Source organism: Nocardioides sp. F233, assembly GCF_057813895.1.
The window spans coordinates 904446-1017920 of record NZ_JBVASH010000002.1 but is presented as its reverse complement, the minus strand read 5'-3'; the positions used below and the strand labels follow the sequence as shown (position 1 = coordinate 1017920).

The window sequence follows — 113475 nt, the reverse complement described above, 5'->3', positions numbered from 1 at the left end:
GCGGCCCCGGGGGTCGCGCTGAGGACCGTGCGCAGGTTGCCGTCACTCCCCCGCAGCGCACTGGTGAGCGTGTTGAGATCGTCGGCGAACCGGCGGATGTTCTCCTTCTGTCCCTGCTGGGTCTTCAGGACCGCCAGGCCGCTGTCGAGCAGCTGGATCGTCTCGTCGGTGTGGGCGTTGGCCTCCGCGATGAACGCCGAACCGCCGTCGAGCAGCTTCTGCAGGTCGTCACCGGTGTCGGTGAACATGGTGCCGAGCTCCTTGACGACCTTCTCCAGGCTGTCCTTGTCGACCGAGTCGACGAAGCGGTTGAGGTCGACCAGCAGGTCGCCCTCGTCGACGGGCAGCGACTTGTCGTCACCGGCGAAGGTCGAGCCGTCCTTGGCGTACGGCCCCTTCTCGTTGGGCGGCTGGAAGTCGAGGTACTGCTCGCCGACGGCCGAGAGGTTGTGCACGAACAGCCGCGAGTCCAGCGGGAGCCGGGTGTTCTCCTCGAGGTCGAGGGTGAGGTCGACGCCCTTCTCGGTCGTGTCCATCTGGGCGACCCGACCGATCTTCACGCCGCGGTAGGTCACCTCGCTGCCCTCGAAGAGGCCGCCGGAGCCGGGCAGGCTCGCGGTGACGGTGATCCCCCGACCGGTGATCCGGTCGACGATGCCGAGGTAGCTCGCCGCGATGTAGGTGATGCCGACAGCGCTCAGGACGACGAACGCCATCAGCCGGATCCGTACGCCCCTGGTCATGCCAGTCCCCCGCCCAGCAGGCTCTCCGTCGATGTCCGGTACGACGATGGTTGCGCCCCGGCACCGGTCAGGCCCTTGAGCAGCCCACCGAGCAGGCCGTTGGGCCCGAGCACGCCGTTCGACCCGCCGAGCAGCCCGCCGAGGTCGAGGTTGGGCAGCGAGGTCAGCAGCTTGCAGACCGGGCTGCCGCTGATCTTGGGGTCCTTGCACTTGGTCTGCAGGTCCTGGAGCAGGTTGACGTCACTGAGCACCTTGAGGCAGGACACGCTGGTGAGGCTGCCGCTCTTGAGGCACTTGGTGACCGAGTCGAGGACCTGGCCCAGGTCGGGCAGCGAGATCTCGGGCAGGCCGAGCGTCTTGTAGAGGTTCTCGAGGTTGAGGTCCGCGCGGATGATCGTGTCGGCGTAGTCGCCCTGCACGATGTTGTTGGCCGCCTGCGGGAACGGGAAGCTCACCAGCAGGTTGAGGCCGGGCGCGAGCTGCTCGTCGGCCTCGGTGAGGCGGCGCAGGACCGGGCTGAGGTCCGCGAGGATCTTCAGCACGTCCTCCTTGCTGGCGTTGATCACGCGGGTGCCGACGACACCGAGCTTGTCGAGGGAGCCGAGCATCGCGACCAGCTCGTCGTGCTGGGCGGCGAGCACGTCGACGGCCGGGCCGACGGCGTCGAGCGCGTCACCGATGGTCTTCTTCTCGGCGTTCAGCGTCGAGGTCAGGTTGTTGAGCGACTCGAGGGCCTGGATGATGTCGAGCTTCTGCTGGTCGATGGTCCCGACCACCGAGTCCAGCGACGACAGCAGGCTGCGCAGCCGGTCCTCGCGCCCGGACATCACCAGGTTGGCCTCCTTGGTGATCGTGCCGAGCTGCGCGACACCGCCTCCGCTGAGCAGGAAGGACAGGGCGCCGAGCACCTCCTCGACCTCCGGGTTGCGGCCGGTCTTGGCGAGCTCGATCTCGTCGCCCTGGCCGAGCCGCCCGGCCGGCGCCTCCTGCTGGGGTGCTTGCAGCGAGACGTACTTCTCGCCCAGCAGGGAGACCTGCCGGATGTCGGCGATCGAGTTGTCGGGCAGCTTCACGTCGTCGCGCACCCGCAGGGTGACCTTGGCGTTCCAGCCCGAGCGCTCGACCTCGGTGACCTCGCCGACGACGACGTCGTCGACCATCACGGGCGAGCGCGGGACCACGTTGAGCACGTCGTGGAAGTACGCCGTGACCTCGAACGCGTCGTCCGCGTCGACCGGGTGACCCGGCAGCGGCAGGTCGTAGGCGCCGCTGAAGTTGCTGCACCCGGTGAGCAGTGCGGTGCCGAGCAGCAGCGCGACCAGGGCGTGCCAGCGGCGGCGGATCGACGGGCGGATCATGCTCACGAGCCACCTCCGAGCAGGTTCTGGACGGAGACGTCGTCACCGGTCGAGTAGGACACGTCGGAGATCGACGGCACCTGGACGCCCTTCTTCGAGGCCGCCTGCTTCGGCAGGTACTGCTTGTAGCCGGGTGGCAGCCACGGGAGCTTGGTGACGATCGGCTCGATGAGCTTCTCGATCAGCTCGCAGGCCGTGTCCTTGAGGACCGGCGGCATCGCCGGGTGCTGCTGGATCAGGCCGCAGATGAAGCCATCGGCGTCCCACACGTTGCCGCCGATGGCGAACCGGGAATTCTGGCTGTCGCTCACGTGGTCGAAGCCCATGGCCAGGTTGCCCATCGCGACCGGCGCCACCTCGACCGCGGTCTGGATGTTCTCCTTCTCCGAGGCGATGGTGCTCATCACCTCGGTGAGCTTCTGGATGTCGGCGACGAAGGCGTCGCGATTGTTCTTGACGAAGCCCTTGACGCTGCCGACCGCCTTCGCCACGGCGGCGACGGCCTTCTGCAGCTCGTCGCTCTCGTCGGCGAGCATCGCCGAGACGCCGGTGAGGTCCTGCATGAAGCCGCGGACCAGCGAGTCGTTCTCGGCGAGCGTGGTGGTGAACTTCGCGAGCTGGGTGACCGACTCGAACAGCGGCCCGGCGCCGTCACCGAAGGTCTGCGCGGCGTCGGCGAGGTCCTGGATCATCTGGTTGCCCTTGGCGCCCTGGCCGCTGAAGGCCTTGTTGCCGGCCTCCAGCAGGTGGTCGAGGGTGCCGTTGGCGTTGACGCCGTTGGGGCCCAGCGCCCGGGTCAGCGCCTGCAGGCTGCCGTAGATGCGGTCCAGCTCGACCGGCACCGCGGTCTCGGGCAGCGCGATGTCGGCACCGTTGGCCATCACGTCGCCGCCCTGGAAGACGGGGGTGAGCTGGACGAAGCGGTCCGCGACCAGCGTCGGCGTGACGATGACGGCCTGGGCCTTCGCCGGGACCTTGTACGACGCGTCGTACTCCATGTCGACCCGGACCGAGTTGCCCTCGGGGGTCACCGCGGTCACCTTGCCGACGTTGACCCCGAGGATCCGCACGTCGGTGCCCTTGTAGACGCTGACGGCACGCGGGAAGTGGGCGGTGACGGTCTTCATCTCGGCCGGCGAGCGGACCAGGTTGACGGTCACGGCGAGCAGGAGCACGACGGCGACGAGCGCGATCACACGCCGGTCGATGCGCTTGAGGACGGTGGACACCATGGCGATCACAGCCCCGTTCCGGGGACGAACTCACCGGTCGGGATCGCGAGGACGTTCGCGGCGTACGCGTCGAACCAGGGCCCGGTGCCGATGATGTTGCTGAGGATGGACACGTAGGGACCGAGTGCGGCGAGGGTCGCCTTGAGCTTGTCCTTCTTGGAGACCAGGAAGCTCACCAGCCCGTCGACCTCCGCGAGCGCGGGGCCGATCTGCTTCTCGTTGTCCTTGACCACGCCGCGCAGCTCCTTGGAGAGGGTGCGGGCGTTGACGAGCAGCGCGTGCACGGCGTCCTTGCGCTTGGTCAGCTCCTGGAAGACGAGGTCGCTGTTCTTCATCAGGTCGACGATGTCGTCGCTGCGGTCGGCGAGGACCTTCGTGACCTCCTTCGAGCTCTCGAACAGGGTCTGGATCTCGGCGTCGCGCGACGCGATGCTCCGCGAGAGCCGGGAGATGCCGTCGAAGGAGGCCTGGATCTCGGGCGCGGACTCGTCGAGGGTGTCGGCCACCGTGTCGAGCGCGGTGGCGAGCTGCTGGGTGTCGATCTCCTCGGTCGTGGTGGTGAGGTCGCCGAAGACACCGACGATGTCGTACGCCGCCTGCGTGCGCTCCATCGGGATGGTGCCGCCCTCGGCGAGCTGTCCCTTGCCGCCGGGGGTGAGGTCGAGGAACTTCTCGCCCAGCAGGTTGAGCACCTCGATGGAGGCGCTGCTCTCCTTGCCGAAGTCGACGTCGCCGTCGATCTCGAACTTCACCTTGACCCGGTCGCCGGCGAGGGTGACCGCGGCGACGCGGCCGACGCGGATGCCGCCGACCTGGACGATGTTGCCCTTGTGGATGCCACTGGCGTCGCTGAACTCGGCGTAGTACGTCGTACCGCGGAAACCGGGGAACTTGCCCAGGTTGAAGGTCGCGGCGGACACGACGGCCAGTACCACGAGGGTGATGACGCCGAGGCGGAGGACGCGGGCGTCGCGGGCGCGCTGCTGCTTGTTCATCGGTCCTGACACCTCGGCGCCTTGGACTTGAAGGAGAAGTTGGTGATGTAGTCCTCGATCTCCTTGAGGATCGGCAGGTCCTTGATGATGGGCAGCCGGATCCGCGCGGAGACACCGCAGACGTAGTACTGGTACCAGGAGCCGTACGTGCCGGTGCGGGTCTGGTCGGTCATCATCTCCGGCATCCGGTTCAGGAGGCTGGCCAGGTTGTCCCGGTTCTCCTTCTTGTTCAGCAGCTTCGCGAGGTCGCGCAGCGCGGCGATGTCCTCCTTGACCAGCGGCCGGCCGCGGCGCAGCAGGTCGGCGACGGCGACGGTGAGATCGGAGATGTTGTCGAGCGAGGAGCCGATCGTGTCGCGGTCCTTGGCGAGGTCGGTCATCCAGTCCTTCAGCGAGACGATGAGCGAGCTCAGCTGCTGGTGCCGGTCGTCGACCGTCTTCAACGTCTGGGTCAGGTTCGTGATCACGTCGCCGACGAGCTGGTCACGGTCGGCGAGGGTCGAGGTCAGCGACGCGGTGTGGTCGAGCAGGCTCTTGACCGTGCCGCCCTCGCCCTGGAGCACCTGGACCAGGTTCATGCTCAGCTCGTTGACCTGGTCGGGCGTGAGCGCCGCGAACAGGGGCTTGAAGCCGTCGAAGAGCACGGTGAGGTCGAGCGCCGGCTCGGTGTTGCGCACCGGGATGGTCGCACCGTCCGACAGGGGCTTCGCCTCGCCGGCGCCGGTGCCCTGCTCGAGGGCCATGTAGCGGTCGCCGACCAGGTTGAGGAAGCGGATCTTGGCCTCGGACGCGGTGGTCATCTTGACGCCGGAGTCGACCTTGAAGGTCACCTTGGCCATCGTGCGGTGGTAGTGCTCGACCTTCTTCACCTCACCGACGTTGACGCCGGCGACCCGGACGTCGTCGCCCTTCTCCAGCATCGTGGCGTTGGTGAAGATCGCCTGGTACTCGTTGCGGTCGCCGAAGCCGACGTTGCCCATGATCACGGCCAGCAGGCCGGTCACGAACACCGACACGATCGTGAAGATGCCGAGCTTGATCGCCGCGGCCCTGGTGGCCGCGTTGCGCTGGTTCCCCCCGGGGTTCATCCGGCTGCCTTCCCTTCCCGGACGACCGGCCCGTAGAGGAGCGTGCCGAGGGACCCGTACGACGACGGGTCGTGGCCGCTCTCACCGGCGAGCATCGCGTTGACGACGCGCTGCTCGGCCTCGCTGCCGGCGTACCCGCTGTCGATGGCGGACGGGCGGCCCAGCAGGCCCTGCAGCGGCAGCGGCGAGAAGCCGCCCTTCTCGTCGATGTCGGAGCCCTGGTCGAGCGGGTGCGCCGGCGCCGGGATGGTGAAGTCCGGCAGGCCCAGGCACCACGGGCCGTGCCCGACCTCGCCGTAGGTCGGCAGGTCGCGCTCGTCGTAGGGCCGGAACTGCGGCTGGAAGAACTCGATGTACTGCTTGACCACGTTGCCCTCGAACGTCTTGGACAGGATCGGCGCGTAGTTGGCGGCACCGCGGATCAGGCACGGGAACTCCGGGGAGTACTCCGCCAGCAGGTCGAGCACGGGCGCGGTGACCTGGCCCATCCGGATCAGGTTCTGCTCGTTGTCGGCCAGGAACGTGGTCGCAGTAGTGGACAGGCCGGTGAGGTCGGAGAAGAAGACGTCGAGGTCCTTGGCCTTCTCGATGACCGTCTTGCTGGTGACGGTGACGTTGTCGAGCACGTCGAGCAGGTCGGGCGCAGCGACGTCGTACGCGTCGGCGACATCGGCCAGCGCGACCAGGTCCTTGCGCAGCGTCGGCAGGTGGTCGTCGATCGCGCCGATGTACTCGCCGAGCTGGTCCATGGTCTCGCCGAGCTTCTCGCCGCGGCCCTCGAGCGCGGTGGCCAGGGCGTGCAGCGTGGCGTTCAGGTCGGCGGGTCGCACCGCCCGCAGCAGCGGGAACAGGTTGGCGAGCACCTGGCTGAGCTCGACGTTGGTCTCGACCCGGTCGGACGGGATGACGTCGCCGTCCTGCAGGTGCCCACTGGCGGCCTCGGGCCGGACCAGCGCGACGAACTTCTGGCCGAACAGGGTCGTCGGCAGGATCCGCACGCTGACGTTGGCGGGGATCTTCTTCGCGGCGTCGTTGTCGATGGCGAGGGTGATCTCGGCCTGCTCGCCGTCCTGGTCGATCTTGTCGACCCGGCCGACGAGGACGCCGTTGATCCGGACGTCGCCGAACTTGGCCAGCTGCAGGCCGGCCCGGTCGGCCTTGACGGTGACGACGGTCGAGCTGTCGAAGGTCTTGTTGTAGATCGCGATCGAGAGCCACACCAGCAGCGCGATCGCGGACAGGAACACGACTCCGGCGACGAGCAGCCGGTTGTGCTCCTTGGCGCTGTCGTGGTGGATGTTGATCAGCATCGCCAGCTCACCCCGTGATCCGGACGGTCGTGGTCGAGCCCCAGATGGCGAAGGTCAGGAAGAAGTCGGCCATCACGATCGTCACGATGCTGGTCCGGATGGCCTTGCCGACGGCCCGGCCGACGCCGGCAGGCCCGCCCGAGGCGGTGTAGCCGTAGTAGCAGTGGATGAGGATGACCGCGACGGCGAGGAAGAGCAGCTTGAAGAACGACCACACCATGTCGATCGGCGGCAGGAACTGCAGGAAGTAGTGGTCGTAGGTGCCGCCCGACTGGCCGTAGATCATGGTGACGATCAGCCGTGGCGAGAGGTACGACGCGCACAGGGCCACGATGTAGAGCGGGATGACCGCGACGAAGGCGGCGATCATCCGGGTCGTGACGAGGAACGGCAGCGACGGGATGCCCATCACCTCGAGCGCGTCGATCTCCTCGGAGATCCGCATCGCGCCCAGGCGGGCGGTGTAGCCGCAGCCCACCGTCGCGGCCAGCGCGATCGAGGACACCAGCGGCGCGACCTCGCGGGTGTTGAAGTAGGCGGAGATGAAGGCGCTGAACTTCGCGACGCCGATCTGGCTCAGCGAGGCGTAGCCCTGGATGCCGACCTCGGTGCCGGCGAAGAACGCCATGAACGCGATCACGCCGACCGAGCCCAGGATCAGGCTCAGGCCGCCCGCGCCGAAGGCGACCTCGGCCAGGGTGTTCAGGATCTCGCGCGGGTAGCGCTTGACCGCCCGCGGCACCCAGGTCAGTGCCTTGACGTAGAACAGGAGCTGGTCGCCGTACCCCTCGAGGGTGGAGCGCCCGCTCTTGTACGTGTTGGTGACGAAGTCCGCGGCAGCCATCACAACCCCACCGGCGGAGCGACCTGGAAGTAGATCGCGGTGATCACGGCGTTGAGGAAGAACAGCGCCATGAAGGCGATGATCACCGACTCGTTGACCGCCCGGCCGACGCCGCTCGGTCCACCACCCGCATTGAGGCCCTTGTAGGCGCCGATGATCGCGGCGAGCCAGCCGAAGATGATCGCCTTGATCATCGCGATGTACAGGTCCGGCAGCGAGGCGAGCGCGGTGAACGACGACAGGAACGCTCCTGCCGACCCGCCCTGCACGATCACGGTGAAGAAGTAGCCGCCACCGATGCCGGTGCCGATCACGATGCCGTTGATCATGAAGGCGACGAACATGGTCGCCACCACCCGGGGCGCGACCAGCCGCTCGAGCGGGTCGATGCCGAGGACCTCCATGGCATCGATCTCCTCCCGGATCTTGCGCGCGCCGAGGTCGGAACAGATCGCCGAGCCGGCGGCGCCGGCGATGATCATGGCCGCCGCCATCGGTGCCGCCTCGCGCACGGTGGCCAGCACCGCTGTCGCACCCGCGAACGACTGGGCGCCGAGCTGGCCGGTCAGGTTGCCGACCTGGAGCGAGATGACCGCACCGAACGGGATCGAGACCATGATCGTCGGCATCAGCGTCACGCTGGTGACGAACCAGGCCTGCTCGAGGAACTCCCGGACCTGGAAGGGCCGGGTGAAGATCCGCTTGGTCACCTCGACGACCATCAGCGCGATCTCGCCAGGGCCACGCACGACCGCCATGGCATTGAAAGCCACGCCCCGACTCCTCTCCCCATATGTTCAAAGCCGGTCCCGCTCCAGGGACTCGGCGATATTAGAACACGTTCTCGTTGTGACCAAGGCGACTTGGCCAGCCCTTGGTCCTTTTTGCTTCCCTGCCTCGCTCAACGCCGTCGTGGTGGCCGGGGTCACGCTGGCCGGTGCCTAGAATCGACGCGTGCAGAGCCCCGTGCCCCGGTCGTCCCGTCCACTGGAAGCCGTCGGCCGTCACCCCTCCGCCGTGCTGCTCACCGCACAGCTGGTGGTCGTGCTGCTGTACCCGTTCCTCGACCAGAACGCCGCCGGCCGGTCGGTGGTGGGCGTCGTGCAGATCGCGATCGTGATCGCCGCCGTCTGGTCGGTACGACGTACCCCGGCCCTCGACTGGGTCGCCGTCGGGCTCGGCGGTCCGGCGGTCGTGCTGACCGTCGCGGAGGCGCTGCACCCGCAGACCGACTGGGTGGTGCTCGCCTCGGCGGGCTTCCACGCGCCGCTCTACTTCTTCACGTCCTACGCGATGATCCGCTACCTGTTCGACGACGACGTGGTGACCCGCGACGAGCTGTTCGCGGTGGGCGCGGCCTTCACGGTGGTCGTGTGGGGCTTCGCCTACGTGTACGCCGCCGGCCAGGTGCTCTGGCCCGGCTCGTTCATCGGCAACAGCAGCCCCGACGGCGCCACCGACCTGCCGTGGTTCGAGCTGCTGTTCCTGTCGTTCACGACGATGACGAACACGGGACTGTCCGACATCGTGCCCGTGCGCGACCACGCCCGCTCGCTGATCATGCTGCAGCAGGTCGCCGGCGTGTTCTACCTCGGCCTGGTGGTCGCCCGGATGGTGTCGCTGACCAAGGCGGAGTCGCGCTGATCCTCTTGCCGGCTCAGAGGTCGACCATCGAGGAGCCGCCGGCGACCTGCTCCCGGGTGGTCAGCGAGCGGATCCGGCGCCGGTAGCGCAGCACCTGGAGCACGCCGACGGTCCACAGGACGTACTGGGTCGCCATGGCCCACCGGAACGCCTCGGGTGTGTAGTCCTGCGCGCCGGGCGTCAGCGCGTCCAGCACCGCGCCGACTGCCAGCACTGCCAGCAGCGCCGAGGTGAAGCCGCCGACATTGATGATCCCGCTGGCGCTGGCCGTGCGGTGGTCGGGGTTGCTCGTGCGGGCGACGTCGAAGCCGATCATCGAGCCCGGGCCGCCGGCGCCGACCACGACGATCAGCAGGACCAGGAGCGGGAGCGGCGCGTCCCCGGGCCAGAGCAGCACCAGCCCCCAGACCGTCGCGAGCGCTCCGACGATGACCAGCGCGGTCGTCGAGCGGTGCCACGGGTGCCGCCCGACCAGCCAGCCGAGCAGCGGGCCGTAGCCCACGGAGGTCGCGACGAGCAGGGAGAGCAGCGCGCTCGCCGTACCGGCGGAGACGTGCTCGGCCGTCACGAGGAACGGGAAGCCCCACAGCAGGCCCATCAGGGTCGTGCTGAACGGCGTCGAGAAGTGCACCCACAGGCCGAGCCGGGTCCCGGGCTGCGCCCAGGACGCGGCCAGGCTGGCCGCGAGGGCCCGGGCCGTCATCGGTACGCCGCGCAGGTGGGCCTGGGTCGGCGTGTCGTGGAGCAGCACCCGCAGCAGGACGAGCACGACCAACCCGGCGAGCGCGCCGCCGAGGTAGGCCCGGGTCCAGCCGAGGTGGCCCAGCGCCCAGGTCATCGGCGCGGCCGCCGCGAGGGCGCCGAGCTGGCCGAGGTTGCCGGTCAGCTGGCTGATCAGCGGCACCTGGCGACGCGGGAACCAGGAGCTGACCAGGCGCAGCACGCAGATGAAGGTCATCGCGTCGCCCGCACCGACCAGGACCCGGGCCCCGAGGGCCAGGGCGTAGCTGTCGGCGAAGGCGAACGCCGCCTGCCCGGTGCTGACCACGGTGATGGCAGTGGTGAGGACGGTCCGCGAGCCGAACCGGTCGACCATCAGCCCGACCGGGATCTGCATGGAGGCGTAGACCAGCAGCTGGAGCACCGTGAACGACGCCAGCTGGGTGGCCGAGATGTCGAAGCGCTCGGTCGCGGCGAGACCGGCGACGGCGAGGCTGCTGCGGTGGAAGACCGCGAGGGCGTAGACGAGGAGGCCGACGATCCACACGGTGTAGCGACGCCCGGGGGTCGACCCAGGCTCGTTGCTCACACCGGCAGGTTAGCGGCTTCCCCTGGCCCAGACCGCCTCCGCGAGGACGTGCGACGGCTCACTCGGGCGCGAACGAGCCAACGCCGCGTGGGCACCGAACTCACCGGTTCGGTTGGGGTGGGCCGCCCGGGCGCCTCCGGCGCCTCCCGTCCCACCCCTCCGCGGCTCGGAGCGAGGGCCCCGCCGTCGGCGCCACCGCCGTACGAACGCGGCATGCCGCTCCCGCGCCGACGGCACCCCGACTTCGCCGCGGAGGGGTGGGCCGTCCGGCGCCGGCGGCGTCCGGCCGGCCGGGCGCGTCGCCGAACCGATGAGTTCGGTGCCGTCAGCCGAGCCCTCCGTGGTCGCCGGTGCTCGCTCGTCGCGAACGCTCAGCCTCGTTCCTCGGCTGGCGTTCGCTCCTCACTTCGTCGCTTCCATCATCTGGCGCAGCTCCTTCTTGAGCTCGCCGATCTCGTCGCGCAGCCGCGCGGCCAGCTCGAACTGCAGCTCGGCCGCCGCCGCCTTCATCTGGTCGGTGAGGTCCTGGATCAGCTGGGCCAGGTCCGAGCTCGGCAGCCCGGCCAGCTCGGCGGCGTGCCCGCCGATGTCGGTCGAGCGCAGCTGGGGCGTGGGCGACCTCTTCGGCTTCACTCCCCCGGCGCGGCCCTTCTGGCCGACGTCGGCCCAGGTCTGCAGCAGCTCCTGGGTGGTCTCGTCCTCGCGGGCGAGCATCTCGGTGATGTCGGCGATCTTCTTGCGCAGCGGCTGCGGGTCGATGCCGTGGGCCTCGTTGTAGGCGACCTGCTTGGCCCGGCGCCGGTTGGTCTCGTCGATGGCCGACTCCATGGACGGGGTGATCCGGTCGGCGTACATGTGGACCTCGCCGGACACGTTGCGTGCCGCACGGCCGATGGTCTGGATGAGCGACTTGTCGGAGCGCAGGAAGCCTTCCTTGTCGGCGTCGAGGATCGACACCAGCGAGACCTCGGGCAGGTCGAGGCCCTCGCGGAGCAGGTTGATCCCGACGAGGACGTCGTAGGCACCCAGCCGCAGGTCGCGGAGCAGCTCGATCCGCTTGAGGGTGTCGACCTCGGAGTGGAGGTAGCGGGTGCGGATGCCGGCGTCGAGCAGGTAGTCGGTGAGGTCCTCGGACATCTTCTTGGTCAACGTCGTGACCAGGACCCGCTCCTGCTTCTCGGCCCGGGTGCGGATCTCGTGGATCAGGTCGTCGATCTGGCCCTTGGTCGGCTTGACCACGACCTCGGGGTCGACCAGGCCGGTCGGGCGGATGATCTGCTCGACGACGTCGCCCTGCACCTTGTCGAGCTCGTAGTTGCCCGGCGTCGCCGACAGGTAGATCGTCTGCCCGATCCGCTCGAGGAACTCCTCCCAGCGCAGCGGCCGGTTGTCCATCGCGCTGGGCAGCCGGAAGCCGTGCTCGACCAGGTTGCGCTTGCGGGACATGTCGCCCTCGTACATGCCGCCGATCTGCGGGACGGCGACGTGGGACTCGTCGACGACGAGCACGAAGTCCTCGGGGAAGTAGTCGAGCAGGGTGTTGGGGGCGGTGCCGCGGTCGCGGCCGTCCATGTGCATGGAGTAGTTCTCGATGCCCGAGCAGGAGCCGACCTGCCGCATCATCTCGATGTCGTACGTCGTGCGCATCCGCAGCCGCTGGGCCTCGAGCATCTTGCCCTGCCGCTCGAACGTCGACAGCTGCTCGCCGAGCTCGGCCTCGATGCCGTTGATCGCCCGCTCCATCCGCTCCGGACCAGCGATGTAGTGGCTCGCCGGGAAGACGTGGAGCTCCTCGTCCTCGGTGAGCACCTCACCGGTCACCGGGTGCAGCGTCATCAGCCGCTCGATCTCGTCGCCGAAGAACTCGATGCGGACCGCGAGCTCCTCGTAGACCGGGAAGATCTCGAGGGTGTCGCCGCGGACCCGGAAGGTTCCGCGGGTGAAGGCGAGGTCGTTGCGGGTGTACTGGATCTCGACCAGCCGGCGCAGCACGGAGTCGCGGTCGTGCTCCTCGCCGACGCGCAGCCGGATCATCCGGTCGACGTACTCCTGCGGGGTGCCGAGGCCGTAGATGCAGGACACGGTCGACACCACGATCACGTCGCGGCGGGTGAGCAGGCTGTTGGTCGCCGAGTGCCGCAGCCGCTCGACCTCCTCGTTGATCGAGGAGTCCTTCTCGATGTAGGTGTCCGTCTGCGGGACGTAGGCCTCGGGCTGGTAGTAGTCGTAGTAGGAGACGAAGTACTCGACCGCGTTGTCGGGGAACAGCTGGCGCAGCTCGTTGGCGAATTGCGCGGCCAGCGTCTTGTTGGGCTGGAGCACGAGCAGCGGCCGCTGCACCTGCTCGGCCACCCACGCCATCGTCGCGGTCTTTCCGGTGCCGGTCGCGCCGAGCAGGACGACGTCCTGGACGCCGTCGTTGAGACGCTTGGTGATCTCGGCGATCGCAGCCGGCTGGTCGCCGGAGGGCTGGTAGTCGGACTGCACGTGGAAGGGCGCGACGCGACGCTCGAGATCGGTGACCGGACGCATGGCTCCAGCGTACGAGGGAGCACCGACATCACCGGCCAGCCGGGTCCGAGGAACGAGGACCCGGCGTGGGGCCGGGGAGGTTGAGCAAGCGCGCGACCGAGCCTGCGAGGTCGCGACCGCGCGTCGAAACCGGGTCGGCGACGTACCAGATCCGCCCGATGCGTCTCGATACGCGCCTCCGCTCGTACCTCGCTACGGCGCTACTCGACGGCCTCTCGGGGAGTCGGGCTGGACCCGCAGCGCGTGCAGCGCGGTGGCGAGCATCGCGTAGTGGCCCACCAGCATGACGATCTCGATCCGCTCACGGTCCTCGAAGCACTCCCCCAGCTCGGCCCACAGGCCGTCCGAGAGGTCCTGGTCGACGAGCAGCTCGTCGCTCGCGCGCAGCAGCAGCCGCTCGCGCTCACTGAGCCCCGGGTGCTCCGCGAGGGCCTCGATCGCTGCGACCTCCTCGCCTGTCAGCCCGGCCCGACGGGCGAGGCGGCGGTGCTGCTCGAGCTCGTACGTCGAGCCGCGGCGGGCCGCGACCCGCACGATGACCAGCTCCGACTCGCGTCGGGACAGTCGGCCACCCGGCATCAGCCGGCCGGCGAAGTGCAGCCAGCCCCAGAACAGCCGGCGGTGCCGGCCCAGGGTCAGGAAGACGGCCGGCGGCTCGGTGCCCTGGACCCGTCCGGCGATCCGGGCGAAGACCGCCACGAACGGTCCCACCTCCCGCCAGCCGCCCGGCGTGATCCGGGCTGCGGTCCGCGGCTCGCTCACGCGGCGTCCGTCCGCCGGGCCTGCTCGACGGCGGGCAGCACCCGGTTGGCGCCGTAGTTGAAGACCCGCATCGCGACGGCGTACCCGGGCGGGAAGTAGCGCTGCAGCCAGTGCACCAGCCGGATGTCGGGCGAGGTGTAGACCCAGTAGCGGTTGCGCAGCGCGCCCTTCCAGATCGCGGTGGCGGCCTGCTCGGGAGAGACCGCGCGCTTCTGGAAGTGGCGGCGGGCGCGGACGAACGCCTTGCTCTGGTCGTCGATGCCGGCGATCCGGATGGTCTCGACCAGCCCGGTGTCGACACCGCCGGGGCAGACCAGGCTGACCCCGATCCGGTGCTTGCGCAGGTCGTAGCGGAGCACCTCGGAGACCCCGCGCAGGCCGAACTTGGTCGCGCTGTAGGCGGCGTGCCACGGCATCGCGATGATGCCCGCGGCCGAGGAGACGTTGACCAACTGCCCGCCACGGCCCGCGTCGATCATCGGCGGCACGAACTCCTCGATGACGTGGATCGGACCCATCAGGTTGACGTCGACCAGCCGCTGCCAGTGCTCGGGCTCGAGGCTGCGGACCGTGCCCCAGATCGCGATGCCGGCGACGTTGAGCACCACGTCCATCGCGCCGGCCTGTGCGGTGACGTGAGCCGCGAGGCGTCGTACCTGCTCGTGGTCGGCGACGTCGGCGACCTCGGCCGTGCCGACCTTCCCGCCGCGCGCGCGGATCGCGTCCGCGACCTCGGCGAGACGCTCGGGCTGGACGTCGGTGAGGTGCAGCACGGCACCGCGGTCGGCGGCCTGCTCGGCGACGGCACGGCCGATGCCGGACGCGGCACCGGTGACCAGGACCTGCTTGCCGGCGAGGTCACGGACGGGAGCACGGAACCACATGGACTTCTCCTGATCGGTTGTCAGCTCGGGAACAGCGACGCCGCGAGGGCGACGAGAGGCGGGTGCAGCCCGGCCAGGGAGGCGGGCTCGTCGAGGGTGATCCGGGTGGTCACCATCTGGATGATCGCGGCGAGCAGGGCCTCGCAGGCGAACCGCTCCTGCGCGGTGCGGGCGGCGAAGACGGCCGCGAGTGCGGTGGCCGCGTCCTGCTGGACCTCGACCCGCCGCCGCATCGCCTCCGGACCGGCGGCGTAGACCTCGACGAGGAAGAGCCGGGCCCGGCCGGGGTCCTCGGCGAGGGCGGCGAGGTAGCGGCCGAGCAGGTCGGAGAACCGGTCCAGCGGCGGGCCGGAGCCCGCTACCCCGGCCGCGAAGCTGGTCCGCAGCGCGTCGGTCGCCCAGGCATACGCCGCGATGAAGCACTCCTGCTTCGAACCGAAGTGCTGGTAGAAGGTCTCGCGCGAGACACCGGCGCGCCTGATGATCTCGGCGACCGGGGTCGCGACGTACCCGCGCTCGGTCATCGCCGCCGCGAGGGCGTGGAACATCCGCTCGCGCTGGTCCGCCGCCACCTCGGCGCGGCTCAGCCCGTGTCGGCCGCGGGGCAGGGTCGCCATGCCCCGGAGAGTTTCACGAACAGCAGTGTTCGTCAATGCCGTATGGCGCTCGCTGCGCTCCCGCATGTCGCGCGCCCTTTGACGCGTGATCTTCCCTCGCTGCGCTCGCTTCCTCGCTAGCGCTCGGTCGCTCGCTCCGCTCAGTCCAGATCACGCGGGGCGCCCGACGACATTCAGCCGAATGACGCTCGCCCGCGCATCACACTCAGCTGAGTCTCGTCGCGCGCGCAGCGAGGGCGATCACAGCAGCGGCCGCAGCGGGGCGAGCACGGCCTCGGTGAACTTGCGGTGCACGTCGCGGGCCTCCCACTCGCCGCTGGTCAGCTCGAGGCAGTTGGACTGGTCGACCTCGAAGATCTCCTCGAGCTCGCGGGCGAAGCCCTCGTCGATGATCTCGACGTTGATCTCGAAGTTGCCGGTCAGGCTGAGCCGGTCGATGTTGGCGGTGCCGACCGTCGCCCAGGTGCCGTCGACGGTGGCGGTCTTCGCGTGCACCATCGCGTCGCGGTAGCGCAGGATCCGCACGCCGGCGTCGAGCAGCTGCGTGAAGTGACCGCGCGAGATCCAGTCCGCCACGATGTGGTTGGACTTGAGCGGCAGCAGCAGGCGTACGTCGACCCCGCGCCGGGCCGCGGCCTTCACCGCGTCGATGAAGTCCTCGTCGGGCAGGAAGTAGGCCTGGGTCATCCACACGTTGCGGCTGGCCCGATTGATCGCCTCGATGTACATCGCGCGGATCGGGAACATCCACTGCCGCGGCACGTTGCGCTGCACCCGGACCCGCGGCTCCCAGGTGGACGCGGTCTCGAGCAGCAGCGGTCGCTCGGAGGTGCGCAGCCGGCGCCGCCGGTTGAGGTTCCAGAAGTCGGCGAAGGCCCGCTTGAGGTCCCACACCGCGGGCCCGGTGATCCGGACGTGGGTGTCGCGCCACTCCGACTCGTAGGCCGAGCCGATGTTGTAGCCGCCGACGAAGCCGACGTTGTCGTCGACCACCAGGATCTTGCGGTGGTCGCGGCCGTAGCGCCGCAGGTCGAAGAACCGCCAGCCGGCGGTGTAGACCGGGTAGCGCAGCACCTTCACGCTCGACGGGAAGCGCTGGAAGGCCGGCGAGACCACGAGGTTCGCGAAGCCGTCGTAGATGCAGTAGACGTCGACGCCCCGCTCGGCAGCCGCGATGAGCGCGCGCTTGAACCGCTCCCCCGTCGCGTCGCCCTTCCAGATGTAGGTCTCGAAGAGGATCTGGCGCTGGGCGCCCTCGATCGCGGCGAGCATGTCGTCGTACAGGTCACGACCGAAGGTGTACGTCGTCACGTCCCCGTCGCCCACCGCGACCGTGCGCGGCTCGGTGGTCGGGAACGGCTTGGGCCGCTTGCCGCGGCGCCGGTACGAGTCGACGAGCGACATCGCGATGGCGACGACGAACGGGATGCCGACCAGGGTCAGCAGGACGCGCCGGAGCACGGTCCTCAGGCCGGCCAGCGAGTCCCCGTCGTCGTGCGCCACGCGCGTCAATCTAGCGACCGTCCGATGCGAGCTACTGCGCGCCCTCTCCACTGTTGGTGCCGCTGAGCAGGTCCAGCCGGTCGACCAGCCACTCGCCCTTGACGAGCTTCATGGTCATGCTGACCCGCTGCTCCTCGATCTTGACGTCGGACTTCTTGTCGTCGGTGATCGCCTGGTCGACGAACGCCAGCACCTCGACCTGGGTGTCGTCCACGACCCGGCCGGCCGCGTCGACGACCTGGCCCTTCGCGGTGACCTTGCCATCGACGATCGCCTTCTGCAGGTCGCCGACGTTGGGCGCCAGCTTGTCCTTGAGCTCGGCGTTGGCGATCTTGTCGACCCAGGCGAAGTCGTGCTCGCCGTCCTTCCAGGAGTACGACGTGATCTCGACCAGGAGCTTCTTGGCGGCATCGAGCGCGGCCTTCTCCGCGTCGTTGCGTGCGGTGAGCTCGTCGACCTTGGCCAGGGCGTCCTTCAGGGCCTTGTCGTCACCGCCCGATCCGCAGCCGCCGGCCAGCAGGCCCACCGCGAGCAGCAGGGCGCACAGCAGGGCCAGCGGACCTCGGTTGCGCAGGTTTCGCTTCGTTCGCACCACGCGGGTCACCGTACCGGGCCGGGCGCGTGGGCCGCGCCACGCTGCAGCGTGGCGAAGGAGGCCGCGCAGCGCCCGTCCTTCTGCAGCGGCCGCCGCTCGGTCTTCTTCGGGTCGAGGCGGGTCGTGCCGTAGTCGCAGCGCGGGTCCATGTCGGGGATCAGCTCGATGCGCAGCTCGCCGTCGCGGACCTTGGACAGCAGCGACTGCAATCCCGGCGAGTAGTTCTGCAGCAGCGCGCGCAGGTGCGGCTCGTAGGAGCGGAACACGTCGGTGAAGCTGACGCCCGTCGACAGGAACCCGGGCAGCACCGCGTCGGCGTCCTTCACCAGCTTGAGCAGCTCGTTGACCTGGCCCGGTCCCCGCTTGAGGAGGTCACGCAGCTCCGGGTCGTAGTTGCGCAGGAATCTCGCGAACTGCTTGGCCGAGGTCGCCAGCTGACGCAGCGAGTCGGCGTTGTCGGTCGCGATGGACAGCACGTTGCCGGAGTTGCTGATGATCCGATCGGTCTCGGGCCACACCTCGTCGAGGGTCTGCAGGATCGCGGTGCCCTGGTCGAGGATCTGGCCGAGGTCGTCACCGGTTCCCTTGAGGCCGGTGCTGAGCTCGCTGAGCACGATCCGCAGCTTCTTGTCGTCGATCTGGCGCAGCACGTTGTTGACCGCGACGACCGTGGAGCTCAGGCTCTTCGGCAGGTCGGTCGACTCCGCGGGCACGACGTCGCCGGTGGCGAGGTACGGGCCCTTGACCTGCCTCGGCTGGAAGTCGAGGTACTGCTCGCCGACCGGTGAGAGGCTCCGCACCTTGGCCAGCGAGTCCTTCGGGATCTCGGTGCCGGTCGTGATCCGGATGGTGGCCTCGACGCCCTTCGCGGTCGGCACGATCGACTTGACCTTGCCCACCTTGATGCCGCGGTAGGTGACGACCGAGCCCTCGAACAGGCCGCCCGTCTGCGCGAGCTGGACCTTGACCTCGACCGGCCGCGACGTGAGCGGCTGGTCGAGGACGGCCCCGAAGATGTACGCGGTCGTCACGATGAGCACGACGATGATGCCCGCGAGGCTCAGGTAGAGCCTGTTGCCCAGCAGCTTCAGCATCTCAGGCCCCCCGTCCGAAGAGGCCACCGAGGAGGCCGTTGAGTCCGAGCGGGTCGGTGTTCGTGGTGCCCGTCCCGCCGCTCGTGCCGCCGGTGGCCGGCGTACCGCCGCTCTTGGCACCGGCCTTGGCGCCGGTCTTGCCACCGCCGAGCAGCGGCAGGTTCGGGATCAGCTTGTCGAGCCCGATCAGGCCGAGCAGGTCGGTCACGATCCCGTTGACGGTCCCGGTCAGCAGGCCGTTGACGTTGAGGTTGTCGACGTGCAGCTCGAGCGCGATGTTGAGGTAGTCGGTCCCGATCACGGCATCGGCCGAGCCGGACGCCTTGATCACGGCCTGCAGCGACTTCTCGAAGGTGCCGTTGTTGGCCGCGAACTCGGCCAGCACCGGCTCGAGCTCGCTGAGCATGGTGAGCAGCTGCTGACGGGTCTTGGTGACCGTGTCGTTGGCCGCACCACTGAACTTCTCGACCTCGGCCAGCAGCTCGGTGAACGCCGGGGTCTTCTCCCGCAGCACCTTCGCCGCCGGACGGATGTCCTTGAGCGCCCGGTTGATGGTCTTCTTGCGCCCGTTGAGCGTGGTCGAGAGCGAGTTCATCGAGGTGAGCACACTGTCGATGGCCTGGGTGGTCGAGTTGGCCTGGGTGAGGAACACCGAGGCCTTGTCGAGCAGCGCCCGGTAGTCGGCCTCGTTGCCGTTGAGCGCGGTGTTGAGCTCCTCGGTCACGGTCTGCAGCTGGTCGAGGCCACCACCGTTGATGAGCAGCGAGGCCTGGGCCAGTGCGTCCTCGACGGACGGCGCCGTCGTGGTGCTCTCCCGCGACAGCACCGCCTTGTCGGCCAGCACGGTGCCGTCGGCCGGGTTGGTCACGTCGACGAAGAGCTCGCCGAGCGGCGTGGTGTACCGCAGTCGCGCCTGGGCACCCTTGCGGACCTCCGCGTCCTTCTTCACCGTGAGCGTGGCGCGGGCGGTGAAGTCGTCGGCCTCGATCGACTTGACCTTGCCCATGTCGACGCCGTTGACCTTGACCGGCGCACCGACGGCGAGGTTGAGCGCGTCGTCGAACTGGGCCTGGATCTCGATGGTGTCGCCGGAGACCCCCGTCCCGGGGATCGGCAGGTCACGCATGGTGGTGCCGCACGCGGACAGCAGGCCCAGGCCCAGCGCCAGCAGCGCGACCAGGGCACTCCGTACGGCGGTCGTGCGCGCCGTCGTCCTCATCGCAGTCATCGTTCCCCTCACGCTCCCGGCTGCGTGCCGTTGATGACGTTGCACAGCGGGCCCAGCAGGCCCTTGCACAGCTGCTGCAGGATGCCGCCCAGCGGGTCGAGGATGAGCGGGTCGATCCGGACCGGGAGCCGGTCGCCCTGGATGAGCTGCAGGTTCTGCAGCGCCAGCGGCATGACCCGCAGGATCTCGGCGAGCTGGTCCTGCTTGCTCAGCAGCGTCGTCATCAGCTTGGTCGAGCCGTCCAGGCTGTCGACGATCGACTGGCGGTTGTCGACGGCGAACTTCGCGACCGTGGTGACCGCCTCGTCCAGCGAGCGCAGCGCCTGCTGGAAGTTGCCGCGCTCGTCGGCGAGCAGCTGGGACGCCTGCGACACCTGCTGGATGAAGGTGCGCGCCGTGTCCTCGTTGCCCGAGATCGTGGTGAGCAGGACGTCGAGCGACTTCAGCGTGGCCGCGATGTCCTCACGGTGGGCGGCGATGCCGTCGACGCCGTTGGCGAGCGAGTGGATGGTCTGGTTGAGCAGCGGGCCGCGGCCCTGCAGGGCCGTGGTGCCGGCATCGATGAACCGCTGGACGGCCTCGGTGGTCTCGGCGTTGCCGCCGATGCCCGTGGCGAAGTCGTTGAGGGACTCCAGCACCTGGTCGAAGTCGACCGGGGTCTGCGTCTTGTCGAGCGCGATCGTCGCGTTGTCGGCGAGCTTCTCGTCGCCCTTGTGGAAGACGGGCGTGAGCTCGACGTAGCGGTCGGTGGCGACCGAGCGGGCCACGACGACGGCGCCTGCGTCGGCAGGCACCGGCTGGTCGGCGTCGACCTCCATCGTGACGAGCACCTTGTCGCCGTCCGGCTTGATCGAGGTGACCTTGCCGACGGTGACGCCGAGGACACCCACGTCGTTGCCCACGAACAGTCCGGCGGAGTCGGCGAAGTACGCCTTGACCGTGATCTTGTCCGATCCGCCGACGACGCCGCACCCGGTGGTGAGCAGGACCGCGAGGGCGGCGACGGCAGCCCCGGCGGCACGCACGGCGCGCCTGGTCTCGAGTGCCCGGGTCATCGCTGGCACGTCCCTTCCAGCTTGCAGGTGGTGTCGTCGGCCGGGATCGCCGGCGCCTTGACGTACAGCGGGAGGTAGGGGCCGCTGCCGGTCGCGTTGGCGACGTACCGGACCGCCGGCGCCATGTTCTCCAAGAGCTTGGTCAGCTGCTTGTCCTGGCCGTTGAGGGTGTCGAGCACGGCCTTGACGTCCTTGAGCGCCGGCTTGAGCTTGCCGTTGGTCGACTTCACGATCGCGGTCAGCGCCTTGGACAGCTCGGTGGTCTCCACGAGCAGCCGGTGGATCGCCTCACGCCGGGCGGTGATCTCGCCGACGACCAGGTTGGTCTGCTTCATCAGCCCGACGATGTCCTGGCTGCTGGCCGAGAGCTGGTCGGTCACCTTGCGGGTCGACGCGAGCAGGTCACCGACCTGGTCGGAGCGCTTCGAGACGACCTCGGAGAGGCGGGCCACGCCCTCGAGCGCCGGCCCGATCTCGTCCTGGCTGGCACCGAGGGTGCCGGCCATCGCGGTGAGCGCCTTGGCGAGCAGCTCGGGGTCGAGCTCGTCGAGGGCGTCGGTGCCCTTCTCGATCACGTCCTGCAGGTTGTAGGGCACCGAGGTCCGTTCGAGCGGGATCTGGTTGCCCGCCAGGCCGCCGGTGCCGTTGGGGTCGACCTCGAGGTAGTGGGTGCCGAGCAGGGTCGCCACCTTGACCGTCGCGGTGGACCGGTCGCCCAGCGAGATGTCCGAGTCGAGGGCGAAGGTCACCTGGACGTGGTCGTCCTGGATCTCGATGCCGGTGACCTTGCCGGAGATGACGCCGTGCACCTGGACGTCCTCGCCCTTGCGGAGGCCGGCGGTGTGCTCGAGCAGCGCGGTGTACCTCTTCGTGCCGAAGGTGCTGACACTGAGGAAGATGACCAGGCCGGCCACCAGGCCGAGGACGACCAGGGTGACGATGCCGACTCGCAGCGGGTTGCGCTCGTTCATGGGCTTCATCGGCACGCCGCCGACCAGGGGCCGTTGTTGCCGACCGGGTTGATGCCCGCGCTGTTCGCCGTCAGCGCCACGGAGAGCGAGCAGACGTAGACGTTGAGCGCGTTCTCGTACGACGTCGCCCGGCCGAGCGACTCGAAGACGGTCGTGAACGCAGGGATCGCTTGCACCAGGCTTCCTCGGGACCTCTCGAACATGTCCGCCACCGTCACCAGGCGGTCGGTCGTCTTGGTCAGCGGCACCTTGACCTCCTTGAGCAGCGAGCTGGTCGCGCCGACGAGCCGGCTGACGCCGTCGATCGAGGCACCGATGGACTTGCGGTCCTCGGCCAGCCCGGTCATCAGCTTGCGCAGCTCGACGACCGTCTTGGAGAGCTCGTCGCCCTGTCCGGCGATGTTGTCGAGCACGGGCTTGAGGTTGGTCATCACCTCGCCGATCACGGTGTCGCGGTCGGCGAGGAAGTTGCTGAGCTGGCCGGTCTGGGCGAGCAGCTGCTCGACCGTGCCGCCCTCACCCTGGAGCACCTTGACCAGGGACGTCGCGAGCTTGTTGACGTCGCCGGGCTGGAGCACCTTGAACAGCGGCCGGAAGCCGTTGAGCAGCCCGGTCAGGTCGAAGCCCGGGTCGGTGCGCGCGATCGGCACCGTGGCGCCGTCCTTGAGCGTGGCACCGCGCTGGGCCCCCTGGATCAGCGAGATGTACCGCTGGCCGAGGAGGTTCTGGTAGCGCATGACCAGCTTGGTCGTGTCGAGCAGCGGCTGCTCCTCGACCAGCTCGACCTTGATCTCGGCACCGTCGGCGGTGGCCTTGATGTGCTTGACCTGGCCGACCCGGACACCGGCCGCCTTGACGTCGTCACCGACGCGCAGGCCACTGACGTCGGCGAACTCCGCCGTGAACGTGTGGGTGCCGCCGGGCACGCCGTTCTGCATGGTGTTGACCAGCAGGAGCAGCATCAGCCCGCTCACCACCGCGAACGCGGTGAACTTGATCGCGATCGAGCGCAGCCCGGTCATCGGCCGTCCCCCCACAGTCGACCGACGCCCGCGGGGTCGGTGCTGCCCGTGCGGTACGCCGGCTGCTGGCCGCTGGTGTAGTACGGAGGCGGCGACAGGCGCAGCGTGCCGTCGGTCCTCACGAAGCCACCGCGGACCGCCTGGGGCAGGTTGGTACCGAGCACGATGTTGACGGCGAGCGCGTCGGTGATGCCGGCCTTGCGGTTGTCGTAGACCGCGTCGAGGAGCACCGCCGAGCCGTTGATGAAGTCCACCAGGTTCTTCTCGTTCTTGTTCAGGAAGGCACCCGACGTCTTCGCCAGGTTGGTGCCGCCGCTGATGAGCGCGGTGATCGCGGCCTCCTGGGTGACGATCGTGTGCAGCGTGACCAGCACGTCGTCGGTCGCGTCGAGCAGGTCAGGCGCGATCTGGTTGACGAGCTGGGTCGTGGACGCGAGCGCCTGGAGGTCGGAACGGACCTGCGGCATCCGCGGGTTGATCCGGTCGAGGTAGTCGTTGAGCGTGCGGACGGTCTGCCCGATCTGGCCACCACGGCCGTCGAGCGCCTCTGCGGCCGAGCCGATGGCCGAGGCGAGCTCGGCGGGGCCGAGCGCCTTGACGAGGCGGTCGATGTCGTCGAGGGCCTGCTGCAGCTCCAGGGTCTCCTGGGTGCTGTCGGCCTGGACCTTGGCGCCGGCCCGGAGCTCACCGGACGGCTTGCCGTGGACCACGAGGTCGACGAACGTCGTACCGAACACCGTGGCGGGAAGGATCCGCGCCACGACGTTGCCGGGGACGACGTCCATGTCCTTCTTCGACATCTCCATGTCGACGGTGACGCCGCCGGACGCGGCGCGGCTGATCTGGGTGACCTTGCCGACGATGACGCCGTTCATCTTGACGTCGGAGCCGGCGCGCAGCGCGCCGCCGGCGTTGGCGACCTCGGCACTGACGTGCGGCTTGGATCCGAACGTGCCGTTGCTGCGCAGGGTGATGAAGGCACCGATGACGGCGATCGCGACGATCGCGATCAGGCCGCGTCGGGCCAGGTGGTTGCGGGAGATCTCTCGTGCCATGTCGTCACCTCACCCGGAGATCCGGAAGCCCGGGTCGCCGCCCCAGAACACCAGGGTGAGGACCATGTCGAGGAGGACGATCGAGACGATGCTGGCCCGGATGCCGGTACCGGTCGCCTCTCCGACCGCCTGCGGACCGCCGCCGACCCGCATGCCGTACCAGCAGTGGATCAGCGCCACGGTCAGCGCGAAGATCAGGATCTTCACGATCGAGAAGACGATGTCCCTGCCCTGGATGAACGTCGAGAAGTAGTGGTCGTACTGACCGGGTGACTGCCCGAACAGGATCACGACCGAGGCCTGCGAGGCGATGTAGCTGCCGATCAGGCCGATCAGGTAGAGCGGCAGGATGGCGACCATGCAGGCGATGACCCGGGTGGTGCAGACGTAGCGCACGGCGCTGACCGCCATCACCTCGAGGGCGTCGATCTCCTCGTGGATCTTCATCGAGCCGATCTGGGCGGTGAACCGGCAGCCGACCTGGGCGCCGAGCGCCAGGGCGGCGATGAGCGGCGCCAGCTCACGGGTGTTGACGCTCGCGGAGATGAAGCCGGTCAACGGCGCCAGGCCGACGATCTCGAGGCCGTTGAAGCCCTCGATGCCGATCGACGTACCGGCCGCGACGGAGAGCAGGATCATCACGCCGACCGTGCCGCCACCGACGAGGAGGGCACCGCTGCCCCAGGCGATGTCCTTGATCTGGCGCAGCACCTCCTTGGGGTAGAGGGCGATCGTCGCGGGGATCTCGCGGAAGACCTTGCCGGAGAAGCTCACGAACGAGCCGAGCAGCGCGAGCGTGCTCATCACCGAGTCGGCAGCGCCGACGAGCGCGTCGGAGAACCGGGCTCCGACGCCGCGACCGAGCTGGACCCCGGACATCAGGCACCTCCGGGGAAGAGCATCACGTACGCCTGGGTCAGGCCGACGTTGATCACCGCGAGCATGATCACGCTGAGCACGACGGCCTGGTTGACGGCGTCGGCCACGGCCTTCGGGCCGCCGTGGGCGCTGAGTCCCTTGTGGGCGCACACGATGATCGCGACGAACCCGAACAGCAGGCCCTTGAACTCCGCGAGGATCAGGTCGCCCGGCTGGGCGAGCCCGACGAACGAGTCGAGGTAGGTGCCCGAGGAGATCTGGCCGCCGCCGACGACGATCACGAACGCCGTCGTCATGGCGGTCATCGCGACGATGATCGTCAGCAGGACCGAGACCAGCAGGGCAGCGAGGATGCGGGGTGCGACCAGGCGCTGGATGGGCGAGATGCCCATGACCTTGAGGGCGTCGATCTCCTCGCGCACGGTGCGGGCACCGAGGTCGGCACACACCGCCGAGCCGACCGCGCCCGCGATCATCAGCGAGGTCACGAGCGGCGCACCCTGCCGGAGCACGCCGATGCCGTTGACCGCACCGATGAACGACTGCGCGCCGATCTGGTTGGCCGCCGCACCGATCTGCACGGAGGTGATCACGCCGAACGGGATCGCCACCAGGATCGTGGGCAGCAGCGACACCCGGGTCATGAACCAGCACTGCAGCAGGAACTCGGACCACGAGAACCTGCGCGCGACGATGTCGGAGAACCCCCACTGGATGGACTCCACAGCGAGCTTGACCAGCTCCCCCGTGGTGACCACCCCGGCCCTGAACCGACCGGTCATGTTGTCGAGGATGGAACGTCCCCCGGCGACCACGGCGCTCATCCGGGCAACCGCCTCTCGTGCATAAACACCCCTGCCTGTCTCACCGGTGGAACCGGTCGCAGACAGCCCCCCGTGACTGCCTGTTGCTCGGTGTAACACTTATCACGCAAATTGGTCACGGCTCCTGAGGTGATCACGTGGCGCCATTCGTGGACCACGGCGGGGACGGTGCAGCCCGGCGGCCGCCACGAGGAACGGGACCCGACCCCGATGGCCCTGCCAGGGGCGGAGGTACCGGGCCAGCTCGGCGTCGTCGAACAGCTGTCCCTCCAACGCCCAACCCACGTCCTTGGCGACGTGGTAGTCGCCGTACGAGACCGCATCGGGGTCGCCGAGCGCACGCTGGCGGACCTCGGCGGCGGTCCACACCCCGATGCCGGGCAGCGCCCGCAGCCGCGCCTCGGCCTGCTCCCCCGGCAGGCCGGCGGCCCGCTCCAGGGCTTCGGCGTGCCGGGCGGCGGTCACCACCGCTCGGCTGCGGGCGGGGTCGATGTGCAGGCGCAGCCACTCCCAGGACGGGACCTGGCGCAGCGCCGCGGCGTCGGGCTGGACCATCAGCCCGAGCGCGGAGCCAGGTCCGGGCGCGAGGGTGCCGTGGCGTCGTACGAGAGCGCGGAAGCCGGCGAAGGCCTCCTGGCCGGTGACCTTCTGCTCGATGATCGCGGGCACCAGCGCCTCCATGACCAGTCCGGTGCGGCCCAGCCGGAGGTGCGGGTGGTGGCGCCGGGCCTCCTCGAGCACCGGGTGGCGCGGCTCGAAGCCGGCCCAGTCGTCGAGGTCGCCGAGCAGCGCGGGGAGCTGGGCGATCGCCCAGGCGGCGCCCGGCCCCCAGGCCTGCGCGGTGATCGCCCCGGTCGCGTCCTGCTCGGTGACGGCGAGGGTCGCCACGCCGTCCGGCGTACGGGAGGCCCGCCAGTGCCGACCTGCGAGCGCCAGCCGGTGGGTCGGGTCACCGCCGCCGTGGCGCTGCTGGCGCAGCAACGCGCCGACCGGAACGGGACGACCCGGGAGCCACACGCGCTCCGCGTCCGGGGCGACCGGTTCGTCCGGGGAGGTCACGGGAGCACTGTAGGGCTCGGGCAGGTCGCTGCGCTCCGGGTCGCAAGAGACTAGGCTCTGTCATGCAACAACGAATATCTTTCGTTCGTCACCGACATTCTTCCCCAGGCTCCGGAGGGCAGTTGAGCATCGACACGACCCGCAGTCGCCGGGCCCGCCTCGACCAGGAGGCGGTCCTCCAGGCGGCGGAGGCGCTCGTCGACCGTGACGGGTACGACGCCCTCACGATGACGTCGCTCGCCGCCGAGCTCGAGGCCCGGGTCTCCTCGCTCTACAACCACGTCGCGAACCTCGAGGACCTGCGCGCGCTGATCCAGGTGCGCGCGATGCGGCTGCTCGGCGACCACGTCCGGGGCGCCGCGATGGGGCATGCCGGCGTCGCCGGCCTGCGCGCTCTCAGCCACGCGCTGCGAACCTTCGCCCGCACCCACCCGCAGCGGTACGCCGCCCTCACCCGGCCCCCGATCGACCGCGAGGAGTTCTACGCCGCCGCGCTCGACGCGATCGAGGCGCTCGCGATCATGGGCCGCTCCGCCGGCCTCCCCGACGAGCGGCTGCTGCAGAACGCGATGGCGCTGTTCGCCTGCCTCCATGGCTTCGTGTCCCTCGAGGTCGCCGGCTACTTCGGCGACCTGTCCGGCACCAACGCCGACCTCGACCTCGACGACGTGTACGAGCACGTCATCGACGGGGCCGTCACCGCCGCCTCCCTGGACGCCACGCGCTAAGCCTCGATCCGTGGACGGCCCGCCTACTACGCGACACCAGAGCGGCACGCTGGCCGCGTTGCGGACGCTCGATGGGCGGACAAGCACGACTTCGCGCCCGCGCCTTGCCATCGCACCCCTCTGGCGTCGCTCGCTACGGCGCCCGTCCACGGATCGAGGCTGATCCCATGCTGCTCCGCGACCTCGCCGACGTCTCCCGCCAGGTCGCCGCGACGCGCTCGCGCAAGGAGAAGACGCGGCTGATCAGCGCGCTGCTGGCGTCTGCGGCCGCCGAGGAGCGGTCGTTGGTCGCGCACTACCTGAGCGGGCGGCTCCGGCAGCGTCGTACCGGACTCGGGTGGCGGGGTCTCCAGTCCCTGCCCTCCCCCGCGCTCGAGTCGTCGCTGGAGGTGGGCGAGGTGGACGCCGCCTTCGAGGCGATGTCGCTGCTCGCCGGCCCGGGCTCCGTCGGGCTGCGCGCCGCCGCCGTGGCGGACCTGTTCGGCCGCGCCACCGCCGTCGAGCAGGAGTGGCTGCGCGCCGTCGCCGTCGGCGAGGTCCGCCAGGGCGCTCTGGAGGCGGTCGTCACCGAGGCCCTCGCTGCTGCCGCGGACGTGCCGCTCGCCGCGGTGCGGCGGGCGGCGATGCTGGCGGGCGGGTCGACGTACGTCGTCGATGCGGCGTTCCTCGGCGCTGCTGCCCTCGCCGACGTCGGGCTGACCGTCGGCCGCCCGGTGCTCCCGATGCTCGCCTCCTCCGCCCCCGACGTGGCCGCGGCCATCGCCAAGGCCGGCTCCGGCGTCGCCGGCGTGGAGGTCGGCGTCGACGCGAAGCTCGACGGCATCCGGATCCAGGTGCACCGCAACGGCGACGACGTCGTGGTCGCCACCCGCAGCCTCGACGACATCACCCACCGCCTGCCCGAGGTGGTCGCCATCGTCCGCGCCCTGCCCGCCTCGCAGGTCGTGCTGGACGGCGAGGCACTGTGGCTCGCCGCCGACGGCCGCCCGCGGCCCTTCCAGGAGACGGCCTCCCGCACGTCGTCCTCGACGGTCCCCGCCGCGTCGGTCGTGACGCCGTACTTCTTCGACGTGCTGCACCTCGACGGCACCGACCTCATCGACCGCCCCGCCCACGAGCGCTGGCAGGTCCTCGAGGACCTCGTCCCCGCCGCGCACCGGGTCCAACGCTGGATCGGCTCCGACGTCGCCTCGGCAGCGGTCTTCACCGACTCGGTGCTGGCCTCGGGACACGAGGGCGTCGTCGTGAAGTCCCTCGACGCGCCGTACGACGCCGGCCGCCGCGGCTCCGCCTGGGTCAAGGTGAAGCCGGTCCACACCCTCGACCTGGTCGTCCTCGCCGTCGAGCACGGCTCCGGCCGCCGCCGCGGCTGGCTCTCCAACATCCACCTCGGCGCCCGCGACCCGTCCTCGCCCTCTGGCTTCGTGATGCTCGGCAAGACGTTCAAGGGGATGACCGACGAGATGCTGGCCTGGCAGACCTCCCGGTTCCGCGAGCTGGAGGTCGAGGACGACGGCTGGGTGGTCACCGTCCGGCCGGAGCAGGTCGTCGAGATCGCCTTCGACGGGTTGCAGCGCTCGACGCGGTACCCGGGTGGGCTGGCGCTGCGGTTCGCGCGGGTCGTGCGGTACCGGGACGACAAGTCCGCCGACGAGGCGGACACGATCGAGACAGTGCGGGCACTCGCGACTCCCTGAACACCGCGCCATCTCCAGCTGGCGGAGATGTTGCAACACCGAGTTGCACGTCTCGTACACTTCTCCCATGGCGACCAACGCACCAGCCACCGACGGCCGTCGCAAGGCGGCGGCCGCGCGTCGGAAGGCGCGGCAGGCGGAGATCATCGCGGCGACCCGACAGATCTTCGACTCCCGCGGCGTCCGCGAGGTCCAGATCGAGGAGATCGCGAGCGCGGTCGGGATCAACCGGGCGATCGTCTACCGGCACTTCACCGGCAAGGAGGAGCTGTTCGCGCTCACCCTGGTCGGCTACCTCGAGGAGCTGCACGACGTGATGGCGGCGGCCGCGGCGAGCGGGAGCGCGCCGGGCGAGCAGCTGGAGCGGATCGTGGGGGCGTTCGTCGACTACGGCGTCGCGCACCCGGCGTTCGTCGACTGCGCGCAGGCGCTGATGGTGCGGCCCGGCGACGAGCTGCTCGACGAGATCGCGGAGGGGCCGCTGTTCAAGCTCGGGCGCGGGATCACGTCCTGCCTGACCGTCCTGTCCGACACCCTCAGCCACGGCGTCGAGGAGGGCGCGTTCAACCTGAGCGACGACCCGGTGCTCCTCGCCAACGCGCTGTACGCCAGCGGCCTCGGCGCCCTGCAGCTGGCCCGGCTCGGCATCCTCGTCAGTGAGGTCGCGCCGGGCATCCCGACCGTCGGGCAGATCTCGGCGGCGCAGGTGCGCTCCTACATGGTCCGCTCGGCCGTCGCGCTCGTCACCGCCTGACCCCAGCGGTACGACGAACGGCCCGCCCTCCCCAGGGGGAGAACGGGCCGTGTCGACGAGCGAAGGTCGTCAGCGCTCCATGATCGCGACGACGCCCTGGCCGCCGGCCGCGCAGACCGAGATCAGCGCACGCCCGCCGCCGTTGGCCTTGAGCAGCTTGGCCGTGTTGGCCACGATCCGGCCGCCGGTGGCGGAGAACGGGTGACCCGCGGCGAGCGAGGAGCCCTTGACGTTGAGCTTGCTGCGGTCGATCGAGCCCAGCGGCGCGTCGAGGCCGAGGCGCTCCTTGCAGAACACCGGGCTCTCCCACGCAGCGAGGGTCGAGAGCACCTGCGAGGCGAAGGCCTCGTGGATCTCGTAGAAGTCGAAGTCCTGCAGGCTCAGGCCGTTGCGCTCGAGCATCCGCGGCACGGCGTACGCCGGCGCCATCAGCAGGCCCTCGGCACCGTTGACGAAGTCGACGGCGGCGACCTCGGAGTCGACGAAGTACGCGAGCACCTCCAGGCCGTGGGCCTCGGCCCACTCGTCCGAGCCGAGCAGGACGGCGGAGGCGCCGTCGGTCAGCGGGGTCGAGTTGGCGGCGGTCATCGTGGCGGCCTCGCCCTTGCCGAAGACCGGCTTGAGCTTGGCGAGCTTCTCCAGCGAGGAGTCGGCGCGCAGGTTGTTGTCGCGCTCCAGGCCGCGGAACGGCGAGATGAGGTCGTCCTGCCAGCCCTCGTCGTACGACGCCGCGAGGTTGTGGTGGGAGGTGACGGCCAGCTCGTCCTGGGCCTCGCGGGCGATCTGCCACTCGAGGGCGGTCAGCGCCTGGTGCTCGCCCATGGAGAGCTTGGTGCGCGGCTCGCCGTTGGACGGGACCGCGAGGCCGATGTCGCCGGGGCGGATGGTCGCGAGGATCGCGAGGCGGTCCTTGGTGGAGCGCGCGTTGTTGAGCTGGATCAGCTTCTTGCGCAGCTTCTCGGAGATCGCGATGGGAGCGTCGGAGGTGGTGTCGACGCCACCGCCGATGCCGGAGTCGATCTGGCCGAGCTTGATCTTGTTGGCGATGTAGTTGATCGCCTGGAGGCCGGTGCCGCAGGCCTGCTGCAGGTCGATGGCCGGGGTCTCGGGGGCGAGGCGGGTGCTGAGCACCGACTCGCGGACCAGGTTGAAGTCGCGGCTGTGCTTGAGGACGGCGCCACCGGCGACCTCACCCAGACGTTCACCCTCCAGCCCGAAGCGCGCCACGAGGCCGTCGAGAGCAGCGGTCAGCATCTCCTGGTTGGAGGCGGTGGCGTAGGCGCCGTTGGAGCGGGCGAACGGAATACGGTTACCGCCCAGTACGGCGGCCCGGCGAACAGTCTCGGTCATGGATCAATCCTCACGCAGCGGGGCCCTCCGGAGAACCGATTGAGGGCGAGATCACGAAATGTGGACTCAGAGTTACACATCTAGTTACATGGTGTCATGACTGACAAGTACCAGGGCTTCGTGAGCTCCCCGATCGGCAAGCTCCTCGTCAAGAACCTCGGACTGCCGAACCCCACCAAGCTGGACCGCTACAAGGCCGGCGACCCGCTGGTCAGCGGCACCGTCCTCGTGGGCGGCCGCGGCCGCCTCATCGAGTCCCTGCCCGGCCTGCTCGACGTGCTCGGCATCGCCTCCGCGAGCGCGCAGGCCGAGGGCGAGAAGTACAAGGGCCTGGTCTTCGACGCCACCGGCATCACCACGGTCGAGCAGCTCGTCGAGCTGCAGGCGTTCTTCACCCCGGTCATGCGCAGCCTCAAGAGCTGCGCCCGCGTCGTCGTCATCGGTACGCCGCCCGCGCTGGTCGAGGGCAGCGAGGAGATCGCGCAGCGCGCCCTCGAGGGCTTCACCCGCAGCCTCGGCAAGGAGATCGGCAAGGGCGGCACCGTCCAGCTGGTCTACGTGGCCGACGGCTACGAGGACTCGGTCCTGTCCACCCTCGGCTTCCTGCTCAGCCCGAAGTCGGCGTACGTCTCGGGTCAGGTCGTCCGGATCGGCGCCCACGACGAGACCCACGGCTCGGCCCTTGCCGACTGGACCCAGCCGCTCGCCGGCAAGGTCGCCTTCGTGACCGGCGCCAGCCGCGGCATCGGCGAGGAGATCGCCCGGGTGCTGCACCGCGACGGCGCCAAGGTCGTCGGCCTCGACGTCCCGCAGGCCGCCGACGAGCTGGTCAAGGTCATGAACGAGCTCGACGGCGACTGGCTCACCCTCGACATCACCGCGGCCGACGCGCCCCAGCGGATCGCGCACCACCTCAAGGAGAAGCACGGCGGCGTCGACATCGTCGTGCACAACGCGGGCGTGACGATGGACAAGAAGCTCGCCAACCAGACGCCGGAGCGCTTCGGCAAGGTGCTGCAGATCAACCTGGAGGCGCCCGAGCGGATCACCGCCGAGCTGCTCGACCAGAAGGTCGTCAACGCCAACGGCCGGATCATCGGCGTCGCCTCGATCGCGGGCATCGCCGGCAACCTGGGCCAGACCAGCTACGCCGCCTCGAAGGCCGGCGTGATCGGCTTCGTCGACTCCCTGGCCGAGAAGCTCGAGGACGGCGTCACGATCAACGCCGTCGCGCCGGGCTTCATCATCACCCAGATGACCGCCGCCGTGCCGTTCGCGACCCGGGAGGTCGGCCAGCGCCTGAACGCGATGTCGCAGGGCGGGCTGCCGGTCGACGTCGCCGAGACCATCGCCTGGTACGCCTCCCCCGCCTCGACCGCCGTCAACGGCAACGTCGTGCGGGTCTGCGGCCAGATGATGCTGGGTGCCTGAGATGGCCCTCCCCGTGATGCTGAAGGCCGCGCTGCCCGCGGTCCCCGGCGTGAACCAGCTGCCGGGCATCAAGAAGACCGGCGGCGCGCTGCCGGACCTCACCCTGTCGCGCAACGACGTGGTGGTGGAGCGCTCGGCCGTGGAGCGGTACGCCGCCGTGTGCGGCTTCCCGAACCGCGACGTCGCGCCGGTGCCGTACCTGCACATGCTGGCGTTCCCGCTGCACATGCAGCTGATGACCGACGCGAAGTTCCCGTTCCCGGCCATCGGCTCGGTGCACCTGGAGAACACGATCGTGCAGCACCGTCCGGTCGCGATCGGCGAGACCGTGTCGCTCTCGCTGAAGGCCGACAACCTGCGGGCCAGCACCAAGGGCCGCGCCTGGGACATGAACGTCACCGGCACCGTGGGTGACGAGGTCGTGTGGGAGTCGGTGTCGACCTACCTGCGGGTCGGCAAGGGCGACAAGGAGAAGGGCGACCCCGGGATGGCGCTGAACGCCATCACGGCCAAGGGCCCGGTGTGGAGCATCCCGGAGAACATCGGCCGGACGTACGGCGCCGTGTCGGGCGACCGGAACCCGATCCACCTCTACCCGCTGACCGCGAAGGCGCTGGGCTTCCCGCGTCACATCGCGCACGGCATGTGGAGCAAGGCCCGCTGCATCGCGGCGCTGCAGAACCGGCTCCCCGACCAGGTGAAGGTCGAGGTCGCGTTCAAGAAGCCGATCTTCCTGCCCGGCAAGGCGCAGTTCGGCGCCGAGGCCAACGCGGCGGGCTACGACTTCACGCTGGTCAACCCGAAGAACGGTGCGCCCCACCTGCTGGGGCGCACCACCGCCCTGTAGCCCGTCAGTGGTGCGGGCGCGGCGTCACCTGCCGCGCCTGCTCCTCGGGCATCGGCTCGTAGTGCGCGAAGGTGCGGGTGAAGGTGCCCGCACCTCGCGTCGAGGCCCGCAGGTCGACGGCGTAGCGGACCAGCTCGCGCTGCGGGACGTGCGCCCGCACCAGGGTCCGGCCGCCGTCGACGTTCTCGTTGCCGAGCAACCGGGCCCGACGTGCGCTCAGGTCGCTCATCACCGGGCCGACCAGGTCGTCGGGCACCAGGACCGTGACGTCGTCGTACGGCTCCAGCATGGAGACGCCGGACGCCTCGGCCGCCTCCCGCAGCGCCAGCGCCCCGGCGCTCTGGAAGGCCATGTCGGACGAGTCCACGCTGTGCGCCTTGCCGTCGGTCAGCGTGACCCGGAGGTCGACGACCGGGTAGCCGTGGCGCAGGCCGCGCTCCATCTGGGCGCGTACGCCCTTCTCGACGCTGGGGATGTAGTTGCGCGGCACCGCGCCACCCACGACCTTGTCGACGAACTCGAAGCCGCTGCCCTCGGGGAGCGGCTCGATCTCGATGTCGCAGATGGCGTACTGGCCGTGCCCGCCGGACTGCTTGACGTGCCGGCCGTGCCCCTTCGCCGGTCCGGTGACGCACTCGCGCAGCGGGACCAGCAGCTCACGCTGCTCGACGGTGACGCCGTGGCGATCGGCCAGACGTTCCAGTACGACGTCCGCGTGGGACTCCCCCATCACCCAGAGCACCAGCTGGCCCGTGTCGGAGCTGTTCACGACCCGCAGGCTCGGGTCCTCGGCGGCCAGTCGACCGAGCGCGTGGGACAGCTTGTCCTCGTCGGAGCGGGTGGCTGCCTCGATCGCGACCGGCAGCAGCGGGTCGGGCATCGACCAGGGTCGCAGCACCAGCGGCTTGACGACGGCGGAGAGGGTGTCGCCGGTCTCGGCGCGGGACAACCGGGCGACGGTGGCGAGGTCGCCTGCCAGGACCCGCGCGGCCGGTACCTGCGCGGCGCCGAACGGGTGCCCGACCGCACCGATCCGCTCGTCCTCGTCGTGGTCCTCGTGGCCGGCGTCCGCGGCGAAGAACGAGGAGAAGTGGCCGGACACGTGCACCGCGGTGTCCGGTTCGAGGGTGCCGGAGAAGACGCGGACCAGGCTGATCCGGCCGACGTACGGGTCGGCGGCGGTCTTCACCACCTCGGCGACCAGCGGCCCGGTGGGATCGCAGGACACCCGGCCGACGGACGCGCCGGCAGGGGTGAACACCTCGGGCGAGGTGTGCTCCAGCGGTGACGGGAAGCCGTCCACGCACAGGTCGAGCAGCTCGCCGAGCCCGACCCCGGTGGCGGCGCAGGCCGGGACCACCGGGTGGAAGCTGGCCCGGGCGACCGCGGTCTCCAGGTCGGCGACCAGGACGTCGAGGCCGATCTCATCACCGCCGACGTAGCGGTCCATCAGGTCCTCGTCCTCGGACTCCTCGATGATCGCCTCGATCAGCTCGCCGTGCCGCGGGTCGTCAACGCCGCCGGTCAGCAGCCCGGTCAGGCCGTCGGCGCCGGCGAGGTAGACCGGCAGCACCTTGCCGCCGAACGCCTCGCGGGCCTGCGCGACGACCGCGTCGACGTCGGCGCGCGGGTGGTCGAGCTTGGTGACCACGACCGCGCGGGGCATCGCGACCTGGTCGCACTCGCGCCACAGGGTCCGGGTGCCCTCGTCGACCTCCTCGTTGGCCGCGATGACGAACAGCGCGCAGTCGGCGGCACGCAGCCCGGCGCGGAGGTCACCGACGAAGTCGGCGTACCCGGGGGTGTCGACGAGGTTCACCTTCACGCGCCGGTGCACCAGCGGCGCGACCGCCAGCGAGATGGAGCGGCCGTGGCTGCGCTCCGCGTCCTCGGTGTCGCACACCGTCGTGCCGTCGGCCGTGCTGCCCGCCCGGTTGATCGCCCCGGTGTGCAGGAGAAGGGCCTCCACGAGGGAGGTCTTGCCCGAGTGGGAAGGCCCGACCAGGACCACGTTGCGTACCTGGTCGGGCCCGGTTACCGCGAGGTCGTGCTCGCCCCGCCTCTCTGCGCGCTTGTCCGCCATGGGTTCACGTAACTCCTGTGCGGCGACGGGCACAAGGGCCGTGAGGCAGAGAGCGAATGGATTTCGACGCGCCGACGCGGCTTCGTCCCTCAGTCGCGTCACTTGCTCAATCTGCGGACGCCCACGCAGCCCGCTCGTTCCTCGCGGGCTACTGCGTCCTTGGCCGGATCAGGCCTTCCTGGGCGACCGTGGCGACGAGGGTGCCGTCCTGGGTGAAGATCCGGCCCAGGGCGAGGCCGCGGCCGCCGCTGGCCGACGGGGACCACTGGTCGTAGAGCCACCACTCGTCGGCCCGGAACGGCCGGTGGAACCAGATCGTGTGGTCGAGGGAGGCCATCTGAACCTTGTGCGGCCCGTGCTCCGGGTGCGCGGCGAGGGTTGCGCCGAGCAGCGAGACGTCGCTGGCGTAGGTGAACGTCGCGAGGTGCTCCATCGGGTCGTCGCTGAGCCGGCCGTCGACCCGGATCCAGACCTGGGTCTTCGACGGGTGCATCGGGTCCGGCTCCATGCCGTGGGCGGAGTTGCCGAGCCAGCGCACGTCGAGCGCGGCCCACTCCTTGCTCAGACCGTCGTCGGTGCCGCGCTCGGCCATCAGCGCCATCAGGTCCAGGCCGTCCTCGGGCGGCTTGACCTCGGGCATGACGTCCTGGTGCTCGAGGCCGTCCTCGGCACGCTGGAAGTTGAGCGACTGGTAGTAGATCGGGCGGCCGTGCTGACGCGCGAGCACCCGCCGGGTGGCAAAGGACTTGCCGTCGCGGATCCGCTCGACGTCGTAGATGATCGGGATGTTGTAGTCGCCGGGCAGCAGGAAGTACGAGTGCAGCGAGTGCACGTGCATGCCCTCGTCGACCGTCCGGGACGCGGCGATCAGGGCCTGCGCGGCCACCTGGCCGCCGTACACCCGCTGGCGGATCGTCTCCGGCTGCTGGCCGCGGAAGAGGTCCGTGTCGAGCTGCTCGAGGTCGAGCAGGGCGACCAGCTTCTGCGTGGCCTCGCCCATCACCCGCTCGCTCGCCTGGTCGGTCATGACGCGCCTCCGTTGTCCTCGGGCCCCTCGAGGCCGGCCAGGAACTGCTCGAACTGCCGGCCGATCTCCTCGCCGGTCGGCAGCGGCTCGTCCTCGGCCAGCAGGCTGCTGCCCTCCTCCTCGGCGCGCGCGAAGGTGTCGTACTGCTGCTCCAGCGCGGTGACGACGTCCTGGACCTCGTCGTTGGCCGACAGGTAGCGACCGATCTCCTCCTCGCGCTCGTCGGCGGACTCCCGCAGCTCGGAGAGGTCGACGGTGATCCGGGCGGCCAGCTCGACCTGCTCCAGCAGGGACACCGAGGCGCGCGGGTAGTCGAGCTGGGCGAGGTAGTGCGGCACGTGGGCGACGAAGCCCTGCGCGTCGTGGTCCCAGTCGCCGAGCCGGACCTCGAGCAGCGCCTGGGCGCTGCTCGGCACTCGCAGCTCGCCGCGCCACGGGCTGGTGCCGGTGAGCAGGTCAGGGTTGTTGGCGTGGTGGGTGATCGCGATCGGCCGGGTGTGCGGCACCGCCATCGGCACCGAGCCCATCGAGACGACCAGCGCGACGTCGAAGCGCTCGACGACCTCGCGCACGCCGCGGCAGAACGCCTCCCAGCGGATGTCGGGCTCCGGTCCCTGCAGCAGGAGGTACGGCGTACCGCCGGCGTCGCGCAGCATCCGCACCACCAGTCGCGGGGCCTCGTAGCCCTCGTAGTGGTCGCGCGCGAAGGTCATCGGGGGCCGGCGGGCGCGGTAGTCGTGGAGCTGGTCGACGTCGAAGGTCGCGACCACGACGCCGCCGCCGTCGGTCGAGAACGCACCGGCGCGGACCAGGTGGCGCGCGGCGAGCGCACCGGCGTTGCCGGCGTCGAGGAAGCCCTCGAGCGCCACCACGAGCGCGAGGTTCTCGACGCCCTCCAGCTCGGGCACCTCGTCGACGATGTGGACGAGACGGGGCGATGAGGTCACACGGAGAGCCTATTCGGTCGCCCGCGGCTGCTGCAGGCGGCTGTGGCTGCGGCCGTAGGCGACGTAGACGACGAACCCGATCACCATCCACACGCCGAACCGGATCCAGGTGTCGCCGGTCAGGTTGAGCATCAGGTAGAAGCACATCAGCGTCGACACGGCGGCCACGACCGGGGCGGCCGGCGTACGGAAGCCGCGGGGCAGGTCGGGGCGGCTGCGGCGCAGCACCACGACGCCGATGCTGACCAGCATGAACGCGAACAGGGTGCCGATGTTGACCAGGTGGGCCAGCGTGCTGAGGTCGACGAAGCCGGCCATCGCGGCGACGGCGATGCCGGTCACGATCGTGATCCGGTACGGCGTCCCCCAGGTCGGGTGCACCTTGGCGAGCCCGCGCGGGAGCAGTCCGTCACGCGCCATCGCGAAGCCGACCCGGGACTGGCCGAGCATCAGGATCATGGCCACGACGACCAGGCCGATGCAGGCGCCGATCGAGATCAGGTTGGGCATCCAGTCGACGCCGGAGGCCTTGAACGCGTCGGCGAGCGGCGCCGCGCTGTTCGGATCGATGTCCTTGTAGCTGCGCAGGCCGGTGACCACGAGGCTGACCGCGGCGTACAGGACGGTGACGATCGCCAGCGAGGCGAGAATGCCGATGGGGACGTCGCGCTGCGGGTTCTTCGTCTCCTCGGCGGTGGTGGCGACGATGTCGAAGCCGATGAAGGCGAAGAACACGATGGCGGCGCCGGAGATGACGCCGGCGAGTCCGAAGACCGCGGGCTCGAGGCCGAGCAGGCTGGTGATCAGCGGGACGTCGGCGAAGCCGCCGCTCGATGCGGGCGCGGGCTGGGCGTCGGGGATGAACGGGGTCCAGTTGCTCACGTCGATGTGGGCGATGCCGACCACGATCACGGCGGCGACCACGACCAGCTTGAGCGCGACGACGACCTGGTTGAAGCGGCTGGAGAACTTCGTGCCGCGGATCAGCAGGAAGGTGACGAGCAGGGCGATCACCACAGCCGGCAGGTCGATCACGCCCGTGGCGGCGGAGCTGATCTGCGAGGGCACCGTGACGTCGACGATGCTCAGCACCTCCTGGAGGTACGCCGAGAAGCCGGTCGACAGCGCCGCGGCACCGACGGTGAACTCCAGGACCAGGTCCCAGCCGATGATCCACGCGACGAGCTCGCCGAGCGTGGCGTAGCTGAACGTGTACGCGCTGCCGGCGACCGGCACGGTCGAGGCGAGCTCGGCGTAGCAGAGCGCGGCGAGACCGCAAGCGACGGCGGCGATCACGAAGCTCAGCGCGAGGGCCGGGCCGGCGTTGCTGGCGGCCACGGTGCCGGTGAGCACGAAGATGCCGGCGCCGATGATGACGCCGACGCCGAAGACGGTGAGGTCCAGCGCCGAGAGGTCCTTGCGCAACCGGTGGCCCGGCTCGTCAGTGTCGGCGATCGACTGCTCGACGGACTTGGTGCGGAAGAGGCTCATCAGCTCTCCTGTCCCGAGTAGGTGCGTTGCATCAGTCCTACACCCCGTTGGGCCAGCTGCGCGGGAGTGACACCGAGGACCTCGGGCAGGACCTGTGCCTGGTCCGCGCCGTCGGCGAGCCGGTCGAGCAGCAGGAACAGCACCGGCCGGCCGTAGACGCTGGCGACGTACTCGCAGACCCACCAGGACACGGCGTACCAGGCCTCGGCGTCGGGGCCGCCGAACTGGGCCGCGCCCGGGAGGTCGGTGACGGTCGCGGCGAGGTCGAGCGCGCGGGCCGGGAGCCGGCGGCGGCTCGGCGCCATCGGCTGGACCGACACGTACTCGGCGACGCCCTCGCTCAGCCACAGCGGCGCGCCGCGGCCGCGGGAGCCGAGCGTGGCGTGGGTGAGCTCGTGGCGGACCAGCCGCCCGAGCACGCCGAGCGGCTGGTCCAGGACGCGCGGGTTGACGAGGACGCGGTACGACGCGACGCCCTGGCTCGCGTCCATGCCGTCGACCGGCACGGCGATCGTGAGCCCGTCGGCGCGGTCGGGGTCGCCCACCGTCTGGTCGGCGAGGCCGCGCAGGAACGCCGGGTCGCGCAGAGAGTAGACGACCACGCCCGTCGGCGTGGCCGCGCTGGTGGAGCCGATCACGCTGCGCACGTCGGAGCGCCCGCTGCTGGCCGCGTCGAGGACCTTGCCGGCGTTGCGCACGGTCGTGTCGTCGAAGATGCCGAGGACGCCGACGGCGTGCTCGACCCGGATCGGGCCGACGTCCCAGGGCTGGACGTTGCCCGGGTGCGCGGTCTCCCAGGAGTAGTCGGTGGTCGAGGTGATGAGGAACCGGCGGCCGTCGGGTGAGGGTGTGAACAGGAACCGGTCGCGGGTGCGGGTCGGCGCGGCGTCGTACCCGTCGAGGCCGAGGCTGAGCACCACCTCGACCCAGTAGTCCTCGCTCCCCTCGACCGGTGTGATCGTGTCGGCGGCGACCTCGTAGTGGAGCTCGCCGACGGGCAGCTGGGCCAGGTTGTCGAAGTAGGTCTGCTGCTCCTCGACCAGCCCGGCATCCCCACGGTCGAGCGCCTTGCGGAACCGGGCGACGTCGTGGGTGCGCAGCCCGCGCGCCCGCTTGTCGAGGGCCTTCTGCATCAGGGTCGCGACGTCGTCGTACCCGCTGCCCGTGTAGGTCGGCGGGGGCGGGTCGTCGGAGCAGGCGGTGAGCGGCAGCAGGAGCAGGGCGAGGGCCGGGAGGGCTACCCTAGCGGTCACCACCGAAGGTGCCTCGGGCGTCCCGCGCCCCGAGCACGCACCTCGCGGCGTTGCAGACGCTTGCGAGACAACCCGGTATGGCTTCGCGCCTGCGCCTTGCGATGCACGCACTCGGAACACGGACCACCTACGAGGCGCCTCCGGCGGCAACCGCTAGCGCGACCCGTCGACATCGAGGAGCGCCCGTCCTTCCGGGGCGGGGTCCGCGCTGTCCCGAGCGATGTCGTGGAGCACCTCGAGCGCGATCGCCGAGGGGGTCAGGCCGATCCGCTCGAGGATCGCGGCCCGCTTGGCGTGGTCGAGGAACTCCTGCGGGATGCCGTGGATGCGCACCGGGGTGCGGACATCGGCGGCCGCGAGGGTCTGCAGCAGCACCGCACCGACGCCGCCCACGACGCCGTTGTCCTCGAGGGTGACGACGCGGGTGTGGGTGCGGGCGAGCTCGACGAGCGCGGGGTCGACCGGCTTGACCCAGCGCGGGTCGACGACGGTGACGCCGATGCCCTGGTCGACCAGCCGCTGGGCGACGTCGACGGCGATCGGCGCCATCGAGCCGACGGAGACGATGAGCACGTCGTGGGCGCCGTTGCGGACCAGGACGTCGCAGCCGCCCTCGGTGCCGATCGACGGGACGTCCTCGGGCGGCGGGCCCTTCGGGAAGCGGACGACGGTGGGCGCGTCGGCGACCTCGACCGCCTCGTCGAGCAGCTCGCGCATCCGGGTCACGTCGCGCGGAGCCGCGAGGCGCAGGCCGGGCACGACCTGGAGGATGGACATGTCCCACATGCCGTTGTGGCTGGCGCCGTCGTCGCCGGTCACGCCGGAGCGGTCGAGCACGAAGGTCACACCGCACTTGTGCAGCGCGACGTCCATCAGCACCTGGTCGAAGGCCCGGTTGAGGAAGGTCGCGTAGACCGCGAAGACCGGGTGCAGGCCACCCATCGCCAGGCCCGCGGCGGAGGTCGCGGCGTGCTGCTCGGCGATGCCGACGTCGAAGGTGCGCTCGGGGAACCGGGCCTGGAACTTGTCGAGCCCGACCGGGTGCATCATCGCCGCGGTGATCGCGACCACGTCGGGTCGGCGCTCACCGATCGCGATGACGTGGTCGGCGAAGTGGTCGGTCCAGATCGGGCCCTTGGGCTTCTCGGCGCCGGTCTGCACGTCGAACGGGCCGGGCGCGTGGAACTGGTCGGCCTCGTGCCGCTCGGCGGGGTCGTAGCCGAAGCCCTTGCGGGTGATCGCGTGCACGATGACCGGTCCACCGAAGCGCTTGGCCTGGGCGAGCGCCTGCTCCATCGCCGAGCGGTCGTGGCCGTCGACCGGGCCGACGTACTTGAGCCCGAGGTCCTCGAAGAGTCCCTGGGGCGCGAGCGCGTCCTTGATGCCCTTCTTCATGGCGTGCAGGGCGTCGTACGCCGCCGCGCCGACGCCGGGCACCGCGTTGAGGCGGCGCTTCACGATGTCGAGGACGTGCTCGTAGCGCGGGTTCGTGCGCAGACTGGTCAGCGCGGTCGCGAGTCCGCCGATGGTCGGCGTGTAGGAGCGGCCGTTGTCGTTGACCACGATCACGAGCTTCGAGTCGTGCTGGATCGCGATGTTGTTGAGCGCCTCCCAGGCCATGCCGCCGGTGAGCGCGCCGTCGCCGATGACGGCCACGGTGTGCCGGTCCTCGCCGCGGATCCGGAACGCCTTGGCGATGCCGTCGGCGTAGCTCAGCGCCGTGGAGGCGTGGGAGTTCTCGACCAGGTCGTGCTCGGACTCGGTCTGGCTCGGGTAGCCGCTCAGCCCGCCCTCGCGCCGCAACGTGCCGAAGTCGCCGGCGCGGCCGGTGACGAGCTTGTGGACGTAGGACTGGTGGCCGGTGTCGAAGACGATCTTGTCGCGCGGGGAGTCGAAGACCCGGTGGATCGCGAGGGTCAGCTCGACCACGCCGAGGTTGGGCCCGAGGTGGCCGGTGTTGGTCGCGACGGTGCGGATCATCAGGTCGCGGATCTCGGCCGCCAGCTGGGTGAGCTCGTCCTCGGACAGGGCCCGCAGGTCGCGCGGGGTGCTGATGCTCTCGAGGACAGACATGGCGGCCAGTCTAGGTGGTCACAGGTCGGTGAACGCGATCGCGGGTTCGTGCAGGCTGCCCAGCCAGACCCGGCGGTCGTGCTCCCGCACGCCGGTCACCATGTGGTACGCCGCACCCTGCTGCGCGGTCGGCAGGTCCAGGTCGTGCACGAGGGTGCCGTGCTCGTCGTACGCCACGACGCGGACGGTCTGCTTCGGCTTCGGCTGGAACTCCTCCGGGAGCTTGGTGGCCAGCTTGCGCAGGGCCATCGGGCCGCGCTGGAGCCGCTCGACCAGCGGATCGGTGGGGCTGGCGATGGTGATCCAGATCAGGCCGTCGGAGCCGCGGGCGATGTTGTCGGGGTAGCCCGGCAGGTCGGTGGCGAGGAAGTCGCGGGTGCCTTGCTTGTCGCCACTGATCCAGTGCCGGACGACGGTGCGGGCGCCGGTCTCGGCGACGCAGACGAAGTCCCCTGCCGTCGACAGCGCGACCCCGTTGGCGAACGCGAGCCCGTCGAGGACGACCGTGACCGTGCCGTCGGGGTCGCGGCGCATCAGCCGGCCGGTGCGGGTGTTGCGGACGAAGTCGTCCTTCCAGCGCGCGATCCCGAACTCCGTCGAGGAGTCGGACCACCAGATCGTGCCGTCGGCGGCGATCGCGGCGTTGTTGCAGAACACCATCGCCCGGCCGTCGACCTCGGCGGTGATCAGCTCGACGGCGCCGCTGGCCGGGTCGACCCACAGCAGCCCGCGCTGTGCGTCGCACACGAGCAGCCGTCCGTCCGGCGCGAACTCGATGCCGAGCGGCCGGCCGCCGGTGTGGGCGACCCGGTCGACCTTCGCGCCGTCGGGGCTGACCCGGAAGATCGCGCCGTCCTCGGTGCCGGTGAAGACGCAGCCCTGGTCGGGGCCGGACGTCGCCACGACGACGTCCTCCGCGCCGTGGCCGGGAACAGGGATCACGGTGAGGGAGGTCACGTGCCGACCCTAGTCCTCGCGGCGGCGTGGTCGAGACTGATGTCGTGACGGACGTGTTCGACGACCAGCTGGCGGCCTGGCAGGAGTACGTGCGCACGCCGTGGGCACGGATCCGGTACGCCGTCGTCGGCGAGGTGCTCCGCCGCCAGGCCAAGGCGCTCGGCGGGCGGCTGCGGGTCCTCGACGTCGGCGGCGGCGACGCGCAGGACGCACTGCCGCTCGCAGCCGCGGGCCACGACGTCACCGTCGTCGACCCGTCGGCCGCGTGGCTCGCCGAAGCACGCCGGCGGGCCCACGACGCGGGCGTCGCGCTGACGACGGTGGTCGGTGGGCTCGACGACCTGCCGGACGGCGAGTGGGACCTGGCGCTGTGCCACTTCGTGCTGCGCTACCGACCCGCCGGGGTCGGCGACGTCGCAGCGCTGGCCGGCCGGGTGCGCCCCGGCGGACGACTGTCGCTCGTCGACGTGAACCCGGACGGGCGGGTGCTGCGTTCCTTGCTCAACGACGGTCCGGCGGCCGCGCGGGAGGAGCTGCACGCCGAGCGGGCGGGCGTCGAGACCTTCCGGACCACGGCCCGCAAGGTCCGTTGGACCGACGCGCGGGACGAGGCGGAGGCCGCGGGTCTGCGGGTCCGCGGCCTCTTCGGAAACCGGATCGCCAACGACCTGCTCGTCGACGAGGCCGCCAAGTACGACCGCGCCTTCCACGACGAGCTGCTCGCCCTCGAGCTCGAGCTGTGCGATCGCGCGCCCTTCAACCAGGTGGGCTTCGCGTGGCAGCTGGTGCTCGAACGCTGATCGGGCTACCCGCGCACGACCTCCGGCGGCAGCGCCCAGGCGGGCAGCGGCCGCGGGTCGGGGACGGGGAGGTGGTCGGCGTCGTAGGTCCACCGGGGTCCGGTCGTCAGCAGCTGCCGGAGCCCGTCGAGCAGGCGGTCGACCTCGGCACTGCTCGTCCCGAGGCCGACGCTCGCACGCACGGCCGATGTCCCGCCCGTGAGCCGGGCGAGCAGCGGGTGGGCGCAGAACTTGCCGTGCCGTACGCCGACGCCGTGCTCGGCGGAGAGGTACTGCGCCACGAGGTCGGCGGGGTGTCCGTCCACGGTGAAGGTGGCCAGGCCGAGGATGTCGGTCTCGCCGTCCCACAGGCGCAGCACCCGGACGCCGGGCAGCGCGGCCAGGCCGTCGCGCAACCGGTCGCGCAGGTCGGCCTCGTGCCGGACCTGGGTGGTCTCGGAGAGCGAGGCGAGCGCCTCGCAGGCCGCGGCGAGCGCAACGGCGCCGACGACGTTCGGGGTGCCGGCCTCGTGCCGGGCGGGGGCGTCGGCCCAGACCACCTCGTCGAGGGTGACCGAGCGGACCGCTCCCCCGCCGGCGAGGTACGGCGGCGCCGCAGCCAGCCAGTCCGGGCGGCCGACGAGCGCCCCGGCGCCGTACGGCGCGTAGAGCTTGTGCCCCGAGAAGGCGAGGTAGTCGAGGTCGAGCGCGGTGACGTCGACCCGCCGGTGCGGCACCAGCTGGGCGCCGTCGACCGCGATCCGGGCGCCGTGCCGGTGGGCGATCTCGACCAGCGCGGCCAGCGGCAGCACCTCGCCGGTGACGTTGGAGGCGCCGGTGACGGCCAGGAGCGCCGCCGGGCGGCGGGCCAGCTCGGCGTCGAGCGCGGCCAGAGTAGCGGCGAGCGTCGGGCGTGCCGTGACGGTGCGACGCCCCGGGCCGGCCCACGGGAGCAGGTTGGCGTGGTGCTCGACGTCAAGCGTGACGACCTCGCCGGGAACCGCGGTGGCGAGCAGGTTGAAGGCATCGGTGGTGTGCCGGACGAGCTGGACGACGTCGTCGGAGCGGGCGCCGACGAAGCCGGCGACGGTACGCCGGGCGGTCTCGTAGGCGGCCGTGCTCACGGCCGAAGCATGCCCCGCGCCGCGGTGGACGCTGGAGTAGTACGGCAGGAACTGGGTCACCCGCTCGGCGACGCTGCCGAGCGCCGGGGCGCTGGCGGCGATGTCGAGGTTGGCGTAGGGGACGGTGCCGCCGGTGACGAGCGGGACCCGGAGGTCACCGCCGACGACGGGAAGCAGGGAGGTGGTCACGGGATCTCCGGTCAAGGGGCTGGGAGGGGACCGACCGGGTCCGGCGGCACTGCCGCCGGACCCGGTCGTGGGAGGGATCCGGTGCTACTTCGTCACCTTGATCGCCTTGGCGGTCGCGGTCAGCGGCAGCCAGGTCGCGTCACCGGAGTAGGTGACGGCGACCCTCCACCTGCCCTTGGCGAGCTTGGGCAGCTTCACCGTGGCGACCCCGTTGACGACGACGGCCTGCTTCGCCGTCTTCTTGGCGGCACCCTTCGTGAGGACTACCGTGACGGTGCCGGTCGCTCCGGCCTTGCCGGCGGCAACGGTGAGCGTCACCTGCGCCGCACCGGCCTTCTTCGAGGTCGGCTTCTTGGTCACCGTGAGCGTGGCGCCCGATGCGGCGACCGGGCCGCTCGGCGTTGCCGTCGTCGCCTGGACCGTGAGCGGCTGGGTCCGCTCGGCGCCGCCGACGAGTCCGGCCGCGCCGCCGCCGTACACGTAGCGGACGGTGTGCTGACCGACCGTGAGGGCCGGGAGCGGGAGGCTCACGTCGACCACGCGGTCGGCGTCAACGTCGACCTCGCCGAGCCTGGCGTCGTCGACGAACACCTGCACGGAGCCGCCCAGCGGGCGCAGGCCGGTGAGCGGAGCGAGGGTGGCGCCGGCGGTCCGGTCGGAGAAGAAGCCGCTGAACCGGCTGCCGACGCTCACCTGGGCGGTCAGGTTGCCGGGGTGGGCGGCCGGGACGGTGGTCGGGGCACCGGTGACGGTGACCTGGCTGTCGTAGCCCCCGGCCACACCGGCGATCACGTCGCGCACCTCGTCGATCGCCTCGCGGGCGAAGTTGCGCTGGTTCTGCAGCGAGTTCTGGCCAGCCTCGGCGCTGACGTTGACGTTGCCGCGCAGCTGGTCGGGGTCACCGGCGTCATACGCCGCGTCCTTGCCCTTGGTGAACCAGACCTCGGTCATGTACTCGACGTTGCCGGCGAAGGTGCCGCCGTCCGGGTTGGTCCAGTCGTCACGGATCGCCTGGTCGAGCACGGGCGCGGGCTGGCCGCCGGCGGTGGCGTCCTTGTCGTAGGACAGCAGGTGGCCGACCTGGATCTTGCGGGCGAGCTTCTCCTGGCCGCCCACGACGTACTTCACCGGGCTGGTGCTCTGGGTGCCGGGCTCGTCGGCGAGGACCTTGTACTGGGTCTTCGCGTTGGCGAGCTTCTCGAGGATCCGGCCGTAGAGGTACGACGGGCGGGTCTGCAGCGAGGAGCCGTTGACGGTGCGGAAGGCGTTGTCGCGGATGTGCTTGTCGAGCGATCCGGAGTTGCCGGTCGAGTCGAGCGAGAAGTCGAAGTTGTAGACCTTCCTGATCCCGTAGCGGCGCGCGTACTCGGCGGTCTGCTTGATGATCGCCGCGGTGTTGTGGCACCAGGTGCCGCCGAACAGGATGAGGAAGTCGCCTTCGCTGTCGAGGATGTCGATCAGCTCCGGGTAGGTGATGCTCTGGATCCGGAAGTCGTCCTCGTCGCCGTTCGTGAGGTCCTCGGCGGCGTCGAAGATGTCGCCGCCGAACCGCTTGCGGTTGAGCACCTCGGTCGCCGGGTCTGCGTTCTTGACGTACCGCTCGAAGTGGCGGCGGTTGTGCTCGGTGCTGAGGAAGTCCCACTGGGTGTCGACGTCGAGGTCGGCGGAGGTCAGCACCCGCTTCACGTCGGTCTTGTACGACGCCAGCGCGGCCGGCGACGACAGGTCCGCCGGCGGCGTGACGAGCGCGTCGACGATGCGGTTGGTCTCGCCACCGGCGGCGTCGTACACGAAGAGGTAGGGATGCTGCGCCGACACCCGCTGGTCCGGCTTCCCCGGGTCGTCGGCGAGGGCGAACGGCGTCTCGGCGTCCTTGCCGAGGTAGCTGGTCACCAGGCGCTCGCCGAGGTCGAGGAACTGGTCCTTGCCGGCGTTGTCGGCCGTCGCGAGGTCGAACCCGGTGAGGTCGAAGACGCTGAGCGCGTCGCCGTCGAGGTTGGGGTCGAAGTTGTAGATCTTCTCGATGCCCTCGGCCTTCGCCACGTCCTGGATGGCGCCGATGGTGTCCTGGAGGTAGTCGTCCTCCGGGCCACCGATCACGAAGGCCCACCTGCCGGTGTTCTTCTTGAGCAGGTACTCGAACCGCTCGAAGGTGACCGTCTCGAACACGCTGCCCTTGTCCAGCGCCGGGAACTCGTCGTCGAACCAGTCGACGGTCGCACCGTGGGTGGCTGCGGGATAGGTGGCCGGGTCGGGGTCGGCGGCGCGCGCGGGTGCGTCGATGCCCAGGAGGGGCGACGCCGCGAGCGCGACGACCGTGGCGGCCGCGACGGTGCGCCTCAGGTGGGTGCGGTGGTTCATCAGGGGGATCGCTCTCTTGTTCTCGGGATGGGTGGTGCTTGGGGTGCTTCGGGGTGCTGCAGGTCAGGCGGGGACGAGGACGCGGCGCGGGCGGCGCCGGCGTCCGCGCAGGACGTGCCAGGTCAGGGCGAGCGCGCCGGCACCGGCCAGGCCGCCGAGGATCGCGAGGCCGGCGTTGTCCGGCACCGGCGTCGGCTCCTCGTCCGCGGCAGCGTCGGTCTCGGCCTTCGCGGGCGCGCCGGCTGCGGCGGCGATGGTGACCGGCGTGGTCGCGACCTGGGCGCCGTCGAAGAGGACGACGAGCTGGTGCTCGCCCGCGGTGACGCCGGCGGGGACGACGACGTCCGCGGTGAACCCGCCGTTGTCGTCGGTCTTCACCGTGCCGAGCGGGACCGGGTCGGAGTGCAGCTCGAGGGCGTAGCCCTCGATCCGCGGCGCGAAGCCGGTACCGGTGACGGTCACGGTGGCCCCGGGCGTCAGGTCACCGGTCACGGTGACGGTGCCGGCGACCGTGGCGGGGTCGACGCCGACCACGACCGGCTCCGACGGCGGTGAGCCGGCGGACTCGCCGGCCGCGTTGCTGGCCCAGACCGCCGCGCGGTAGCTGCCGGGCGGCACGTCCTCGAAGACGTACTCCAGCCTCGACGCGTCGGTCTGGACCGCGGCCTGGCCTGTGAAGCGGACCAGGTAGCCGGTCACCTGCTCGATCTCGGCGTTCGGCGACGCGGCCCACGAGACGGTCACCGTGTCGCCGTCGACCGTGAGGGTGGGCGCGGCGAGTGCGCTCGGCGCACCGGGCGCGACCTGCTCGGTCGCAGTGTCGGTCGGGTCGACGACGGCACCCGTCGTACCGGTGGTTCCGGTGGTTCCAGTGCTGCCGGTGCCCTTGCCCGGGGTCTTGCCGCCGGTGGCCTTGCCGCCCGCGCCCGTCGTGCCGCTGCCGGTGCCGGTCGGGCTGGGCGTCGGGGTTGCCGTCGGCGTGGGGGTCGGCGTGGGTGTCGTGGTCGGCTTGTCGCCCTTGTAGCTGTAGCTGCCGGCCGGGTACGACGTCCTGCCGTTGCGGTTGGGGTAGATCGGGTGCTGGTTCTCGTCGAGCTCGCAGTCCTGGATCCAGAGGCAGGTCACGTCGTCGAGGCAGGGGAACTCGTCGCCCCCGTCGACCCAGCCGTCGGCGTGCGCGGCCGGGGCCGGGCCGATCGAGACGGCCAGCGTGGCCGCGATCGCGGCGACGGGCAGCAGGGCGAGGATCCGGTGGGATCGCCGGGTGGTCATGCGTTGACTCCTTGCGGGATGGGGGTGGTGGTGGGAGCAGGGGTGGGCAGCGCGCAGGCACCGATGGGGACGCCGGGGTCGACGAGCGCTCCGGCCCGGTCGTCGACGACCTCCCCGGCCAGGTCGTCAGGAACGACGAGTCCGTCGAAGACCGCGTCGTCGAGGCGGCCCTCCTGGCGGGCCACGATGGTGGCGGCGACGGCGGCGGACGTGACGTTGTCGAGCGTGCGCGCCATGTCGGCGACCATGCTGACCGGCAGCGTGATCGCGACCAGCTCGAGCGGGAGCCCGGCTGCGGTGAGCACCGTGGTGGCGGTGATCGTGGCGGTGCCGGGGACGCCCGCCGTACCGACGGAGACGATCACGCCGAGCAGGACGAGAACGACGTAGTCCTGCACGCCCCACGAGATCCCGAGGGCGTTGACGCCGAAGACGGCCAGCAGGACCGGCCACACGCCGGCACAGCCGGGCATGCCGATGGTGGTGCCGAGGGGCGCGGTGAAGCCGGCGATGTCGGACGGGACGCCGATCCGCTCGCGCAGCAGCCGCGTGGTCACCGGCAGGGTGCCGGCGCTGCTCTGCGTGGTGAACGCCGTCAGCTGGGCCGGGAGGAGCTTGCGGAAGAAGCGCAGGGGATCGACGTCGGCGAACACCCGCAGCAGCACGCCGTTGACGAGGAAGGCGTGCACGAAGCAGGCCAGCCACGCCAGGCCGAGCACCCCGAGGAGCGAGACCATCTGCGACCACTGGCCCGCGGCACGGGCGGTGGCGACGGCGGTCAGCGACAGCACGGCGTACGGCGTCAGCGCGATCACGAACCCGACGGCGCGATAGATGATCTCGCGCAGCGCGTCGATGAACGCCTTGAACGGCGCCACGGTGGCGGGTGCGCGGTCCGCCACGAGCGAGTAGGACACCGCGATCAGGACGCTGAACAGGATGATCGGGATGACGTTGTTCTCGGCGATGTCGGTGACGATGTTCGTCGGGAAGAAGTCGATGAACACCTCGGTGAACGGCTTCTTGATGTTCTCCAGCGCCGAGGTGTTCGTCTCACCGAGCGTCAGGTCGGCACCCTTGCCGATGCCGAGCTGGAGCGAGAGCCCCAGGGTCAGCAGCACCGCGAGCGCGTTGAGCCCGAGCAGCCAACCGATCGAGCGGGCGCCGATGGTGCGCAGCTGGGCGGTCGAGCCGAGCGAGGTGATGCTCGACAGGATCGAGACGATGATCAGCGGCGCGACGATCGCGAGCAGCAGGTTCAGGTAGACCTTGCCCACCGGCTCGACGTAGTCGAGGTGGCCCTCGAAGACCACGCCGACCGCCACTCCCAGCCCCAGCGCACCGATGGTCAGCACACTGAAGTTCACCCGCATCCGGCCCAGCACGTGGATGCCGGCGAACAGTCCCAGCGTCACCAGCAGCGCGGCGACGGCGTACCCGCCCATGAGTCCCTCTTCTTCTTTTAGTCGACTATTTCGATCGACTTAAAGACTAGAGGATTGGTGAGGGTGCTCAGCGCCAGATCGCCCGAAATGCGATCAGCCATCCCGGATTCCGGGATGGCTGATCGGTGGGGCCTATCAGGAGGTCAGACGACCGGACCCCCGGTCGGCGGCAGGTCGGCGGGGTCGACTCCCCCGTTGCAGGACGCGAACGGCTCGGGCGCGGTGTCGCCCGCGCCGAGCTGAGCGATGAACAGGGCGATCCGCGGGTCATCCGGGCCGGTCAGCTCCAGCTGGCGGCCCCAGACCGTGATCACGACCGGCGCCTCCTGGTCGTCGTACGGCGACAGGATCCCGTTGGCCGGCAACTCCTCGGTGAGCCGCTGGACGCCGTCAGCGTCGACGTCGTCGGTCCGGTAGGTCAGCCACACGGTGCCGTGCTCGAGGTCGTGGACGGCATTGACCTCCGGCACCGGCTCGTCGTACGCGCCGCACTCGAGCCAGTACGGCGCGTGGTCGCCACCGACCGGCGGCGACTGCGGGTAGTCCGGCTCCTCCCCCGGCGCGAGGTGCTGGTTGGTCAGGCCGTCGTACTGCTTCACGGCGGCGAGGCTGCTCGTGTCGGGCTCCGCCTTGCCCGCGCCGTCGTCCGCCTCGGCGTCGTCGCTCCTCGCGAGCACGACCGGGACCACGATCGCGACCGCGAGCACGAGGACGGCGGCGAGCACGGCGAGCACGATCGGAACCGCCGAGCGCTTCCTCGGCGGCGGGAAGCCGGAAGGCGGGAAGGCCGGTGGCGGGTAGGGCGGCGGCGGGAAGAGCGGCTCGCTCACTGCTCGAGCGCCCGCTCGACCCGCTCCACCTTCGCAGTCAGCTCACCCGTGAAGCCCGGCCGGATGTCGGCCTTGAGCACCAGACCGACCCGCGCGGAGGTCGCGGCGACGACGTCCACCGCCTGCTTCACCACGGCCATCACCTCGTCCCACTCGCCCTCGATCGTCGTGAACATCGACGTCGTCTCGTTGGGCAGCCCGGACTCACGGACCACCCGGACCGCGGCGGCCACGGCCTCGGACACGCCACCGGTGTCGTCGGAGCTGGAGGGACTGATGCTGAACGCGACGAGCATGCGCCCACCGTAGTCAGTGGGGCTGTGCCGCACCTCGGCAGTAGGGTCGCTCGTCGCGCAGGTACCAGACCAGCCAGGTCACGGGGAAGAACGCCGCCGCCAGGGCGACGACGGCCGCCGACGCACCCCTCCGCCGCTCACCGGCTCCGGTCAGCGCGCCGAGCGCCAGCAGGCACCCACCGAGGGCGATGGTCACGGCGAGGATCATGGCCCCATCATCCACCACACCAGGTTGCTGACGACCGGTTCCTCGACCATGCCAGTGACATCAACGGCATGCCGACGGGCCCGGCCGGCCTACCGTTGGTGTCGCACGCACCCGGCCGCCGCCATTTCCTACGCCGCGCGAGAACACCGAACGGCCCGCCCCTCCATTCCAGGAGGGACGGGCCGTTCGGATCGAGCAGAGCGGCAGGCGTCAGCCGCGGAGCAGGTTCCGCAGGACGTACTGCATGATGCCGCCGTTGCGGTAGTAGTTCGCCTCGCCGGGGGTGTCGATGCGGACGACCGCGTCGAACTCGACACCCGTGTCGGTGGTGACCTTGACCGTCGGCGGCGTGGTGCCGTCGTTGAGCTCGGTGATGCCGGCGATCGCGAACGTCTCCTCACCGGTCAGGCCGAGCGACGCGGCGTTCTGGCCGGCCGGGAACTGCAGCGGGATGACGCCCATGCCGATGAGGTTGGAGCGGTGGATGCGCTCGTAGCTCTCGGCGATGACCGCCTTGACGCCCAGCAGCGAGGTGCCCTTGGCCGCCCAGTCGCGCGACGAGCCGGAGCCGTACTCCTTGCCGGCCAGGACGACCAGCGGGATGCCCGCGTCCTGGTAGCGCACCGAGGCGTCGTACACCGTGCTGACCGGACCGCCCTCGACCGTGAAGTCGCGGGTGAAGCCGCCCTCGGTGCCGGGCGCGATCTGGTTGCGCAGGCGGATGTTGGCGAACGTGCCGCGGATCATGACCTCGTGGTTGCCACGGCGCGAGCCGTAGGAGTTGAAGTCGCGCGGGGCGACGCCGTTCTCCGTGAGGTAGATGCCCGCGGGCGAGTCGCCCTTGATCGAGCCGGCCGGCGAGATGTGGTCGGTGGTGACCGAGTCGCCGAGCTTGAGCAGGACGCGGGCACCGGAGATGTCGGTGACCGGGACCGGCTCGTGCGGCATGCCGTCGAAGTAGGGAGGCTTGCGGACGTAGGTCGACGTCGCGTCCCAGGTGAAGGTGTTGCCCTCGGGGGTGGGCAGCGAGCGCCAGCGCTCGTCGCCCTTGAAGACGTCGGCGTACGACGAGGCGAACATCTCCGAGTTGATCGCGCCGGCGATGGTCTCCTCGACCTCGGCCGGGCTCGGCCAGATGTCCTTGAGGTAGACCGGGTTGCCCTCGGCGTCGGTGCCGAGCGCGTCGTTGAACAGGTCGACGTCCATCGAGCCGGCCAGCGCGTACGCGACGACCAGCGGCGGGGAGGCCAGGTAGTTCATCTTGATGTCGGGGCTGATCCGGCCCTCGAAGTTCCGGTTGCCCGAGAGCACCGAGACGACGGCGAGGTCGTGCTCGTTGACCGCGGCGGAGACCTCGGGGATGAGCGGGCCCGAGTTGCCGATGCAGGTGACGCAGCCGTAGCCGACCAGGTTGAAGCCGAGCTTGTCGAGGTACGGCGTCAGGCCGGCCTTGTCGTAGTAGTCGGAGACGACCTGCGAGCCGGGCGCGAGGGTGGTCTTGACCCACGGCTTGCGGGTCAGGCCCTTCTCGACCGCCTTCTTGGCGAGCAGCGCGGCGCCGATCATGACCGACGGGTTGGACGTGTTGGTGCAGGAGGTGATCGAGGCGATCGTGACCGCGCCGTGGTCCAGGGTGAACGACGTGCCGTCCTCGAGGGTGACCTCGACCGGGGTCGACGGGCGGCCGACCGACTGCGCCGGGGCGTCGGAGGCCGGGAAGGACTCCTTGCCGGCCTCGTCGGCGTCGCCGTTGTCGACGTAGTCGAGGACCGACTCGCGCCACGACGCCTTGGCGTCGGTGACCAGCACCCGGTCCTGCGGGCGCTTCGGGCCGGCGATCGACGGGACGACGGTCGCGAGGTCGAGCTCGAGCTTCTCGGAGTAGCGCGGCTCGGCGTCGGGGTCGAGCCAGAGGCCCTGCTCCTTGGCGTACTTCTCGACGAGCGCGATCTGCTCCTCGGAGCGACCGGTCAGGCGCAGGTAGCTGGTGGTCTCGCCGTCGATCGGGAACACCGCGATGGTCGAGCCGAACTCCGGCGACATGTTGCCGATGGTGGCGCGGTTGGCCAGCGGCAGCGCCGCGACACCGGGACCGTAGAACTCGACGAACTTGCCGACGACACCGTGCTTGCGGACCATCTCGGTGATCGTGAGCACCAGGTCGGTGGCGGTCGAGCCCTCGGGCAGCTCGCCGGACAGCTTGAAGCCCACGACGCGCGGGATCAACATGGAGACCGGCTGGCCGAGCATCGCGGCCTCGGCCTCGATGCCGCCGACGCCCCAGCCCACGACGCCGATGCCGTTGACCATGGTGGTGTGCGAGTCGGTGCCGACGCAGGTGTCGGGGTAGGCCAGCAGCTCGCCGTCGACCTCACGCGTGAACACCGTGCGGGCCAGGTGCTCGATGTTGACCTGGTGCACGATGCCGGTGCCCGGCGGGACGACCTTGAAGTCGTCGAAGGCGCCCTGGCCCCAGCGCAGGAACTGGTAGCGCTCGCGGTTGCGCTCGTACTCGATCTCGACGTTGCGGGCGAACGCCTCGGGCGTGCCGAAGACGTCGGCCATGACGGAGTGGTCGATGACCATCTCGGCCGGCGCGAGCGGGTTGATCTTGGTGGCGTCGCCACCCAGGTCGGCCATGGCCTCGCGCATGGTGGCGAGGTCGACGACACAGGGGACGCCGGTGAAGTCCTGCATGATCACGCGGGCGGGCGTGAACTGGATCTCCTTGTCGGGCTGGGCCGTCTCGTCCCAGCCGGCGAGGGCCTTGATGTCCTCGGCCGTGATGTCCGCGCCGTCCTCGGTGCGGAGCAGGTTCTCGAGCAGCACCTTCAGCGAGAAGGGCAGGCTCTCGACGTCGAGGCCCTCTCCCTTGACCGCGTCGAGGCGGAAGATCTCGTAGGACTTGCCGTCCACGTCCAGGGTGCTCTTGGCGCCGAAGCTGTTCTTGCTGGCCATCGCGTCTCCGTCCTCATCGACTTCATCGTTGTCGCTAGGTCTCCTGTTGCATCCTGCCGCCGCGAACGGTGGAACGGATAGTGAGGTTGACCTAAGTCTTCGGCACGGCTGTGCCGGACATCTCTTGATATCAAGATACACGATGTCGGGGCGACGTGCGCGGACGTGCTCGCGCCCTGGGCGCAGTTTCGTCCGGATCGGCCGCGGGAACAGGGACCGCAGACCAAACGGAGGAACCCATGACCCTGATGTCGAAGCTCGACCGGATGTACACCGCGAGCCGCGACCTGATGCCCGATGCAGCCCACGACCTGGCGGTGTACACCACCACCCTGTACGAGCACCTGCAGACGCTCAACGTGCAGGCCGCCCTCGCGGGCGACCCCGCCGTGCTCCGGTCGGTCCTCCAGGCAGGCGGCAACGTGCACGACGCGATGCGGATCGGTGTCTCCTCACTGAACGACTGCGCCCTCGCGGTCGAGGCCACCGCGGACGACTACGTGGAGAATGACGAGGCGGCCCGGACCGACCTGAGGAACCTGTCCGCCAAGGTCCGCGACGCCGCGGAGCCGAGCGACCACGGCTACGTGCCCCCGGCTCTCGACGACCCGGCGACGCCCGGCGCGACGGTGCTCTCGGACCACGGGGTCCCGCAGGTCACGCCGAGCACGCCGGACCCGGTGTCCGTCGACCAGGACCGGACCGATCGTGAGCAGGCCGAGCAGGACAGCGCCGACCAGCACAACCGCGACCGTCACCGAGGAGCGTGAGCACGTGGCCTTCTCACGCGACGAGTTCAACAGCCTGCTCGGGCGGATCGAGACCTACCTCGGCTACCTGCGCGGCAACGAGAACGCCTGGCAGTACCTCGAAGCTGCCCGCACCGAGATCAACTCCACCTACAACGAGGGCATCCTCGACGTCCTGATCCTCGAGGAGGGCTACCACTTCCCCTGTCCCGACGGGGCCTTCGAGGTCCGGCCGTCGATCTGGCGCGCCGACATGTACATGCCGCCCGGGGCGACCTACGACAAGTACGAGTTCATCCGCAGCATCCAGAAGTCTGCCGACGACGCGTACGCCGACGGCGTCGCCTGGGCGGCCGGGATCGCCGACTACGCCCGCAGCATCTGCGCGCAGTTCACCGAGCCGGACGTCACGACGATGACCCAGGCCATCCTCGCGATCCAGACCGAGGTGGCGGACAAGCTCACCCTCGACATCGGCGACGACTTCGCCGGCCTGGGCACCATCCCGAACTTCTGGCAGAGCGACGCCGCCATCGAGTTCGGCTCCTTCTACCTGAACTACAACGAGGGCCTGGTCCGCTGCGGCGAGATCGCCGGGCGCCTCACCCGGTGCACCGCGGCGACCGCCCAGGTCATCGGCAGCACCCAGGTGGGGGCGCTCGCCTTCGCCGCATCCATGGAGAAGGGCGTCAAGGCCCAGCTCAAGCAGTGGGCGGCCTTCGGACGCAAGCCCGAGGACCCCGCCGACCCGCCGCCCGCGTGGATTGCCGACGTCCAGGCGATCGGCCAGGCAGCGCTGACGGTGCTCAGCGACTTCGTGACGCCGGTCAAGACGATCGTCAACGACGTCAACGACGTCCAGAGCAAGGGCGGCCACCTCGTCGAGCTCGCCCAGGCGATCGAGGACGCCACCGGATTCACCCTCCTCCCCCATTTCACCAAGAGGATCCCGGTCGAGAGTGCCGAGGAGCTCTACACGATGCTCGCCACCACGCTCAAGGACTCCTATCTCCAGAAGTACCAGGACGCGCTCGACAGCCTCAACGCCGGTGACACGACCACGGAGGTCGAGCCCGGCGACGTCGGCGTGCGCGCGGCGAGCGGCTCCGCCGTCCTGGCGGCCGCCGACCTCACCACCCTGCTGGGCCTGCTCAGGTTCGAGGGCGGCACGGGCCCCCTCAACGAGGGCCGCCCCGGCTCCGGACGAGTCCCCTACTGAGGGACCACGGGCGCGTCCTCCGCGAACTGGGTCCGGTAGAGCTCCTCGTAACGACCGCCCGCGGCCAGCAGCGCCGCGTGCGTGCCGCGCTCCACGATCCGGCCGCCCTCGACGACGGCGATCAGGTCGGCGGCCCGGATCGTCGAGAGCCGGTGCGCGATCACCAGCGCGGTCCGGCCGGCGAGCGCCTCCCCCAGCGCCGCCTGCACGGCGGCCTCCGAGGTCGAGTCGAGGGACGCCGTCGCCTCGTCGAGGATGACCACCTGCGGATGCTTGAGCAGCAGCCGCGCGATGGTGAGCCGCTGCCGCTCGCCGCCCGAGAGCCGGTAGCCGCGCTCACCCACGACCGTCTCCAGCCCATCGGGCAGCGCCCCGACCAGGTCCGCGAGCCGGGCCCGGGTCAGCGCGTCCCACAGGTCCTGCTCGCTCGCCTCCGGGCGCGCGAGCAGCAGGTTGCCCCGGATCGTGTCGTGGAACAGGTGCCCGTCCTGGGTGACCATGCCGACCGCGCTGCGGATCGACGCGGCGGTCAGGTCCCGCACGTCCACCCCCGCCAGGCGTACGGCGCCCGCATCGACGTCGTACAGCCTGGACACGAGCTGCGCGATGGTCGACTTGCCCGCGCCTGAGGAGCCGACCAGGGCCACGACCTGGCCGGGCTCGGCGCGCAGGGAGATGCCGTGCAGCACCTCCTCGCCGCCGCGGGTGTCGAGCGTGGCGACCGCCTCCAGCGAGGCGAGCGAGACCTTGTCGGCCGACGGGTAGGCGAACCGGACGTCGTCGAGCTCGACCGCGACCGGGCCGTCGGGCACCTGCCGGGCGCCGGGGCGGTCCTTGATCAACGGCTCGAGGTCGAGCACCTCGAAGACCCGCTCGAAGCTGACCAGCGCGCTCATCACCTCGACCCGGGCACTGGCCAGGGCAGTCAGCGGGGCGTACAGGCGGGTGAGCAGCAGGGACAGGGCGACCACGTCACCGGCGTGGAGGGTGCCCTTCAGGGCGAGGGCGCCGCCGAGGCCGTAGACGACGGCGACGGCGAGCGCGGACACGAGGGTGAGCGCCGTGACGAAGGTGGTCTGCACCATCGCGGTGCGTACGCCGATCTCGGCGACCCGCTGCGCCCGCGCCGCGAACTCCGCCGACTCCTGCTCCGGGCGGCCGAACAGCTTGACCAGGGTGGCGCCGGGCGCGGAGAACCGCTCGGTCATCTGGTTGCCCATCGCGGCGTTGTGGTCGGCGGCCTCGCGCTGGATGCCGGCCAGTCGGCGGCCCATCCGTCGCGCGGGCACGACGAACACCGGCAGCAGGACGAGCGCGAGCAGGGTGACCTGCCAGGAGATGCCGAGCATCACGACCAGGGTCAGGACCAGGGTGACCAGGTTGCCGACCACCCCGGACAGCGTCTGGCTGAACGCACGCTGCGCCCCGATGACGTCGTTGTTGAGCCGACTGACCAGCGCGCCCGTCCGGGTCCGGCTGAAGAAGGCGACCGGCATCCGCTGGACGTGGTCGAACACGGTCGTGCGCAGGTCGAGGATCAGGCCCTCGCCGATGCTCGACGACAGCCAGCGCGACACCAGCCCGAGCGCCGCGTCCAGCACCGCCAGCACCGCGATCGCCAGCGCCAGCCGTACGACGACCGAGCGGTTGTCGCCCGCCACGATCGCGTTGACGACGTCACCGGCCAGCACCGGCGTCGCGACGGCGAGACCGGCCGTGACGACGCTGAGGACGACGAACCCGATCAGCTTGCGGCGGTGGGGACGCGCGAAACGCAGGATCCGCTTCGCGGTCGCGGTGCTGAACTCCCGCTGCTCGTCCGGGCCGTGCATCCCCCGGTACACCTGGTTCCAGGCGATCGACTCCATGCTCATGCTCGTGACCGTAGAACCTCAAGCCGACATGAGGACAAGCGGGCGAGGCCACGAGCCGGAAAATCACCGAAAAAAGATCCGCCCGGCCTGTCGTACCGGTCCTCCCCCGTTCGTGGAGAGGATGTCAGCGCCCCCATCCCGACCCCCGGAGGTCACCATGCGCACCCTGATCTACACCGCCTTCGTCTCCGTCGACGGCGTCGTCCAGGCCCCCGGCCCCGAGGACGGCTACCGCAACGGCGGCTGGACCTTCCAGGGCATCGACTTCGTCGAGGACGTCTACGAGCTCAAGGCCCGCGAGCAGGAGGAGGCCGGCGCGCTGCTCCTCGGCCGGGTCAGCTACCAGGCGTTCGCGCCGGTGTGGCCGAAGATGACGACCGAGTTCCCGACGTACAACGCGATGCCGAAGTACGTCGTCTCGACCACACTCAAGGACGAGGACCTCGTCACCAACTGGGGCGAGACCACGATCCTGCGTTCCTTCGACGACGTCGCCGCGCTCAAGGAGACCGACGGCGGCCCGCTCTCGATCCACGGCTCGGCGAGCCTGGCCCGCGGCCTCGCCGACGCCGGGCTCCTCGACCGCTACCACCTGCTGGTCTTCCCGTGGGTCCTCGGCGCCGGCAAGCGGATGTGGAGCGAGACCGACAAGGACCGCCAGAAGCTGGAGCTCGTCGAGAGCGCGTCGTACGCCAACGGCGTGCAGAAGCTCTGCTACGACGTCGTGCGCTGACGCCTCCTACAGGACCACCGTCGGCTTCACCCGGCTCGGCGTCCACACCCGGTGCCTGCGCGCGACCAGTGAGGTGAGCACCAGCGCACCGACCAGGTACGCCGCCAGCACCAGCACCGCCGTGGACGCGCGGGCCGGGTCGCCGCCGTACATGAGCTGGCGCAGGCCGTCGACGGCGTAGCTCATCGGCAGCACCTGGTGCAGCCAGTGCAGTGGCTCGGGGATGGTCTGCCAGGGGAAGGTGCCGCCGGCCGTCACCAGCTGGACCACCATCAGGACCAGCGCGAGGAACTGGCCGGGGGTGCCGAGCAGGGCGTTCAGCAGGTGCACGACCGCGATGAAGGTGGCCGAGATCAGGATCATGAACAACCAGGTCCGCAGGCTCTCGACGATGCCGACGTCGAGGGTGAGCGCCACCACCGCGAAGGCGAGGGTCATCTGCACCGCGCCGATCAGGGCCGGCGGCAGCCACCCGCCGACGGCGATCCGCAGCGGGTGCTGGTTGGCGGCCAGCGCCCGGCTGGACAGCGGGCGGACCAGCAGGAAGAGGACGTAGCCGCCGATCCAGGCAGCCAGGGCCAGGAAGAACGGCGCCAGCCCGGCGCCGTAGTTGCGGGCAGCGGCGTCGCTGCGGGCCCGGACGTCGATCGGGTTGGCGATCGTCTCGGCGATCTGCCGACGTGACTGCTCGGTGGTGTCCGGAACCTGCTCGACGCCGGCGGCGAGCCCGTCGCGCAGCGTGCCGGCGCCCGCGGTCAGCTGGCGCAGGCCCTTGCGCAGCTCGACGGTGCCGTCGTGCAGGGTGCCGGCGCCCTTGTCGAGCCGGGCGGCGCCGGTCTCCAGCTTGTCGGCGCCGTCGCGCGCCTGGCGGATCCCGTCGACGAGCGCGGGCGCCGAGCGCGCGAGCTGCTCGGCACCGTCGGCGACCTGGTCGGCGCCGCTCGCCAGCTGGTTGAGCTGCTTGCGTACGTCGCCCGCCTTGGTGTCGACGTTGTGCACCTTGCCGCCGACCCGGTCGTAGACCCCGAGCAGCCGGTCCTGCGCGCCCTGGTCGAGGCCGAGCTGGTTCATCTGGGCCACGAGGTCGGCCCGGCCGCCGTCGTACGCGACCCGGGCGCCGTGGACCGCACCCGCGATCTTGTTGCCCGCGTTGGCGACCGCCTGGTCGCCGTCCGCGACCTGACGGGCACCGGAGGCCAGCTTCCGAGCCTGCTGGGGCAACGGCGCCGTACGGGTGGCCAGGGTGGTCAGGCCGTCGTGCAGCTGGGTCGCGCCGGTGTGCAGCTGCCCGGTGCCGTCGGCGAGCTGGGCACTGCCGTCGACGAGCCTGCGCGAGCCCTTGCGCGCCTCCTTCAGCCCGCCCTGCAGCTGGCCGGCCCCGTCGGCACCCTGCTGCAGGCCCTGGCGGACGTCGGCGATGCCGAGCAGGAAGGTGCCGACCGCCTCCTGGGAGACCTTCTGCCCGATCGCGTCGCGGACCTTGGTGGCGACGGTGTTGGCGATCGTGGTCGACAGGTAGGAGTTCGCGTCGTTGGTGAGCATGGTGATCCGCGCCTGCTCGGGGTCTCCGCCGGAACTGCTGGTCAGTGCGGCCGAGAAGTCGCGCGGGATCAGCAGCGCGAAGTCGTAGGTGCCGTCGTCGACCCCGGCCTTCGCGGTGGCCCGGTCGACCTCGTGCCAGCCGAAGTCGGCGGACTCCAGCAGCTCGTCGGCCACCTCGCGCCCGGCGTCGAGCTCCTTGCCGTCGAGGCCGGTCGCGCCGGCGTCCTCGACGACCAAGGCGGTCGGGACCCGGTCCAGCGCCGAGTACGGGTCGTGGTTGGCGTAGAGGTAGAGCCCGGCATAGATGGTCGGCACCGTCACGAGCGCCAGCACCGTGATCCGGCCCATCCGGATGCTCAGCAGCCGCGAGATCTCGCTCCAGGCGATGCGCAGGGCGTTCACGCCGCACCTCCGATCGTCGCCATCCGGACGACCTCGCCGGCCAGGTCCACCGCCTCGCTCACCGTGACGAGGACCCCGAGCCCGCCGTCGGCCGCGGCTCGGACGACCGGCCACCAGTCCCGCCGGTGCAGGCCGTGCCGGTCGGGCGAGACCAGCACCAGGAACCGGGCATCCGGCCGCGCCGCCCCCAGCTCGGTCAGCGAGCGGATCCGGTCGGCCGGCGGCACGTCCTCGGTCCGCAGCCCCGGCCCGGTCGCGAACCGGTGCTCACGCAGCCACGCCGACGCAGAACGCGGCCCGGCCGGGCGCCCGGCGAGGGCGAGCTCCTCGGCCACCACCACCCGGAACGGCACGCTGTCGTCCGGTTCGGTGACCCCGGGTACGTCGACCAGCACCACCGCCGCCTGCAGCGCTCCGGGCGAGGCGTCCTCGCCCAGCGCGACCGCGCCGCCGGTCAGCCGGAGCCGCCCGGCCAGCGCGAGCGCCAGCGCCACGTTGCCGTGCCCCGGCCGCCCCACGGCGACGACCACCTCACCGGGGACCAGCTCCACCGAGGTGGGTTCCAGCAGCCCTGCGACCGCCCCGTCCGTCATGACCAGGTTCGTCATGACGGTCAGTCTGCCGTGGCTACTCCGCGGAGGACGGGACCAGGAGCGCGACGCACTCCACGTGGTGTGTCATGGGGAACAGGTCGAAGGCACGCAGCGACGCGAGCCGGTAGCCGTGCTCGGCGAAGATCGCGACGTCGCGGGCGAGCGCGGAGGGGTCGCAGGCGACGTACGCCACCGCGCGGGGTGCGCGGGCCACGACCTGCTCGACGACGGCCCGCTTGGCCCCGACCCGCGGCGGGTCGAGCACGACGAGGTCGACCTGGTCCCAGGCTCCGGCGAGGCCGGTGGCGAGCACCGAGGCGACATCGCCGGGCACGGCCGTGAGGCCCGGGCAGTTGCTCTCGGACAGGGCCGAGGCGGCCTGGTCTCCCTCGACCGCGGCGACGCGGCCGGTCGGGCCGACGGCCTCGGACAGGAAGCGGCTGAACAGCCCGACGCCGGCGTACAGGTCGAGCGCGCTCTCGCCGGGCTGGGGGGCAAGTGCCTCGAGGACGGCGCCGACCAGCGTCTCCGGGGCACCCGGGTGGACCTGCCAGAAGCCACCGTCGGCGACCTCGAAGGTCCTCCCCCGCACGACGTACGACGGACCGCCGGGCGCCTCGAGCAGGCACTCGTCGACCGGGACCACGTCGTGGGAGCGGTGCTTGCGCATGCCGCGTCCGCCGTCGGGCAGCGGGACGTAGCGCTGGCGGGTGCGCCAGTGCAGGCCGTCCTCGTCGCCGGACACGGCCTCGACGGTCACGTCCACGTCGAGGCGCGCCACGCGACGCAGCTGCTCGCGCACGACGTCGGCCTTCAGGGACAGCTGGGCCGGGACGGCCACGTGCTGGAAGTCGCAGCCGCCGCACAGCCCGGGACCGGCGTACGGGCAGGGTGCGGGCACCCGGTCGGGCGAGGCCGTGAGCACCTCGACGGCGTCGGCCCGCCAGAACTTGTCGCCCTCGGTGCCCTCGGTGATCTCGAGGACCACCCGCTCACCGGGCAGGGCGTGACGGACGAACACGACGCGGTCCTCGACCCGGGCGACGCAGTGGCCGCCGTGCGCGACCGGGCCGACCTCGGCCTCGAACCGACGGCCCACAACGGAGGCGCCGCGGTTGGTCCGGGCACGGGGCCGGCGGGACGGGCGTCGGGCAGGCCGGCTCACCGCGGGGTCTGCCGGTCGTCGCCGCTCACCCGGCCGCGGCGCAGGTCCCCGGCGTGCACGCGGTGCTCCTCGCGCTCCTCCCGCTCCAGCGCGATCCCCGAGGACCGCAGCTGGTAGGGCACCGAGATGACCATGACGCCGGGCGTGAACAGCAGCCGGCCCTTGAGCCGCAGGGCGGTCTGGTTGTGCAGGAACTGCTCCCACCAGCGGCCCACGACGTACTCGGGGATGAACACGGCCACGACCCCGCGCGGGTTGGCGCGGCGGATCGCCGAGGCGTACTCGACGATCGGCTTGACCACCTCGCGGTACGGCGAGTGCAGCACCTTGAGCGGGATGCCGGTGTTGCGCTCGTCCCACTCCTCCAGGAGCCGCACGGTGTCCTTCTGGTCGACCGACACGTAGACGCCCTCGAGCGAGTTCGGCCGGGTCGCCTTCGCGAACGCCAGCGCCCGCAGGGTCGGCTTGTGCAGCTTGGACACGAGCACGATGGCGTGCACGCGGGTCGGCAGCGCCTTGTCGGTCTCGTCGGCGGCGAGCTCGCGCTCGACGTTGTCGTAGTGCTTCTTGATCCCCTTCATCACGATGAAGAAGAAGATCATCGCCAGGATCGCGATCCAGGCGCCGGCGAGGAACTTGGTGAGCAGCACGACCACCATGACGACGGCGGTCATCGCGAGGCCGAAGGCGTTGATGATCCGCGAGCGCTGCATCTGCAGCCGGGTCGCATGGTCGGTCTCGGTCTTCAGGTGCCGGGTCCAGTGCCGGATCATGCCGAGCTGGCTGAGGTTGAACGAGACGAAGACGCCGACGATGTAGAGCTGGATCAGCTTCGTGGTCTCGGCGTTGAAGGCCAGGATCAGGACGATCGCGAGGACCGCGAGGAACAGGATGCCGTTGCTGTAGGCCAGCCGGTCTCCGCGCGAGCCGAGCGCCCGCGGGGCGAAGCCGTCGCGGGCCAGGATCGAGGCCAGCACCGGGAATCCGTTGAACGCGGTGTTGGCCGCGAGCACGAGGATGATGCCGGTCATGGCGACGACGAAGTAGAAGCCCGGCGGGAAGTCGGTGAACACCGCTCGCGCCAGCTGCGCCACGACCGTGTGCTGGTCGAAGCCGTCCGGGAGGTGGCTGCCGTCGGCGTTGCGGAGCCGGTCGATGTCGTTCGGGTCGACGTACTTCATGCCCATGGTCCGCGCCAGCAGCATGATGCTCATCAGCATGGTGACGGCGATGCCACCCAGGAGCAGCAGCGTCGTCGCCGCGTTCTTGGACTTGGGCCGCTTGAACGCCGGGACGCCGTTGGAGATCGCCTCGACACCGGTCAGCGCGGCACAGCCGGAGGAGAACGCGCGAGCGAGCAGGATGATCAGCGCGATCTGGGTGAGCTCGCCCTGGTGGTCGCTGTCGGGCAGGACCGTCAGGTGGGCGCTCTCGACCTGCGGCAGCGTGCCGGACGTGTACTGGACGAAGCCGTAGATGCCCATCCCGATGATCGCGAACATGAAGCCGTAGGTCGGGATCGCGAAGAACTTCCCCGACTCGCGTACACCGCGCAGGTTCATCCCGGCCAGGACGATCACCAGGATCGTCGCGAATATCGCCTCGTGGCCGGATATGAAGTCGAGTGCCGACGCGGCGTTCTGGACTCCGGACGAGATCGACACCGCCACCGTCAGCACGTAGTCGACCAGCAGCGCGCTGGCGACCGTGATGCCGGCCGTCGCGCCGAGGTTGACCGTCGCGACCTCGTAGTCACCGCCGCCCGACGGGTAGGCGTGCACGTTCTGCCGGTAGGACAGCACCACCGTGAACATCACGATGGCGACGGCGACGCCGACCTTCCAGGACCAGACGTACGCCGACGCCCCGGCCATGGACAGCATGATGAAGACCTCGTCGGGCGCATACGCCACCGACGACAGGGCGTCGCTGGCGAACACCGGAAGCGCGATCCGCTTGGGAAGCAGTGTCTCCCCCAGCTGGGCGCTGCGCAGCTTGCGTCCGAGGAGGATGCGCTTCGATACGTCTCCGACACCCACGAGCGACAACGGTAGGGCATGGGTGCCGCTAGGCCAGCGTTCGCTGCACCACCAGGTCGAGGACGACCGGCTCGTGGTGCCCTGCCAGCTGGTCCCGCGAGGCCGGTGTCGCCCAGATCTTCGCCAGCGCACCCCGGAAGGCGGTGGCCGTCGCGAGGTCGTCGAAGTCGAGGTCCACGCGGACCTGCCGGGGGTCGTCGGCGACCCGGACGACGCGGTACGACCGCACGCCGCTCGTGCGGCGGAAGCCCTCGTAGCGGTTGAAGACCTCGAACCAGGTGTCGAAGTCGTGGACGGTGTTGTCGACGCGGAGAGTGATCATGCGGCCAGCCTCGTCGGGTCCGGGCACCCGGACCATCCCCGAGGCCGGGGGTTCGCGCCCTACCCTGACGGGGTGGACCTGCTCGTCCGCGCCGAGCGCACCTGCGCGGCGGACTGCTCCGACCGCGAGCTGCGGGAGCGGCTGGTGGCGCTGCTGCGCGAGCGCCTCACGTTCGACGGGCACCTGTTCGCGATGACCGACCCGGTCACCGGCGTGGTGAGCTCGCCGCACGCCACCGTGCCGATGCTCCCCTGGCCCGAGCTGCCCGGCCTGGTCCGCGCGCGCCACCTGATCCCCGACCGGACGGAGTGGAACGCCCACCTCTCCCGGTTCGGCGTCACCGACACGGCCTACGTCGCCTTCGCGGACCGGCACGGCCACTGGGGCTGGCTCGAGCTGTGGCACACCCGGGGCCGGTACGACGACCGCGATCGCCGCCTCCTCGAGGAGCTCGCGCCCACCATCACCCGTGGCCTGCGCGCGGCGTCCGCCCGGACCTTCGCCGCCCGCGACCCCGCCCTGTCCCCCGTGCCGCCGGGCGTCGTCCTGCTCGACGACGGGCTGCGGGTCCTCGACCAGACCGACGCGGCGGCTGAGGCGTTGCTCCGGCTGTTGCCACCGCCGGAGCTGACGGCCCCGATGGCACCGATGGCCCCGATCCCGGCGGCGGCGTACAACGCCGGTGCTGCGCTGGTGGCCGTCGAGGCCGGGCTGTGGTCGACCGACCCCAGCTCCCGGGTCCACCTCGGCGGCAACCGCTGGGTGACGGTCCGGGCCGCGCGCCTGGGCGCGGACATCGCGGTGGCGATCGCGCCGGCGACCGCCGAGGAGCGCAGCGACCTGTTCGCCCGCGTGCACGGGCTGTCCCCGCGCGAGACCGAGGTGCTGGCCCTGGTGCTCCAGGGCCTCGGCACGCCCGAGGTCGCCACCCGTCTGGTCGTCGCCCGGACCACGGCGGAGGACCACGTGAAGGCCCTGCTCGCGAAGACCGGCTCACCCACCCGCCAGGTCCTGCTCGCGAGGGCACTCGGAACCTGAGGCCCCGCTGCTATAGCGTGCTCACCGTGCACGTCGTGATCATGGGCTGCGGACGGGTCGGCTCGACCCTGGCCCGCAGCCTCGAGGACCGCAACCACACCGTGTCGATCATCGACAGCGAGCCGGACGCCTTCCGGCGGCTGGGTCCTGGGTTCAACGGTGACAAGATCCCGGGGATCGGCTTCGACCAGGAGGTCCTGGAGAAGGCCGGCATCCGGCGCGCGGACGCGTTCGCGGCCGTGTCGAGCGGTGACAACTCCAACATCATCGCGGCGCGGGTGGCCCGGGAGAGCTTCGGGATCCAGCAGGTCGTCGCGCGGATCTACGACCCCGGCCGCGCCGAGGTCTACCAGCGGCTCGGCATCACCACGGTCGCGACCGTGAAGTGGACCGCCGACCAGGTGCTGCGCCGGATCCTGCCGGCCGGCGCCGAGCCGGACTTCCGCGACCCGTCGGGCACGATCCGGGTCGACCACCTCCCGACCCCCGAGGTCTGGGTCGGCGCGCGGGTGGGCCAGCTCCAGGAGCAGGCCCGCTGCCGCGTCGCGTGGATCGACCGTCTCGGCGAGGGCCTGCTGCCCGACCGGGACAGCGTCATCCAGGAGGGCGACATGCTGCACCTGGTCACCCGCGAGGAGTCCGCGGACCAGGCCTACAAGGTGCTGGCCCGCGGGCCCGAGCACGAGGGCTGAGGGAGAACAGACAGATGCGTGTCGCCATCGCAGGAGCAGGTGCCGTCGGCCGCTCGATCGCCCGCGAGCTGATCGAGAACGGCCACGAGGTGCTCCTCATCGACAAGTCCCCCTCCTCGATCCGCCCGGAGCGGGTCCCGGACGCCGAGTGGCTGCTGGCCGACTCGTGCGAGCTGTCGTCGTTGGAGGAGGCCCGACTCGACAAGTGCGACGTCGTCATCGCCGCCACCGGCGACGACAAGGCCAACCTGGTCACCTCGCTGCTCGCCAAGACCGAGTTCGGGGTCCCGCGCACCGTCGGCCGGGTGAACCACCCCAACAACGAGTGGCTGTTCACCGAGGCCTGGGGCGTCGACGTCAACGTCTCGACGCCGCGGATCATGTCGGCGCTCGTCGAGGAGGCCGTGAGCGTCGGCGACCTGGTGCGGCTGTTCACCTTCCGCAAGGGCAACGCCAACCTGGTCGAGATGGTGCTGCCGACCGACTCGCCGTACGTCGGCAAGGCCTCCGGCCTGATCCCGCTCCCGGAGAACTGCGCGCTCGTCTCGATCCTGCGCGACGGCCAGGTCTACGTGCCGACGCCGGAGCAGCCGGTCGAGTCCGGCGACGAGCTGCTGTTCGTCGTCCCGGCCGAGGCCGAGGACGAGCTGGAGCGAGTCCTGGCGCCCGGATCGCATCCGTAGACAACCGGATTTCGAGACGCGCCGCTCAGTCCTCGCAGGCTCGGACTGAGCCGGACGCTCCTCAATCTTCGGCCGTGATCCGCGGGTTCGCAGGCTCACCCACGGCGGCCTCGAGCGGCGTCGCGTTGCGGGCGAGCAGCCAGAACATCGTCGAGAACGCCGCGATCCGCAGCACCCAGCCCAGCCCGAGCCGCAGCACCGCGATGATCGTGACCGCCACCTCGGCCCGGATCACGTCGTGGTGGCCGAGCAGCCAGACCGGCCCCTGCAGGAGGACGCCGATGGCTCCTGGGGCCAGCATCAGCCAGGTGAGCCGGCTGCACAGCCGGACGACCTGGTCGTTCTTGCGCCACTCGAGCGGGTCCTCGGTGCCGACGCCGAGCATGAAGCCGAGCATCGGCCAGCGCAGCAGGCAGGTCGTGGCGAGGACGATCGAGTAGACCCCGCTGTAGAGGATGCCGGGCAGGAAGTACGCCAGCGCCTGGTCGGAGGCGTCGCCGCCCGACCCCTCGGCCCAGCGGACGAACACCCAGCCGATGGCGAGACCGAAGATCGCGTTGAACACGTACTGCGTCGAGCTGCGCTGGACCAGCCGCAGGACCAGGGCGACCGCGGCCACGACGCCCGCCGCGATCAGGGCCAGCTCGATCTGCTTGGTGGGCAGCCAGAGCAGGGTGAAGACGAGGCCGGGCAGCGCAGCCTCGATCGTGCCCCGCCGGCCGCCGAGGGTGGTCGCCAGCTGACGGCGCACGAGCGCCTCGACGGTGTCGACACCGATCGGGTGGTGACTCGCCGCGTTCTCCGGTGCGTTCTCCGGCGTGCTCACAGCAGCTCGTATCGCGGGTTGTAGAGCATCCGGGTGCCGTCCTGGCTGCCGATCCGACCCTGCACCTCGAGCGCCCGACCGGGGTCGATGCCGGCGATCCGCCGACGGCCGAGCCAGATCACGGTGACGACGCCGGTGCCGTCGTACAGCTCCGCCTCGAGCGCAGGCACGCCACCGCGCGGGCGCAACGTCACCGTGCGCAGCGTGCCGCGCAGCCGGACCGGCTCGCGGTCGGGGGCGTCGCCGATGCACACGACGCCGGTGCCGCTGAACGCTGCGCGGAGGTCACGGGCCTCCGCCTCGTCGGGGTTGGCCCACTTGCTGATCGTGCGCCGCAGGCGGCTCTTGGTGCGCATGGGACCGCTCAGCTGGTGGGTACGGCGCGCGGCGTCGCGCCCTCGGGCAGCGAGAGCGGGAGCTGCTCACCGACAGGCATGGCGTGGGCGCCGCGGCGTACGGCGACCTGGGCGATCGCGGCCTCCCAGGCGTCGGCCGACTCGGGGTCGCGGGCGGGGTCGCCGAGCAGCGTCGCGCGCAGCAGCCAGCGGGGGCCGTTGATGCCGATGACGCGGGAGGTCTGGGTGCCGGTGGCGCCGTCGGCGCGGGTCATCTGCACCTCGCACACCAGCTCGGTGCCGAAGCGGCCCTCGCGCTCGGTGGCGGTGCCGCCGCGGCGGGCGGCGTCGGCGGCGATCTGCGGGCGGATCTCGCTCCACAGGTCGCCGTTGCGCGGCGCCGCGAAGGCGCGCAGCTCGAGGGCGCCCTCGTCGGCGGCCAGGAGCACGGCGCGCACGGCGCCGGACTGCTCGTCGACCTGCACCCGCAGCTCGCGGTCCTCGGTGGGCGCGACGAGCAGGGAGCCCAGGTCGAGCCGGGCGATGCCGTCGTCGGGGAGGTCGTCGGCGTCGAACGGACCGGCCGTCGGGTCGCCCGCGGTGACCCCGGCGTCGTCGGCGGTCTCGCCGACCTCGGTGGTCTCGTCCACCGCGTCGTCGACCGTCGGGTCGGCAGCCTTGCGCCGCAGCCTCACTGTGTCCTCCTCGTTGCGCCGCTCGGGCCGTTGCCGACCCTCACGACTGGAATCCTCCGGTTGAACCGTAGCCGCCACTGCCGCGCACGCTGTCCGGAAGGGCGCTCACCGCCTCGAACCGGGCCCGCTCGACCCGCTGGACCACCAGCTGGGCGATGCGGTCTCCCCGGCGCAGCGTGATCGCCTCCACCGGGTCGTGGTTGATCAGCAGCACCTTGATCTCTCCACGGTAGCCCGCGTCGACGGTTCCCGGGGTGTTCACGATCGACAGACCGTGCTTGGCCGCAAGGCCCGAGCGCGGGTGGATCAGGGCGACGTACCCCTCGGGCAGCGCGATCGCGATCCCGGTCGGGATCAGCGCCCGCTCGCCGGGCGCCAGGTCGACGTCGACACCGGCGACCAGGTCGGCCCCCGCGTCGCCCGGATGGGCGTAGGCGGGAAGGGGCAGCTCGGGGTCGAGCTGCTGGACGGCGATCACCAGGTCGATGGCGGAGTCGGCGGTGGAGGTCTCGGGCACGGGGAGACCTTAGTGGTGCGACCCTCGCGACGAGGTCCGACCACACGGATGGGATCATCCTCCCCGTGAGCGAGAGTGCGAGCTACCAGGAGCGGCTGCGGGTCCCGCTGCGCTGGTGGGCCCAGGGCACGATGCTCGTCGCGACGCTCTGGCTGACCCTGATCGTCGCGCTGATCGGCCACGCCGCCTGGCTCGCGTGGGTGGTGACCGGTGTTGTCCTCGCCGGGATGGCGGCCTGGCTGCGGTCCTACGGCGGTGCCCGGGTCGTCGTGTCCGACGGCTGGTTCCGTGCCGGCCGGGCCCGGATCGAGATGTCGTACGTCGGTGCCGCCGAGGCCCTCGACGCCGACCGCACCCGCCGGGTGTCGGGACCCGAGGCGGACGCCCGGGCGTACCTGCTGCTGCGCCCCTACCTGCGCCAGTCGGTCAGGGTGGAGATCACCGACCCGGCCGACCCGGCGCCGTACTGGCTGGTGAGCTCTCGCCACCCGCGGGCCCTTGCGACGGCACTCAACGCCCGCGACCACTAGCACCCACTAGGCTCGGAGCCATGGCAAAGGACAGCTCCAAGGTCTGGTCGGCGTTCTCCCTCGTCGCGGCGCTCGGCGCCGCCTCGGTGGCCAAGAAGGGGCTGGACACCAGCTGGCGCGCCGCGACCGGCAAGAAGCCGCCGGTGAACCCGGCCGACCCCGACGTCGGTGTCTGGGAGGCGGTCGCGTGGGCCGCAGCCAGCGGCACCTTCGTCGCGCTCGCCAAGATGCTCGCCCAGCGCCGGGCGGCCGGCTACTACCTCAAGTCGACCGGCCAGCTGCCCCCGGGCCTGCGCAAGGGCGACGCCTGAGGGGAACGACTGGACAGGACACGACAAAGCGGCCGTGGCGGTCAGACCGCCACGGCCGCTTCGTCGTCTGTCAGATGCAGTCCTTGCAGATCATCTTCTTGGGATCTGCGAGCTGGCTGCGGTGGTGGACCAGGAAGCAGCTCATGCAGGTGAACTCGTCGTCCTGCTTGGGCTTCACCTCGACCGCGAGCTCCTCGTGGGACAGGTCGGCGCCGGGCAGCTCGAATGACTCCGCCGCCTCGGTCTCGTCCTCGTCGACCTTGCCCGAGTTCTTGTCGTGGCGGCGCGCCTTGAGCTCTTCGATGCTCTCCTCGGACTGCTCGTCCTCGTTCTTGCGCGGTGCGTCGTAGTCAGTCGCCATGACCGGTTGCTCTCTCCCCTCAGTGACCGCCACCGCACGGGAAGCGTGCGGATGGGCGCGGCAGATTGTGCACCATGGGAGCCACTTCGCGACACCCGGGTCGGTGCGAGTCCCCAGAACAGTGGATGAAGCGGTCCTATTCCCGCACGTCCGCGGTCAGGAATCCAGCGGTCCGGACGGCCGCCAGGAGCTCCTCGAAACCGTGCTCCGGGCCACACACGACGGCCTCCTGGCCGCCGGCTCCGACGGTCACCAGGAGCCGCGCTCCGGCCAGCCGGGCGATGAACCCACCGGCGGCGTGGTCCCACAGGTGGACGCCCTCCTCGACGTACCCGTCGAGGGCGCCCTCGGCCACCCGGCACAGGTCGAGCGCGCAGGATCCGGTCCGGCGGATGTCGCGGATGTGCGGCAGCAGCCGGGCCGCGGCCGCGGCCTGGACCTCGCGCACGGGGCGCGTGTAGTTGAAGCCGGTGGCGACCAGCCGGTGCGCGAGCGGCGCGGGGCCGCGGACGGTCAGCGGCAGCCCGTCACGGGTCGGTACGCCGCCCTGGTGGCCGGCGTAGAGCACGCCCTTGGCGACGTCCACCACCACTCCGGCGACGACCTCGCCGTCGACCTCGGCGGCGATGGAGACGGCGTACTCCGGGATCCCGTAGAGGAAGTTGACGGTGCCGTCGATCGGGTCGACGACCCAGCGCACGCCGGACGTGCCGGCGATGTCGTCGCCCTCCTCGCCGAGGAAGGCGTCGTCGGGGCGGGCCGCGAGCACCAGGCGGCGGATGAGCTCCTCGCTGGCGCGGTCGGCCGCGGTGACCACGTCGATGTCGCTGGACTTGGTGGCGGCGACGGAGACGCCCTTGGCGGCGTGCTCGCGCACGAGGACGGCGGCCGCCTGGGCGACCTCCTCGGCCAGGGTCCGGAGGGCAGCGGGCTCGGTCATCGGCTGCCCGAGCAGCAGCCGAGCGGGCAGTGGTCGCGCGGGGCCGGCGCCAGCGCGCGCTCGCGGGAGGCCCGGTCGAGCACCAGGTCGCGGATCGCGGCCACGAACGCAGGGTGCGTGCCTGCCGATGCGGCACGCCGGGCCGGGAGCCCGAGCCGCTCGGCCGTCGCCAGCGCCTCGGTGTCGAGGTCGTAGGCGACCTCCATGTGGTCGGACACGAAGCCGACCGGCGACAGGACGACAGCGGCGGTCCCCTCGGCCGCCAGCTCCTCGAGCCGGTCGTTGACGTCGGGCTCGAGCCACGGGACGTGCGGGGCGCCGGAGCGCGAGCAGTAGACGAGCTCGTGGGGCCGCTCGATGCCGGTGGCGGCGGCGACCTGCGCCGCGACGGCGGCGGCGACCTCGACGTGCTGGGCGACGTACGCGCCGCCCTCCGCTGAATCCGTGGGAGGGCCGCTGGACTCGCTCATCGAGATCGGGATCGAGTGGGTGACGAACACCAGCCGGGCGGCGTCGCGGACCTCGTCGGGCAGGTCCGCCAGCGCCGCGAGCACGCCGTCGGCGTTCGCGGCGACGAAGCCCGGGTGGTCGAAGTAGGCGCCGATCTTGTCGATCTCCGGCGCGACCAGGTCGTCGGGGACGGCCGCAACCGCGGCCTCCAGGTTGTCGCGGTACTGGCGACAGCTCGACCAGGAGGAGTACGCCGACGTGGCCAGGCACAGCACACGTCGTACGCCGTCGCGTGCCATCTGCTCGACGGTCTCGGCCAGATAGGGGTCCCAGTTGCGGTTGCCCCAGTAGACCGGGAGGTCGAGCCCGTGCTCGGCGAGGTCCTTCTCGATCGCGGCGATCAGCGCCTTGTTCTGGTCGTTGATCGGCGAGCGGCCGCCGAAGAGGAAGTAGTGCTCCCCCACCACTTCGAGGCGCTCGCGCGGGATGCCGCGGCCACGGGTGACGTTCTCCAGGAACGGGACGACGTCCTCCGGCTTCTCGGGCCCGCCGAAGGAGAGCAGCAGGAGCGCGTCGTAGGGGTCGGTCGGCTGTTCGGTCGGTTGAGGGTCCGGATTCGGCACGCGCCCATCGTAGGGAGGACGATGAGCAGGCAATGTTGCAGACCTATCGCCAGATCTTCACGCCCGCCACCGCCCGCTTCAGCCTGGTCGGGCTCGTCGCCCGCCTGCCCATCTCGATGGTCGGCCTCGGCATCGTCCTGCTCGCCGAGCACGAGACCGGCTCCTACGGCTTCGCCGGCTCGGTCTCCGCCGTCGCGGTGATCGCCAACGCCGTGTTCGCGATCCCGCAGGGCCGGCTGATCGACCGGCTCGGGCAGGGTCGGGTGCTGCCGGTCGTGATCACCCTGTGGGGCATCGGCCTGGCCCTGGCGATGGGCTCGCTGTCGTGGGACTGGCCGACCTGGTCGACGTACGCCTTCGCGATGCTGGCGGGCGCCTCGCTGCCGTCGGTCGGCACCTGCGTGCGGGCCCGCTGGTCGCACACGCTGGCCGACCGGCCGGCGCTGTTGCACACGGCGTTCTCCTTCGAGGCCGTCGGCGACGAGGCCGTGTTCATCGCCGGCCCGGTGGCCGTCACCCTCCTCGCCACCTCCGTCCACCCCGCGGCAGGCCTGGGCACGGCGCTGGTCGTCGGCCTCGCCGGGACCTGGACGTTCGCGCTCCAGCGGGCCACCGAGCCGCCGGCCCACCCGCGCGCCGACCTGACCACCGCCCGGCCGCCGATGCCGTGGGGCGCGATCGCACCCCTCACCCTCGTCGGCGCGGCGCTCGGCATCGTGTTCGGAGGGGCCGAGGTGGTCACCGTCGCCTTCGCCGACGAGCAGGGCCACCAGTCGCTGTCCGGCGTCTTCCTCGCCGTCTGGGCGCTCGGCAGCCTGCTCGCCGGCGTGGTGTCCGGTGCGATCACCTGGCAGCGAGGGCCGCTCGACCGGCTGCGGATCAGCGCGATCGGCATGGTCGTCGCCACCCTGCCACTGGCGTTCGTGCCCAACCTGCTGGTGATGGCGCCGGTCCTGCTGCTCAGCGGCCTGGCCATCTCCCCCACCCTGATCGCGACGATGTCCCTGGCCGAGCAGGTGCTCCCGCCGGCCCGGCTCACCGAGGGCATGGCGTTCCTCCAGACCGGTCTGGCCGTCGGCCTGGCCCCGGGCGCGGCCGTCGCCGGGGTCGTCATCGACGAGGCGGGCGCCTCGCCGGCGTACCTGGTGTGCCTGGTCGGCGGTGTCCTCGTCCTCGTCGGCGCGCTCCTCATCCGGCTCGCGCCGCGGCCGGATAGCGTGCCTCCCCATGAGCACACCGCAGACCGCGCCGACCTGGCGTAACTGGTCCGGCCTCGAGTCGGCCGACGGCCTCGAGGTCGTCCAGCCGGCCGACGCCGTCGAGGTGGCCGAGATCGTCCGCCGGGCCCGGGCCGCCGGCCGGACGGTCAAGAGCGCGGGCACCGGTCACAGCTTCACCGGCATCGCGACCCCGCAGCACGTCCACCTGCGTCCCGAGCGGATGCGCGGGATCGTCGCCGTCGACCGCGACGCGATGACCGTCACGGCACTCGCGGGCACCCAGCTCAAGGTGTTCAACGCCGAGCTCGCCGGGCTCGGCCTGAGCCTGCACAACATGGGCGACATCGCCGAGCAGACCCTCGCCGGCGCGATCTCGACCGGTACCCACGGCACCGGCGGCCGCGCCGCGGGGCTGGCCGCGCAGGTCGTCGGCCTCGAGCTGGTCACCGGCACCGGCGAGGTGCTGCGCGCCTCCGCCTCCGAGAACGCCGACGTCCTCGACCTGGCCCGGGTCGGCCTCGGCGCCCTCGGCGTGCTGACCACGATCACCTTCGCCGTCGAGCCGCTCTTCCTGCTCCGCGCCGAGGAGCAGCCGATGTCGTGGACCGACGCGCTGGCCGCCTTCGACGACCTGACCGCGGCCCACGACCACGTCGACATGTACTGGTTCCCCCACTCCGACCGGATGCTGACCAAGCGCAACACCCGGGTCGGCACCGACCTCACCGCGGCCGAGCCGCTGCCCCGCTGGCGGGCCTGGCTCGACGACGACCTGCTCTCCAACAAGGTCTTCGGCGCGCAGACCGCCGCGCTCAACGTGGTGCCGCGGGCGGTCCCGGCCGCCAACCGGCTCGCGTCGCGACTGCTCGGGCCGCGCACCTACACCGACATCGCCCACAAGGTGTTCACCACCGAGCGCGACGTCGTGTTCCGCGAGATGGAGTACGCCGTGCCCCGCGCGGCCGGCCTCGATGCGCTGCGCGAGTGCCGCACGGCTTTCGAGCGCTCCGGGCTCACCGTGTCCTTCCCCGTCGAGATCCGGGTGGCGCCGGCCGACGACGTGCCGCTGTCGACGTCGTACGACCGCGACTCGTGCTACCTCGCCTTCCACACCCACCGCCGCGCCGACCACCGCGCGTACTTCGGCGTGATGGAGCCGATCATGCGGGCCCACGACGGGCGGCCGCACTGGGGCAAGCTGCACACCCTCGACGCCGACGTCGTCGCCGGGCTCTACCCGCGGCTGCCCGAGTTCCTCGCCCTGCGCGAGCGGCTCGATCCCGACCGGGTCTTCACCAACACCTACCTCGACCGGGTGCTCGGTGGCTGAGTCCTCGTCCTCGTCGACGCGCCCGGCCTGCCCCTGCGGCTCCGGGCGGACGTACGACGACTGCTGCCGCCCCTACCACCGCGACCCCGGCTCGGCGCCGACCGCGGAGGCGCTGATGCGCTCGCGGTACTCCGCATTCGTGAAGGGACTCGCGTCGTACCTCCTCCACACGTGGCACCCGGCCACCCAGCCGCCCTCGCTGCAGCTCGACGACCGGATCGAGTGGACCGGCCTCGAGGTGCTCGCCGCCCAGGCCGGCGGGCCCGAGGACAAGCGCGGGATGGTCGAGTTCGTCGCGCACTTCACGCGCGACGACCTGCCGGGATCGCTGCACGAGATCAGCCGGTTCCGCAGGCAGGGCGACACCTGGCTCTACGTCCGCGGACGGGCCCGCTGGAGGGCGTAGGCTCGACCGATAACCTGAGCAGCACCTGACCACAGCAACACCAGCAGCAACGACCCGAGGGCAGCATGACCGACACGGCGGACCAGGGCGGCACCGAGCGCCCCGTGCGCCTGACCCTCGCCGCTGGCCAGTCCGCCGGGTCCGACCGGCGGCGACTGCTGCTCGTGGACGACAACGGCGGTGAGTTCACGCTCGACATCACCCCCGACCTGCGCGCAGCCGTGCGCGGCGACTCACCGCGTCGATTGGAGACACCGATGAGCAGCAGCATCCGGCCCCGCGAGATCCAGACCCGGATCCGGTCCGGCGAGTCCGCCGAGGCGGTGGCCGAGGCCGCCGGCACGTCGGTCGAGGCGATCATGTCGTACGTCGCCCCCGTGCTCGCCGAGCGCGAGCACATCGCCGAGCGGGCACAGAAGGCCTCCGTGCGGCGTACCCCGGGCGAGGGGCAGTCCGGTCCGGCGACCAGCCGCGTGCTCGGCGACGCCGTGGCCGCCCACCTGCGCGGCCGGGGCGGCAACCCCGAGGCCGTGGCGTGGGACGCCTACCGGCGCGACACCGGCCGCTGGGTGCTGACCGGCACCTTCGAGACCGGCGAGCGCGGCGGCGTCGCGCGGTTCACCTACGACGCCCCCGGCAACTACGTGCTCTCCGACAACGACGACGCCCGCTGGCTGATCGGCGAGGTGCTCGCGCCCGCTGCTCCGCCGGCCCGCGACGACCTGCAGCAGGTGCGCGAGCGCCGGCTGGCCGCCGTACCCGAGGAGCTGCCGCTCGGGGGCGACGCCGGCGAGGACACCCTCCCGCTCGGCGACTCGATCGACCAGGCACTCGACCTGGTGACCGGCGAGGCGGCCGAGCCGCTCGCCGACGAGCCGATCCGCGCGACCGTCGAGGAGCCGGCCACCCCGGCCGCGCCGGCAGCCGAGGAGGCCGAGCCCGAGACCGAGGCGGAGCGCGCCAAGCACCGTCGCCCGGTGCAGAAGAAGCGCGGTCGCGCGTCGGTCCCGAGCTGGGACGAGATCATGTTCGGCGGCGGCGACCAGTAATCCGGTCGAGCGCGTCTCCGGCGACGCGAAAGCCAAGCAAGTTCCCGGGCAGTCGCCTCCCGCCGCGCTGCCGACCAGTAATCCGGTCGAGCGCGTCTCCGGCGACGCGTGAGGGACGTCTCATTACCCATCGGTAACCACCAGTGCCGCAGCCGTGCAAAACCGCGTAGCGTGCGCGCATGGCCTACTTCGTCACCGGCGCCACCGGCTTCATCGGGCGCTTCCTCATCGATGAGCTGATCGACCACCGCGAGGGTCCGATCTACGTCCTGTGCCGCGCCTCGTCGCTGGGCCGGATGGAGGGCCTGATCCGGCAGTGGGGCTCCGACCGGGTGCAGCCCGTCGTCGGTGACCTGGGCCAGCCCGGTCTCGGGGTCGACGATGCCTGGGTCAGCGAGCACGCCGGTGCGATCGACCACTTCTTCCACCTCGCGGCGATCTACGACATCACCGCGGACGACGCGACCAACGACGCGATGAACATCGAGGGCACCCGCAACGCGCTCGCCCTCGCCGAGGCGCTGGACGCCGGGTGCTTCCACCAGGTCTCCTCCGTCGCCGCTGCCGGTGACTACCACGGCCGGTTCGACGAGACGATGTTCGAGGAGGGCCAGCCGCTGCCCTCGCCGTACCACCGGACGAAGTACGAGTCGGAGAAGATCGTGCGCGACGAGGCGCGCGTGCCGTGGCGCGTCTACCGCCCGGCGATCGTGGTGGGCCACTCCGAGACCGGCGCGATGGACAAGATCGACGGTCCCTACTACCTGTTCCCGCTGATCAAGCGGCTGCGCGACCACCTCCCGGCCTGGCTGCCGCTGGTCGGCATCGACCTCGGCGACACCAACGTGGTGCCGGTCGACTACGTCGCCAAGGCGATGGACCACCTCGGCCACCTGCCCGACCGCGACGGTGAGGCCTTCCACCTGGTCAACCCCGAGCCGCAGCCGGTCGTCGACATGCTCAACGCCTTCTGCAGCGCCGCCGGAGCGCCGCAGTTCGCGACCCCGGTCGGTCGCGGCCTCACCACCGCCGGTCCGCTCGGCCTGATCCCGGCCCGGCTGCGCCCGCTCAGCCTGATGACCGCGGTGATCCGCACCAGCCCGGCCCAGCTGCTGCTCGACCAGACGCTCGGCCGCCTGGGCCTGCCGGCCGAGGCGCTGGCGCACACCTCGTTCCCGTCGGTCTTCGACTCGCGGATCACCGAGAAGGCGCTCGCCGGCTCCGGCATCAGCGTGCCGCCGCTGGAGTCCTACGTCCGCAGCCTGTGGGGCTACTGGGAGGAGAACCTCGACGACGCCACCGGCCGCGACCCGAAGGCCGTCGCCGCGCTCAAGGACAAGTACGTCGTCATCACCGGCGCCTCCTCCGGCATCGGCCAGGTCGTGGCGCTCAAGGTCGCCCAGGCCGGCGGCATCCCGGTCCTCGTGGCCCGCGGCAAGGAGAAGCTCGAGGCCACCAAGGCGATCATCGAGATGCGGGGCGGTCGCGCCGAAGTGTTCCCGTGCGACCTGTCCGACCTCGAGGCGATCGACCGCCTGTGCGAGCAGCTCACCACCGAGCTGCCGAGCGTCGACTTCGTCATCAACAACGCCGGTCGGTCGATCCGCCGCTCGCTCAAGCTGTCCCAGGACCGGTTCCACGACTTCGAGCGCACCATGCAGCTCAACTACTTCGGCGCGATCCGACTCGTGATGGGCCTGATGCCGCAGCTGCACGAGCAGCGCTCGGGCCACGTCGTCAACATCTCCTCGATCGGCGTGCAGACCAACCCGCCGCGGTTCTCGGCGTACGTCGCCTCCAAGGCCGCCCTCGACGCATGGAGCAATGTCGTGTCGTCCGAGGTGGTCGGGCACGGCATCACGTTCACCAACGTGCACATGCCGCTGGTGCGGACGCCGATGATCGCGCCGACCAAGATCTACGACAAGTTCCCCACGATCTCCCCGGCCCAGGCCGCCGACGTCGTGATCAAGGCGATGGTCGACAAGCCGCACGAGATCAACACCGCGCTCGGCACCGCCGGCGAGCTGGCACACACGATCGCGCCGCGCACCGCCTTCCGGGTGCTCAACCTGGCCTACCAGGTGTTCCCGGACTCCGCCGCCGCGAAGGGGCAGAAGCCCGCGTCACAGGCGGCAGCCGCCGCCGAGGAGGCGCCCGCCGCCAACCGGCGCGAGACCGAGCAGATGCTGATGGCCCAGCTGTTCCGGGGCGTGCACTGGTAGGTCAGCCGGCGGCCGGCCCCGTCGCGACGGGCCGACTCGGGTCGGCCACCCACTCGCTCCAGCTGCCCGGGTAGAGGGCGGCGGTGACCCCGGCGAGCTCGAGCGCGAGCACGTCGTGGGTCGCAGTCACCCCCGACCCGCAGTAGACGGCGACGTCGGCCCCGGGCACGGCACCCACCTCGGCGTAGGTCGCCGCCAGGCTCGCCGCATCGCGGAACCGGCCGGCCTCGTCGAGGTTGCGGCTGGTCGGCACGTTGACCGCGCCCGGCACGTGCCCGGCCACCGGGTCGATCGGCTCGACCTCGCCGCGGTACCGCTCGGCCGCCCGCGCGTCGACCACCACGCCCGCGTCCCGCACGCTCGTCACGTCGACCACGGGCAGCGCGCCGGGGACCGCTTCGAAGTCGCCGGCCTCCTTCGCTGCGCCGTCGCCGGTCTCGACGTCGCCGCCTGCCTCGCGCCAGGCGGTCCAGCCGCCGTCGAGCACCCGGACATCGGTGTGACCGTGGTACCTCAGCAGCCACCAGGCCCGCGCCGCCGCGTGACCCGACCAGTCGTCGTACACCACCACGGGCCGGTCCGCCCGCACGCCCACTCGCTGCATCGCCGCCTCGAAGACCTCGACGTCGGGCAGCGGATGGCGGCCGCGCTCCCCCGGCTCCGCGGCCAGGTCGCGGTCGAGGTCGACGTACGCCGCACCGGGGACGTGGCCCGCGGCGTACTCCTCCGGGCCGGCCGGGGCGCCCGTCCGGTACCGGACGTCGAGCACGATCACCTCCCCGAGACTGCTGCGGAGCCCGTCGACGCTGATCAGACCTGACCTCATGGGGCGAGCCTAGGAGGCGGTCGTGCGCCCTGTGGAGGACGCTCCCGCCGCCGGCGCCGATCGGGCAGGCTCCCCGGCATGATCCAGGAGCCGGTCCCGACCCTGCTCGAACGCGTGCTCCTGCGCGCGGTCCGGGAGCACGCCGCGGCCGAGGGGCGCTGCCAGCTGCCGCCCACCCTCCACGTCGGCATCCCCGGCGCCGACGTCCGCGCCTTCGAGATCCTCACCGGCGAGCCGCTCGACCTCGCCCTGCGCACCGAGGTGCTCGAGGCGATGTGCCGCGACCACCTCGAGCGCGAGGCCGTCCCGCTCGTCTGGCTGACCCGCACACCCGACGGACACGACGTCGAGGACCTCGCCTGGGCCGCCGCCGTCGGCTGCGCCGGCCCAGAGCTCGGTGTCCGGCTCGACCTGGTCGTCGTCACCCGCCGGTCGTGGTGCGACCCGCGCTCGGGCGTGGGCCGGCGGTGGACGCGGCTGCGGCGTCCCGCGGATCAGGCGGCTCAGGCGGATCAGGCCGCGGGGAGCTCGTCCGGGTAGACGATGTCGATCTCGCTGATCGTCTGCGGGAAGTCCTTGCGGTTGTTGGTGAGGAACCGGTCGGCCCCCGCCGCCACCGCGGTCGCCAGGTGCGCCGCGTCCGCCACGCGCAGGCCGTGACGCACCGCCAAGGTCAGCGCCAGCCGTCCGACCGCTTCGTCAACCGGGTGCAGCTCGAGACGACCGAGCAGGCTGAGCAGGACGGCCGTCCTGTCGGCCGTAGGGTCCTGGCGCATCGGCTTCGCCAGCACCTCCGTCAGGAGGAGGATCGACCCGACTCCGACCACGTCGTTCTTGCCCACGAACAATGCCGCGACCCTGCCACCCAACGCGTGGTCCTTCTCGGCGGCGTAGATGAGCACATCGGCGTCGAAGGCCGTCAGCACCACCGCTACCGAGCGTCCCGGTCCGCGCGGATCTCTGCGACCAGCTCGTCGGCCCACCCGGGCGGACCCGCCACCGGCTTGAACGGCTCGTGGCGCGCCCGCTCCAGCATGTCGCCGATCCGGTCGGCTTCGGCCCACGCCTCCCGCGCCCGGCGCGTGCGCAGGACCTCCGGCCGCACGAGGACCGCGACCACCCGCCCGTGGCGGGTGATCTGGACCTCCTCGCCGGCCTCGACCCGGTCCAGCTGGGCCGGGAGGGTCTGGCGCGCCTCGCTTGCGCTGATCACGGACATGCTCCATATCGTACGTTGATGTACAAGGTCGTACAACGCCGGCGAGCGGTCTCAGGCCCAGGTGTGCACCGGATCGTTGTCGTGCATCCGCTGCCGGTACTCCGCCAGCACCGCCCGCAGCGCGTCGTACCGGTCGGCGTCGGCGCGCTCCTGCACCCGCCGGGTGAACCAGTCCGAGGCGTTGGTACCGGCCAGGCAGCGCTGCTCGATGATGTCGAGGTAGCGGTGCGCCTCGTCGGACGGCACGCCCCAGGCCGCCAGGCCCTCGTGGGCCAGCGGCAGCAGGCGGCGTACGACGAGCTCGGTCGCCCGCACCCGGCCCAGCTGTGGCCAGTAGACCTCCGCGTCGATGCCGTACCGCGCCGCGCTGTGGAAGTTCTCCTCCGCGGCGCTGAACGACATCTGCGACCACAGCGGCCGGTCGTTCTCGGCGAGCGCCCGGACCAGGCCGAAGTAGAACGCCGCGTTGGCCACGGTGTCGACCACGGTCGGCCCGGCCGCGAGGATCCGGTTCTCGACCCGCAGGTGGGGCAGGCCCCCGGTGATGTCGTAGACCGGCCGGTTCCAGCGGTAGATCGTGCCGTTGTGCAGGCGCAGCTCGGACAGGTTCGGCGTGCCTCCCGCCTCCAGGACGGTGAGCGGGTCCTCCTCGTCGATCACGGGCAGCAGGGGTGGGAAGTAGCGGACGTTCTCCTCGAACAGGTCGAACACCGAGGTGATCCAGCGCTCGCCGAACCACACCCGGGGTCGCACGCCCTGCACCTTCAGCTCCTCGCCGCGGGTGTCGGTGGCCTGCTCGAACAGCGGGATCCGGGTCTCGGACCACAGCTGCTTGCCGAGCAGGTACGGCGAGTTGGCCGCGACCGCGAGCTGGATTCCGGCGATCGCCTGGGACGCGTTCCAGTACGACGCGAACTGGTCCGGGCTCACCTGCACGTGGAACTGGGTGCTGGTGCAGGCCGCCTCCGGCATGATCGTGTCGACGGTGGCGTTGAGCCGCTCCACGCCGCGGATGTCGATGAAGATGTCCTCGCCGCGTGCCCGCAGGATCTGCTCGCTGAGCAGGCGGTAGCGCGGGTTGGCGCTGATCACCTCGGCCCGCAGGTGCTCCGGTGCGAGCGTCGGCAGGATCCCGATCATCACCAGGTGGGCCCCGAGCGCCGCGGCTCGCTCCTCGGCGTGGTTGAGGCTGGCCCGCAGCTGCTTCTCGTAGCCCTCCAGGCCGCCGCCCGACAGCGGCCCCGGCGCGAGGTTGAGCTCGATGTTGAACTGGCCCAGCTCGGTCTGGAAGTCGGGGTCCTCGATCGCCTCGAGCACCTCGGCGTTGCGCAGGGCCGGGTCCCCGGCAGCGTCGACCAGGTTGAGCTCGACCTCCACCCCGGTCCACGGATCGTCGGTGTCGAAGGCCGACTCGCGCAGCATCCGCTCGAACACGTCGAGACAGCGCCGGACCTTCTCCCGGTAGCGGGTCCGGTCGGCGGGGGTGAACTCCTGGGCCGCGACGTCGTCTCCCATGCACCGACCTTAGATAACTCACCCCGCGTCCGGGAGCCCCTTGTCCCATGCGAATCCTCCTTCCCAGGTCTGCGGCGGCACGGCGCCCTGCAGGATCGCGGCCAGCTGGTCGGCCATCCGGTAGCCCGGCTCGGCGCGGGTGCACCGGTCGACGGCGACCCAGGCGAGGGCGCCGTCGCCGGCCTGCCAGGCCGCCCAGCCCAGCAGGGCGGCCGGGGCAGCCACCAGGGTGTCGGGCGCGCGGCGAACGGCGTCGGTCCACAGCCGGACGTGGGCATCGGCGGTGCGGCCAGTGATGTCGGACCACGCGGCGTCACGGACCCGGGCGGACTGCATCACCCACAACAGCCGGGCGAGGTCGGCGTCGTCGGGCAGAGCGTCGTCGGCGACCAGGTCGTGGACCGCGTGGTGCACCCACTCACCGGCGTCGCGGACCGCCCGCCCGCTCGTCGGCACGCCCGCGTCGGCGTACCGGCCGGCGAGGAGCGCAGCAGCGACGCCGTCGGCAGCCGTCGGGTCAGCATCGAGGGACGCGACCAGGTCGGACCGGGAGCGGTGCGTGAGCCGCCCCGACACCAGCGCCTCGAGCACGAACGGGTGGCCGCCGACGTCGTAGGCGCATCGTCGGCGCCGTTCGTCGGGGTCGGCGGCCTCGAGGTCGCGGAAGTGGGTCCGGTCGACGAGCAGCCCCGCGATCACGACCAGGCCCAGGCGGCGGCAGGCCCGCCGCAGCGAGCGGTGCACGGCCTCGGCGGCCGCCGGGTCGTCGGTGTAGTGGAGCAGCACCACGTGGGTGGCGCCGTGGCGCCGGGCCGGCTCGAGGAGGACGTCGGCGAGCTCGCGGCGAACGGCGGGTCGCTGGGCAGCGAGCGTTGGCAGGTCGACGCGGGCGTGGAAGGGGTGGTGGGCGCCGAAGGTCATCAGCACCACGGACTGCTCGGGCCAGAAGCCGAGCAGGACCGGGGCGGCGGCGAGCAGGTCCGCGTGGCCGCGGACGGTCAGGGATGCGGTGGAGCGAGGGATCGTGGTCATGGCGACGACGTTCGCCGGGAGGTCCGACGCGAGCCCGGATCGCCGACCGGGCCTGTGGGCAAGGACCCGCCGGCAACCCGCCTGTGGAGAGGCGACGGATCGAACTGTCAGCGCTGAGCACTAACGTGACGGCCGTGCGCCCCCACGCCTCGGTCCTCCACCTGGACCTCGACGCGTTCTTCGCGGCCGTGGAGCAGCGCGACAAGCCGTCGCTGCGCGGGAAGCCGGTCGTCGTCGGTGGGACCGGCGGGCGCGGCGTGGTGTCGACAGCGTCCTACGAGGCCCGCGCGTACGGCGTCCGCTCGGCCATGTCGACCCGCGAGGCGCGCGCCCGGTGCCCGCACGCGGCGTACCTCTCCGGCCGGTTCGAGGCCTACCGCTCGACGAGCGCAGCGGTGATGGGGGTGCTACGGGCCTGCTCCCCCCTGGTCGAGCCGCTCTCGCTCGACGAGGCGTTCGTCGACCTCGCCGAGGCCGGGCTGCCCGACCTCGAGGTGCCGACGGTGACCGCGCTGGCCGAGGACCTGCGTGCCCGGGTCCACGAGGTGACGGGCGGCCTGACCGCCTCGGTGGGCGTCGCGTCGTCGAAGTTCCTCGCCAAGATCGCCAGCGACCTGCGCAAACCGGACGGGCTGGTCGTCATCGAGCCCGGCACCGAGCTGGAGCTGCTGCGACCGCTGCACGTCTCGGTGATCCCGGGCGTCGGTCCGGCGACGGTCGAACGGCTGCGCCGGGCCGGTGTGCACAAGGTCGCGGAGCTGGAGCGGGTCAGCCAGGACGAGCTGGTCCGGCTGGTCGGCAAGGCGCAGGGGCAGGTCCTGTTCCACCTCGCCCGCGCGGAGGACGACCGGGCCGTCGTACCCGACCGCGAGACCAAGTCGGTCAGCGTCGAGGGCACCTACGAGACCGACCTCACCGACCGGCAGCAGATGAGCGCGATCGTCACCCGCCAGGCCGGCGAGGTCGCGAAGCGGCTGCGCAAGAGCGGGCTGTCGGGCCGCACGGTCACGATCAAGGTCCGCCTCTACGACTTCACCACGCTGAGCCGGTCGTCGACGCTGCCCGCCCCGACCGACGACCCGGCGACCGTGGCGCGGCTCGCCCGGACACTGCTCGAGGACCTGGACACCTCGGGCGGCGTACGCCTGCTCGGCGTCGGCGTCTCCGGCCTGGCCGACTGGATCCAGGAGGATCTGTTCGCGGCGGGCACCGAGACCGACGCGCCCGACGACACCGACGAAGACACCAAGGAGGAGCCCGACCAGGCCGGCGCCCGTTGGCGCAACGCGGGCCCGCAGAGCTGGGCACCCGGCATGGACGTCGTGCACGCCGAGCACGGCCGCGGCTGGGTCTGGGGCTCCGGCAAGGGAGTCGTGACGGTGCGCTTCGAGACCGCCGAGACGCCGCCCGGACCGGTCCGCTCCTTCCGCGCCGACGATCCCGACCTCGAGCGCTGGCGCCCGCCCTCCGACGAGCAACCAACGGAGCAGTAGCGTTCCGGGCATGCCCGTCCCGCCGAGCGCCCCGCGCCACCCGGTCACCACGACGAACCACGGCCACACCCGCACCGACGAGTACGAGTGGCTGCGTGACAAGGAGGACCCGGCGGTCATCGCGCACCTCGAGGCCGAGAACGCGTACACGCAGGAGCGCACCGCGCACCTGGCCGACCTGCGCGGCCGGATCTTCGACGAGATCAAGGCCCGCACCCTCGAGACCGACCTGTCGGTCCCGACCCGGGTGCGCGGGTTCTGGTACTACGGGCGCTCGTTCGAGGGTCGCCAGTACGGCGCCAGCTGCCGCGTCCCCGTGACCGCCCCGGACGACTGGACTCCCCCGCAGCCCGCCGCCGATGCCAGCCCGGACCAGCCCGCGCTGCCCGGCGAGGAGGTGCTGCTCGACCTCGACGCGCTCGCCGAGGGTCACGAGTTCTTCAGCCTCGGCGGCTCGTCGGTCAGCCCCGACGACCAGCTCCTCGCGTACGCCGTCGACGTGGTCGGCGACGAGCGCTACACCGTGCGCGTGCTCGACCTGGCGACCCGCGAGCTGCACGAGGACGTGCTCACCGACGTGCTCGGCGGCGTGACCTGGGGCGGCTCGCCGGACCACTTCTACTACACGACCGTCGACGACGCCTGGCGTCCCGACAAGGTCTGGCGGCACCGCCTCGGCACCGCGCAGGCCGACGACGAGCTGGTCTTCCACGAGCCCGACGGGCGCTACTTCGTGGGCGTCGGCCGCACCCGCAGCCGCCGCTACGTGATGATCGCGGCCAGCTCGAAGACGACCTCGGAGTTCCACGTCCTCGACGCGGCCGACCCGAAGGCGCAGCCGGTCTGCTTCGCCGAGCGCACCGACGGCGTCGAGTACTCCCTCGAGCACGCGGTCGTCGGCGGCGAGGACCGGTTCCTCGTGCTCCACAACGCGACCGGTCCGGAGTTCGAGCTGGGCCACGCGCCCGCCGTACCGACTCCTCCGAAGGAGTGGCAGCCGCTGCTCCCCCACGACCTCGCGGTCCGCCTCGAGGACGTCGACGCCTTCGAGAGCCACCTGGTCGTGCAGCAGCGCAGCGGTGGCAGCAGCCAGGTCCGCGTCCTCGACCTCGGCGACGACCCCGAGAACCCCGTGACCGGCGACCGGTTCGTGGAGTTCCCCGGCGAGCTGGCCACCGTGGGCGCGGGCAGCAACCCGGCCTTCGAGCAGCCGACCATCCGGGTCGGGATGACCAGCCTCGCGCGCCCCTCGGCCGTCTACGACCACGACCTGCGCTCCGGCGACCTGGTGCTCCGCAAGCAGGCGCCGGTCCTCGGTGGCTACGACGCCGACGACTACGAGGAGCACCGGCTCTGGGCGACGTCGGTCGACGGCGTGCAGGTCCCGATCTCGCTGGTCGTCCGCAAGGGCGTGCGCACGACCGAGCCGGTCCCCGTCCACCTCTACGGGTACGGCGCCTACGAGGCCTCGATCGACCCCTACTTCGCGGTCAGCCGGCTCTCGCTGCTCGACCGCGGTGCGGCGTTCGCGATCGCCCACGTGCGCGGCGGCGGCGAGATGGGCCGGCACTGGTACGACGACGGCAAGCTCGAGCACAAGCAGCACACCTTCGACGACTTCATCGCCGCGGCACGCCACCTCGTCGAGGCCGGCTGGACCACCGCGGACCGGATCGTCGCGGAGGGCGCGAGCGCCGGCGGGCTGCTGATCGGCGCGGTCGCCAACCAGGCGCCCGACGCGTTCGGCGGTTTCGTGGCGGGCGTCCCGTTCGTCGACACCCTCACCACGATGCTCGACGCGACGCTGCCCCTCACCGTTCCCGAGTACGACGAGTGGGGCAACCCGACCGACGACCCGGTCGCCTACGAGCGGATCGCCGGCTACGCGCCGTACGAGAACGTCGCCGACCTCCCCTACCCGCCGATCCTGGCCGAGACCTCGCTCAACGACACCCGGGTGCTCTACGTCGAGCCCGCCAAGTGGGTCGCGCGGCTGCGCGAGCGCGCCCCGCAGGCCGACGTGCTGCTGCGCACCGAGATGGCCGCCGGACACGGCGGCGTGTCCGGGCGCTACCGCGCCTGGGAGGACCGGGCCTTCTCGCTGGCCTGGATCCTCGACCGCCTCGGCCTGGCCGACGTGGCGCCCCTCACGTCGGCTCAGTCCTCCCCGAGCCAGCCGATCGCCGACGAGTAGACGTCGAAGCCGTAGGGCAGGTCCGCGTCCCCACTCAGCCGCGGACCTGCCTCGAGCGTCGGCGTCGCGGTCGCGACCAGCCGGCCGAGCACGGCCTGGCCGAGGAAGATCGACAGCCCCGCCCCGGGACAGCCCTGCGGGCCGTGGCTGAAGAAGTTGAACGACCAGTCGTCACCGGCCGTGCCCTCGCTCCACTCCTCGGGGGCGAACCGGTCGGCGTACGGGATGCGGGCGCTGTTGCGGTGGTTGAAGAGGTTGGGGATCCGCAGCTGGGTGCCCTCGGGCGTCTTCTGGCCGTTGACCCAGCGGTACTCGGCAGCCTGCACCCGCCCGAACAGCGAGGTCGTCGGCCACAGCCGCGTCGCCTCCAGCACGCACCCGGCGAGGTACGACGACCCGGCGATCGTCTCCACCGTGGCAGGCCCGTCGCCGAGCTCCGCGCGGACCCGGTCGAGCGCGTCGGGGTGGGTGGCGAGCAGCGCGAGCGCCCGGAACAGGGTGGTCGGCAGGGTGTCGCCCATCGCGAACAGCCAGTGGATCAGCTGCCCGGGCACGTCGGTCTCGTCGGTGGCGGGGGCGGCGGCGACCAGTCCGGCCAGCGCGTCGGGATCCGGTGCGGCGACGTACGACGCCAGCCGCTCGTGGAACGCGTCGTACCCCGGCGCGGGCTGGCCCGGCATCTTGTTGCCGGCCGCCATCAGCTCGCCGAGCTGCTCGGTGAGCCCGGTGTCGTCCGCGGCCGCCGCGCCGAGCACGACCCGGCGGGTGAGCCGCTGGAAGGCGGCGTTGAGGGCGTCGAACCGCAGCGGGCCGTCGGCCTCGAGCAGCGCGTCGGCCTCCTCCGCGGCGATCGCGGCGAAGGACGCGGCCAACGGGTGCAGCGGCGAGTCCGGGTGCAGCACGGCGTCGGCGAAGGCCCGGCGGTCGCGCCACAGGTCGCCGCGGGAGATGCTCAGCGCGGTCGGCTGGAAGGCGTACATGCCCTTGCGCTTGGCCTCGGGGTCGGGCGCGAACGGGTCCGGGCTGCCGCCGAGCACGATCCGGATGTCGTCGGGGTGGGTCGCCGAGGCCGACCGCTACAGCCTGCTCGAGACGCTCGAGGTGTGGGTGGAGGTCGGCGGGTCGGCCAGCAAGACCGCACAGCGGCTCTCCTGCCACGCCAACACGGTCCGGCACCGGCTGCGCCGGTTCGAGGAGCGGACCGGTCGCCGCCTGGACCGACCACGGGACGTGGCCGCTCTCTGCCTGGCGCTGGAGGCGCTGCGTTCCCGGCGAAGTTGAGAACTCCCTGAGATTCGTCCTCAGGCGCAACTTCCGGGGTTTCCCAGACGTCAAAGCCGGTGAGAGCAACACCGAAGGTCCCGGGGGAATCCCGGGTACCTCCCCGGTGTTGGGAACCACAGGTGCGGATGGGCTCCAGCCGCACGGGGCAAGGAGGGACGCCATGGCAGCGACGATGACGAGGACGCGCAACACCGGACGCGAGATCGAGGGACGCGACAGCGTCGGGCTGTACCTCGACGAGATCGCCCGCACCCCCCTGCTCGACGCGGCGCGGGAGGTCGAGCTCGCGAAGGCGATCGAGGCCGGCCTGTACGCCGAGCAGCTGCTCGCCGAGGGCCGGGTCGGCCGTCGCAAGGGCGGTGCCCCCAAGCAGGCCACCGAGGCCGAGCTCGAGTGGATCGCCGAGGAGGGCCGCAAGGCCGTCACTGAGTTCATCAACGCCAACCTGCGCCTCGTGGTGTCCATCGCTCGCAAGTACGGCCGCGCACAGATGCCGATGCTCGACCTGATCCAGGAGGGCAACACCGGCCTGATCCGCGCGGTCGAGAAGTTCGACTACGCCAAGGGCTACAAGTTCTCCACCTACGCCACCTGGTGGGTCCGCCAGGCCATCACCCGCGGCATCGCGCAGCAGGCCCGCGTGGTCCGGCTGCCCGTGCACGTGGTCGAGGAGCTCAACCAGGTCGGCGGCGCCCGTCGTACGCTCGAGCGCCAGCTGGGCCGCGACCCGGAGCCGGCCGAGATCGCGGCCGAGCTCGGCCTCGAGGTCGAGCGGGTCCTCGACCTGATGGCGTGGGGCCGCGAGCACGTCAGCCTCGACACCCCGATCGACGAGGACGGCGACACCTCGCTCGGTGACCTGATGGCGCAGGAGACCTCGCCCGGCCCGGACCTGACCGTCCTCGACGTCGAGGCCCGCGAGCGGCTCAACAACCTCGTCGACCAGCTCGACGCGCGGGCCGCCGACATCATCCGGGAGCGCTACGGCTTGGTCGACGGCCGCCAGCACAAGCTCGCCGACATCGGCGTCAAGCACGGCATCTCCGCCGAGCGGGTGCGCCAGCTCGAGCGCGAGGCGCTGCAGAAGCTGCGTCGTCTGGGCGACCCCGACATGGCCGCCTGACTCAGGCGCCCGTCAGCTCCGCGAAGACCTCCGTCACCTGCCGACGGAGGTCTTCGTGCGTCCCGGTGTTCTCGATGAGGTACGTCGCCACGGCCCGCCGCTGCTCGCGGGTCGCCTGGGCCGCGATCCGGGAGCGGCCGTCCTCCTCGGTCCAGCCGCGGTCGCGCACCATCCGCTCGACCTGCAGCTCCTCGGGCGCGTCGACGACGATCACGGCGTCGAACTCCTCGGCGCGGCCGGACTCGACGAGCAGTGGGATGTCGTGGACCACGATCGCGTCGGTGGGCGCGGAGGCCTCGAGCTCGGCGTAGCGCTCGAACACGAGCGGGTGCACGATCCCCTCGAGCCGGCGCCGGGCAGCCTCGTCACCGAAGACGAGCGCGCCCATCCTCGGGCGGTCCAGCTCGCCCTCGGGGGTCAGCATCTCGGCCCCGAAGGCCTCGACGACGGCCGCGAGGCCCGGTGTCCCCTTCGCGACGACCTCGCGCGCGATCTGGTCGGCGTCGATGACGACCGCCCCCAGCTCCCGCAGGATCGACGAGACGGTGCTCTTCCCCGAGGCGATCCCCCCGGTCAGTCCGACGCGCACACGCGGACCCTACTGTGAGGCTGTGGAGAACGAACGGGTCGCCCTGCTCCTGTCCGGCTCCCACGCGTACGTCGACGCCGTGGTCCGCATGCTCACCGCGGGCGTCTTCCCGATCCCGCTCGACCCGCGGCTCACGCCCGCCGAGCAGTCACGGATCCTCGCCGGACTGGAGCCGACGGTCGTCGTACGGACGACGGAGGAGCTGGCCGCTCTCGTCTCGTCGCTGCCCGCGCCGGGGCTCCCGCTCGGCCGTCCGATGCACTGCACCAGCGGCACGACCGGGGTGCCGAAGGGCGTCTGGTCGGGACCGCTGTCCGCCGGCGACGCGGAGGCCCTGGTCGCCGAGGAGCGCGACCTGTGGGGCTTCTCCCCCGACGACGTGAACCTGGTGCTCGGCCCGCTGTACCACTCCGCGCCGCTGCGGTTCGCGATGGGAACCGTCCTCGCCGGTGGCCGGATCGTGATCCCCGGGCCGTTCGACCCGGCCGCGGTGACGGCGGCGATCGAGGCCGAGCGGCCGACCACCATGTTCTGCGTGCCGACCCACCTGCAGAGACTGTTCGCGCACTGGGACGAGCACGGCACGCCCGACCTGTCCTGCTTCCGGCTGGTCGCGCACGCCGGCGCCCCGTGCCCGACCGACCTCAAGCACCGGCTGATCGAGGCCTTCCCGCCGGGCTCGACGTGGGAGTTCTACGGCTCGACCGAGGGCCAGTTCACCGCCTGCCGCAGCGAGGAGTGGCTGGAGCGCCCCGGCACCGTCGGCCGCGCCCGCCCGGGTCGTGGGTTGCGGACCGACGCGGACGGCACGATCTGGTGCACGGTCCCGTCCTTCGCCCGGTTCACCTACTTCGGCGCGCCCGAGAAGACCGCCGCCGCCTGGCGTGACACCCCCGACGGGCCGGCGTTCACCGTCGGCGACCTCGGCCGGCTCGACGCCGACGGCTACCTCTTCCTCGACGGCCGCCGCGAGGACCTGGTCATCAGCGGCGGCGTCAACGTGTACCCGACCGAGGTCGAGCAGGTCCTCGGCACCTGCGCCGGCGTCCTGGACATCGCGGTCTACGGCGTCGACGACCCGCAGTGGGGCCAGCGGGTGTGTGCGGCGGTGGTGGTCGGTCCGGACGGGCCGTCCGAGGACGACCTGCGGGGCTTCGCCCGGGAGCAGCTGGCACCGCCGAAGCGGCCGAAGGAGTACGTCTTCCTGGCCGAGCTCCCGCGCACGCTGACCGGCAAGGTGCGGCGTTCCGAGCTCGCCTCGGGCAGCTGACGACTACCGTGCGGGGGGTGACCAAGGTCATCGCACTCGTCCTCTCCGGTCTGCTCGCGACGGCCTGCTCGTCCGGGTCGACGGGAGATCAGGGTTCCGGCACCGACGTGACGTCGCCCGCCGCGGTCCAGGCGTTCCAGGCCCGGTGGTGGTCCTGGGCGTGGACCGCACCTGCGGGCCGGGATCCCGTCGAGGACCGGACCGGCGAGCACTGCGCGGTCGGCCAGCCGAGCGACCTGTGGTTCCTGGCCGGCACCTACGGCGGGAGAGCCGTGCGCTCCTGCGACGTGCCGGAGGGCCGTCGGGTCGTCGTACCTGCCGTGAACCGGGTGGCGCAGTCTGTCGAGGAGTGCGCCGAGTTCATGGTCGACGCTCGCGGACACATCCGGCTGGACGGTGTCGACCTGCCCCTGCTGTCCCTCGATGCCGAGCACGTCGTCGTCGACACCCCGGACGGACCCACCACGGGCGTCGGATGCGGCTTGTGGACGGTCCTCGACGCGCTGCCTCCGGGCGAGCACCGGCTCACGATCAGCGGCCGGAGCGGCGACTTCCGCACGGACGTGGAGTACGCCCTCCACGTCACTTCCCCTGCGGAGTGACCGGGGAGCGGCTCAGCCGGACAGCTCCAGCGCGAGCCACGCCCCCACCCGGGCGGCCGGGTCGTCGAGGTCGAGCCCGGTGAGCCGCTCGATCTCGGCCAGCCGGTTGCGCACGGTGTTGCGGTGCACGCCGAGGTCGTCGGCGACGGCGCCGCGGGAACCGTGGTGGCGCAGGAAGGCGGCCAGGGTGGTGCGGTGCTCGGCGTCGAGCGGCGCGAGGAAGGTGGCGGCGTACTCGTGGCCCAGGGACTCGGGCACCAGCGCCAGCGGCCCGGCATCGGCGACCTCCTCCCAGCGCCGGAACGGGCTCGCGGCGGTGGTGCGGTCGAGGGCGTGGCCGGCCGTCTCCGCGCCGCGCCGGGCCTCTTGCGCGGGGACGGCGCGGCCGACGCCGGCCCGCAACCCGGCAGCCAGGGCGAGCACGGCCCCGACCCGCGACGGTACGGCGACCGCCACCAGCTCCCCGTCGACGAGGCCGGCCAGCACTCCGTCGTCGGCGAGGCCCTCCTCGAGGCGTTCGAGCACGTCGCCGAGCGCCTCCTCCGGCCCGGTCATCCGTACGACGCGCAGCCGCTCGGGCACCGCCCGGCCGCCTTCCGCTGCGTCGAGCAGCACCTCCGCCGAGCGCAGGTCGCCGGCGCAGAGCAGCTCGAGGGCACGTCCGCGCAGCCGTCGGTCGGCCGCGCGACGCTCGGCCCGGCGCTCGACGGCGAGGCTGAGCAGCACCGCTGCCGTGCTGACCGCGGAGCGCTGCGGCTCGTCGAGCCCGCCGGGCAGGCAGACGGCGAGGTAGAGCTCGGGGCGTCCGGCGAGGCCGATCGGGCGGACCACCGTGGTGTCGCGGTCGCGGGTCGTCGTCGAGACGGCGCCCAGGCCCTGGCCCTTGATCCCGGCGACCTCGGCCCGGACGAGGTCGAGGTCGAGGGTCTCGGGGTGGGCGCCGAGCGGGCCGTCGGCCGGCTCGCCGTCGCGCTGCACCAGCGCCACGCTCGCGTCGAGGAGCTGGGCCAGCCGCTCGACGAGCGGGCGCAGGTCCAGGCCGAGCGCGGCCCGGGTGAGCCGGCGCTGCAGGTCCAGCGCGAGCCGGGTGGTGGCTGCCTCCTGGTCCTGGAGCAGCTCGGCCGCCGCGCGGGAGACGGCGACGAAGGGCGTGGCCCGTGGTACCTCGAGCAGCACCAGCCCGCGCGCCGCGCAGGCCTGCACCAACGCGTCGGGCAGCGAGGGGTGGGTGAGGCCGGTGCCGAGCCCGAGGGCCGCCGCGCCGGCGTCGGCCAGCCGGTCGACGTACGCCGTCCACTCCTGGCTCCACCCCCGCGTGCCGAGGCCGGTCGTGAGCAGCAGCTCCCCGCCCTCGAGGTACGGCGTCGGGTCAGCCAGCTCGCTCGTCGCGACCCAGCGCAGCACCGGCCCGTCGAGCGGAGGCGCGCCCTCGGCCGGGCGCAGGCCGAGCCCGGGCATCGCCACCAGGTCGGCCACCGTCACCATGGTGCGATTCTTGCACAACCATTCAATCCAAATTGTGCAGATGGAGCATGGTGGGGCGCGCCGGGCGGTCCTACCGTCGTACCCATGACCGACAACACCTCCGGGCACACCTCCGGCGGCCCTGGCATCACCCAGGAGCGACGCCTCGTCACCGCGATCCCCGGCCCCCGCTCGCAGGAGCTGGCGGCCCGCAAGGCGAAGGCGGTCGCGTCCGGCGTCGCCGTCGGCCTGCCCGTCCAGGTCGTCGCGGCCGGTGGCGGCATCCTCGTCGACGCCGACGGCAACCAGCTGATCGACCTCGGCTCCGGCATCGCCGTGACGACCGTCGGCAACAGCGCCCCGCGCGTGGTCGAGGCCGTGACCCGCCAGGTCGCCGAGTTCACCCACACCTGCTTCATGGTCACCCCCTACGAGGGCTACGTGGCCGTCGCCGAGAAGCTCAACGAGCTCACCCCCGGCACCCACGAGAAGCGCTCCGCGCTGTTCAACGCCGGCGCCGAGGCCGTCGAGAACGCCGTGAAGATCGCCCGCTCCGCCACCGGCAAGCAGGCCGTGGTCGTCTTCGACCACGCCTACCACGGCCGCACCAACCTCACGATGGCGATGACGGCGAAGAACATGCCGTACAAGAGCGGCTTCGGCCCGTTCGCCTCCGAGGTCTACCGCGCCCCGCTGTCCTACCCCTTCCGCGACGGCGGTCTCGACGGCGTCGAGGCGGCCCGCAAGGCGATCGACGTCATCGAGAAGCAGGTCGGCGCCAACAACCTGGCCGCGATCGTGATCGAGCCCATCCAGGGCGAGGGCGGCTTCATCGTCCCGGCCGAGGGCTTCCTGCCGACCCTCGTGGCCTGGTGCCGCGAGAACGGCGTCGTCTTCGTCGCCGACGAGGTGCAGACCGGCTTCGCCCGCACCGGCGAGCTGTTCGCCTGCGACCACGAGGGTGTCGTCCCCGACCTGATCGTGACCGCCAAGGGCATCGCCGGCGGCCTCCCGCTCGCCGCCGTCACCGGCCGCGCCGAGCTGATGGACGCCGCGCACGCCGGCGGCCTCGGTGGCACGTACGGCGGCAACCCGCTCGCCTGCGCCGCCGCGCTCGCCGTCTTCGAGACGATCGAGGCCGAGGGCCTGGTCGACCGCGCCCGCACCATCGGCAAGACCATGACCGAGCGCCTCGCCGCCCTGCAGGAGAACGACCCGCGCCTCGGCGAGGTCCGGGGCCGCGGCGCGATGATCGCCGTCGAGCTGGTCAAGCCCGGCACCACCGAGCCCGACGCCGACCTCACCAAGAAGGTCGCCGCCGCCGCCAACGCCAAGGGCCTGGTCGTGCTGACCTGCGGCACCTACGGCAACGTGCTGCGCTTCCTGCCGCCGCTGTCGATGCCCGACCACCTGCTCGACGAGGCGCTCGACCTCCTCACGGAAGTCTTCCAGGAGAACTGATGACCGCGCTCCAGGAGCCCGTCGCCACCGCGATCGGGCCGCTGAACGACGCCCGCACGCAGCTGCGGGAGGCCACCACGCTGCTCGGCTACGACGAGGGCCTGCACCAGATGCTCGCCACGCCGCGCCGCGAGGTGACCGTCAGCATCCCGCTGCGCCGTGACAACGGCACCACCGAGCTGTTCGTCGGCCACCGGGTCCAGCACAACTTCTCCCGCGGCCCGGCCAAGGGCGGTCTGCGCTACTCCCCCGACGTCGACCTCGACGAGGTCCGCGCGCTGGCGATGTGGATGACCTGGAAGTGCGCCCTGCTCGACGTGCCGTACGGCGGCGCGAAGGGCGGCGTGCGGATCGACCCGCGCAACTACTCGGCCGCCGAGCTGGAGCGCGTGACCCGCCGCTACACCAGCGAGATCAGCCCGCTGATCGGTCCCGAGCGCGACATCCCGGCGCCCGACATCGGCACCGACGAGAAGACCATGGCCTGGCTGATGGACACCTACTCCGTCCAGCAGGGCCACACCGTCCTCGGCGTCACCACCGGCAAGCCGATCAGCCTCGGCGGCTCGCGTGGCCGTGCCACCGCCACCTCGCGCGGTGTCGTCCACGTCGCCCTGGCGGCGCTGCGCTCGCGCGGCATCGACCCGAACGGCGCCACGGCGTCCGTGCAGGGCTTCGGCAAGGTGGGCCGGTACGCCGCCCGCTTCCTCGCCGAGGCCGGCACCCGGGTGCTCGCGGTGTCCGACCAGTACGGCGCGGTGTTCGCCGCCGGCGGCCTGGACGTGCCGGCGCTGGAGAAGCACGTCGACGCCACCGGCTCGGTGGTCGACTTCCCCGGAGCCGAGCCGATCACCAACGACGACGTGCTCGAGGCCGAGGTCGACCTGCTCGTCCCCGCTGCCGTCGAGGGCGTGCTGCGTGCCGACAACGCCGGACGGGTCAAGGCCAAGGTCATCGTGGAGGGCGCCAACGGCCCGACCACGCCCGAGGCCGACCGGATCTTCCGGGAGGCCGACCGGCTCGTCGTACCGGACATCCTGGCGAACGCCGGCGGCGTGATCGTGTCCTACTTCGAGTGGGTGCAGGCCAACCAGGCCTACTGGTGGAGCGAGCACGAGGTCGAGGACCGCCTCGCCGAGCGGATGCTCGACGCGTGGGAGTCGGTCAACGCCGCCGCCACCCGGCTCGACGTACCCCTGCGCACCGCGGCCACCTGCCTCGCCGTCGAGCGCGTGGCCCAGGCGCACCAGCTGCGCGGCCTCTACCCGTGATCCTCTGAACGACTGGAGAAACAACGATGACTGACACCACCTTCGAGGTGCACGACCCCGCCACCGGCGCGGTCATCGACACCGTCGCCGACGGCACCGTCGCCGACGCGACCGCCGCGGTCGACGCTGCCTCCGCGGCTTTCCCGGCCTGGGCCGCGACGCCCGCCCGGGTCCGCGCCGAGATCCTGCGTCGTTGCTACGACCTGATGATCCGCGACGCCGACCTGCTCACCGGCCTGATCGCCTCGGAGAACGGCAAGTCCGTCGCCGACGCCCGCGCCGAGGTCAACTACGCCGCCGAGTTCTTCCGCTGGTTCAGCGAGGAGGCCGTCCGCGGCGAGGGCACGTACGGCGACGCGCCGGCCGGCAACGCCAAGACCCTGGTGACCTACGCCCCCGTCGGCGTGGCCGCGCTGATCACGCCGTGGAACTTCCCGGCTGCGATGGCGACCCGCAAGATCGCGCCGGCCCTGGCCGCCGGTTGCACCGTCGTCCTCAAGCCGGCCGCGGAGACCCCGCTGACCGCGCTCGCGGTGGCGAGGATCCTGCTCGAGGCCGGCGTGCCCGAGGGCGTCGTCAACGTGGTCCCGACCACCGACGCCGCCGCCGTCGTGACGGCCTGGCTGGAGGACGCCCGTGTCCGCAAGGTCAGCTTCACCGGCTCCACCGGTGTCGGCCGCACCCTGCTGCGCCAGGCGGCGGACCGAGTCCTCAACTCCAGCATGGAGCTGGGCGGCAACGCGCCGTTCGTCATCACCGCCGACGCCGACATCGACGCGGCCGTCGCCGGCGCGATGATCGCCAAGTTCCGTGGTGGCGGCCAGGCCTGCACCGCGGCCAACCGGTTCTACGTGCACGCCGACGTCGCCGTCGAGTTCGTCGACAAGTTCTCGGCCGCCGTCGCCGCGCTCAAGGTCGGCCCGTCCGCGGACGAGTCCAACCAGATCGGCCCGGTCATCAGCGAGAAGGCGCTCACCGGCATCACCAAGCTGGTCGACGCCGCGGTCGCCGACGGCGCGAAGATCGCCGTGCAGGGCACCGTCCCTGCCGACGGCTGGTTCTTCCCGCCGACGATCCTGGTCGACGTACCCGTCGGTGCGCCGATCCTCTCCGAGGAGATCTTCGGCCCGGTTGCGCCGATCGTCACCTGGACCGACGAGGCCGAGCTGCTCGCGTCGGTCAACGACACCGAGTTCGGCCTGGCGGCCTACGTGTACGCCGGCCGCCTCCAGGACGCGCTGCGCCTCGGCGAGCGGATCGACGCCGGCATGGTCGGCATCAACCGCGGCATCGTCTCCGACCCCTCCGCGCCGTTCGGCGGGGTCAAGCAGAGCGGCATCGGCCGCGAGGGCGCCCACGAGGGCATCCGCGAGTACCAGGAGACGCGCTACTACAGCGTCGACTGGAGCTGAGTCAGTCACGAGGTTCAGCTCCGGGCCGCCCCTCACCGTGCCGATGGTGAGGGGCGGTTCCGCTTTTTTCTCAGCCGGGGAGCCGGGCCGGCAGGTCGAACGTGTCGAGGACCTGCTCGTCGATGAAGACCGAGTTCCGGGTGAACCCGGCCTCCGACAGCGTGAGGACCTGCAGCGTGTGCCGGTGGTAGCTGCCGTCACGCAGCACGTACGCCGCGAAGCCCGGCTGGCCGTTGGCCTCGACCGGGACCGTGCGCCAGTCGGTGCCGTTGACCTCGAAGACCCAGTCCATGAAGACGCCGTAGTTCTCCGGCCCGCGGAACCAGTTGGTCATCGGCGGCATCTCCATCACCACGTCGGCGCTGAGCAGCCGCTTGAGGGCGTCGACGTCGGCCGCAGTGAAGGCCGCCGTGTAGCGGTCGACCCACGCCCTCGCCTCGACCTCGTCCGGCTCCCTGGTGGCGTCGACATCGACCTTCGCCATGCTCGCCCGGGCCCGCAGCAGTGCACTGTTCACCGAGACGACGGTCGTGTCGATGATCTCCGCGGTCTCCGCCGCCGAGAAGTCGAGGACGTCGCGCAGCACCAGCACCGCGCGCTGCCGGGCGGACAGGTGGTGCAGCGCGGCGACGAACGCGAGCCGCATGCTGCTCGGGTCGACCCCGGGCACGCGGGCGTCCGGCATCGGCTGCAGCCACGGCACCTCCCCCAGCTCGAACGGGCCGCGCGGGTCCGTCTCGGGCACCAGGCCGGACGGCAGCGGGCGTCGGTTGCCGCCCTTCAGCGCGGTGAGGCAGGCGTTGGTGGCGATGCGGTACAGCCACGTGCGCACCGAGGCCCGCTGGTCGTCGTACCGCTCCCGGGCACGCCATGCGCGCAGGTAGGTCTCCTGCACGACGTCCTCAGCGTCGTGGGCCGAGCCGAGCATGCGGTAGCAGTGTGCCGTGAGCTCACTGCGGAACGGCTCGAGCTGCCGGGCGAACCCGGCGTCGTCGTACGTGCTTGTCACCGGGCTCCGATCAGGCAGGGCTGTTGTGGTACGCCGCGATCATCCACCTGCCGTCGCGTCGTTCGAACACCCAGGTGGCGTTGACCATCCGCTCGGCCGGCACGTCGGTCTCGCCGGCGAGCAGGATCCCCGCCTCGCTGCGCGCGATCGCCGCGTCGGCGCCGAGGAAGCGCAGGTCGACGCGGCGATCGACGGCGGTGCTGCCCTTGAGCGGTCCGGCGAAGCCCGCGGCCATGGCGTCGCGGACTGCAGTCCGGGAGGGACGCAGCGAGCCGGGCATGATCGCGGTGGCGTCCTCGGTGTAGTGCTGCACGAAGCCGTCGGCGTCGTTGTCGGCCCAGGCCCGGTAGGTCTCGGCGAGGACGGCGTCGATCTGGTCGACATCGGTGGTGTGGTCGGTCTTGTTGGTGTCCATGCACTACGTACCGCCGGGATCGACGGAACTCACCGGGTGCGACCGAACTTCTTTCCTGTGCTCAGGCGGCGAGGTCGTCGCGGGCCACGACGCCCTGGGCGACGACCAGCTGGACCCGCTCCATCGCGGTGAGGTCGTCGAGCGGGTTGTCGTCGAGGACGACGAGGTCGGCGAGGTGGCCCGGCGTCAGCCGGCCGACCTGACCCTGCCAGCCGAGCAACCGGGCCGCGGTGGTGGTCGCGCCGCGCAGCGCGTCGAGCGCCGGGACACCGGTCTCGCCGATCAGCCGCACCTCGCTGCCGATCGAGCGGGTCGCCGTACCGAAGGTGTCGGTGCCGGCCACGACCGGGATGCCGAGCTCGTGGGCACGCAGGACGGCGGCCTTCAGGACGGGCCCGTAGTCGCGCCCACGCTGGGCCAGGATCGGGTCCGGGTCGTCCGCGAGGCCCAGGATCGGGCCGAGGGTCGGGGTGAAGTACGTGCCGCGCCGCACCATCAGCTCGAGGGTCTCCTCGCTGACGAAGACGCCGTGCTCGAGGCTCCGGATTCCGGCCGCGACCGCACCGTGGCAGCCCTCGGCGCTGTAGGCGTGGCAGAGCACACCGGCTCCGCCGCGGCGCGCCGCCCGGACGACCGCGCCGACCTGGGTCTCGTCGTACACGAGCTCGAGGGGGTCCTGCGCGGCGATGCCGGCGCGCGGGTTGGCCCGGGTCTTCACGACGTCGACGTCACGGGAGAGGTTGACCCGGACCAGGTACGCCAGCGCCTCGGGCGAGCGGACACCACCGGCGAGGCTCGCGAGCGGGGCCAGGTCGGGGTCGGCGAGGACGGTGTCGCCGAGGTCGGGCGTCACGAAGACACCGGCCGCCCGCATCCGCGGGACGACGCCGGGCTTCCACGTCGCCAACGGCCGCATCGCCACGTCCTGGTAGAAGTTCGAGGTCCCGCTGCGGATCGACGTCGCCCCGGCGTGCAGCACGCCCGCCGCGTCGGCGAGCGCGTTGACGTGGACGTGCACGTCGACCAGGCCGGGCAGGATCCAGCCGCCGCCGGTGTCGATCGTGCGTGCGGTCCCGGACACCTCCCGTACGGCGGCCCGGGTGGCGTCGCGGCTGCCGGACGCCAGCACCCGGCCCTCGGCGAGCACGACGACCGCGTCCTCGACCACGTCGCCGGTCAGCGGGTCGAGCAGCGGTCCGCCCTGCACCACGAGCGGTGGTGGGACCGGCGGCCGGCCCGGGAAGCGTCGACCGGGCGCGCGGCGGGCGGCGCCCGTCGTACCGTCGGCCTCGCTCGCGGTGGCGACAGTGCTGACGCCGGCGAGGGCGGCTGCGCCGGCCAGGACTCCGCGTCGGGTCACCACCGAGTGGATCGAGCCGGGCACCTCGGCACTCTCGTCACACATCGACACCACCTCCCGCTCCAGCACAGGCTCTTCACGCTATGCCGCTCGGAGACGGGTGTCGACGGTCAAAATCGGGTAGCCGGAGGCGCACCTCCCGCCGGGGGCCGGCGGTTTCGGCCGTGCTCAGTCCTCGGTGCTCGTGCCGCGCTCGCGCGGCGGTCGGTACAGGTCGTCCACGGCAGCATCGATGTCCTGGTCGCTGCGCTCGACGGGCTCGACGTACAGCCGTGCGGCCGCGACGAGGCCGTCGTGCACGGTGAGGATGAGGACTCCACGCATGGCGAAGGGCGAGCCGTCCGTGTGGCGACCTGTCCAGTCGACCTCACCCCACTCGACGTCCCCGTCGCGGGCGGTGGCCACGAGCTCGGCCCGGAAGTCCGGTACGCCGGCGAAGACCGCGGTCCAGTTCTCCAGCACCTGCTGACGTCCGGAGAACGCCCGGCCCGGGTGGGCGGGTTGCCGGCTGTCGTAGTCCTCGGCGAAGTACGACGCGAAGAGCGCTGCGTCGTGGAGGTTCTGCGCCGCGGTGAGGCGCTCGAGGAGGCTGCTCACGAGGTCGAAACTAGGTCAGCTCCGCGAGCGCGGCCACGCCGGCAGGCGTGGACGCCGCCAGCCGCTCGAGAGCACTGTCGAGTGCCGGTGATCCGGCGTGGCCGGGCGGGATCCGCGCCGGGTTGATCGCGGCGGAGCTGGCCCACTCCTTGATGTCGGGCTCCGCCGAGAACGCCATCGCGGCGCGGGTGCCCAGGGCGTTCATCCGGGCCCACTCCACCATCGAGTTGCCGTACGGCGTGGGCGGGCACAGCCGGTTCTTCTCGTCGTCGTCGTGGCGGGTGGCCTCGACGTACCCGGTCAGCGCGGCACCGAAGCAGGGGAACCCGGCCCGGATCGCCTGCAGGGTCATCGACCCTGGCTGCCACCCCGGCACCTGCGGCGGGTACTTCAGACCGTCTGCCGCACAATGCACGACGACGGCGTCCTCGGCGATCCCCACGTCCCCGTCGGCGAAGGTGAGGCTGCCTCGCCGCACCGACACGACGTGGCCGTGCCGCACCACGTTCTCCAGGGTGCGCAGCTGCTCCAGCTCCCAGGTGGCGAGCGTTGGCGCCTTGGCCATCGTCGGCATCACGGTGCGGTCGATCCGCAGCATCACGCCGGCGTCCTCGAGGCCGAGGAACAGGTCCTCGACCGAGGACGCGCGCGCCGCCGTCGACATGACGTCGGCGGCCATGGCGAGGAAGACCTCGGGCCGCGGCTGGACGACCGCCCGGTTCATCATCCACGGGTCACGGGCCCGCACCCAGCAGATCGCATCGGGATCCACGCCCCGGGACAGCAACCAGATGCAGGCATCGGTCGCGGTCTTGCCCGCCCCGACGACGATGTACTGGCTCGGCGCCTCCTCCAGTCGCGCGAGCTCGTTCACCGCCAGCACCCGGGCACCGTCGGAGACCTCGAACGGGGGCGGCTTCTCCGCCGGGATGCTGGGCGCGAGGTAGCGCGCATCGACGACGCGGCAGCGTTCCGGCACGACGAACCGCTCCCCCGAGATGCGCGAGGCGACCGTGCGGTCACCGACGTACTCGCTGTTCGGGAAGAACTCGACCCGGCCGGACTCGACCATCCGGTCGAGGGCCCGGGCGTAGTAGGCGCAGACCTCCGCCTGCGTGGCCCGCTCCTGCAGGCCCTCCTCCGGCCCGTGCTGCTGGAGCTGACCACCGCCCAGCAGGGTCGACGCGACGCCGTAGAACGCGGAGGCCTGGTGCAGGCGCACGAACGGGTACGCCTCGAGCCAGTGCCCGCTCACCCCGTGACGGCGGTCGACGAGAGCCACCCGTACGTCGGCATGGTCGACCAGGGCGTCCGTGAAGGCCATCCCCATCGCGCCGGCCCCCACCACGAGGTAGTCGGCATCGACGATGCGCGTCATGGATCCACGAAAGCACCTGTACGTGAGGGTGTCCACGCCTCAGCCCGCTGCCGGTCGGAGTCGCGCTGGGCCGTAGGGTTTCCTCGTGAAGGCTCTGCTGCTCGAGAACATCCATCCGGCCGCCGTCGAGACCCTGGAGGCCCGGGGCTACGAGGTGGAGCTGCGACCGGGCTCCCTGTCCGAGGACGAGCTGCTCGCCGCCCTGCCGGGTGTGCACCTGCTCGGTGTGCGCTCCAACACGAACGTGACCACGAAGGTCCTCGAGTCCGCGTCCGACCTCGTCGCCGTCGGCTGCTTCTGCATCGGCACCAACCAGGTCGACCTGAAGACCGCTGCCGCCCAGGGCATCGGCGTGTTCAACGCGCCGTACTCCAACACGCGCAGCGTCGTCGAGCTGGTCATCGCCGAGATCATCGCGCTCGCGCGCCGCCTGCCGGAGAAGACCCAGCGCATGCACGAGGGCGTCTGGGACAAGTCGGCCAAGGGCAGCCACGAGGTCCGCGGCCGCACGCTCGGCATCGTCGGGTACGGCAACATCGGCACCCAGCTCTCCACCGTCGCGGAGGCCCTCGGCTTCAACGTCGTCTTCTACGACACCGCCGACCGCCCCGCCCACGGCACCGCCCGCCGCGTGCGCTCGCTGAAGGAGCTGCTCGAGGTCTCCGACGTCGTCAGCCTCCACGTCGACGGCCGCCCGGGCAACGCCGGCTTCTTCGGTGCCGCCGAGTTCGCCGCGATGAAGCCGCGCGCCCTGTTCATCAATGCCTCGCGCGGCATGGTCGTCGACAACGAGGCCCTGCGCGACCACCTGGTCTCCGGCCACATCGCCGGCGCCGCCGTCGACGTCTTCCCGGCCGAGCCCAAGGCCCAGGGCGACGCCTTCGAGTCCGTGCTGCGCGGCCTCGACAACGTCATCCTGACGCCGCACATCGGTGGTTCCACGCAGGAGGCGCAGGAGGAGATCGGCTGGTTCGTCGCCGAGAAGCTCGCCCGCTTCGCCCTCGAGGGCAGCACCGCGCTCTCGGTGAACCTGCCCGCCGTCCAGCCGCCCGAGCTGCCCACCGGTCGCCGCCTCGGCCTGCTGCACCACAACGTCCCCGGCGTCCTCGCGGACCTCAACGCCACCTTCGCCGAGGCCGGCGACAACGTCGTCGACCAGGTCCTGTCCACCAAGGACGGACTCGGCTACGTCGTCATCGACGCCGCCGAGCCCCTCTCCACCGCCGCCCTCGACCGGCTCCGCGCAGCCGAGTACGCCGTGTGGGCACGCACCTGGTGAACGCCTGAGGGCCTTTCCACACCTCGCCACCTGCTGGTGGCGCCTGCCGCCCGGATCGGGATAGCGTCGCGAACGCGTCCCCGGTCCGGGCGCTGCAATTCTCGGGAGGACCTTTGCGTACGACGAAATGTGCCGCCCTCGCGGCCGTGGTGCTGCTAGCGCTTGCCGGGTGCTCGGACGGCGACGCGTCGCCGCGGGATCCGTCCTCGACGTGGACCCCGACGGGGAAGATGGAGACGCCCACGTCGGCCGCGCCCGATCCGGTCGAGCCGGAGCTGCCCGCTGCTGCTGCCGAAGCGAGTGAGGCCGGGGCTCGGGCGTTCATCGAGTACTACTGGGAGCTGATCAACTACGCCCAGGCGACGGGCGACGTGACCGGCCTGAAGTCCGTCTCCGGGACGACGTGCGAGGGCTGTCGGCGCGCCATCAATGCCGTCACCGACCTCTACACGGCCGGCGGACACACCGAGGGCGGTGACTACACCTTGACCGTCCGGCACCTGAAGGACGTGTCCCCAAAGGACAGGTCGATCTACGGGATGGAGGTTGCGCTCACCGCTCGCAACGCTGCACAGACCATCGTTCGAGGCGATGGCAGCAAGGAAGGTGTAGCGCCGAAGGACAACCGCTTCATCGCGTATCTGATCTGGGTCGACGGTGCATGGCGAACAGACGTCCTGGAGTCGAGGTGAGGGCGGCGCTCGCCGTCGCGGTGATCTGCTCCGTGACGTGGAGCGGGGCGGCCGTGGCCGACGGCGATGATCCCGATCCCGAGGTCACGGCCGGGACTACAGAAGGCGGGTTGGTCGCCGATGCCATCGACGGTGACAACACCCGAGGAGCAGAGGGGCAGCCGGCACCGGCTGGCAACGCGTCCTCGGGGCCCACTCCCAACGGCCCAACCATCCTGATCGGCCAAGCTGCTTGCCCGGGCGCCGAGCAGGCAGGGTCCACCCCAGAGATCGCCGTGTCGTACTGCGGTGCCGAGGAAACGCCGGTACTCACCGTCGACGACGTCCGCAGAGCGTTCGCCGAGCTCAAGCTCGACCCCGGCACCCTGGTGATCCAACCGCCCGACGGCCTCACCCTGGTCAACTTCAAGACCAACTTCTACACCACCACCACGACCCCGACCACCGTGACGGTCACCCTCCTCGACCAACCCGTCACCCTCGAAGCCACCCCCGCCACCTACACCTGGCACTTCGGCGACGGCCAGACAACCAGCACCACCGAACCCGGCGCGCCCTACCCGGCCCTCACCATCACCCACAACTACAAGCTCAAGGGCAACTACCTGCCGAGCCTCTCCACCACCTACACCGGCCGCTACCAGGTCGCCGACGGCCCCTGGCAGACCATCCCCGGCACGGTCACCATCGACGGCCCCGGCCAACCGCTGCGCGCGATCGAGGCGAAGCCCAAGCTCGTCGGCTACTGACGTCGAGCTCACGCGGCGTAGTCGAGGAGCATCTGCGTGACCATCACATCCGCACGCGTGGGTTCCTCACCAGCCCGTGGGCTGGTGATACGTCGCGTTCCGGTCGGATCGACCAGGTAGAAGGCCCCGTAGGGATCGCGCCAGATCACGATCCCGGGGAACGGATGTCGCACCTGCCATCCGGCATGGGTCTTGATCCGATGGTGCGTCCTTGTCAACGGCCCCAGGTTCTCGATCCCCGTGACCCCGCCCTCGCTGTACGGCACCGCATGGTCCAGATCCATCCGCCGCGACGTGTTCGCCGCGAACGGGAACACATCGGCGGGATGGATCAGATGGACTGCCTCACGCAACCGGGCCGGGATCTCGTAGGCATCCACCGGCGCCATCCCCGCGACATCCACCACCGGCGTCACCTGCACCTTCGCCGCGCTGCCGTCCAGCATCTCCATCACCCTGCCGACGGTGACCGGGCCATGACCCTCCACCCGGACGATCGGCGAGTCGGCGTACAGATGCAGGTAGACCTTCGCCCGCACCTTCACCGGACCCACCGTCTCGTCGAGCTCGTGATGGGCGGCCGGGTTCAGCAACAACGCAGCGGCCGCGACCCGACGATCATTCACCGACGCATCGGGCATCGTCTCCGTGAACCGGTGGGCGACCGCGGTCACGGCAGCATCGATCCCCGCGATCGTGACCGCGTCGGCCTTGATCACGAAGGTCGCCATACCGTGCCGATTGACGCGGGAGGCCCGGGCGCAACGTTCCTTGGCCGCAGCCTCCTCACGAGCCCGAGCCAGCTCCGGCGCTGCCGCGGCGACCTTGCCCTCGACCAGCAACTCGAAGCGCGACCACGACAACCGGCCGTCCGCGGCCTCGACCACCTCGACGTCGACCCATCCTGCTTCCTCGACCGACAGCTCCCGGGTCGCCGCAGCGACCCACCGGGCGTGGGGTACCCGCACCGTCCCGGCCTCGACGCCTGCCCACAACCTGGGCAGGCGGAGCACCAGGTCGAGCGCGTCCGCGATCAACCGCCGCGCGCCGTAGGGGCTGGTCTGGATCCGCGCGCCGAACGCTGCAGCAGCGTGCTCGGTCACCCACGGAGTCCCCGCCCCACCGAGCCGGCGCGCACGCGACCGACCACGACGATCCGACGGGGGCAGCCGGTCGGGATGGTGCAGCACCGCCCACTGGTACGCCGCCCGCAACACCTGCCGCTCGGCCTCCAGGCGCGCAGCATGAGCAGCCTCGACGAAGTCGAGAACCCCCTCAGCCGGCAGACCCGCCAGGTCCGCCACCGCCCGATCGGTGACCATGCCGACACCCCATCACGCGGGTCCGACACAAAGGTGCTGCGTGGTCCGACAGCCCCGAGGAGAATCGCCCGATGGCACGCGTGCGGGACACCTGCTGGCCGAGGAAGCGGACTAGGCAGGCTTGCCCGGCAGCACCGACAGCAGCTCGTAGGCCACGTGCGCGGCGGCGATGCCGGTGATCTCGGCGTGGTCGTACGCCGGAGACACCTCGACGATGTCGGCGCCGACGACGTTGAGGCCCTCGAGGCCGCGGAGCACCTCGAGCAGCTGGGCACTGGAGAGGCCGCCGGCCTCGGGGGTGCCGGTGCCGGGGGCGAAGGCGGGGTCGAGGACGTCGATGTCGAGCGACACGTAGACCGGGCGGTCGCCGAGGCGGTCGCGCATCCGGTTGATGATGTCGTCGATCGGCGAGCGCACGAAGTCGCGGGCGTGGACGGCGGAGAAGCCCAGCGCCTCGGACTCGTCGAGGTCGAGCTTGCTGTAGAGCGGCCCGCGGATGCCCATGTGCATCGCGTGGGTGAAGTCGATCAGCCCCTCCTCGGACGCACGACGGAACGGCGTGCCGTGGGTGTACGGCGCACCGAAGTACGTGTCCCACGTGTCGAGGTGCGCGTCGAAGTGGAGCACGGCGATCGGTCCGTGCCGCTCGGCCTGTACCCGCAGCAGCGGCAGGGCGATGGTGTGGTCGCCGCCGATGGTGAGCAGGGTGCGCGAGGTACCGGACAGCTCGCGGGCGCCGGTCTCGATCGAAGCGATCGCCTCGTCGAGCGAGAACGGGTTGGCGCCGAGGTCTCCGGCGTCGGCGACCTGCGCCCGGTTGAACGGCTCGGTGTCGTTGGCCGGGTTGTAGGGCCGCAGCAGCCGCGAGGACTGGCGGATGTGGTTCGGGCCGAAGCGCGCGCCGGGGCGGTAGGAGACACCGCCGTCGAAGGGCACGCCCCACACGACGGTGTCGGCGTCGCGGACGTCGCTGAGCCGCGGCAGGCGGGCGAAGGTGGTGTCCCCCGCGTACCGCGGGATCTGGGTCGCGTCGACGGGTCCGACGGTCATGCTGCGCCTCCCTGGCTGGTCACTTCTCGGCTCCGCCCAGCGTGAGCCACCGCACGTCCGAACGGGAGAGGTCTATCATCCAATGTCGACGAAGGGCATTGGAGGATCCTCCAATCAGGACAGGGCCCGCAACGCCAGGAACAGGTCGACCCGGTCGGCGGTCGAGGCCAGCGAGCGGCCGGTCAGCTCCTCGACCCGCTTCATCCGGTGCCGCAGCGTGTTGATGTGCACGTGCAGCGCGTCCGCCGTCTCCTGCCAGCGCCCGCCGCCGTCGAGGAAGGCACGCAGCGTGGCGACCAGCTCGGTCCCCCGGTCACGGTCGCTGTCGAGCACCCCGCCGAGCACGGTCCGGGCGAGCGCCTCGAGCACCGCCGGGTCCTGCGCCGCGAGCAGCACCGCCGGGCTGGCCAGCTCCTCGTGGGTCAGCCAGCCCTCGACGCCCCGGGCCACCAGCGCGTCGGCGGCGTGCCGCGCCTGGAGCAGGCTGACCCGCAGCTCCCCGGCCGCGGCCGGCTGCCCGACACCGACGTACCCGGCGACCGGCACCCGGGCGACGTCCTCGCCCACCAGGCACACGACGTCGTCGGCCCGCTCGACGATGAGGTACGGCGCCAGCGCGGCCGCGACCGCCTCCGGGCCCACGCCCCGGGCGACCAGGCAGCGCAGCGTGCGGTCGAGCGGGACCCCGAGCGCCTCGAGGCGGGCGGTCACCGCCGACGCAGCCACGCCGGTGGCGATCCACTCGACCACCTCCCACGCGTAGCGCTGCTCCGTGGCACGCACGGCCCGCTCCCGCTCCAGCTCGAGGGCCAGGAAGGGCATCGCACTGGACACGGCGGCCTGGACGTCGACGTCGAGCTCGACGAGCGGGCGCGGCAGGACCAGCGACGCGTCGGCGAGACCCTCGCCGATCAGCGTCACCGGACAGCCGTGCTCGGGGACGGGGCCGTGGGTCGTCGTACCGGCGACGACCGCGACCTCGATGCCGAGCCGTCTGCGCAGCACCCGCAGCACGGAGTCGACCCCGCGCTCGGCCCGCAGCGCGGCGACGATGGCACCGTGGTGCTCGAGCTGGCGACGCAGTGGCGCCTCCCACTCGACCCGTTTGGCGGCGACGAACACCTCGGCCAGCTGGACGAACGGCACCGCGACGGGCACCGCGAAGCAGGTCAGCCCGCGCTCGCGAGCAGCGGCGACCAGCTCGGCCGGCGGCTCCTCGTCCGGGGCGAGCCGTCCGAAGCCGACGGCGATCGCGCCCGCGTCCGCGACCTTCGACAGCCAGGCCGCGGGCGTCTGGCCGAGCCGTTGCCAGGCACCGGTGGTGAGCACGACCTCGCCGCCGCGGAGGAACTCCCCGGGGTCGGCGACCTCGATGCTGTGCACCATGCGGACCTCACGGCCCGGCGCACCGGGGACCAGCACCTCGAGACCGAGCGCAGGGTCGTCGAGCAGCTCGTGGAGCAGCACCTCTCCCCCGCTCAGCAGGCGAACTGGCGGCGGTAGCTCTGCGGACTGACCCCGCGCACCCGCACGAAGTGGTGGCGCAGCGTCGCGGCGTTGCCGAAGCCGACCTCGCCCGCGATCCACTCGACCGGCTGCTCGGTGCGCTCCAGCAGCTCCTCGGCGGCATTGACCCGCTGCCGGGTGACCCAGTGGTGGGGCGTCGTACCGGTCTCGTCGCGGAACCGCCGCGCGAAGGTGCGCGGCGACATCAGCGCACGCTTGGCCAGGGCCTCGACCGAGTGGTCCTCACCGAGGTTCTCCAGGATCCAGGTGAGCAGCGGCCGCAGGGTGTCGGCCTCGCAGTCGGGAACGGCGCGGGCGATGTACTGGGCCTGTCCCCCGTCGCGGTACGGCGGTACGACGGCTCGGCGCGCGATGACGTTGGCGACCGCGGCGCCGTACTCCTGACGCCAGATGTGGAGCGCCGCATCGAGGCCGGCCGCGCTGCCTGCGCCGGTGACGACCTGGCCGGCGTCGACGTAGAGGACCTCGGGGATCACCTTGGCGAGCGGGTACTCCCGCTGCAGCCGCTCGGTGTGCATCCAGTGCGTCGTGCACTCGCGGCCGTCGAGCAGGCCGGCCTGGCCGAGCACGAAGGAGCCGCTGCACACCGACATCAGGCGGGCGCCGCGGTCGGCCGCGGCGCGGATGGCGTCGACGACCACGGCGGACGCGACGCCGCCCTTGATCGCGGGGATGGCGACCAGGTCGGCGTCGGCAACGCGGTCCAGGCCGTGGGCGGCCTGCATGGTGAAGCCCATCGAGGTGCGCATCGGCCGGTCGTCCTCGGCGCACACGGCGAAGTCGATCGCCGGCACGCCGTCCTCGGTGCGGTCGATCCCGAAGGCCTCGCAGAGGATCCCCAGCTCGAAGGGGGCGACGCCGTCGAAGGCGATCACAGCCACGTTGGTCAGCACCCGACCACTGTCGCAGCCCGTTGGCAGAAAATCAACGCAGGCCGTCTTTTCTGCCACTGGTGGCAGGATCCACACGGGAGCAGAATTTCTGCCATGACCACCGCACTGATCCTCCTCCTGCTCGTCGCGGGCCTCGGCGCCCTCCTCATCTGGGCCCGCCACGACGGCCTCGACGCCGACCACGGCCCGGACGCGGACCGCGCCGCGGCTCACCGCCCGCGCAGGCCCAGCCGCACCGAGCTCGCCGGGCTCGCCGCGTCGGCGGCACCGGTCCCCTTCACCCACACCTCGAGGCTCCGCGGCCGGATCGCCGCGACGCTGCGCCGCTTCACGACCACCTCCAGCAGCGTCGCCTCGCCGGCAGCCAGCACCGGCGTGCGCCAGGTTCCGGCCCGCACCTCGGCCGTCACGTCCCGCCCGGCCGCGAGGTAGCGGACCCGGTACCGCCCGCCCGCCGACCCCGCCACCACGGCGAGGTCGGTGGCCCGGACGCTGGAGTTCGTCACCCTCAGCAGGGCGCGACGCACCACCCCGCGCCGGGGCAGGTGCAGGACGCGCTTCTCGTTCCAGCTCCCCGCCGACCGCACCGCGATCGCGGGATCGGGCGACGTGACGACGTACGTACGGCGCGCCACCGTGGTGTTGCCGGAGCCGTCGACGGCGGTGACGGTGTAGGTCTGCGGCCCGACGGCGCCGGTCGGGACAGCTGCGGACCAGGTGCAGGACTGGAGGGTCGAGCCGCCGCGGTCGGTGCACCGCACCTGCGGGGCGACCTGGTCGCCCCGGTCGTAGTGCCCGTCACCGGGCAGCGACACGCTCACCACGGGGTCGGTCCGGTCCGGGACCTCGGCCTTCTCGGCGCGATAGCTGAACACCGAGGGCGCCGCGAGCTCCCACACGATCGTGCCGTCCGGATCCACCTCGCTGACCAGCGCCTGCTTGTCCGCGGCCCAGTCGACCAGGGTGTTGCCGCCGGGCAGGCGCCGTGCCGAGCCGGCGAAGTAGGCGAACCGGCCCGGATGCGACCAGCTGCTGACCAGGGTCGCGGTCATCGCGTCCTCGTCCAGCGCGTACTCGGTCACCCGCGTGGTCGCGCGGTTGATCGTCGCGCCGAGACGGTCCGCCGGGTCCACGCAGTACGACGGGTTCAGGCCGAGCACCGTGGAGCCGTTGTCGAAGACCAGCAGGTGGCCGTCGGGCAGCCGGCTCACCGTGTGCTGGGCGCACGGGCCGCCGTCGGGGTCGCCGACGAAGGTGAAGTCGTTGAGCCGCCCGCCGAAGCGCCACACCACGTCCCCGCGGTGGAATCCGTCGTGGTCGGACCAGGCGATGCGCAGCGCGGCGCTGAGGTGGCGGAACGAGGCGAGCACGTCGCCGTCCGGCAGCAGCTGGATCGCGTTGATGTGCGCCCAGTCCGGCGAGGCACCGGCCGTCGTCTCGACCGCGGGATCGAGGACGTCGCCGCTGTCCCAGGTGTGGACGACGGCGCCGGCCGGGTCGACCTCCTGGATGACCGCGTCGACCAGCCCGGTGACGGCGTCCGGCTCGTAGGCGACGAACAGCCGGCTGCCGTCGGGACGCAGGATCACGTCGTGGTTGTCGGTGTTGACCAGCCCGACCGTGCGCGAGGTCGCGACGTCTCCGAACCGTTCATCCAGCTCCACCAGGTCCCAGTCGCTGGTCGCGCCCGGACGGCGGACCATCACCGTGTAGTGCCCGTGGGGCGCCGGCTTGAGGTCGGCGACCGACGTACCGAAGTCGCGCAGTTGCGCCGGCACGCCGTTGCGGTCGAGCGCCACCGCGACGGTGCCCAGGGTCAGCAGCACGTTGCCGTCGGAGACGCCCGGACCGTCGACCACCGTGGTGATCTCGGGGAAGGCTGCCGGCAGGTACACCAGCGCGTAGGCGTGGTGCCCGGTCGCGTCGTCGACGATCACCGAGACCTCGTCGCCCGAGGTCAGCCCCGCGACCTCGGTCGGCCCGGTGACGACCGCCCCGTCCACGCGTACGACGCCCGCAGGGTCACTCGTCGTCGCCGACACCGTCACGCGGCCACCGGTCGCGGCGGAGGTCGCGACGCCGTACCGGCTGATCGTGGGGTCGAACACCGGCCGCAGCGCGACGCCGTCACCGGTGACCGCGACCTCGATCGTCGGCGCCGGCTCGGCGGATGCGGCGGGAACGCCGAGCAGGGCCAGCACGACGGCGAGGAGCACGGCTGGAGCACGCATGCAGGTCACCATCGGCCGGACCGTCGCGCCCCTGAGGTCCCTTGCCGAAAAGCCCGAAGGCCCCGACCGTGCGGTCGGGGCCTTCGTGGTTGCTGCGGTGAAGCGTGGGGCGATCAGTTGCCGCCGGTCAGCTTCTCGCGAAGCGCCTGCAGCGCCTCGTCGGACGCGAGCGAGCCGCCCACGGTGTCGCCGCCGTCGGCCGGAGCGGAGGAGTACGAGCTGGACTCGCCGGCCTCGATCTCGGCCTGCTTGGCGTCGGCCTGCTGCTTGACGTGGGCCTCCCAGCGAGCGTGCGCCTTGGCGTACTGCTCCTCCCACTTCGCACGCTGCTCGTCGAAGCCCTCGAGCCACTCGCCCGTCTCGGGGTCGAAGCCCTCGGGGTAGATGTAGTTGCCCTGGTCGTCGTACGTGGCCTCCATGCCGTACAGCGTCGGGTCGAACTCCTCGACGTCCGCCGCGGCAGCGGTCTCGTTGGCCTGCTTGAGCGAGAGGGAGATCCGGCGACGCTCGAGGTCGATGTCGATGATCTTGACCATGACGTCGTCGCCGACCTGGACGACCTGCTCCGGGATCTCGACGTGGCGCTCGGCCAGCTCGGAGATGTGGACCAGGCCCTCGATGCCCTCCTCGACCCGCACGAACGAGC

The 113475-nt window shown here is 71.4% G+C and carries 105 protein-coding genes (2 of these 105 running past the window's edge); 33 read left to right on the top strand and 72 right to left on the bottom strand.

Annotated features, from left to right (window positions below):
• The 8 genes in view from ACZYRU_RS11275 to ACZYRU_RS11240 are tightly spaced (at most 7 nt apart) and all read right to left on the bottom strand, a layout consistent with a single transcriptional unit that may run on beyond the window.
• On the bottom strand, positions 1–743 hold the 5' portion of the coding sequence (locus tag ACZYRU_RS11275; protein ID WP_488957173.1) for an MCE family protein. 529 nt of this gene lie to the left of the window's left edge; 743 of the gene's 1272 nt are visible here — the first part of the coding sequence; it begins with the start codon at positions 741–743; its stop codon lies beyond the left edge, outside the window.
• A complete protein-coding gene (locus ACZYRU_RS11270; protein ID WP_488957201.1) occupies positions 740–2101 on the bottom strand; it encodes an MCE family protein in 1362 nt (453 codons plus the stop codon). Before ACZYRU_RS11270 ends, ACZYRU_RS11275 begins: the two co-directional genes overlap by 4 nt.
• A gap of 2 nt (positions 2102–2103) precedes the next feature.
• Entirely contained in the window at positions 2104–3333 is a 1230-nt protein-coding gene (locus ACZYRU_RS11265) for an MCE family protein (RefSeq protein WP_488957172.1), read from the bottom strand.
• Between the two features lie 5 nt (positions 3334–3338).
• The gene (locus ACZYRU_RS11260; protein WP_488957171.1) at positions 3339–4328 is read right to left on the bottom strand and encodes an MCE family protein; all 990 of its coding nucleotides are present in this window, start codon (positions 4326–4328) and stop codon (positions 3339–3341) included.
• Entirely contained in the window at positions 4325–5416 is a 1092-nt protein-coding gene (locus ACZYRU_RS11255) for an MCE family protein (protein ID WP_488957170.1), read from the bottom strand. The genes ACZYRU_RS11260 and ACZYRU_RS11255 overlap by 4 nt, the downstream gene beginning before the upstream one ends.
• Complete coding sequence (locus tag ACZYRU_RS11250) at positions 5413–6726, bottom strand: MCE family protein (RefSeq protein ID WP_488957169.1); 1314 nt, start codon at positions 6724–6726, stop codon at positions 5413–5415. The genes ACZYRU_RS11255 and ACZYRU_RS11250 overlap by 4 nt, the downstream gene beginning before the upstream one ends.
• Positions 6727–6733: 7 nt before the next feature.
• A complete protein-coding gene (locus ACZYRU_RS11245) occupies positions 6734–7570 on the bottom strand; it encodes an MlaE family ABC transporter permease (protein ID WP_488957168.1) in 837 nt (278 codons plus the stop codon).
• Positions 7570–8343, bottom strand: coding sequence for an MlaE family ABC transporter permease (locus tag ACZYRU_RS11240; RefSeq protein ID WP_260805944.1), 774 nt, complete (start codon positions 8341–8343; stop codon positions 7570–7572). The genes ACZYRU_RS11245 and ACZYRU_RS11240 overlap by 1 nt, the downstream gene beginning before the upstream one ends.
• A gap of 181 nt (positions 8344–8524) precedes the next feature.
• On the opposite strand from ACZYRU_RS11240, the gene ACZYRU_RS11235 reads away from it, so the two are divergent.
• Positions 8525–9214, top strand: coding sequence for an ion channel (locus tag ACZYRU_RS11235; protein ID WP_488957167.1), 690 nt, complete (start codon positions 8525–8527; stop codon positions 9212–9214).
• A 13-nt stretch (positions 9215–9227) separates the two neighbouring features.
• On the opposite strand, the gene ACZYRU_RS11230 is transcribed toward ACZYRU_RS11235, so the two are convergent.
• From ACZYRU_RS11230 to ACZYRU_RS11155, 16 genes are all read right to left on the bottom strand, one after another.
• On the bottom strand, positions 9228–10523 hold the full coding sequence (locus ACZYRU_RS11230) for an MFS transporter (RefSeq protein WP_488957166.1): 1296 nt from the start codon (positions 10521–10523) through the stop codon (positions 9228–9230).
• A gap of 402 nt (positions 10524–10925) precedes the next feature.
• A complete protein-coding gene (gene uvrB, locus ACZYRU_RS11225; RefSeq protein ID WP_488957165.1) occupies positions 10926–13055 on the bottom strand; it encodes an excinuclease ABC subunit UvrB in 2130 nt (709 codons plus the stop codon).
• Between the two features lie 192 nt (positions 13056–13247).
• Positions 13248–13817: a carboxymuconolactone decarboxylase family protein gene (locus ACZYRU_RS11220; protein ID WP_488957164.1), complete on the bottom strand. Its 570-nt coding sequence runs from the start codon at positions 13815–13817 to the stop codon at positions 13248–13250.
• Positions 13814–14701, bottom strand: a complete 888-nt coding sequence (locus tag ACZYRU_RS11215; protein ID WP_488957163.1) for an SDR family oxidoreductase — start codon at positions 14699–14701, stop codon at positions 13814–13816. The genes ACZYRU_RS11220 and ACZYRU_RS11215 overlap by 4 nt, the downstream gene beginning before the upstream one ends.
• A 20-nt stretch (positions 14702–14721) precedes the next feature.
• The gene (locus tag ACZYRU_RS11210; RefSeq protein ID WP_488957162.1) at positions 14722–15318 is read right to left on the bottom strand and encodes a TetR/AcrR family transcriptional regulator; all 597 of its coding nucleotides are present in this window, start codon (positions 15316–15318) and stop codon (positions 14722–14724) included.
• 240 nt (positions 15319–15558) lie between these two features.
• Positions 15559–16821, bottom strand: a complete 1263-nt coding sequence (locus tag ACZYRU_RS11205; protein ID WP_488957161.1) for a phospholipase D-like domain-containing protein — start codon at positions 16819–16821, stop codon at positions 15559–15561.
• Between the two features lie 31 nt (positions 16822–16852).
• Positions 16853–17416 carry a hypothetical protein gene (locus ACZYRU_RS11200; RefSeq protein WP_488957160.1) on the bottom strand — a complete coding sequence of 188 codons (564 nt, stop codon included), beginning with the start codon at positions 17414–17416 and terminating at the stop codon, positions 16853–16855.
• 5 nt (positions 17417–17421) lie between these two features.
• Positions 17422–18510: an MlaD family protein gene (locus ACZYRU_RS11195; protein ID WP_488957159.1), complete on the bottom strand. Its 1089-nt coding sequence runs from the start codon at positions 18508–18510 to the stop codon at positions 17422–17424.
• 1 nt (position 18511) lies between these two features.
• Complete coding sequence (locus ACZYRU_RS11190; RefSeq protein WP_488957158.1) at positions 18512–19729, bottom strand: MCE family protein; 1218 nt, start codon at positions 19727–19729, stop codon at positions 18512–18514.
• Between the two features lie 17 nt (positions 19730–19746).
• A complete protein-coding gene (locus tag ACZYRU_RS11185) occupies positions 19747–20793 on the bottom strand; it encodes an MCE family protein (RefSeq protein ID WP_488957157.1) in 1047 nt (348 codons plus the stop codon).
• A complete protein-coding gene (locus tag ACZYRU_RS11180; protein WP_488957156.1) occupies positions 20790–21764 on the bottom strand; it encodes an MCE family protein in 975 nt (324 codons plus the stop codon). Before ACZYRU_RS11180 ends, ACZYRU_RS11185 begins: the two co-directional genes overlap by 4 nt.
• 5 nt (positions 21765–21769) lie before the next feature.
• Positions 21770–22786, bottom strand: coding sequence for an MCE family protein (locus ACZYRU_RS11175; protein ID WP_488957155.1), 1017 nt, complete (start codon positions 22784–22786; stop codon positions 21770–21772).
• On the bottom strand, positions 22783–23841 hold the full coding sequence (locus ACZYRU_RS11170; protein ID WP_488957154.1) for an MCE family protein: 1059 nt from the start codon (positions 23839–23841) through the stop codon (positions 22783–22785). Before ACZYRU_RS11170 ends, ACZYRU_RS11175 begins: the two co-directional genes overlap by 4 nt.
• Positions 23842–23850: 9 nt before the next feature.
• Positions 23851–24720: an MlaE family ABC transporter permease gene (locus ACZYRU_RS11165; RefSeq protein ID WP_488957153.1), complete on the bottom strand. Its 870-nt coding sequence runs from the start codon at positions 24718–24720 to the stop codon at positions 23851–23853.
• A complete protein-coding gene (locus ACZYRU_RS11160) occupies positions 24720–25544 on the bottom strand; it encodes an MlaE family ABC transporter permease (protein WP_488957152.1) in 825 nt (274 codons plus the stop codon). Before ACZYRU_RS11160 ends, ACZYRU_RS11165 begins: the two co-directional genes overlap by 1 nt.
• 102 nt (positions 25545–25646) lie before the next feature.
• Positions 25647–26603, bottom strand: a complete 957-nt coding sequence (locus tag ACZYRU_RS11155) for a DNA-3-methyladenine glycosylase family protein (RefSeq protein WP_488957151.1) — start codon at positions 26601–26603, stop codon at positions 25647–25649.
• A 122-nt stretch (positions 26604–26725) separates the two neighbouring features.
• On the opposite strand from ACZYRU_RS11155, the gene ACZYRU_RS11150 reads away from it, so the two are divergent.
• The 3 genes from ACZYRU_RS11150 to ACZYRU_RS11140 all read left to right on the top strand — a co-directional run bounded on the left by ACZYRU_RS11150 (position 26726) and on the right by ACZYRU_RS11140 (position 29782).
• Positions 26726–27331 carry a TetR/AcrR family transcriptional regulator gene (locus ACZYRU_RS11150; protein ID WP_488957150.1) on the top strand — a complete coding sequence of 202 codons (606 nt, stop codon included), beginning with the start codon at positions 26726–26728 and terminating at the stop codon, positions 27329–27331.
• A 167-nt stretch (positions 27332–27498) separates the two neighbouring features.
• Complete coding sequence (locus ACZYRU_RS11145; RefSeq protein WP_488957149.1) at positions 27499–29028, top strand: ATP-dependent DNA ligase; 1530 nt, start codon at positions 27499–27501, stop codon at positions 29026–29028.
• Positions 29029–29095: 67 nt separating this feature from the next.
• Positions 29096–29782, top strand: a complete 687-nt coding sequence (locus ACZYRU_RS11140; protein WP_488957148.1) for a TetR/AcrR family transcriptional regulator — start codon at positions 29096–29098, stop codon at positions 29780–29782.
• 69 nt (positions 29783–29851) lie between these two features.
• Here ACZYRU_RS11140 and ACZYRU_RS11135 read toward each other — a convergent pair whose 3' ends face one another.
• Positions 29852–31132, bottom strand: a complete 1281-nt coding sequence (locus ACZYRU_RS11135; RefSeq protein ID WP_488957147.1) for an acetyl-CoA C-acetyltransferase — start codon at positions 31130–31132, stop codon at positions 29852–29854.
• A 96-nt stretch (positions 31133–31228) separates the two neighbouring features.
• Here ACZYRU_RS11135 and ACZYRU_RS11130 point away from each other — a divergent pair, with 96 nt between their 5' ends.
• Together ACZYRU_RS11130 and ACZYRU_RS11125 are read left to right on the top strand one after the other, a co-directional pair.
• The gene (locus ACZYRU_RS11130) at positions 31229–32563 is read left to right on the top strand and encodes a 3-oxoacyl-ACP reductase (RefSeq protein ID WP_488957146.1); all 1335 of its coding nucleotides are present in this window, start codon (positions 31229–31231) and stop codon (positions 32561–32563) included.
• 1 nt (position 32564) lies between these two features.
• Complete coding sequence (locus ACZYRU_RS11125; RefSeq protein WP_488957200.1) at positions 32565–33410, top strand: MaoC family dehydratase; 846 nt, start codon at positions 32565–32567, stop codon at positions 33408–33410.
• A 4-nt stretch (positions 33411–33414) separates the two neighbouring features.
• Here ACZYRU_RS11125 and ACZYRU_RS11120 read toward each other — a convergent pair whose 3' ends face one another.
• From ACZYRU_RS11120 to ACZYRU_RS11090, 7 genes are all read right to left on the bottom strand, one after another.
• On the bottom strand, positions 33415–35493 hold the full coding sequence (locus ACZYRU_RS11120; protein ID WP_488957145.1) for an elongation factor G-like protein EF-G2: 2079 nt from the start codon (positions 35491–35493) through the stop codon (positions 33415–33417).
• A 148-nt stretch (positions 35494–35641) separates the two neighbouring features.
• A complete protein-coding gene (locus tag ACZYRU_RS11115) occupies positions 35642–36520 on the bottom strand; it encodes an acyl-CoA thioesterase (RefSeq protein ID WP_488957144.1) in 879 nt (292 codons plus the stop codon).
• The gene (locus ACZYRU_RS11110; RefSeq protein ID WP_488957143.1) at positions 36517–37467 is read right to left on the bottom strand and encodes a proteasome assembly chaperone family protein; all 951 of its coding nucleotides are present in this window, start codon (positions 37465–37467) and stop codon (positions 36517–36519) included. The genes ACZYRU_RS11115 and ACZYRU_RS11110 overlap by 4 nt, the downstream gene beginning before the upstream one ends.
• A gap of 9 nt (positions 37468–37476) precedes the next feature.
• A complete protein-coding gene (locus ACZYRU_RS11105) occupies positions 37477–38958 on the bottom strand; it encodes an amino acid permease (RefSeq protein WP_488957142.1) in 1482 nt (493 codons plus the stop codon).
• Positions 38958–40211 carry a gluzincin family metallopeptidase gene (locus tag ACZYRU_RS11100; protein ID WP_488957141.1) on the bottom strand — a complete coding sequence of 418 codons (1254 nt, stop codon included), beginning with the start codon at positions 40209–40211 and terminating at the stop codon, positions 38958–38960. Before ACZYRU_RS11100 ends, ACZYRU_RS11105 begins: the two co-directional genes overlap by 1 nt.
• 153 nt (positions 40212–40364) lie before the next feature.
• Positions 40365–42284, bottom strand: a complete 1920-nt coding sequence (gene dxs, locus ACZYRU_RS11095; protein WP_488957140.1) for a 1-deoxy-D-xylulose-5-phosphate synthase — start codon at positions 42282–42284, stop codon at positions 40365–40367.
• An 18-nt stretch (positions 42285–42302) separates the two neighbouring features.
• Positions 42303–43241: an SMP-30/gluconolactonase/LRE family protein gene (locus ACZYRU_RS11090; RefSeq protein ID WP_488957139.1), complete on the bottom strand. Its 939-nt coding sequence runs from the start codon at positions 43239–43241 to the stop codon at positions 42303–42305.
• A 44-nt stretch (positions 43242–43285) separates the two neighbouring features.
• On the opposite strand from ACZYRU_RS11090, the gene ACZYRU_RS11085 reads away from it, so the two are divergent.
• Positions 43286–44041 (top strand): class I SAM-dependent methyltransferase, encoded by a 756-nt coding sequence (locus tag ACZYRU_RS11085; RefSeq protein ID WP_488957138.1) that lies wholly within the window; start codon positions 43286–43288, stop codon positions 44039–44041.
• A 5-nt stretch (positions 44042–44046) separates the two neighbouring features.
• On the opposite strand, the gene ACZYRU_RS11080 is transcribed toward ACZYRU_RS11085, so the two are convergent.
• The 8 genes from ACZYRU_RS11080 to acnA all read right to left on the bottom strand — a co-directional run bounded on the left by ACZYRU_RS11080 (position 44047) and on the right by acnA (position 54703).
• The gene (locus tag ACZYRU_RS11080) at positions 44047–45333 is read right to left on the bottom strand and encodes an aminotransferase class V-fold PLP-dependent enzyme (RefSeq protein ID WP_488957137.1); all 1287 of its coding nucleotides are present in this window, start codon (positions 45331–45333) and stop codon (positions 44047–44049) included.
• A gap of 84 nt (positions 45334–45417) precedes the next feature.
• A complete protein-coding gene (locus tag ACZYRU_RS11075) occupies positions 45418–47694 on the bottom strand; it encodes an Ig-like domain-containing protein (RefSeq protein ID WP_488957136.1) in 2277 nt (758 codons plus the stop codon).
• 63 nt (positions 47695–47757) lie between these two features.
• The gene (locus tag ACZYRU_RS11070) at positions 47758–48966 is read right to left on the bottom strand and encodes a hypothetical protein (protein ID WP_488957135.1); all 1209 of its coding nucleotides are present in this window, start codon (positions 48964–48966) and stop codon (positions 47758–47760) included.
• Complete coding sequence (locus tag ACZYRU_RS11065) at positions 48963–50411, bottom strand: dicarboxylate/amino acid:cation symporter (protein ID WP_488957134.1); 1449 nt, start codon at positions 50409–50411, stop codon at positions 48963–48965. Before ACZYRU_RS11065 ends, ACZYRU_RS11070 begins: the two co-directional genes overlap by 4 nt.
• Positions 50412–50554: 143 nt before the next feature.
• Complete coding sequence (locus tag ACZYRU_RS11060) at positions 50555–51241, bottom strand: thioredoxin-like domain-containing protein (RefSeq protein WP_488957133.1); 687 nt, start codon at positions 51239–51241, stop codon at positions 50555–50557.
• The gene (locus tag ACZYRU_RS11055; protein ID WP_488957132.1) at positions 51238–51537 is read right to left on the bottom strand and encodes a thiamine-binding protein; all 300 of its coding nucleotides are present in this window, start codon (positions 51535–51537) and stop codon (positions 51238–51240) included. Before ACZYRU_RS11055 ends, ACZYRU_RS11060 begins: the two co-directional genes overlap by 4 nt.
• Positions 51538–51550: 13 nt before the next feature.
• A complete protein-coding gene (locus ACZYRU_RS11050) occupies positions 51551–51745 on the bottom strand; it encodes a hypothetical protein (RefSeq protein WP_488957131.1) in 195 nt (64 codons plus the stop codon).
• Between the two features lie 210 nt (positions 51746–51955).
• Positions 51956–54703: an aconitate hydratase AcnA gene (gene acnA / locus ACZYRU_RS11045; protein WP_488957130.1), complete on the bottom strand. Its 2748-nt coding sequence runs from the start codon at positions 54701–54703 to the stop codon at positions 51956–51958.
• A 239-nt stretch (positions 54704–54942) separates the two neighbouring features.
• On the opposite strand from acnA, the gene ACZYRU_RS11040 reads away from it, so the two are divergent.
• Positions 54943–55473, top strand: coding sequence for a hypothetical protein (locus tag ACZYRU_RS11040; RefSeq protein WP_488957129.1), 531 nt, complete (start codon positions 54943–54945; stop codon positions 55471–55473).
• Positions 55474–55477: 4 nt separating this feature from the next.
• Complete coding sequence (locus ACZYRU_RS11035; protein WP_488957128.1) at positions 55478–56671, top strand: hypothetical protein; 1194 nt, start codon at positions 55478–55480, stop codon at positions 56669–56671.
• Here ACZYRU_RS11035 and ACZYRU_RS11030 read toward each other — a convergent pair.
• Positions 56665–58545, bottom strand: a complete 1881-nt coding sequence (locus ACZYRU_RS11030) for an ABC transporter ATP-binding protein (protein ID WP_488957127.1) — start codon at positions 58543–58545, stop codon at positions 56665–56667. The two genes, ACZYRU_RS11035 and ACZYRU_RS11030, sit on opposite strands and share 7 nt — an antisense overlap.
• 157 nt (positions 58546–58702) lie before the next feature.
• Between ACZYRU_RS11030 and ACZYRU_RS11025 the strand changes: the two genes are divergently transcribed.
• On the top strand, positions 58703–59278 hold the full coding sequence (locus ACZYRU_RS11025) for a dihydrofolate reductase family protein (RefSeq protein WP_488957126.1): 576 nt from the start codon (positions 58703–58705) through the stop codon (positions 59276–59278).
• 6 nt (positions 59279–59284) lie between these two features.
• Here ACZYRU_RS11025 and ACZYRU_RS11020 read toward each other — a convergent pair whose 3' ends face one another.
• The 5 genes from ACZYRU_RS11020 to ACZYRU_RS11000 form a co-directional block, all read right to left on the bottom strand.
• Entirely contained in the window at positions 59285–61222 is a 1938-nt protein-coding gene (locus ACZYRU_RS11020) for a YhgE/Pip family protein (protein WP_488957125.1), read from the bottom strand.
• A complete protein-coding gene (locus tag ACZYRU_RS11015; RefSeq protein ID WP_488957124.1) occupies positions 61219–61830 on the bottom strand; it encodes a hypothetical protein in 612 nt (203 codons plus the stop codon). The genes ACZYRU_RS11020 and ACZYRU_RS11015 overlap by 4 nt, the downstream gene beginning before the upstream one ends.
• A 19-nt stretch (positions 61831–61849) precedes the next feature.
• Positions 61850–62914 (bottom strand): class I SAM-dependent RNA methyltransferase, encoded by a 1065-nt coding sequence (locus tag ACZYRU_RS11010; RefSeq protein ID WP_488957123.1) that lies wholly within the window; start codon positions 62912–62914, stop codon positions 61850–61852.
• 62 nt (positions 62915–62976) lie between these two features.
• The gene (locus ACZYRU_RS11005; RefSeq protein ID WP_488957122.1) at positions 62977–65019 is read right to left on the bottom strand and encodes an APC family permease; all 2043 of its coding nucleotides are present in this window, start codon (positions 65017–65019) and stop codon (positions 62977–62979) included.
• A gap of 28 nt (positions 65020–65047) precedes the next feature.
• The gene (locus tag ACZYRU_RS11000; protein ID WP_488957121.1) at positions 65048–65341 is read right to left on the bottom strand and encodes a hypothetical protein; all 294 of its coding nucleotides are present in this window, start codon (positions 65339–65341) and stop codon (positions 65048–65050) included.
• A 72-nt stretch (positions 65342–65413) separates the two neighbouring features.
• Between ACZYRU_RS11000 and ACZYRU_RS10995 the strand changes: the two genes are divergently transcribed.
• From ACZYRU_RS10995 to ACZYRU_RS10985, 3 genes are read left to right on the top strand one after another with little or no spacing between them, the layout of a single operon-like run.
• Positions 65414–66379: a LuxR C-terminal-related transcriptional regulator gene (locus tag ACZYRU_RS10995; RefSeq protein WP_488957120.1), complete on the top strand. Its 966-nt coding sequence runs from the start codon at positions 65414–65416 to the stop codon at positions 66377–66379.
• Positions 66380–66405: 26 nt separating this feature from the next.
• Positions 66406–67071 carry a potassium channel family protein gene (locus ACZYRU_RS10990; protein ID WP_488957119.1) on the top strand — a complete coding sequence of 222 codons (666 nt, stop codon included), beginning with the start codon at positions 66406–66408 and terminating at the stop codon, positions 67069–67071.
• Positions 67072–67085: 14 nt separating this feature from the next.
• A complete protein-coding gene (locus tag ACZYRU_RS10985) occupies positions 67086–67754 on the top strand; it encodes a potassium channel family protein (protein WP_488957118.1) in 669 nt (222 codons plus the stop codon).
• 61 nt (positions 67755–67815) lie between these two features.
• On the opposite strand, the gene ACZYRU_RS10980 is transcribed toward ACZYRU_RS10985, so the two are convergent.
• From ACZYRU_RS10980 to dut, 4 genes are read right to left on the bottom strand one after another with little or no spacing between them, the layout of a single operon-like run.
• Positions 67816–68580, bottom strand: coding sequence for a DUF3159 domain-containing protein (locus ACZYRU_RS10980; protein WP_488957117.1), 765 nt, complete (start codon positions 68578–68580; stop codon positions 67816–67818).
• Entirely contained in the window at positions 68577–68936 is a 360-nt protein-coding gene (locus tag ACZYRU_RS10975; RefSeq protein ID WP_488957116.1) for an OB-fold nucleic acid binding domain-containing protein, read from the bottom strand. The genes ACZYRU_RS10980 and ACZYRU_RS10975 overlap by 4 nt, the downstream gene beginning before the upstream one ends.
• Before the next feature lie 8 nt (positions 68937–68944).
• On the bottom strand, positions 68945–69610 hold the full coding sequence (locus ACZYRU_RS10970; protein ID WP_488957115.1) for a DUF3710 domain-containing protein: 666 nt from the start codon (positions 69608–69610) through the stop codon (positions 68945–68947).
• A 40-nt stretch (positions 69611–69650) separates the two neighbouring features.
• Positions 69651–70127: a dUTP diphosphatase gene (dut, locus tag ACZYRU_RS10965; RefSeq protein WP_488957114.1), complete on the bottom strand. Its 477-nt coding sequence runs from the start codon at positions 70125–70127 to the stop codon at positions 69651–69653.
• A 65-nt stretch (positions 70128–70192) separates the two neighbouring features.
• Between dut and ACZYRU_RS10960 the strand changes: the two genes are divergently transcribed.
• Together ACZYRU_RS10960 and ACZYRU_RS10955 are read left to right on the top strand one after the other, a co-directional pair.
• Positions 70193–70657, top strand: a complete 465-nt coding sequence (locus tag ACZYRU_RS10960; protein WP_488957113.1) for a DUF3093 domain-containing protein — start codon at positions 70193–70195, stop codon at positions 70655–70657.
• 20 nt (positions 70658–70677) lie between these two features.
• A complete protein-coding gene (locus tag ACZYRU_RS10955) occupies positions 70678–70968 on the top strand; it encodes a DUF4235 domain-containing protein (protein WP_488957112.1) in 291 nt (96 codons plus the stop codon).
• 70 nt (positions 70969–71038) lie between these two features.
• Here the strand turns inward: ACZYRU_RS10955 and ACZYRU_RS10950 are convergent, their stop codons facing one another.
• The 3 genes from ACZYRU_RS10950 to ACZYRU_RS10940 all read right to left on the bottom strand — a co-directional run bounded on the left by ACZYRU_RS10950 (position 71039) and on the right by ACZYRU_RS10940 (position 73342).
• Positions 71039–71329 carry a DUF4193 domain-containing protein gene (locus tag ACZYRU_RS10950; protein WP_179726422.1) on the bottom strand — a complete coding sequence of 97 codons (291 nt, stop codon included), beginning with the start codon at positions 71327–71329 and terminating at the stop codon, positions 71039–71041.
• A gap of 136 nt (positions 71330–71465) precedes the next feature.
• On the bottom strand, positions 71466–72269 hold the full coding sequence (locus ACZYRU_RS10945) for an inositol monophosphatase family protein (RefSeq protein WP_488957111.1): 804 nt from the start codon (positions 72267–72269) through the stop codon (positions 71466–71468).
• Positions 72266–73342 (bottom strand): ferrochelatase, encoded by a 1077-nt coding sequence (locus tag ACZYRU_RS10940; RefSeq protein WP_488957110.1) that lies wholly within the window; start codon positions 73340–73342, stop codon positions 72266–72268. The genes ACZYRU_RS10945 and ACZYRU_RS10940 overlap by 4 nt, the downstream gene beginning before the upstream one ends.
• Before the next feature lie 32 nt (positions 73343–73374).
• On the opposite strand from ACZYRU_RS10940, the gene ACZYRU_RS10935 reads away from it, so the two are divergent.
• The 5 genes from ACZYRU_RS10935 (at position 73375) to ACZYRU_RS10915 (ending at position 79572) form a co-directional block, all read left to right on the top strand.
• Positions 73375–74604: an MFS transporter gene (locus tag ACZYRU_RS10935; protein WP_488957109.1), complete on the top strand. Its 1230-nt coding sequence runs from the start codon at positions 73375–73377 to the stop codon at positions 74602–74604.
• Positions 74570–75892 (top strand): D-arabinono-1,4-lactone oxidase, encoded by a 1323-nt coding sequence (locus ACZYRU_RS10930; RefSeq protein ID WP_488957108.1) that lies wholly within the window; start codon positions 74570–74572, stop codon positions 75890–75892. The genes ACZYRU_RS10935 and ACZYRU_RS10930 overlap by 35 nt, the downstream gene beginning before the upstream one ends.
• Positions 75885–76298, top strand: a complete 414-nt coding sequence (locus tag ACZYRU_RS10925) for a YchJ family protein (protein WP_488957107.1) — start codon at positions 75885–75887, stop codon at positions 76296–76298. Before ACZYRU_RS10930 ends, ACZYRU_RS10925 begins: the two co-directional genes overlap by 8 nt.
• A gap of 65 nt (positions 76299–76363) precedes the next feature.
• Positions 76364–77347: a septation protein SepH gene (gene sepH, locus ACZYRU_RS10920; protein WP_488957106.1), complete on the top strand. Its 984-nt coding sequence runs from the start codon at positions 76364–76366 to the stop codon at positions 77345–77347.
• 179 nt (positions 77348–77526) lie between these two features.
• Positions 77527–79572: an SDR family oxidoreductase gene (locus tag ACZYRU_RS10915; protein ID WP_488957105.1), complete on the top strand. Its 2046-nt coding sequence runs from the start codon at positions 77527–77529 to the stop codon at positions 79570–79572.
• 1 nt (position 79573) lies between these two features.
• On the opposite strand, the gene ACZYRU_RS10910 is transcribed toward ACZYRU_RS10915, so the two are convergent.
• Complete coding sequence (locus tag ACZYRU_RS10910) at positions 79574–80398, bottom strand: sulfurtransferase (RefSeq protein WP_488957104.1); 825 nt, start codon at positions 80396–80398, stop codon at positions 79574–79576.
• A gap of 78 nt (positions 80399–80476) precedes the next feature.
• Between ACZYRU_RS10910 and ACZYRU_RS10905 the strand changes: the two genes are divergently transcribed.
• Entirely contained in the window at positions 80477–80938 is a 462-nt protein-coding gene (locus ACZYRU_RS10905) for a hypothetical protein (protein WP_488957103.1), read from the top strand.
• Here the strand turns inward: ACZYRU_RS10905 and ACZYRU_RS10900 are convergent.
• Genes ACZYRU_RS10900 through ACZYRU_RS10885 form a run of 4 tightly spaced genes read right to left on the bottom strand, consistent with a single transcriptional unit; the run spans position 80911 to position 84164 of the window.
• Positions 80911–81327, bottom strand: a complete 417-nt coding sequence (locus ACZYRU_RS10900; protein WP_488957102.1) for a type II toxin-antitoxin system VapC family toxin — start codon at positions 81325–81327, stop codon at positions 80911–80913. The two genes, ACZYRU_RS10905 and ACZYRU_RS10900, sit on opposite strands and share 28 nt — an antisense overlap.
• 2 nt (positions 81328–81329) lie before the next feature.
• Positions 81330–81617, bottom strand: coding sequence for a type II toxin-antitoxin system Phd/YefM family antitoxin (locus ACZYRU_RS10895; RefSeq protein WP_488957101.1), 288 nt, complete (start codon positions 81615–81617; stop codon positions 81330–81332).
• A 51-nt stretch (positions 81618–81668) separates the two neighbouring features.
• Complete coding sequence (locus ACZYRU_RS10890) at positions 81669–83132, bottom strand: glutamate-cysteine ligase family protein (RefSeq protein WP_488957100.1); 1464 nt, start codon at positions 83130–83132, stop codon at positions 81669–81671.
• A gap of 18 nt (positions 83133–83150) precedes the next feature.
• Positions 83151–84164, bottom strand: a complete 1014-nt coding sequence (locus ACZYRU_RS10885; RefSeq protein ID WP_488957099.1) for a DUF4192 domain-containing protein — start codon at positions 84162–84164, stop codon at positions 83151–83153.
• Between the two features lie 134 nt (positions 84165–84298).
• Between ACZYRU_RS10885 and ACZYRU_RS10880 the strand changes: the two genes are divergently transcribed.
• Both ACZYRU_RS10880 and ACZYRU_RS10875 read left to right on the top strand, forming a co-directional pair.
• Positions 84299–85657, top strand: a complete 1359-nt coding sequence (locus ACZYRU_RS10880; protein WP_488957098.1) for a DNA polymerase IV — start codon at positions 84299–84301, stop codon at positions 85655–85657.
• A 10-nt stretch (positions 85658–85667) separates the two neighbouring features.
• On the top strand, positions 85668–87851 hold the full coding sequence (locus ACZYRU_RS10875) for a S9 family peptidase (protein ID WP_488957097.1): 2184 nt from the start codon (positions 85668–85670) through the stop codon (positions 87849–87851).
• On the opposite strand, the gene ACZYRU_RS10870 is transcribed toward ACZYRU_RS10875, so the two are convergent.
• Positions 87815–88888 carry a cytochrome P450 gene (locus ACZYRU_RS10870; protein WP_488957096.1) on the bottom strand — a complete coding sequence of 358 codons (1074 nt, stop codon included), beginning with the start codon at positions 88886–88888 and terminating at the stop codon, positions 87815–87817. The two genes, ACZYRU_RS10875 and ACZYRU_RS10870, sit on opposite strands and share 37 nt — an antisense overlap.
• Before the next feature lie 7 nt (positions 88889–88895).
• Here ACZYRU_RS10870 and ACZYRU_RS10865 point away from each other — a divergent pair, with 7 nt between their 5' ends.
• Both ACZYRU_RS10865 and ACZYRU_RS10860 read left to right on the top strand, forming a co-directional pair.
• Entirely contained in the window at positions 88896–89132 is a 237-nt protein-coding gene (locus ACZYRU_RS10865) for a helix-turn-helix domain-containing protein (RefSeq protein ID WP_488957095.1), read from the top strand.
• A gap of 163 nt (positions 89133–89295) precedes the next feature.
• The gene (locus tag ACZYRU_RS10860; RefSeq protein ID WP_488957094.1) at positions 89296–90258 is read left to right on the top strand and encodes a sigma-70 family RNA polymerase sigma factor; all 963 of its coding nucleotides are present in this window, start codon (positions 89296–89298) and stop codon (positions 90256–90258) included.
• Between the two features lies 1 nt (position 90259).
• On the opposite strand, the gene coaE is transcribed toward ACZYRU_RS10860, so the two are convergent.
• On the bottom strand, positions 90260–90847 hold the full coding sequence (gene coaE, locus ACZYRU_RS10855; RefSeq protein WP_488957093.1) for a dephospho-CoA kinase: 588 nt from the start codon (positions 90845–90847) through the stop codon (positions 90260–90262).
• Between the two features lie 22 nt (positions 90848–90869).
• On the opposite strand from coaE, the gene ACZYRU_RS10850 reads away from it, so the two are divergent.
• On the top strand, positions 90870–92117 hold the full coding sequence (locus ACZYRU_RS10850; protein WP_488957092.1) for a class I adenylate-forming enzyme family protein: 1248 nt from the start codon (positions 90870–90872) through the stop codon (positions 92115–92117).
• A gap of 17 nt (positions 92118–92134) precedes the next feature.
• The gene (locus ACZYRU_RS10845; RefSeq protein ID WP_488957091.1) at positions 92135–92719 is read left to right on the top strand and encodes a hypothetical protein; all 585 of its coding nucleotides are present in this window, start codon (positions 92135–92137) and stop codon (positions 92717–92719) included.
• A gap of 12 nt (positions 92720–92731) precedes the next feature.
• Here the strand turns inward: ACZYRU_RS10845 and ACZYRU_RS10840 are convergent, their stop codons facing one another.
• Entirely contained in the window at positions 92732–94204 is a 1473-nt protein-coding gene (locus tag ACZYRU_RS10840) for a PucR family transcriptional regulator (protein ID WP_488957090.1), read from the bottom strand.
• Between the two features lie 84 nt (positions 94205–94288).
• Here ACZYRU_RS10840 and gabT point away from each other — a divergent pair, with 84 nt between their 5' ends.
• The 3 genes from gabT to ACZYRU_RS10825 are packed head-to-tail and all read left to right on the top strand — an operon-like array spanning position 94289 to position 98327.
• Positions 94289–95644: a 4-aminobutyrate--2-oxoglutarate transaminase gene (gene gabT / locus ACZYRU_RS10835; protein ID WP_488957089.1), complete on the top strand. Its 1356-nt coding sequence runs from the start codon at positions 94289–94291 to the stop codon at positions 95642–95644.
• Positions 95644–96915 carry a Glu/Leu/Phe/Val family dehydrogenase gene (locus ACZYRU_RS10830; protein ID WP_488957088.1) on the top strand — a complete coding sequence of 424 codons (1272 nt, stop codon included), beginning with the start codon at positions 95644–95646 and terminating at the stop codon, positions 96913–96915. Before gabT ends, ACZYRU_RS10830 begins: the two co-directional genes overlap by 1 nt.
• 26 nt (positions 96916–96941) lie before the next feature.
• Positions 96942–98327: an NAD-dependent succinate-semialdehyde dehydrogenase gene (locus tag ACZYRU_RS10825; RefSeq protein ID WP_488957087.1), complete on the top strand. Its 1386-nt coding sequence runs from the start codon at positions 96942–96944 to the stop codon at positions 98325–98327.
• 70 nt (positions 98328–98397) lie between these two features.
• Here ACZYRU_RS10825 and ACZYRU_RS10820 read toward each other — a convergent pair whose 3' ends face one another.
• The 5 genes from ACZYRU_RS10820 to ACZYRU_RS10800 all read right to left on the bottom strand — a co-directional run bounded on the left by ACZYRU_RS10820 (position 98398) and on the right by ACZYRU_RS10800 (position 103086).
• The gene (locus tag ACZYRU_RS10820; RefSeq protein WP_488957086.1) at positions 98398–99336 is read right to left on the bottom strand and encodes a sigma-70 family RNA polymerase sigma factor; all 939 of its coding nucleotides are present in this window, start codon (positions 99334–99336) and stop codon (positions 98398–98400) included.
• A 10-nt stretch (positions 99337–99346) separates the two neighbouring features.
• Positions 99347–99751: an SgcJ/EcaC family oxidoreductase gene (locus ACZYRU_RS10815; protein ID WP_488957085.1), complete on the bottom strand. Its 405-nt coding sequence runs from the start codon at positions 99749–99751 to the stop codon at positions 99347–99349.
• Between the two features lie 61 nt (positions 99752–99812).
• Positions 99813–101156, bottom strand: coding sequence for an amidohydrolase family protein (locus ACZYRU_RS10810; RefSeq protein WP_488957084.1), 1344 nt, complete (start codon positions 101154–101156; stop codon positions 99813–99815).
• 123 nt (positions 101157–101279) lie between these two features.
• Positions 101280–101708 (bottom strand): nuclear transport factor 2 family protein, encoded by a 429-nt coding sequence (locus ACZYRU_RS10805; protein ID WP_488957083.1) that lies wholly within the window; start codon positions 101706–101708, stop codon positions 101280–101282.
• Between the two features lie 10 nt (positions 101709–101718).
• Entirely contained in the window at positions 101719–103086 is a 1368-nt protein-coding gene (locus tag ACZYRU_RS10800; protein WP_488957082.1) for an NAD(P)-binding protein, read from the bottom strand.
• Positions 103087–103171: 85 nt separating this feature from the next.
• On the opposite strand from ACZYRU_RS10800, the gene serA reads away from it, so the two are divergent.
• The 3 genes from serA to ACZYRU_RS10785 all read left to right on the top strand — a co-directional run bounded on the left by serA (position 103172) and on the right by ACZYRU_RS10785 (position 105806).
• On the top strand, positions 103172–104365 hold the full coding sequence (gene serA, locus ACZYRU_RS10795) for a phosphoglycerate dehydrogenase (RefSeq protein WP_488957081.1): 1194 nt from the start codon (positions 103172–103174) through the stop codon (positions 104363–104365).
• Positions 104366–104595: 230 nt separating this feature from the next.
• Positions 104596–105057: a DUF6318 family protein gene (locus tag ACZYRU_RS10790; RefSeq protein WP_488957080.1), complete on the top strand. Its 462-nt coding sequence runs from the start codon at positions 104596–104598 to the stop codon at positions 105055–105057.
• On the top strand, positions 105054–105806 hold the full coding sequence (locus ACZYRU_RS10785) for a PKD domain-containing protein (protein WP_488957079.1): 753 nt from the start codon (positions 105054–105056) through the stop codon (positions 105804–105806). Before ACZYRU_RS10790 ends, ACZYRU_RS10785 begins: the two co-directional genes overlap by 4 nt.
• 8 nt (positions 105807–105814) lie before the next feature.
• On the opposite strand, the gene ACZYRU_RS10780 is transcribed toward ACZYRU_RS10785, so the two are convergent.
• The 6 genes from ACZYRU_RS10780 to rpsA form a co-directional block, all read right to left on the bottom strand.
• On the bottom strand, positions 105815–107128 hold the full coding sequence (locus tag ACZYRU_RS10780; RefSeq protein ID WP_488957078.1) for an HNH endonuclease signature motif containing protein: 1314 nt from the start codon (positions 107126–107128) through the stop codon (positions 105815–105817).
• Between the two features lie 111 nt (positions 107129–107239).
• Positions 107240–108178 carry an agmatinase gene (gene speB, locus ACZYRU_RS10775; protein ID WP_488957077.1) on the bottom strand — a complete coding sequence of 313 codons (939 nt, stop codon included), beginning with the start codon at positions 108176–108178 and terminating at the stop codon, positions 107240–107242.
• A 114-nt stretch (positions 108179–108292) separates the two neighbouring features.
• The gene (locus ACZYRU_RS10770; protein WP_488957076.1) at positions 108293–109645 is read right to left on the bottom strand and encodes a PucR family transcriptional regulator; all 1353 of its coding nucleotides are present in this window, start codon (positions 109643–109645) and stop codon (positions 108293–108295) included.
• Positions 109646–109656: 11 nt separating this feature from the next.
• Positions 109657–110598, bottom strand: a complete 942-nt coding sequence (locus tag ACZYRU_RS10765; protein ID WP_488957075.1) for a helix-turn-helix domain-containing protein — start codon at positions 110596–110598, stop codon at positions 109657–109659.
• Positions 110599–110807: 209 nt separating this feature from the next.
• The gene (locus ACZYRU_RS10760) at positions 110808–112829 is read right to left on the bottom strand and encodes an aryl-sulfate sulfotransferase (protein ID WP_488957074.1); all 2022 of its coding nucleotides are present in this window, start codon (positions 112827–112829) and stop codon (positions 110808–110810) included.
• A 113-nt stretch (positions 112830–112942) separates the two neighbouring features.
• Positions 112943–113475 carry the end of a 30S ribosomal protein S1 gene (gene rpsA / locus ACZYRU_RS10755; protein ID WP_488957073.1) on the bottom strand. Its footprint extends 949 nt past the window's final position, so 533 of the gene's 1482 nt are visible here — the last part of the coding sequence; the start codon falls outside the window, past its right edge — the gene reads right to left on this strand; it ends in the stop codon at positions 112943–112945.

Bases quoted from the DNA above. Each gene is read 5' to 3' on its own strand.
- ACZYRU_RS11270 (WP_488957201.1), bottom strand. From the start codon at position 2,101: ATGATCCGCCCGTCGATCCGCCGCCGCTGGCACGCCCTGGTCGCGCTG.
- ACZYRU_RS11170 (WP_488957154.1), bottom strand. From the start codon at position 23,841: ATGGCACGAGAGATCTCCCGCAACCACCTGGCCCGACGCGGCCTGATC.
- ACZYRU_RS11180 (WP_488957156.1), bottom strand. From the start codon at position 21,764: ATGAACGAGCGCAACCCGCTGCGAGTCGGCATCGTCACCCTGGTCGTC.
- sepH (WP_488957106.1), top strand. From the start codon at position 76,364: ATGACCGACACGGCGGACCAGGGCGGCACCGAGCGCCCCGTGCGCCTG.
- ACZYRU_RS10800 (WP_488957082.1), bottom strand. From the start codon at position 103,086: ATGACGCGCATCGTCGATGCCGACTACCTCGTGGTGGGGGCCGGCGCG.
- ACZYRU_RS10895 (WP_488957101.1), bottom strand. From the start codon at position 81,617: ATGTCCGTGATCAGCGCAAGCGAGGCGCGCCAGACCCTCCCGGCCCAG.
- ACZYRU_RS11160 (WP_488957152.1), bottom strand. From the start codon at position 25,544: ATGAGCGCCGTGGTCGCCGGGGGACGTTCCATCCTCGACAACATGACC.
- ACZYRU_RS11215 (WP_488957163.1), bottom strand. From the start codon at position 14,701: ATGTGGTTCCGTGCTCCCGTCCGTGACCTCGCCGGCAAGCAGGTCCTG.
- ACZYRU_RS11245 (WP_488957168.1), bottom strand. From the start codon at position 7,570: ATGGCTGCCGCGGACTTCGTCACCAACACGTACAAGAGCGGGCGCTCC.
- ACZYRU_RS11195 (WP_488957159.1), bottom strand. From the start codon at position 18,510: ATGCTGAAGCTGCTGGGCAACAGGCTCTACCTGAGCCTCGCGGGCATC.
- dxs (WP_488957140.1), bottom strand. From the start codon at position 42,284: ATGTCTGTCCTCGAGAGCATCAGCACCCCGCGCGACCTGCGGGCCCTG.
- ACZYRU_RS11050 (WP_488957131.1), bottom strand. From the start codon at position 51,745: ATGATCCTCGCCGTGACCATCGCCCTCGGTGGGTGCCTGCTGGCGCTC.
- ACZYRU_RS11190 (WP_488957158.1), bottom strand. From the start codon at position 19,729: ATGAGGACGACGGCGCGCACGACCGCCGTACGGAGTGCCCTGGTCGCG.
- ACZYRU_RS10830 (WP_488957088.1), top strand. From the start codon at position 95,644: ATGACCGCGCTCCAGGAGCCCGTCGCCACCGCGATCGGGCCGCTGAAC.
- ACZYRU_RS10875 (WP_488957097.1), top strand. From the start codon at position 85,668: ATGCCCGTCCCGCCGAGCGCCCCGCGCCACCCGGTCACCACGACGAAC.
- ACZYRU_RS11175 (WP_488957155.1), bottom strand. From the start codon at position 22,786: ATGACCGGGCTGCGCTCGATCGCGATCAAGTTCACCGCGTTCGCGGTG.
- ACZYRU_RS10760 (WP_488957074.1), bottom strand. From the start codon at position 112,829: ATGCGTGCTCCAGCCGTGCTCCTCGCCGTCGTGCTGGCCCTGCTCGGC.
- ACZYRU_RS11120 (WP_488957145.1), bottom strand. From the start codon at position 35,493: ATGGCGGACAAGCGCGCAGAGAGGCGGGGCGAGCACGACCTCGCGGTA.
- ACZYRU_RS11145 (WP_488957149.1), top strand. From the start codon at position 27,499: ATGCTGCTCCGCGACCTCGCCGACGTCTCCCGCCAGGTCGCCGCGACG.
- ACZYRU_RS10905 (WP_488957103.1), top strand. From the start codon at position 80,477: ATGATCCAGGAGCCGGTCCCGACCCTGCTCGAACGCGTGCTCCTGCGC.
- ACZYRU_RS11105 (WP_488957142.1), bottom strand. From the start codon at position 38,958: ATGAGCCTCTTCCGCACCAAGTCCGTCGAGCAGTCGATCGCCGACACT.
- ACZYRU_RS10790 (WP_488957080.1), top strand. From the start codon at position 104,596: ATGGAGACGCCCACGTCGGCCGCGCCCGATCCGGTCGAGCCGGAGCTG.
- ACZYRU_RS11210 (WP_488957162.1), bottom strand. From the start codon at position 15,318: ATGGCGACCCTGCCCCGCGGCCGACACGGGCTGAGCCGCGCCGAGGTG.
- ACZYRU_RS11025 (WP_488957126.1), top strand. From the start codon at position 58,703: ATGCGCACCCTGATCTACACCGCCTTCGTCTCCGTCGACGGCGTCGTC.
- ACZYRU_RS11075 (WP_488957136.1), bottom strand. From the start codon at position 47,694: ATGAACCACCGCACCCACCTGAGGCGCACCGTCGCGGCCGCCACGGTC.
- ACZYRU_RS10810 (WP_488957084.1), bottom strand. From the start codon at position 101,156: ATGTGTGACGAGAGTGCCGAGGTGCCCGGCTCGATCCACTCGGTGGTG.
- ACZYRU_RS10935 (WP_488957109.1), top strand. From the start codon at position 73,375: ATGTTGCAGACCTATCGCCAGATCTTCACGCCCGCCACCGCCCGCTTC.
- ACZYRU_RS10955 (WP_488957112.1), top strand. From the start codon at position 70,678: ATGGCAAAGGACAGCTCCAAGGTCTGGTCGGCGTTCTCCCTCGTCGCG.
- ACZYRU_RS10815 (WP_488957085.1), bottom strand. From the start codon at position 99,751: ATGGACACCAACAAGACCGACCACACCACCGATGTCGACCAGATCGAC.
- ACZYRU_RS11130 (WP_488957146.1), top strand. From the start codon at position 31,229: ATGACTGACAAGTACCAGGGCTTCGTGAGCTCCCCGATCGGCAAGCTC.
- acnA (WP_488957130.1), bottom strand. From the start codon at position 54,703: ATGGCCAGCAAGAACAGCTTCGGCGCCAAGAGCACCCTGGACGTGGAC.
- ACZYRU_RS11140 (WP_488957148.1), top strand. From the start codon at position 29,096: ATGGCGACCAACGCACCAGCCACCGACGGCCGTCGCAAGGCGGCGGCC.
- ACZYRU_RS11185 (WP_488957157.1), bottom strand. From the start codon at position 20,793: ATGACCCGGGCACTCGAGACCAGGCGCGCCGTGCGTGCCGCCGGGGCT.
- ACZYRU_RS11040 (WP_488957129.1), top strand. From the start codon at position 54,943: ATGACCCTGATGTCGAAGCTCGACCGGATGTACACCGCGAGCCGCGAC.
- ACZYRU_RS10910 (WP_488957104.1), bottom strand. From the start codon at position 80,398: ATGAGGTCAGGTCTGATCAGCGTCGACGGGCTCCGCAGCAGTCTCGGG.
- gabT (WP_488957089.1), top strand. From the start codon at position 94,289: ATGACCGACAACACCTCCGGGCACACCTCCGGCGGCCCTGGCATCACC.
- ACZYRU_RS10950 (WP_179726422.1), bottom strand. From the start codon at position 71,329: ATGGCGACTGACTACGACGCACCGCGCAAGAACGAGGACGAGCAGTCC.
- ACZYRU_RS10985 (WP_488957118.1), top strand. From the start codon at position 67,086: ATGCGTGTCGCCATCGCAGGAGCAGGTGCCGTCGGCCGCTCGATCGCC.
- ACZYRU_RS10825 (WP_488957087.1), top strand. From the start codon at position 96,942: ATGACTGACACCACCTTCGAGGTGCACGACCCCGCCACCGGCGCGGTC.
- ACZYRU_RS10945 (WP_488957111.1), bottom strand. From the start codon at position 72,269: ATGACCGAGCCCGCTGCCCTCCGGACCCTGGCCGAGGAGGTCGCCCAG.
- ACZYRU_RS10840 (WP_488957090.1), bottom strand. From the start codon at position 94,204: ATGGTGACGGTGGCCGACCTGGTGGCGATGCCCGGGCTCGGCCTGCGC.
- ACZYRU_RS11255 (WP_488957170.1), bottom strand. From the start codon at position 5,416: ATGAACCCCGGGGGGAACCAGCGCAACGCGGCCACCAGGGCCGCGGCG.
- ACZYRU_RS11015 (WP_488957124.1), bottom strand. From the start codon at position 61,830: ATGACGAACCTGGTCATGACGGACGGGGCGGTCGCAGGGCTGCTGGAA.
- ACZYRU_RS11065 (WP_488957134.1), bottom strand. From the start codon at position 50,411: ATGGGCGGGTACGCCGTCGCCGCGCTGCTGGTGACGCTGGGACTGTTC.
- ACZYRU_RS11070 (WP_488957135.1), bottom strand. From the start codon at position 48,966: ATGACCACCCGGCGATCCCACCGGATCCTCGCCCTGCTGCCCGTCGCC.
- ACZYRU_RS11115 (WP_488957144.1), bottom strand. From the start codon at position 36,520: ATGACCGACCAGGCGAGCGAGCGGGTGATGGGCGAGGCCACGCAGAAG.
- ACZYRU_RS10860 (WP_488957094.1), top strand. From the start codon at position 89,296: ATGGCAGCGACGATGACGAGGACGCGCAACACCGGACGCGAGATCGAG.
- uvrB (WP_488957165.1), bottom strand. From the start codon at position 13,055: ATGCGTCCGGTCACCGATCTCGAGCGTCGCGTCGCGCCCTTCCACGTG.
- ACZYRU_RS10890 (WP_488957100.1), bottom strand. From the start codon at position 83,132: ATGGGAGACGACGTCGCGGCCCAGGAGTTCACCCCCGCCGACCGGACC.
- ACZYRU_RS11030 (WP_488957127.1), bottom strand. From the start codon at position 58,545: ATGAGCATGGAGTCGATCGCCTGGAACCAGGTGTACCGGGGGATGCAC.
- ACZYRU_RS10975 (WP_488957116.1), bottom strand. From the start codon at position 68,936: ATGCGCACCAAGAGCCGCCTGCGGCGCACGATCAGCAAGTGGGCCAAC.
- ACZYRU_RS10930 (WP_488957108.1), top strand. From the start codon at position 74,570: ATGAGCACACCGCAGACCGCGCCGACCTGGCGTAACTGGTCCGGCCTC.
- ACZYRU_RS11055 (WP_488957132.1), bottom strand. From the start codon at position 51,537: ATGCTCGTCGCGTTCAGCATCAGTCCCTCCAGCTCCGACGACACCGGT.
- ACZYRU_RS11125 (WP_488957200.1), top strand. From the start codon at position 32,565: ATGGCCCTCCCCGTGATGCTGAAGGCCGCGCTGCCCGCGGTCCCCGGC.
- ACZYRU_RS10865 (WP_488957095.1), top strand. From the start codon at position 88,896: ATGTCGTCGGGGTGGGTCGCCGAGGCCGACCGCTACAGCCTGCTCGAG.
- ACZYRU_RS11165 (WP_488957153.1), bottom strand. From the start codon at position 24,720: ATGTCCGGGGTCCAGCTCGGTCGCGGCGTCGGAGCCCGGTTCTCCGAC.
- ACZYRU_RS11265 (WP_488957172.1), bottom strand. From the start codon at position 3,333: ATGGTGTCCACCGTCCTCAAGCGCATCGACCGGCGTGTGATCGCGCTC.
- ACZYRU_RS10915 (WP_488957105.1), top strand. From the start codon at position 77,527: ATGGCCTACTTCGTCACCGGCGCCACCGGCTTCATCGGGCGCTTCCTC.
- speB (WP_488957077.1), bottom strand. From the start codon at position 108,178: ATGACCGTCGGACCCGTCGACGCGACCCAGATCCCGCGGTACGCGGGG.
- ACZYRU_RS10885 (WP_488957099.1), bottom strand. From the start codon at position 84,164: ATGACCACGATCCCTCGCTCCACCGCATCCCTGACCGTCCGCGGCCAC.
- ACZYRU_RS11000 (WP_488957121.1), bottom strand. From the start codon at position 65,341: ATGATCACTCTCCGCGTCGACAACACCGTCCACGACTTCGACACCTGG.
- ACZYRU_RS11260 (WP_488957171.1), bottom strand. From the start codon at position 4,328: ATGAACAAGCAGCAGCGCGCCCGCGACGCCCGCGTCCTCCGCCTCGGC.
- ACZYRU_RS10780 (WP_488957078.1), bottom strand. From the start codon at position 107,128: ATGGTCACCGATCGGGCGGTGGCGGACCTGGCGGGTCTGCCGGCTGAG.
- ACZYRU_RS11135 (WP_488957147.1), bottom strand. From the start codon at position 31,132: ATGACCGAGACTGTTCGCCGGGCCGCCGTACTGGGCGGTAACCGTATT.
- ACZYRU_RS11250 (WP_488957169.1), bottom strand. From the start codon at position 6,726: ATGCTGATCAACATCCACCACGACAGCGCCAAGGAGCACAACCGGCTG.